This is a genomic window from Pseudomonas sp. B21-054, from assembly GCF_026016345.1.
Lineage (GTDB): Bacteria > Pseudomonadota > Gammaproteobacteria > Pseudomonadales > Pseudomonadaceae > Aquipseudomonas.
This window is the reverse complement of sequence record NZ_CP087204.1, coordinates 3,609,978-3,725,320: the sequence shown is the minus strand read 5'-3', so window position 1 is coordinate 3,725,320 and position 115,343 is coordinate 3,609,978. Positions and strand designations below refer to the sequence as shown.

The window sequence follows — 115,343 nt, the reverse complement described above, 5'->3', positions numbered from 1 at the left end:
AAACCGGTCAACGCGGCTCACCTTTTGCAGCGCGGTGCCTGGGTTTTGGGGCTGCGGCGCAGCCCAGCGGGGATAAATCCCCTCGCCACAGAGGTTGGTTAGCCTTCGAGGCCGCGCCGTTCGATCACGCCGAACACGTCTGCCACATCCTGCACCAGGATCCGGGCGACATTGGTGATGGTGGCGATATCGTTCTCTGCCGAATCCCGCAGGCTGGTGCAAGCCACCAGCGTCAGGTAGTCGAGCGTGGCGTGCAGGCGTTCGCTGGCACAGGCATGGAGTTCGGGCAGTGGGGCTTGGGTGTCGATCAGCAGGACGGGGTGGGTGGTGGCGGTTTGGGTGAGAGGAGTGAAGCGGGCAGATGCTTGATTCGTTGTCATAAGGTTGCACTCGTTCGATAGAAAGAATAGCCACCTTTCTGCTGCGAATCATAGGGGTGGCAGTTGCGCGAGGGTTCGCAGACCGAGGAACGAATCCAAAACTCGGCAGACCCGAAAGCCTCCCGCGCGCAACCGCCATAAAATGAAAGCGGGCAAGTTTGCCTGAATTTCATTTGACGGTATCTAGATTTGTTCATTCGGGCTGCGAAACCCAATCACCGGCCAAAGCCAGTGACGAGCCAACTATAGAAGTCGATCCCGACACCCACAACCGACCTGTAGGACGCCACCAGCCCCTGTGGTGAGGGGATTTATCCCCGTTCGGCTGCGCAGCAGTCGTAAAACCGGTGCCTGCGGTCTGCCTGACGAAACGCGATGGCCGATTTGGGGCTGCTTCGCCACCCAGCGGGAGCAAGCTCCCTCGCCACAGGAGGTAAATTCCTACAAGATTTTAGGACGGTCAGCCGGGTCTGTTAGCAGTGGGATGATGCGTTCATCTCGATGAAGGAGCCGGGCCATCCATGGCTCAGATCAACGGCATCGGCGCTAGGCCTATCACCTCCGTAGATGACGACAGATCACCGTCGCCCCGTACGCGTACTCACATCCACCCACACCGCCAGCACCAGGATGCTGCCCTTGACGATCATCTGCCAATAACTGTCGACATCGAGCATCGACATGCCGTTGTCCAGGCTGGTGATGACCAGCGCGCCGAGGAGGGCGCCGTAGACGGTGCCGGAACCGCCGCGCATGGAGGTGCCGCCGATGAAGCAGGCGGCGATGGCGTCGAGTTCGCCCATGTTGCCGGCCGAGGGGGAACCGGCTGCCAGGCGTGCGGTGTTGACCATGCCGGCGAGGGCGCACATCACGCCCATGATGCCGAAGATCCACAGTTTCACTGCCTGCACGTTGATGCCGGACAGGCGCGTGGCTTCCATGTTGCTGCCCACCGAGTAGACCCGCCGGCCGAACACGGTCTGGCTGGTGACGTAGCTGAACACGCCCAGCAGGATCAGCAGAAGCAACACCGGCACCGGGATGCCGTCGTAGCTGTTGAGGGTGTAGACGAACCCGGCCAGCACCGCGCCGATCAACACCACGCGCAGTACGTCACGCACCAATGAGTGCGCCGCCAGGCCATGGAGGGCGCGATTGCGCCGCTGTTTCCAGGTCAGGAAAAGGGTCAAGGCGAATAGCAGGATGCCGAGCCCGGTCCCCACCGTGTGCGGCAAATAACCTTGGCCGACGTAGACCAGTTCCGGCGACACCGGGGCAATGGTGGTGCCGCCGGTCACCCCCAGCAGGATTCCGCGAAAGGCGAGCATGCCGCCCAGGCCGACAATGAACGAGGGGATGCGCAGGTAGGCGGTCATGTAGCCGTTGCCCAGGCCAATCACCAGGCCACACAAGGCCACCAGGCTCAGGTTCGCCAGCAGCGGGATGTGATAAACCACATCGAGGATCGCCGCCAGGCCCCCCAGCAGCCCGAGCAGCGAGCCCACCGACAGGTCGATCTCGCCGCTGATGATCACCAGCACCATGCCGCAGGCAAGAATCCCGGTAATGGACATCTGCCGCAGCAGGTTGGAGAGGTTGCGCGGGGTCACGAACCCGCCGTCGGTCTGCCAACTGAAGAACAGCCAGATGATCGCCACGGCGATCACCAGGGCGAGCATTTTGTAGCGAGAAAACAGCTGTTTGACCTGATTCATCTACGCGGACTTCCGATCATTATTGTTATGGCCGTCGGGATGGCTGAGCGCGGCGGCGAGCACTTGTTCCTGGGTGAGTTCGTGGTTGATGAAGTCGCCGCGCAACTGGCCGTCGCCGATCACCAGGACGCGGTCGGAGACCCCCAGCACCTCGGCCAGCTCCGAGGACACCATGATGATCGACACGCCTTCGGCCGCCAGCGCGCCCATCAGCTTGTAGATTTCATACTTGGCGCCGACATCCACGCCGCGGGTCGGCTCGTCGAGAATCAACACGCGGGGTTTGGTCAGCAGCATCTTCGCCAGCACGGCCTTTTGCTGGTTGCCACCGGACAGGCTGGTGATCGGCAGGAACGGACTCGCGGTCTTGAGGTGCATGCGCGAGATTTCCTTGTCGATGCTGCCCAGTTCGGCTTCGGCGTCGATGCGGGTCATTTTCGAATAGTTGTCCAGCACAGCCAGGGTGATGTTCTGGCCCACGCCCAGGTCCGGGATGATGCCTTGGCGCTTGCGGTCTTCGGGGACCATGCACAGGCCGGCACGGATCGACTTGAGGGGCGTGCGCGTGTCGATCTGCTTGCCTTCCAGCCAGACTTCGCCCTCGTAGCGACCGGGGTAGGCGCCGAACAACGCCGACACCAGTTCCGTACGACCGGCGCCGACCAGCCCGGCGATGCCAAGGATTTCCCCGCGCTTGAGGACGAAGGAAATATCATCGACCCGTTTGCGCCTGGGGTTGTCGACGTCGTAGCAGGTGACATGGCGCGCCTCGAAAATCACTTCGCCGATGTCATGGGGTTCGGTGGGGTAGAGGTTGCTCATTTCCCGTCCGACCATCTGGGTGATGATCTTCGGGATGTCCATGTCGGTCATGGCGGTGGTGGCGATGTGTTTGCCGTCGCGGATCACCGAAATGGTGTCGCACACCGCCGCCACTTCATCGAGTTTGTGGGAGATGTACACGCAGGCAACGCCCTTGGCCTTGAGGTCGCGGATGATGTCCAGCAGCACCTCGATTTCCGAACGGGTCAGGGCCGAGGAGGGCTCGTCGAGAATCAGCAGCCGCGCCTGTTTGTTCAACGCCTTGGCGATTTCCACCAACTGCTGGTAGCCACCGCCGTACTGGGAAACCGGCAGCGAGACGTTCATGTCCGGCACCTTGAGTTCACGCATCAGCGCTTCGGCACGGTGGATCATCGCCGGGTAGTTCATGCGTCCGCCGGGCAGTGTCAGTTCGTGGCCCATGAAGATGTTTTCCGCCACCGACAGGTCGGGGACAAGGGTCAGTTCCTGGTGAATGATGACGATCCCGGCGGCTTCGGTTTCGCTGATGGACTGCGCCTTGAGCGGCTGGCCGTCCCAGAGAATCTCACCGTCCCAGGTGCCGTAGGGATAGACCGCCGAGAGGACTTTCATCAGGGTGGATTTGCCCGCGCCGTTTTCACCGCACAGGCCGACGCACTCCCCGGGCCTGACCTTGATGTCGATGCCGTTCAGGGCTTTGACACCGCCAAAGGTTTTGACGATGCCGTTCATTTGCAGCAGGTAGTCGGACATGGCGAAGGCTCGTGAAAAAGGGCTCACACATACGCAGGGGACCAAGTATTTCCTGGTGTCAGTCAGCCCTTGTGGGAGCGAGCTTGCTCGCGATAGCGGTGTTTCAGCTTGCACCCATCTTGGATGGGCCCGCCATCGCGAGCAAGCTCGCTCCCACAGGGACTTTGCTTAACCCAGGATTTGCACCCAGGTCACTGCCCGGCGATCTGCGCCTTGGTATAGAACCCGTCCTTTTCCAGCAGATCGATGTTGTCCTTGGTCAGCGGAGTTGGCGTGAGCAGGATGGTGTCGACTTTTTTGCTGCCATTGTCGTATTGCGAGCTGAAGGTGGGTTTCTCGTTGCGCGCCAGTTGCACCGAGAGCTTGGCGGCTTCCGAGGCGATCAGCTTCAGCGGCTTGTAGACGGTCATGGTCTGGGTGCCATCGATCACCCGCTTGACCGCCGCCAGGTCGGCATCCTGGCCTGAGATCGGCACCTTGCCGGCCATTTTCTGTGCGGCCAGGGCCTGGATCGCACCGCCAGCGGTGGCGTCGTTGGAGGCGACGATGCCATCGATCTTGTTGTTGTTCCGGGTCAGGGCGTTTTCAACGATGCTCAGGGCTTCGGTGGGGTTCCATTCCTTCACCCACTGCTGGCCGACGATCTTGATATCACCCTTGTCGATGGCCGGTTGCAGCACTTTCATCTGGCCTTCGCGCAGGACCTTGGCGTTGTTGTCCGTAGGGGCGCCACCGAGCAAAAAGTAATTGCCCTTCGGCGCGGCCTTGAGCACACCGCTGGCCTGCATCTCGCCGACCTTTTCGTTATCGAAGGAAATGTAGGCGTCGATGTCGGCATTGAGGATCAGTCGGTCATAAGACACCACCTTGATCCCGGCCTTCTTGGCTTCGGCGACGGCGTTGGTCAGCACGGTGGCGTTGAAAGGCACGATGACGATCACATCGACGCCACGGGAGATCAGGTTTTCGATCTGCGAGATCTGCTTCTGCTCGTTGGCATCGGCCGATTGGACGAAGACCTTGGCGTCGAGTTTTTCCGCCGCCGCGACGAAGTAGTCACGGTCCCGTGACCAGCGTTCCAGACGCAGGTCATCAATGGAAAAGCCGATTTTCGGGTGCGCCGCATCGGCCATGACCGGAAGCGAGAGCAGGGCGAGGGCGCCAGCGAGTAACGTGCGTTTGAATGTTTTCATGGTGGTGCGTCCTTTTATTGTTGTTTGAAAGACACTGCCTGACGATGAGCGTGGTGCGGATAGAACTGTAGAGAGTCGCCGAGCGCTGTGGGCAGAGATTTGTCGCGAGAATGTAACAACCACTTTGGCGAATCAGATAAATCAAGGTTGTTTTTTTCGGGGGGCCGCTTCGCAGCCCAACGGGGATAAATCCCCTCGCCACAGCTCAGTCTATTGTCAGGGATAGATAAACCGGTTGACCACGTTCTCGAGCATCTCCTGCCGACCGCTGACGGCTTGCGGGTTCAACTCATTGGCAAAGGCATGCTCGGCCAGTGAAGCGAGGCTGAACTCACCGGCCAATACCGCTTGGCCGAACGGCTGCTGCCAACCGGCGTAGCGTTGGTCCTTGAATTGCTGGAGTTGATCGTTCTGCACCATGGCCGCGGCGCGCTCCAGGGCCAGGGCCAGAACATCCATGGCCGCCACATGGCCGTGGAACAGATCGAGCTCGTCCAGGCTTTGGCGTCGCACCTTGGAATCGAAGTTGAACCCGCCGTTGGTGAAACCGCCGGCCTTGAGGATTTCGTAGGTGGCCAGGGTCATTTCTTCGACGCTGTTGGGGAACTGGTCGGTGTCCCAGCCGTTCTGCGGGTCGCCACGGTTGGCATCGATGCTGCCGAAGATCCCCAACGAGACGGCCGTGGCGATTTCGTGGTGGAAGCTGTGCCCGGCCAGGGTCGCGTGGTTGGCCTCGATGTTGACCTTGATTTCTTTTTCCAGGCCGAACTGCTGCAGGAAGCCGAATACCGTGGCGCTGTCGTAATCGTATTGGTGCTTGGTCGGCTCCTGTGGCTTGGGCTCGATCAGCAAATCACCTTTGAAGCCGATCTTGTGCTTGTGCTCGACCACCATGGCCATGAAGCGACCCAGTTGCTCGCGCTCGCGCTTCAGGTCTGTGTTGAGCAGGGTTTCGTAACCTTCACGACCGCCCCACAGCACGTAGTTGGAGCCCTTGAGACGTTGGGTGGCGTTCATGGCGCTGAACACCTGGGCGGCGGCGCAGGCGAATACTTGCGGGTCCGGGTTGCTCGCGGCGCCGGCGGCAAAGCGCGGGTTGCTGAAGCAGTTGGCGGTGCCCCACAGCAGTTTGACGCCGGTCTGTTCCTGATGGCGTTCCAGCTGATCGACCATCTGCGCGAAGTGGTTGCGATACTCCTTCAGCGAGTTGCCCTCGGGGGCGACATCGGTGTCGTGGAAGCAGTAATAGTCGATGCCCAGTTTGGAAAAGAACTCGAAGGCCGCTTCGGCCTTGCCGATGGCCAGTTCCATGGGATCCCCAGTGCGCTGCCACGGGCGCTTGAAGGTGCCGGCGCCGAACACATCGGACCCCGGCCAGACGAAGGTATGCCAGTAGCAGACCGCCATGCGCAGGTGCTCGCGCATGGGTTTGCCGAGGATGAGCTTGTCAGCGTCGTAGTGGCGGAAGGCAAGGGGCGAGGCGCTGGCGGCCCCTTCGTAGCGAATCTTGTCGACACCGGGGAAGTACGGCATGGCGATTTCCTTATTGTTCTTGGCGGTGTCTCGATACTAACGCCGGCCCTGGGGCTGCTGATTATGAAAATCACCAACAGGCAGTTCGATTTTGAGTATTGAGATTCGACGTTCCGAGGCCTAGTCTGTCTTCACTGGCCTAGGGTAAAACCAATGAAAACCGTCCCGCCCGTCCACCGCATTGCCCTGTTGTTCAACGGCAGCAAGATCTACGACCGCGGCATCATCAGTGGCATCGGCAACTACCTGAGCAGCACCCGTGCGTCCTGGGACTTGTTCCTCGAGGAGGATTTCCTCTGTCGCTTGAAAGGCATCGAGCGCTGGCAGGGCGACGGGATCATTGCCGACTTCGACGACCCGCTGATTGGCGAGGCGCTGGCCGGAATCAAGCTGCCGGTCGTGGCGGTGGGCGGCTCCTATCAGGATGAACGCGCCTACCCCAAGGGCATTCCCTATGTCGCCACCGACAATGACGCCTTGATGAAGCTTGCCTACGAGCATCTGATCGAGGCCGGCTTGACGCGCTTTGCCTGCTTCAGCCTGCCGGAAGCGCAAGCCAATCGCTGGGCCCAGGAGCGGGAAAAAGCCTTTCGCCGCCTGCTGCAACGCGATGGCTTGCACGTCGAGGTCTATCGCGGCATGGGCACCAGCGCACCGCTCTGGGACAGCGCCGTCGAACAGCAGATCGCCTGGCTGCAAAGCCTGCCCAAACCCATCGGTATCATCGCCGTCAGTGACGCCCGCGCCCGGCAACTGCTGCAAGCCTGCCTGACCGCCGGGATCGCCGTGCCGGAGCAAGTGGCCTTGATCGGCATCGACAACGACCCGCTGACCCGCAGCCTGACGCGGGTGCCGCTGAGTTCGGTGATCCAGGGCACCGAAACCATGGGCCGGACCGCCGCGCGCCTGCTCCACCAGATGCTGCACGGCATGCCGTCCACGGGCATGCAGATCCTGGTGCCGCCGGATGCGATCAACGTACAGGTTTCCAGCCTGCATCAACCGCTGGGCAACCCCTACGTCATGCAGGCATTGCTCTTTATCCGCCAATACGCCTGCCAGGGCATCAAGACCGCCCAAGTGGCGGCGTATGTGGGGGTGTCGCGCTCATCGCTGGAGTCGCACTTTCGCAAGGCGCGCGGCTGCAGCGTGCACGACGAGATCCTGCGCTTCAAACTGGCCGCCGCCGCCAATGGCCTGGAAAACACCGATGCGCCGATTGCCGACATCGCCCAGAATTGCGGTTTCAAATCGGCGCAGTACCTGCACACGGTGTTTCGGCGAGAGTTTGGCTGTACGCCGAGGGAGTATCAGCAGGGGGCTGATGCAGTGAATCAGTGAGCGAATATTCAAGGCCTGTCTCGGATGAGCAGGTTGCATGATCAAATTTTTAGGGAAGAGTTGAATGGCGTTAAGAGTGTTGGTGATCGGCGGGTACGGAAACTTCGGCAGCATTGTTTGCCGACATCTGGCGATGATGCCAGGCGTGGACCTGGTGATCTCGGGTCGCGCCCCCCGCAAGTTGCAGGGCAAAGTCGATGAGTTGAAAGCCCAATCGGGCAACGTCTGTGAAAGTTGGTGTGGCGACGCCATGGGCCCTGGATTCAAGTCTGTCCTGGGCTCGATGAACATCCAGCTGGTCATCCACACCGGCGGGCCGTTCCAGGGACAATCCTATGCCGTCGCCGAGAGCTGCATCGACGCGGGCGTCAACTACTGCGACCTGTCCGACTCCAGGGCCTTTGTCTCTGGCATTGGTGCACTCGATGCCCGGGCAAGACAGGCGGGCGTGGCGATCCTCAGTGGCTGCAGTTCGGTGCCGACGCTATCGGCGGCGATCATCGATCAGCAGCGGCATCGCTTCCAGCGCATCGACTCGATCGAACATGGCATTTCCTCGTCGGCCAAGATGCCCGGGCTGTCCACCGTCGAAGGCGTTCTTGCCTACGCGGGCAAACCGATCAAGCAACTCAAGGACGGCCACGTGCATGAGGTGTTGGGCTGGCAGGACCTGACGCTTCGCAACATGCAGTCCATGGGCACTCGAGTCTTGGCCAATGTCGATGTACCGGACCTGGATATCTTCGCCGGCCGCTATGGCGCCCATACCCTGAGCTTCAAGGCTGGCGCAGGCCTGAAGCTTGGCGGTGTCGCCAACTACCTGCTGGCTCAGGCAATCAAGGTCGGGTTGGTGCGTGACCATGCCCCTTGGGCTGCAAGACTTCATCGCTGGGGACTCTGGTTTGAGCGATTCGGCGATGGCAAAAGCGCGATGTACATCGATGTCCAGGGCATCGGGCTGGAAGGGAAACCGCTGTTCATGACGGCGCAGCTCACGGCGACGAATGACAAGGGCCCGGAAATCCCGAGCTGCGCCGCCGTGGCCTTGGCTGCAAAACTTGCCCAAGGGTACTTGCCCGAACCCGGCGCTCGGGCGTGCGTAGGCGAAATCACCGTCGATGAGTACATGGCCGCCATCAACGATCCGGAAAACCTGAGCCTGTCCGTGCACTTTTCTGACGAGCAGCGCTGACCATGCTCTATCTGTGCCTGAAGTACATCCATGTCATCGCCGCTGTTTTCCTGTTCGGATTCGGCATGGGCTCCTACCTCTACCTGATCGCCGCCAGTCGCACCGCCAACCCTCAGGTGATTGCGCACGTGGCCAGGGCGGTCGTGCAGTTCGACACCTGGATTACCACCCCGGCAGGTTTTATTCAGATTGCGACGGGCTACCTGCTGATAAGGCTCGCCGGACTTCCCCTGACCACGGAATGGGTGATGACGTCGTTGGTCATCTTCCTGTGCGTGGGTTCGCTTTGGCTGCCGGTCCTGGTGTTTCAGAAGCGCTTGTACGTGATGGCTTCCAGCGCAGTGGCGACTGGGAGGGGGCTCGATGATCAATACCGGGCGGTGTACAGGAAATGGTTCTGGTTGGGTGTTGTCGGTTTTTCGGGAATGTTCGTGATCGTGATGATCATGGTGACCAAGATGGCGCCGTGGCGGCTGGTTGGGCTATTGGGGTAGGAGGGCGATCAGAGGGGCGCCTTCAAAAAACGTCGTTCATGATCTGGGTCCGGCAGAAGACACGTGTCGTATTTTCCGAAGAGCCGATAGCGATTCAGCGCAATGCGGTCGTAGGCCCAATCCCGAAGCGCTCGGGGGAAAACGCGTAAAAGCTTCACCGGCAGCCAGCGGGAGGGCAACTGGGCGGCGACTTCGAAAAATGCATCCGAACGCACCCAGTAGTGCCGGTCGCGAATCACCGCCATGGTGTCGAATTGATCCAGGGGCAAGCCTGCCCAGGCCAGCAGCGCCTGTCCCTCGGGCGACTGTACGGCGGCCAACCGGACGCGTCGGTCGTGGTCATGGCGAATCAGGAACCTCGCCCAGCCGTTGCACAGTTTGCACACGCCGTCGAACAGGACCACCGTCTCGCCTGGCTTGAGTAATGGTGCGGGTGTGGGGCGGATTTGGGAGGCGGGCATAAACGCGAGTCCTGTGGGGGCTGTTGTTCGGGATGATACTCGCGAGCCGTTCCGATGGGCATCGAGGTTTGTATGAAAAGTCGCAGGGTGACGATCAGACGTCTACCGACCGACTAACGGGTAGTGCTTGATACGACACGCATAGCTGTTGCCATCGCCCTTGCACATACCATCCAGATACCGGTAATTGACCTGTGCCGACTGCCCCTTCTTGGGCCATTGCCGGCGTGGAAGTGTGGATTGGTAGTCAGGCGTTTCCGGAGTGAATGTGATCGTCGTGCCTGCCTTTGGGCATTCTACTGTGGGTGATGCAGGACTGACTTTTTCGATCCGTGCCTGTAACTGCGGATAGGGTTGTTTCAGTACATCCAGAATACGAAGCTCCATGCGGCAAATCTGCCACGTTGCCGCTTGGACTGGCGTGCACAGCATTGGGAGCGTCAACGCAAACAGCACGTAAGCCATTGCCCGGATCTTCATCATTGTCCTTGCCTGTAATAGTCAGCCGTGAATGGCCTCGATCAACTGTAAAGCCCCATCAGGCGAAAAGACCAGTCGCTGCTCAGCGCGACAATCTCAGCCAGCGAATGCAGCAATATCGGAACCAGCAGGCCGCCGCTGGCGATTCGCGCGACGGCGAACACCCACCCACACGCAAAGATCAGTACGACGGTTGTCCAGTTGCCGTATTGGATGTGCATGCCGGCGAAGATGGCCGACGTCGCGATGATCGCGATCCATTTCCAGGCAGGGCTGCTCTCGTAGGGAAACAGTCGCAGCAGGTAGTGGCGGAAAAACAACTCTTCGGCGATGGGTGGAAACAGAATCAACGAGGCAATCTTGATTGCGCCTTGCCAGCTGGTGAGACCTGTCAGGAGCTGGGCCATGAAGGCTTCTTGAGGCTGCCCGAGCACGAAGATGGCGACGCCGCAAAGCAGGTAGGACGCGATGATGGCGAGCGCGCCGACCTTCAGGAATTTAAGGGAGACGCCGCGAAACTGGCTGCCTGGATCAGCCCGGTATTGCCAGGCAAAAAGGGCGAGCAGCAGGAGCGCAGCGATACCCGCGGTGGAGGTGAACGACAGGTATGACTGCATCTCTGCGGGGAGGAAAAGGACGCTGGGTATGGCGGCCAGAAAAAACACGAGGGCGGCCAGCACGAACATCCCGACCCGGTGAAAGAACCGGTAACTCACGAAGGTTGGCGCGGGGGTGAATCCAGGGGCGGCACTTAGATTCGTCACAGTCACTCCATGAGTGCGAAGCGGAAAAAAAGCATGGTGCCAGTATTTTCAATCGCCCGATAGAACAGTCGTGCGCGTTTGCCGAGCCTATCCCTGCGCCTCCCAATTCTTTTGACGCCCTTGTGCTAGGTGCGTTTTCCTTGTGAGGCAAACGCCCTGTGGTTTTCAAACCAATCGTGATCGCGGTACCACGTCACGGTGTCGGTAATGGTGCGCTCCAGCGTTCGGAAACGCACACCCAGCTCCTGTTCACTTTTGCTGTGATTGAAATGGGTACGGCCTGCTTCTCGTACCAGCAGGCGCAAGGTAGCCATGCTCAGCAGAATGGGTTTGCGAGTCATGCGCGCATAGAGTTCTTGCACAGCCGCCAAGGTGTATAGAAGAGGCAGGGGCACTTGTCGAACGGGTGTCTTGACGCCGGCAATACGACCAAGGACGGGCACCAGCTCGCCCATGGTCATATGCCGGCCCGCCGCCAGGTAGCGTTCACCTCGGCGTCCATGATCGGCAGCGGCAATCTGCGCCACTGCTACATCGCGGGCATCGACCACGGAAAAACTGCCGGGGATCAGCCCGGGCAACTTGCCGTTCACCACATCGTTGACCAATTGTCCCGAGGACGTCGGGCCCATGTCGGCGGGGCCCCACATCCACCCAGGCAGGACCATGCAGGCATGCATTTCAGGATGTTCTTCCAGAAACGACAAGATGACTCGGTCGGCGAGGATTTTGCTGCGGTAGTAGTCATCGGCGTCGGCCTCGGCCCGCAAACAGGTTTCGTCGATGGACGTACCGGGCGCCCCGTCGAGCACGGCGATGGATGAGGTATGGATGAAGCGTCGGATGCCGGCGCGGAAAGCCTGGTGAATCAGCTCCCGCGTACCGATGACATTGATCTTTTCGAGCTTCTTCCAGTGGCTGCCACCCTTGTAGTTGTCGCGAAAGAACGCCGCGGTATGAAACACGGTATCGCAGCCTTGCAGGGCGCCTGCAAATGCCTCGACATTGGCCATGTCCCCGACGACCAGTTCTACACGCGGCAGGTTGCTGAACTGCAGTTCACCTTTGGCCCTTGATCGGACCAGGGCTTTGACCGCGTAGCCCCGAGCGATCAATTCCCGCACCAGGTTGTTGCCCAGCAAGCCCGTGGCACCCGTGACGAAGACGCTGTACATGGTTCAAACCCTTCCTGTTGTTTCGAGGGCGTGTAGATATACCGACCAGGCTCCTCGCGAAAAACAGCGCCTACTGCATAATGGCTTTGCATATATGCAAACCAAGGGAAGGGATGACGCATGGCGTTGCAAGCAAACTGGGATGATCTTCGTCTGCTGTTGGCGGTGTCGCGGCGTGGCAGTTTTCTTCAGGCTGGGCAGTTGCTGGGTATAGCGCCGTCCACGGTGTCCCGTCGTTTGACCCAACTTGAGCGGGCCCTGGGCGAGTCACTCGTGGAGCGGGGCGTTGAAGGGTGCCGGTTGACCCCTCGCGGCCAATCGTTGCAGGAGGTTGCCCTGGCTGCGGAGGCGGGCTTGAGGCGCCAAGCCGTTACAAGCATGTCCCAGCCGCATACGGAGCTATCGGGCAATGTCATGGTCAGCGCCGGAGAGGGGTTTTCTTCCAGTGTGCTGGAGGCTGCCAGTCGCTTCACCTCGCTGCACCCGCAGTGCTCAGTGGAGTTGCTGGCAACGGCTGACTTTCACAAGATCGTCCGCGGGGCGGCAGACATTGCGGTACGCACAGCCCATCTGGGCGAACCGTCGCTGATTTATCGGCTCATCGGCAGGCTCGCCTACGGTGTCTTCGCCGCTGCCAGTTACCTGGAGCGGTTCCCCGGCATGACGCTGGCCAGTGCGGGCAACATTGCCCTGCTTCCGCCGTTGGACATGTTGCCGCAAATGCGTGCGGCAAAAGCCGCGGGCCTGGAGCGGGCGCAGATCAGCGTGAACTCTTTCACCGTACAGCTTGAATCGGTGCGGCGCGGCATGGGCGTGGGCGTGTTGCCGCGTATTTTGGCGAAGGACCTGGTCGAGGTGTTCCCGCAGATCGAACTTCCAGACATGGAGGTTTATCTGGTGACCCGGCCGCAGGCATTGAAACAGGCCCACATCAAATGTTTTTTTGCCATGCTGGAGCGAGTGCTGATCGAAGCCGCGACCCCGGAGGGAAGCGAAGGATGCTCTTTGGGCGAACGCCCCGGGCTGCGCGCCTGAGGCGACCTGAAGGTTGGGCGGGACCCCGTTAAAGATCCCACCCTGACTGATCAGCAGGTGCCCAGCTCATGCACCTCGCGGATCCGCACTCAGCCTTGCTTTGACCCTCCACCAATCTGCCAGACATACGGCGGCTCGGTGCCATTGATTTCCCAGTCGCCAATGATGCGCTCCTTGTAGATCAGCGGGTTGTGCGAGGCGGCGGTGCGGGCGTTGCGCCAGTGGCGGTCGAGGGCCTTGCTGGTGCTGGTGGCGGACGCGCCAAGGGCGTTGAACAGATCGCTGGTGGCGCGCAGCACCAGGTCGGAGATCACCACCTGGGCCTGGGCGGACTCCAGTTCGGCGGCGATGTTGGCGGTGTGCTCGGTCTCGGAGTTACGGCCGAAGCGGCTTTCGTAGGCCCGTTGCGACGCGCCCGCCGCACGCAGGGCGGTGGCTTCGGCGGCGTAGACCTGGGCCGAGGCCTTGCCGACCACTTGTTGCACTTGGACGTCCTGGCTCACTTGGCTGGCGTTGCCGGTGCTGAAGATCCGCGTGCGTTTGTTCACCTGCTCGGTGATGTCGCGCACGGCCGCGCGGCCGGAGCCGGTCAGCACGGCCAGCAGGACCAGTTGATAGAACGCTGTCTGGTACTTGAAGCGGGTGGCGAAGTCGATGAGGTTTTCTGCTTCGACCACGGCATTCTCGAACACTGACGTCCCGCTGCCCGTGGTGCGTTGGCCGAAGCCGTCCCAATCGTCGCTTTGCTTGACCCCCGGCTGATGGACATGGACTGCGGCGATCACGTCGGTGCCGTTGTCGTCACGCTGGGCATAGAGGTCGATCCAGTCGGCGAAGATACTGCCGGTGCTGTAGTACTTGGTGCCGTTGACGACCCATCGATCGCCCTGGCGGGAAACCCGGGTGCCGACTTCGCCGATTTTCACGGTGCCGATTTCCGTCCAGGCATTGCCCACCAGATCACCTTCGACGAAGCGCTTGAACCAGGTGTCCTGCGCGCTTGTGGCATGGGCGTTGAGGCGATCCTCGACAAAGGCAAAGTGTCCACGCAGGGCCTGGGGCAGGTTGGAGTCGGCTTCGGCCAGCTCGATCAGCAATCGCAGCAGCTGCGGCAACGAAGCCCCGGCACCGCCGAATTCGACTGGCACGCGCACGGCGCCAAAGCCGGCTTCCTTTAGCCATTTCACTTGTTCGAAGGGCAGGCTGCGGGTCTGCTCACGCTCCAGCGCACCGGCCTGGATGCGCGCAAAGATCGGCCGAAACCGTTCGGCCAGGGCCTCGTAGTCGGTGCCGGTGGACAGGATCGGCGGCAGGTGTTGTTGCTGTGCGGTCATGGCGGTGTTCCTTTTGATGACGAGAGGGCGGGCAGGGCAAAGACCTGCCGTTGCCGGGAGCCATTGCACGGTCCATGCCTGCCACCGAAGGCCCGTAAAACCTGGGTGTGCGCAGTACACATCAACGAACGGACTGTCGGTCTGCGGACAATCTGTTGCGTGGCTGTGTGCTGGGCAACAGTCGCTGGCAGGGGCAACGACGCTCTTAGGTGTTGGCCAGGCAACAGCGGACCAACAGCGTGTCTGTCGGGCGACAGCTCGGAAACAGTCTGTGTTTTTAACTTATTGATTATTAAGGGAATATCAAGATGGCACGGTTGCTGCTCTAGCCCTTGTACAGACGCTGAGACGGCGTCTACCGGCATGAGGTAAGTGATGAGCAAGCAATTCAACGTGGTGGCGGTGTCCGGCAGCGTGCAGCAACCCTCGCGCACCCTGGTCCTGCTCAATGCACTGGTGGAAAGGCTCGGGCAGCAACTGCCGATCGAGGTGCGCTTGATCGAACTGGCCAGGATCGGTCCGCAGTTCGCCGGCGTGCTGCGCCGCGAAGCGTTGCCTGCCGCCGTGCAAGAGGACCTGCGCGCCATTGAAAGCGCTGATCTGCTGATTGCGGCGAGCCCGGTCTATCGGGCGTCGTACACCGGCCTGTTCAAGCACCTATTTGATTTCGTCCATCACGAAGCCCTGAAAAACGTACCGGTGCTGCTGGCCGCGACAGGGGGCTCGGATCGCCATGCGTTGATCATCGACCACCAGTTGCGGCCGCTGTTCGGGTTCTTCCAGGCCCTCAGCCTGCCGGTGGGGGTCTATGCCTCAGAGGCCGATTTCACTCACTACCAGGTTTCCAGCGCCCAGGTGCTGGAACGCATCGAACGCGCTGTCGAGTCAGCGCTGCTGAGCCTTGCCCCGGATGCTCGGCGCAGCGCCGCTTGATCAATTAATTCATTTCAACGAGCCGTGGAGTACATGCAATGAGCCAGGACACGATCAAATTTGCTTACTGGGTGCCCAATGTCAGCGGAGGGCTGGTGGTCAGCAAGATCGAACAGCGCACCGATTGGGGAATCGACTACAACCGCAAGCTTGCGCAGATCGCCGAGGCGGCGGGCTTCGACTATGCCTTGTCCCAGGTGCGTTTTACCGCCGGTTACGGTGCCGAATACCAGCACGAGTCCGTGGCCTTCAGTCACGCCTTGCTGGCCGCCACCACACGCTTGAAAGTCATCGCGGCGGTGCTGCCGGGGCCGTGGACGCCTGCGGTGCTGGCCAAGCAGATCGCGACCATCGATCAGCTGACCGGCGGCCGGGTGGCGGTCAACGTGGTGTCGGGCTGGTTCAAGGGCGAGTTCACCGCCATTGGTGAACCGTGGCTGGAGCACGATGAGCGCTATCGCCGTTCCGAAGAATTCATCACGGCGCTCAAGGGCATCTGGACCACCGACAACTTCACCTTTCGCGGGGACTTCTACCGCTTCCATGACTACACCCTCAAGCCCAAGCCGTTGCAGCAGCACCCGGAAATCTTCCAGGGCGGCAGCTCCCGTGCCGCGCGGGACATGGCCGCCCGTGTTTCCGACTGGTATTTCACCAACGGCAATACGGTCGAAGGCATCAAGGCCCAGGTCGACGATATCCAGGCGAAAGCTGCCGCCAACAACCACAAGGTCAAGGTCGGGGTGAACGCGTTCGTCATCGCCCGCGACACCGAGGAAGAGGCGCGTGCGGTGCTGGCCCAGATCATCGACCAGGCCGATCCCGAAGCGGTCAATGCCTTCGGCGACGCGGCGAAACAGGCGGGCAAGTCCAGCCCGGAAGGCGAGGGCAACTGGGCCAAATCCAGCTTCGAGGACCTGGTGCAGTACAACGACGGCTTCAAGACCAACCTGATCGGTACGCCGCAGCAGATCGCCGAGCGCATCGTCGCGCTCAAGGCCGTGGGCGTCGACCTGGTGCTTGCCGGTTTCCTGCACTTCCAGGAGGAAGTCGAATATTTCGGCCGCAAGGTCCTGCCGCTGGTGCGTGAACTGGAGCAACGCAAAGTGGCGGCCAGAACGGCAGCCGTCGCTTAAGGGCGGGAGGGATCATGGGCACGCTCATCGACACATCGCACGAGATTGCGTCCAGTCTGCCCCAGTGGCTGCAGCAGCAGGCGCACTGGCATGGCACGGACGTCGCCCTGCGCCATAAGCACCTGGGTATCTGGCAGGCGCGAAACTGGCGGCAACTGGCCGACGAGGTGCACAGCCTGGCGAACGCCTTGCAGTCCCTTGGCTTTTCGGTGGGCGCGACCCTGACGATCATCAGCCGTCCGCGGCCGCAGGCGCTGCTGGCTGCGTTGGCTGCGCAGTGGCTGGGGGGCGTGGCGAGTCTGCTCGATCCGTTGGAAGCGTCGACCACACCACTGCTCGGTGAGTTGCAGCCGGATTTCGTACTGGCCGAAGGACAAGCGGAGCTCCTCCGTTTGCGCGATGCCCAGGTCATCCCGCGCGTGCTGATTTATGTCGACGGGCGTGGCCTGTCCGATTCACTACCCTTCGATCAAGTGCTCGATTACTCGGCATTGGTTGTCCAACCGCCGCCTGCCGAACTGGCGCCGCAAGCGCGATCGCTCCATACGGCGTTTGTCTTCTACCGCCGTGGCCCCCTGGCCATCGAGCAGCAACGCATCAGCCATGCCGAACTGTTGCAGGAAGGTCGGCGGTTGGTCCAGCGCGAAGGGCTGGGCCGGCAGGAAGAAGCACTGGCAGCCCGGGCTTTCGCCTCTGGCGGCCAGGCCCGCTACTTGTTGGCGCCTTGGCTGATAGCCGGTTTTCGCCTGAATTTTCCAGAGAACCTGGCCACCCGCGATCGCGACCGACGTGAGTTGGGCCCAACGCTGGTGGCGGGCACGCGGGAAACCTATGCGCGTTTACACGGGTATGCGCTGGAACGTCTGCCGGCGCCGGGCAGTCGCCAGCGCAAACTGGTGGATTGGGCCTTGGCAACGCATCCGAGCCTGTTGCAACGGTATCTGGGCCACTGGCTGGTTCGACGACCGTTGTGTGACGTCCTGGGATTTTCTCGCACTCGCGTGCCGCTGCTGGTGGGTGAACCATTGCCGCCCGACACCCAGGCATTTTTCGAGGCCTTGGGGATCAAGGTCCGCCATTGGCGCGATTCGACCCAGTGGGATGCGCCCACGATGACCACGAAAATAACCACCGATGACTGGCTCGAACGCCATTCGCAATTGGCCTGAGAGGAGGCGACCCATGACACAGACGGCCGCCACGCACTTGCTGGAGCTGGAGCATATTTCACTGTCGTTCAAAGGCGTCAAGGCGGTCACCGACATCAGCTTTCGTGTTGCCGCGGGTGAGATCTGCGCCTTGATCGGTCCCAACGGTGCCGGCAAGAGTTCGTTGTTGAATGTCATCAGCGGCGTGTACCACGCCCAGGACGGGCGCATACGGTTTGACCGGCAAGAGCGGCGCAGGATGCGTGCCCACGATGTGGCGGTGCGTGGCATCGCCCGCACGTTCCAGAACATCGCGCTGTTCAAGGGCATGAGCGTGCTCGACAACGTACTCACCGGACGCAGCCTCAAGCGCCGCAGCACCTGGGTTGAACAGGCCCTGCGAATCGGTCGCGCCCGGGCCGAGGATGATCTCCAGCGCGAAGCGGCGGAGCGGGTCATCGCGTTCCTGCACTTGCAGCCCTGGCGCGACGTGCTGGTCGGCCAATTGCCCTATGGCTTGCAGAAACGGGTGGAACTGGCCCGGGCGCTGGCGGCGGAGCCTCGGCTGTTGCTGCTGGACGAACCCATGGCCGGGATGAATGCCGAGGAGAAGCAGCAGATGAGCCGCTTCATCGTCGACATCAATCGGGAGCTGGGCACTACCGTGGTGTTGATCGAGCACGATATCGGCGTGGTCATGGGCATCAGCGATCACGTGGTGGTGCTCGATTACGGTCGCAAGATCGGCGATGGCTCGCCCGAAGAGGTACGGCAGAACCCCGAGGTCATTTCGGCTTACCTGGGCACTCGCCACTGACATTGATTATCCGGCGCTTTCCCGTCAGGGAGGGCAGGCAAGTTGCGCCCGTAAAACAGGAACAGGCATGGAATTTTTCTTTGAAGTATTGATTGGCGGGCTGTTGGCGGGGGTGATGTACGCCTTGGTGGCCATCGGGTTTGTGCTGATCTACAAAGCCTCCGGTGTGTTCAATTTCGCCCAGGGGGCGATGGTGCTGTTTTCGGCGCTGACCTTCGTCAGCCTGCTGGAGCGCGGTGTGCCGTTCTGGCTGGCGTTCCTCATCAGCCTGGCGGCGATGCTGCTGATCGCTGTGGCGGTGGAACGGGTGGTGTTGCGCCCGTTGGTCAACCGCTCGCCCATTACCCTGTTCATGGCCACCCTCGGACTCTCCTACGTCATCGAAGGCTTCGCCCAGGCACTGTGGGGCGCCCAGGTGCACGGCCTGGAACTGGGCATCAGCGATGAACCGCTGGAACTGGGCGGGATGTTGTTGTCGCAGTTCGACATTTTTGCCGCGCTGACGGCGGCCGGGTTGGTGTTGCTGTTGTCCTGGCTGTTCAACAAGACCCGGCTGGGGCTGGCGTTGCGGGCGGTGGCCGACGATCCACTGGCGGCGTTGGCCGTGGGCATTCGCTTGCAGCGGGTCTGGGTGGTGGTGTGGGCGGTGGCGGGGTTTGTCGGGCTGGTTGCCGGCCTGCTCTGGGGCGCTCGCCTGGGCGTGCAGTTCTCGCTCTCGTTGGTGGTGCTCAAGGCCTTGCCGGTGCTGATCATTGGCGGCTTTACCTCCATCAGCGGGGCGATTGTCGGCGGGCTGATCATCGGCGCCTCGGAAAAGCTGGCGGAGGTGTACCTCGGGCCCTTCATCGGCAGCGGCATCGAGAACTGGTTTCCCTACGTGCTGGCGCTGCTGTTCCTGCTGGTGCGTCCGGCGGGGTTGTTTGGCGAACGGGCCATCGAGCGAGTCTAGGGGAGGTGCATCATGTTGTATCGAGAAGCAGGCCAGTTCAGCACACGCTATACCCAGGACCGCCGGGTCTTCGCCCTGCGCCAGGACCGTCAGGGGCTTGTCGCCTTGTTGCTGTTTGCCTTCGTCGCGGTGCCTTGGCTGGGTAACGACTACTGGTTCAGTGCGATCCTGATTCCCTTTTTAGTGCTGTCCCTGGCCGGGTTGGGGCTCAACCTGCTGACTGGTTATGCCGGGCAGTTGTCCCTCGGTTCCGCGGCGTTCATGGCGGTCGGGGCCTTTGCCACCTACAACCTCGAAGTGCGTGTCGCGGCCTTGCCATTGTTGCTCAGCATTGCGCTGGGCGGGCTGACGGCGGCCCTGGTGGCGGTGCTGTTCGGTCTGCCGAGCCTGCGTATCAAGGGCTTCTACCTGCTGGTCTCGACCCTGGCGGCGCAGTTCTTCGTGACCTGGGCGTTGACCCGCTTCAGCTGGTTTTCCAACAACAGCGCCTCGGGCGTGATCAGCGCGCCGCGCCTGGAGGTCTTCGGGGTGAGCCTGGACGCGCCCGTCGGTCGCTATCTGTTAACCCTGACGGTGGTCGTGGCGCTGTTCTGGCTGGGCAAGAACCTGGTGCGCAGCGAGTTGGGGCGCAACTGGATGGCGGTGCGCGACATGGACACCGCCGCCGCGATCATTGGCATTCCCTTGGCGAAGACCAAGTTGCTGGCGTTCGCCATCAGTGGGTTTTTCCTCGGGGTGGCCGGCGCCCTGTGGGCCTTCGCTTACCTGGGCACCGTGGAGCCCCATGGTTTCGATCTCAACCGGTCGTTCCAGATCCTGTTCATCATCATTATCGGGGGCCTCGGCAGCCTGCTGGGCAACTTCCTCGGGGCGGCCTTCATCGTCCTGTTTCCTGTCTTGCTCTCCAACCTGGTGTCGCTGCTGCCCGGCGGGCTGGTCGATGCCGGCCAGGTGGAGAACCTGCAGAAGATGATATTCGGCGCCCTGATCATTGTGTTTCTGATCAAGGAACCAGAGGGCCTTGCGCGCCTCTGGCAGACATTTCGCGAGCGTGCACGGCTGTGGCCGCTGCGCTACTGAGCGAACCGCACCACGCAGGTTTCACTTCCATTCTGTTGGCTTATCACTGGCTTCATTACAAGGAAAATCCGATGTTCAAACGATCAATCGCCAGCAGCCTGGCGTTAGTGTTCAGTCTCACCGCCGCCGCCTTCACGGTCCAGGCGGACAACGAACAATACTTCCCGTTGCAAAGCTATCGCGTCGGTCCTTATGCGGCCGGTGGGACCGGTTTTTTCGGCGGTTTCATCGACTACCTCAAGTACGTCAACGCCAACGGCGGGGTGAACGGCGTCAAGCTGACCTGGAGCGAATGTGAAACCGAGTACGTGGTGGAAAAAGGTGTCGAGTGCTACGAGCGCCTGAAGAAGGGCTTGAACGGCGCACCGGCGGCGGCCACCAACCCACTGTCGGTGGGCATCGCCTACGCCACGCTGGAGCGTTCGACCGCCGACAAACTGCCGCTGATCACCATCAACCACGGGCGTACGGATTCCACCGACGGCAGCGTGTTTCCCTACGTCTTCCCGTTGCAGCTGAACCCCTATTCCGAAGTGTCGGCGATCATTAACTACATCGGCCAGCGAGCCGGCGGGCTGGACAAACTCAAGGGCTTGAAGATCGTCACCCTGTATCACGGCTCACCCTATGGCAAGGAAACCAATGAGGTGTTGCAGACCCTGGCGGACAAGTACGGCTTTGCGCTGACCCTGCTGGAGGTCCCGCATCCGGGCAACGAGCAGCAGTCGCAATGGCTGAATATCCGCCGGGAAAAACCCGACTGGGTGATCTTGCGCGGTTGGGGCGTGATGAACCCGGTGGCGTTGAAAACCGCACAGAAGGTCGGCTTCCCGGCTGACCACATCATCGGCAATATCTGGAGTAACTCCGAGGATGACGCCGCGCCGGCCGGTGCCGCGGCCAAGGGCTTCATCGCCATCACCACGCACCCGTCGGGCACCGATTTCCCGGTGTTGCAGGGCATCAAGCAGCAAGTGGTCGATGCCGGCCATGGCGACCTGGCCGACCCCAAGCGTTTCGGCACCGTGTACTACAACCTCGGCGTGGTCAACGGCATCCTCAACGTCGAAGCTGTGCGCATTGCCCAGCAGAAGTTCGGCAAGCAGCCGCTGACCGGTGAGCAGGTGCGCTGGGGCTTCGAGCACCTCAAGCTCGACGACGCCCGACTCAAGGAATTGGGGGCGTTGGGATTGGTGCAGCCGTTGCAGTTGTCCTGCTCGGACCATGAAGGCGGTGGCGCGGTGCGCTTCCAGCAATGGGACGGTACTCAGTGGAAGTTGATCAGTGACTGGGTCCAGGCCGACCGCGCTTTGTTGCGGCCGATCATCGAAGCTTCTTCGCATCAGTACGCCCGGGAAAAAGGCATTACCCCGCGCGATTGCAGCAAGGAATCCTGAGGCAGCGCGGCGACCCGGGCGCTTGCGTCCGGTCGCTACCCGAAGAGGCGAAACCGCATGACGACGAACGTACCGATCCTGCAGATCGACGATATTGAAGTCCTCTACGAACAGACCATCCTGGCCGTGCGCAGCGTGTCGCTGAGCGTCGCCAAAGGGCAGGTCGTGGTGCTGCTGGGCGCCAATGGCGCGGGTAAAAGCACCACCCTGAAGGCGGTCTCCAACCTGGTGCGCGCCGAACGGGGCGAGGTGGTGCGGGGGCGAATTGTCTATCAGGGGCAGGAGGTGACCCACAGCGCCCCTCACACCTTGGCGGCCAATGGCCTGGTGCAAGTGTTGGAAGGTCGGCATTGCTTTGCCCAGTTGAGCGTGGAGGAAAACCTCCTGGCGGGCGCGCTGGCGCGGCGGGTTCCGCGACGCCAGCTCCTGGTCAGCCTGGAGCGGGTGTACGCGCATTTTCCGCGCCTGAAATTGCGCCGCAAAAGCCTGGCCGGCTACACCTCGGGCGGTGAGCAACAGATGATCGCGATAGGCCGTGCGCTGATGGCCGAACCGCAACTGGTCTTGCTGGACGAACCGTCGATGGGGTTGGCGCCGCAGATCGTCGAGGAAATCTTTGAAATCATCCGCCAGCTCAATCAACGCGATGGCGTCAGTTTTCTGATCGCCGAACAGAACATCAACACCGCGCTGCGGTACGCCCACCATGGCTACGTGTTGGAAAGCGGCCGTGTGGTCAGTGAAGGCAGCGCCGAGCAGCTGGCAGCCCGCAGCGATCTCCAGGATTTTTACCTGGGTGCGCGAACAGCGGCGCTGTGAGCACCGCTGAACCTGTGGCGAAGGGATTTATCCCCGTTGGGCGCGCAGCGACCCCAAGCAGGTTGAACGCAGTCGGCCTGATACATCGGGGACAGGTCTTGGGGCTGCTGCACAGCCCAACGGGGATAAATCCCCTCGCCACAAAAAGGAGACACACCTGGCTCCTGTGGCGAACTCAGGTTGAAAGATTGATGACCTGGCCGTCCCGCGTACTGAGCGTCGGACGGCGTTTGTTGACCACCAGCTCGCCGATCCTGATCAGCAACGTGCGGGTGACGTTGCGACTCAGGCCCAACAGGCTGGCGGTGTGGACCTGATTGCAATTGGCATATCGGTAGGCGGTGCGTAACAACTCGGCCTCGACCTTTTCATACAAGTCGCCATGCTCTTGCTCGAGCAGTTTCTCGAAGGCTTTTTGCAAGAGCGCTTCTGCGGTTTCAGGGGCAGATGGCGGCAGGTTGTCCTGACGCTCGATACGAAAGTTCGACAGGTGCAGGTCCTGTTCGCCGATCACTTTGCTGCGGCAGATCAACAGCGTGTGATGGATGACGTTTTCCAGCTCGCGGATATTCCCCGGCCAGGAATAGTCGAGCAATTTGCGCTGCGCCTGGGCATCCAGCGAGACCTCGCCGTGACCCAGACGACGGCTGTACTCGGCAATGAAATGGCGTATCAACGGCAGGATGTCGCCGGGTCGTTCGCGCAGCGGCTTGAGCACCAGGCTGACCACATTGAGGCGGTAATACAGATCCTCGCGAAAGTGCCCGGCATTGATGGCTTTTTCCAACTGCACGTTGGTGGCCGCCAGTACCCGCACATTGATCTTGATGCTCTTGCGCGAGCCCAGGCGGACCACCTCGCGTTCCTGGAGCACTCGCAGCAGCTTGACCTGGATCGGCAGCGGCAAGTCGCCAATTTCATCGAGAAACAGCGTACCGCCGTCGGCCTCTTCGAACCAACCGGCCTTGGCCGTCAACGCACCGGTAAAGGCGCCTTTCTCGTGGCCGAACAGTTCGGCCTCCACCAGCGTCTCGGAAAACGCCCCGCAGTTGACCGCCACGAACGGCCTGTCACGCCGGGCGCTGAGGTTGTGCACATGGCGCGCCACCAGCTCTTTGCCGGTACCGGTCTGGCCGATGATCAACACACTGGCATCACTGGGTGCCACCTGTTGCAGATGAGCCAGCAAGGCGCGGGAAGTAGGGTCTTCAAAGACCTGGGCGGTGGCACGAATCGAGGTGGCCAGGCCGGGAGAGGGAGGAAGCGTTAGAAGCTGCATGACGGTGGCCCGTTTAATGAGATTGCATTGGCTGAAAGTGAGGCGTCTGCCAACGCATCCTTGCTGGCGTGCACCGCACGAGCCATTCGGCTTAAGACTTAATCTAAATGATATAAAAAATGCACAATAAATAACTTTTAGTTATTTGCTTAAGTCCTCAAGTCGCAGCGAGCATCATTTCCCGAAGGCAATGGCCGGCCGTTATTGATCAATGCGGATATGCGGTGTGACGGACATGCCTACCCGTAACCTCGTCGCTGCGGGCTGGTCGGGATCGATGCGAATGCGCACAGGCAAGCGTTGGACGATTTTTGTGAAGTTGCCCGTGGCGTTGTGCGGCGCGATGGCGGAGTAACTGGCGCCGCTGGCCGGCCCCAGGCTTTGCACCGTTCCTTCCAGCGCCTGGCCCGGCAAGGCATCGACCTCGATCTTCACGGACTGGCCCGTTTCTACCCGTGCCAATTGCGTCTCACGGAAGTTGGCGGTGATGTAGACAGCGTCGAGGGGGACAATCGCCAGCAACGGTTCCCCGGTATGGACGAAAGCCCCGATGCGCACTGATTTCTGCCCGATCATGCCGTCGATCGGTGCCGTGATGCGGGTATAGGAAAGCTGCAGTTCCGCGATGGCTTGGGCGGCCTGCGCGTGAGCGAGGGCCGCCGTGGCTTTCTCCAGGTCGGCCTTGAGCACATCCACTTGTTGCCGGGCCGCCTGTAGGCCCGCCTGGCTCTTATCCCGGCTGGCCGATTGAATGCTCAGCTGCGCTTCGGCCTGTTGCCGTGCTTGTACGGTCCCCGACCCGTCGACGGCCAGGTTGCGATAACGCGCAAGGTTGACGCTGGCCAACTTGAGTGCCGCCTCATCGGCGGTCACCGCGGCCTGTGCCTGCCGTATCGCGGTCTGCTGTTGGATCAGGTGCGCTTGCAGGCTGGCGATGCCGGCACGGGCACTGGCGACCTGGGCTTTCGCCGCGTTCACGGCCGCAGCGAAATCACGGTCGTCGATGGTCGCGAGCAGGTCTCCTTTCTTCACCCGTTGATTGTCCTCGATCAAGACCGTCTCGACCGTGCCTGGCACCTGCGGCGCCACGGTCGTGAAGTCGGCGTGAACATAGGCGTCGTCCGTCGACTGTATCGATGCGCTGGACTCGGGGCGATTGAGATACAGAACCATGCCGATGGCCACTGTGAACAGCAGCGCTGTACTGATGATCTGGGCTTTCTTTGGTAGTGCCATGATGGGTCACCCATGGGAGGAAGAGGAAGACGAGGGGGACGAGGCCATACGCGTGACAGGTGCTGGGATGTAAGTCAGCCGCAACACGAGAGGAATCAGCAGCAGCGCTACAATGCCCAGCACGCGATAGGCATCGGCGATTGACAGTACCAACGACTGCTGGTCGATGACGCCCATCAGTTGTGACGGCTCCAGCCCGTGGGCGTAGCTGGCCAAGGCTGCACGGTCCAGCAACATCTCCCCATGGAAACGGCTCCGCACCGTCATGAGCTGACCCACCACCGCCGCACCGACCAGCGACCCGAAGGCTCGCAGCGTATTGATGGTGCCTGATACGTAAGGCCCCTCGGGAGGCTGCACGACGCTGGTGATCAGGAACAGCATCGACACCACCGCCATCGGCTGTCCAAAGGCTTGCAGGGTTTGCGCCATCACGAACTGGTCGCGATTCCAGTCGCTGGTCAATTGCGCACCGCACAGACAGGCCAGTGCGATCAGCAACAACCCCGACGCAAACACCAGGCGCGCATCGATCCACTTCCGGTACAGCAGCAGCGCCACCACTGGCCCCAGGATCAACTGCGGCAGCGCGACGATCAGACCGATGGAAGCCATTTGGAAGGGGCGATAGTGCTGGAGTGGCCCGAGATAGCTGGCCGGTAATAGTGAACTGGACATCAGCACTACCAGCAATGAGACGAACAGGATGCAGCCCAGTCCCAAGTTGCGACGGCCCAGGATCTGCAACTTGATGAACGGCGAGGGGTGATACCACTCGGTCAACAGATAGACCGCCAGCAACGCCAGCCCGGCGATCAACGAAGCGGTGATCAAGGGTGACTGGAACCAGTCCAGCCGTACGCCTTGATCCAGCGCGACGGTCATCGAACCGAGTGCCAGTACACCGCAGGCCAAGCCGGGCCAATTGGCTTGCCGAAAGCGTGGGTACTGAATGGATTCTTGCGGCAGCCCCCAGGCGATCAGCCCACCGGCGATGAAGGCCAGGGGAATGATCTGCCAGTACACCCAGCGCCAGTCCAGCAGCCCATCCGTCCAGTGTCCGGCGAGCCAGATGGACAGGTTGGGCGCGAAAGTCGCGGTCATCGCATACATCGCCAACCCATACAGTCGGATGGGCGGCGGCAGGAATTTCAGCGCCGCCATCATCAGCAACGGAATCGTCGTGCCGGCGGCAAGACCCTGCACGAAGCGCAAGACCAGCAGCAGGTCCAGGTTGTGGATGAAGGGCAGGATCAAAGCCAGCAGCGAGCAGGTGCCGAGCATCCACAGTTCGAGGCGACGCATCGAGAGCGTAATGGCAAACCACGCCGAAAAGGGCATGGCTATCAGTTCCCCGGCGCTGTACACCGTGGTGAGCCAGGAGGCATCGTCGAAACCCAGGCTCATTGCACCCCTTACATCCGCCAGCGCCAGCGCGCCGACCCGAGTGTTCAACCCCGCCATCATGGCCGCGAGGAAAATGCCGGCCAGACCGATCAACGGGCGCTTTGAAGGCTTGGCCAGGGACGTCTCGCGGGTCGCGGTGCTCGCTGGCGACAATGCGGTGCTGTTCATCGGACCGCCTCGGGCGCCCAACCACCGCCCAGGGATTTGTAGAGATTGACCACGGTGAGGGTGGCATTGGTCGTGCTGGCGTTGAGGTTGGTTTGGCTGGAAAGCAGATTGAGTTGCGCCGTCAGTACACTCAGATAATCAGCGGCACCTTGTTGATAGCCTCGTTCGGCCGCCTGCAGCGCTTGTTTGTTCTGCTCATAGGAAACCCGTAATTCATCGTGCTCACGCTGCTGGGCGGCCCAGGCGTCCAGGGCGTTGTCCACTTCATGCCAAGCTTGCAACACCGTTTTCCGATAGGCGAGGGCAGCACTTTTTTGCCGCGATTCGTTCAGGGCCAGACGCTGCGTCAAGCGCCCGCCCTGGAAGATCGGCAGGTAAACCGTCGGGCCGATGGAAAAGAACCGCGAGTCCCAGCTGCTGAGGTCACCGCTGTCGAAGGCTTCCACGCCGATTCGCCCTTTCAAGCCGATGCGCGGGTAGAAATCCGCCTTGGCCACGCCGATAGCCGCGGTGGCGGCATGCAGCTGCGCTTCGGCGCGAAGGATGTCCGGGCGTCGGCGGGCCAGTTCAGAGGAGACACCGACCGGAACCCGGGTGGGAAGCGAAGGCAAGGGCAGGGCATCGCGCAGTTGCGCATCGAGTGCACGGGGCTGTTCACCCATCAGCAATGCCAGTGCATTCATCTGGGCATTGCGACGCTGGCTCAGCTCGGGAAGCATGGCCTTGATCGTTGCCAGCTGTGCGCGAGCGGATGAGGTTTCGAAGCGCGTCGCGACGCCGTTGCGCTCGCGGCTTTCGGCCAGGGCGAGGGTCCGTTCGGCGATGCCCAGGTTCTGTTGGGCGATGTCCAATTGCGCCTGGGTGCCGCGCAGTTGCAAATAGGTTCGAGCCACTTCGGCAGCCAGCGCCACCCGTGCGGCTTCGCGGTCATACACCGTGGCTTGCAGAGTCGCCGCGGCACCCTCGCGCACGCGTTGTGCACGGCCCCACAGATCGACCTCCCAACTGGCATCGAAGCCAATCTGCCAGAAATTATTGGCGCCAGTCGGGGCGCCCAGTGCGGCAAACTTGCCGTGTTCGCTGAGGGCCTCACGGCTGTAGCTGGCGTTCGCGCCTACGCTGGGCAGCAACTGTGAAGCGGCGATGCCCAATTGCGCCCGGCTTTGCTCAATGCGTTCGGAGGCCATCTGCAAGTCGAGGTTGCCGGCCTGTGCGCGTGATTGCAGTTGGGCGAGCAGCGGGTCGTTGAACAGCAGCCACCATTGGGCAGGTACCGCGGTGGGGGGCCGGGGCGTGACGTTTGCGTGTTCCTGGCGGGGCGTCAGTTGCACGCTGCCAAGCCCGTCATCAGGTTTCATGAACTCTGGACCCACCGTACAACCGGTAAGCAAGACGGCGCTGAGCGCCATCGCACCTGTGTGTCGCAAGATGGTTTGGGGTGACTCGAAAAAAATCGACATGGCCGTTCCCCGAAAGATTGCAGCGTTGCTCGGCGAGCGGGCGCCGGGGGTCAATAAATCCAGGACAGCGACTCGTGTGCTGTGGGTTCATGTTATTGACGGATGCATGCGGGGGCACTTCTACATCGGTTCAGCAAAGCCATACCTCAGTGGCGGAGACTTATACAAAGGTATGTCGGGAGAAGAGCGATCTGTGCTGCGGTCTCAGTACCGCTGGCGCAGGGCGGTTTCGATGCAGTTCAACAGTTTGTCGGCTTCACAAGGTTTCGGAAGGCAGGCAACCAGCCCCGGTGTGTCGGCGCCGAGGCCGGGATAAGCCGTGATGAATATGGTGGGGATCCGAAAGCCCATGGCGCAGAGCTGTTCATGCAGCTCTACACCACTCATTCCGGGCATCTGGATATCGGAAATCAGGCAGTGCGTTGCGGCGGTGGCGTTTGCGCCAAGGAACTCCAAGGCACTGCGGTAGGTACGAACGCTATAGCCGCTGGAGCGTAATAAGCTATCCAAGGCTGTCCGGACGGACTCGTCATCATCAACCACTGCAATAGTCGTTGTCGTGCGCATCTGGGTGTCTTGCGTCATAGGGGTCGCCCGTAACAGCGCCTGTCGTACCTACAAGATACGCGGTCTCATAAGGCGAAGAAGTATACCTACGTATAACTCACTAAGACCAAAGGGTCGAAGGTTGCCTGGGGGGCTGCGGGGCGTCGTCTGCTGTGCTCAATTAATTGCTGTGAAGGATTTTCATGAGGCGCTAATCTAGGTGTCGGCAACACGAGCCGTTCTGGATCCCGACCCAAGCCTCATCCTCATTGGGCATCCAGCTCAGCCACGGAAGTCGCCCCATGGCGACGACATCGGCAAGTACGACATGACTCTGGACGACAGCCTGACGGCAACGTGCGGCAGATTACAAACGAGATAGTGTTCCCGTGCCGATGGATAACAACATGCAAATATTATGGGACGATGGTGAGCGGATTTTCTGTCGGGAATTGCGCTCGGGTGTAGACGGCGATCGCACTGTCCTGGTTGCCCGGCCCGCCACGGAACAGCCTCGCCCCGGCTGCCTTGGCCGTCTCGTGCATGAGTTCGGCCTGAAAGACGAACTGGATGGCGCCTGGTCGACACGACCGCTCGAGATGGTGCGTGAAGGGACCCAAATGCACCTGGTGCTCGAGGATCCAGGCGGCGTGCCTCTGGTGCAGCTACTGATCGCGTCCATGGACACGGCCTCTTTTCTGCGCCTTGCTGTGAGCATCGCCGTAGCACTGGGCAAACTTCACCAGCGCGGCCTCGTGCATAAAGATATCAAGCCCAGCCATATCCTGGTCAATTGCGCGGATGGACAGGCCCGGCTCACTGGATTCGGTCTTGCCTCGCGCTTGCCGCGGGAGCGACAGGCGCCCGAGACCCTAGCCGGCACGCTTGCCTATATGGCACCCGAGCAGACCGGCAGGATGAATCGCTCGATCGATTCGCGCAGTGACCTCTATTCCCTCGGCATCACGCTGTACCAGATGTTGACCGCCTCGCTGCCGTTCAGCGCCTCCGACCCGATCGAGTGGGTGCACTGCCATATCGCGAAGAAGCCCTTGTCCCCCAGCGAGCGGGTAGCGACCGTTCCCGAAATGCTGTCCCGGATTGTCATGAAGTTGCTCGCCAAGACCGCCGAGGAGCGCTACCAGACGGCTGCGAGCGTGGAACATGATCTGCGGCGCTGCCTGGCGGACTGGCAGCAGCTACGCCATATCAATACCTTTGTGCTGGGCGAACACGGTACGTCCGATCGGCTCTTGATACCCGAGAAGCTTTATGGGCGCGAGCGCGAAGTCGATACCCTGGTCGCGGCGTTCGGCCGGGTCGTTGCAAGCCACGCGCCGGAACTCGTCCTGGTCACGGGCTATTCCGGTATCGGCAAGTCCTCGGTGGTCAATGAGTTGCATAAAGTGCTGGTTCCACCGCGGGGGCTCTTCGCCAGCGGCAAGTTCGATCAATACCGCCGCGACATCCCCTATGCAACGCTGGTGCAGGCTTTCCAGAGCCTGGTGCGCACCTTGCTGGGCAAGAGCGACCCGGAATTGGCGAGCTGGCGTGACGCGCTACAGGAAGCGCTGGACGCCAATGCGCGGCTGATGACCGACCTCATTCCCGAACTGAAGCTCATCATCGGCGAGCCGCCACCGGTTTCGGCGCTTGACCCGCAGCAGGAACAACGCCGCTTCCTCCTGGTGTTCCGGCGCTTTATCGGGGTGTTCGCCCGTGAGGATCATCCGCTGGCGCTGTTTCTCGACGACTTGCAATGGCTCGACGTGGCAACGCTCGACTTGCTGGATGACCTGTTGACCAGCGCCGATGTGCGGCACCTGATGCTGGTGGGCGCCTACCGCAGCAACGAAGTGGACGCCACGCACCCGTTGACGGGCAAGCTCAAGGCCATTCGCAATGCCGGTGGCAGGGTCAGTGAGATCACGCTGGCGCCCCTCGCCAAGGTGCATATCGAGCAGTTGATCGCCGAGGCGCTCCATGACGAGCTTGAACGCATCGAGCCGCTGGCGCAGTTGGTGCTGGAAAAAACCGCTGGCAATCCGTTCTTCGTGATCCAGTTCTTGCAGGCGCTTGCCGATGAGCGACTGCTGACTTTCGATCACGAGGCGCGGCAGTGGTGGTGGGATCCGGAGCGTATTCATGCCAAGGGGTACACCGACAATATCGTCGACCTGATGGTGGGCAAACTGGTCCGCCTGCCCGTTGACACGCAGCTGGCGTTGCAGCAACTGGCCTGCCTGGGCAACGTTGCCGGGTTCAAGACACTTTCGACTGTTCTGGGCGTGCCCAAGACGCAGGTGCGGGCGGTACTGTGGGAGGCGATCCGCCAGGAACTGGTCGAGCGATTGGACGGCGCCTATGGGTTTGTTCATGACCGTATCCATGAGGCTGCCTACTCGCTGATCCCCCAGGATTCCCGCGCCGAGGCTCACTTGCGAATCGGACGGTTGCTCGCTGCGCAGACGTCCGCGCAGCAGCGAGAGGAGGCGATTTTTGAAATCGTGGGTCAGCTCAATCGCGGCGCCGCATTGCTGTCCGACCGGGACGAGCGAGAGCAGTTGGCCGAGTTCAACCTGATTGCCGGTCAACGTGCCAAGGCGTCGACGGCCTATGCTTCGGCACTCAACTACCTGACTACCGGGACTCAGTTGTTGGATGACGACTGCTGGGCGCGTCGGCACGGGTTGATTTTCGCGCTGGAGTTGAACCGGGGCGAGTGCGAACTCCTGACTGGACAACTGGCTGCCGCAGACGAGCGCCTCATGGCGCTGTCGAATCGCGCCAAGACGGTGATCGAGCGCGCCAGCGTTGCCTGCTTGCTCATGGATGTGTACCTGCTGCTGGATCGCAGCGACGGTGCGGTTGCGGTCTGCCTGGCCTACCTGCGGCACGTGGGTATCGAGTGGTCGGCCCATCCGAGCGACGATGAGGTGCGCCACGAGTACGACCGTATCGGCTCGTTGTTGGGGGGCCGGGCAATCGGGGATCTCATCGATTTGCCGCTAATGGAAGATGCCACGTCCCTCATGACCGTCAACGCGCTGAGCAAACTCTTCGCGCCGGCATTGCAGACCGACGCGAACCTGGCTTGCCTGCTGATCTGCAAGGCGGTCACCCTCAGCCTCGAGCATGGCAACTGCGATGCTTCCTGTGTGCTTTACGCCAATGTGTTCAGGGTCGCCGGCCGGCGGTTCGGTGACTATCAGGTAGGGTTCCGATTCGGGCAACTGGGCTGCGAACTGGTTGAGCGACGTGGCCTGACGCGATTCGAGGCCGCCACCTATCTCTGCTTTTCGAATTTTGCCGTGCGCTGGATGAAACCCGTGGGGCAATGCCGCGACCTGCTGCTCCGTTCGTTTACGGCGGCGAATCGGATCGGCGACCTGCCGTATGGCGCCTATGCGGGCAACAGCCTCACTTCCGATGCTCTTTTTGCCGGCGAGCCGCTCTCTGAGGTTCAGGAGGAAACCGAACGGGGCCTGGTTTACGCCCGGAAAGTGCGCTTCGGGCTGGTGGTCGATTTTATCGTCACACAGCTGGTGGTGATCCGGATGCTTCGGGGCTTGACGCCTACCTTCGGTTGCCTGGACGACGGCGAGTCCAACGAACTCGACACCGAAACCCATTTGTCCAGCAACCCAGACCTGGCACTGGCCGAATGTTGGTACTGGATCCGCAAATTGCAGGCCCGCTACATGGCCGATGATCCTGAAGCGGCCCTGGAGGCTGCGGCAAAGGCGCAGCAGTTGCTCTGGACGTCCCACTCGTTCTTCGAGGAGGCCGAATATCACTTTTATGACGCGCTGGCCCGAGCCGCGCGTTGCAACAGTATCCCAGTGCAAGAACATGGGCCGCACTTGATCGCGATGGTTGCCAATCACCAATGGCTCCAGGTCTGGGCTCAGCAGTGTCCGGAGAATTTCGCCAGCCGCGCCGCGCTGGTGGGCGCCGAGATCGCCCGCGTCGAAGGGCGGGTGATCGATGCCGAGTCGCTCTACGAGCAAGCCATCCATACCGCGCAGGAGAGTGGCTTTGTCCATATCGAGGCGCTGGCCAACGAACTCGCGTCTGGTTTCTACGCGGCCCGAGGCTTTGGCAAGATCGCCCGCGTCTACCTGCAGGATGCCCGTTACGGCTACTTGCATTGGGGCGCCGATGGCAAGGTGCGGCAACTGGAGGCTCGGTATCCGTCGCTGAAGGCCCAGGAGCAGGCGCCCGGCCCGACGGCTACGATGGCGACACTGGTCGAACATCTGGATCTTGCCACCGTACTCAAGGTTTCCCAGGCGGTGTCGGGTGAAATCGTCCTGGAAAAACTGATCGATACGATCATGGGCACCGCCATCGAACAGGCCGGCGCCGAACGCGGGCTGTTGATTCTGTCGGACGGCGCTGAGCATCGGATCGCTGCGCAAGTGACCTCCGATGGCAACGCCACCCAATTGCGCGATGCGCCGGTGAGCGGGCAGTTGTTGCCGGAGTCGATTCTTTATCATGTCCTGCGGACCCGAGAGAGCGTTTTCCTTGACGATGCCGTGGCCGATGCTTGGTTCGCCGCAGATCCTTATATCCGTCGACAACGTGCCCGTTCGATTCTCTGCCTGCCGTTGATGAACCAGGCCAAGCTCGTCGGCGCGCTCTATCTGGAAAACAATCTCGCCGCCCATGTGTTCAGTCCAACGCGGATTGCCGTGTTGAAGCTGGTGGCCTCACAGGCGGCCATCTCGTTGGAAAATGCTCGTTTGTACCGTGAGGTCGCTGAGCGCGAAGCGAAGATCCGCCGCCTCGTAGACGCCAATATCATTGGGATCCTGGTCTGGAACGCCGACGGCGACATCATCGAGGCCAACGAGGCCTTTCTGCGCATGTTGGGATACGAACGAGAGGATCTTGCCTCGGGCCGTCTGCGCTGGAGAGACCTGACGGCCCCTGAGTTTCGAGAGCTCAGCGAGCGTAAATTGGCGCACGCACTGCTGACCGGGCACGCCCGACCCTACGAGAAGGAATACTTCAGGAAAGATGGCAGTCGGCTACCGGTCATTGTTGGCTTGGCCATGTTCGAAGTCGGCAGCAGGGAAGGGGTCGCCTTCGTGCTGGACCTGACCGAGCGCAGACAGGCTGAAGAAAAAATCCGCGAGAGCGAGCGACGCTATCGCGAAGTGCAAGCCGAACTGGCCCACGCCAACCGTGTCGCGACCATGGGCCAGTTGGTGGCTTCGATCGCCCACGAAGTGAACCAGCCGATTGCCGCGGCCATCCTCAACGCCAATGCCGCATTGCGCTGGTTGAATGCCCAACCGCCCGAGATCGACGAGGTTCGCAAGGTCCTCGGGAGTCTCATTTTCGATGCCAACCGAGCCGCGGATGTACTCGGTCGTATTCGCGAGCATATCCGTAAGGCGCCACCGCAAAAGGGGGCGGTGGACATCAACGCAGCCATCAGCGAGATGATCGAGTTCACCCGTGGCCAGATCATCAAGAGTGGCGCCACGATACAGACACAACTCATGGACGGTTTGCCATTCATCGAAGGCGATCGTGTCGAAGTGCAACAGGTGTTGCTCAACCTGATCATGAATGCGCTCGAGGCAATGAGTGGCGTCAGCGAAGGCGAGCGGCAGTTGCTGATCTGCGCGGGGTTGGGCGATGCCGGTTGCGTGCTCGTGAGTGTGAGTGATTCGGGGCCGGGGTTCGCCGCGGAAGGTGTCGATCAGGTGTTCGCTTCTTTCTACACCACCAAGCCCACCGGCCTGGGGTTGGGGTTATCGATCTGTCGCTCGATCATCGAGGCACACGGCGGTTGTTTGAAGGCCAGTGCCAATCAGCCCCGTGGTGCCATCGTTCAGTTCACACTTCCTATCGCGCAATCTTGAACCCATTGCTCATCGGTGCCAGCGCCTCTGTGGGGCTGGCCCTGGGAGGATTAATACTTAGGTTTAAGGGTCGTATATTCATGGGTCACTGAAACCAATCGCACGTACAAATGAAACGCCACAGCCCCGGCGATATGTTGTCTAGCAAGGGTTGTGGAGTATTCATCATGAATGATTTAACGCTCGTCACCGTTGATAAGTTTTCCTCATTGCGTTCGATCGCACTTATTTGCCTGGCGCTCATCACGACGAACGTTTTCTATCGCTTGAGTGCGCCGCTGCCGGTGCCTCATCAGCCCGTTGAGCCACGCAACTGCGGCACACTGCCGGGGAGCCTGGCGGATGCTCCATTGACACTGTTAAATATCGAACAGCCCGCCAGTGGCGTGCCCGTCGGCGCGCACTTGATCAGCCCGCGCAGGTTCTATGTGCATCACGGCATATACCTTGGCAATGGGGAGGTGGCTCACTATTCGGGCTTCAGTGGTTCGCTTAAGTCCGGCCCCATCGAGGTGACCGATCTTGAACATTTCGCCAACGGTAAGCCGGTATGGTTAGTTCAAGAACACTGCAAGTATTCCAACGATGAAGTCGCCTGTCGGGCACGCTCAAGACTGGGTGAAAACCAATACAGTGTGCTCTCCAATAACTGCGAGCACTTTTGTAGCTGGTGCACCCACGGGGAAAATTACAGCGCCCAAGTCAACGCTTACCTCCACCGCCCGCGTTATCTTTTCGCATTGATTGCGGCCTTGGACGCTCACCTTTTTGCGTAGTTTCTATCTGATCGACCAGGCCCTTGCAGTCGAACTTTGGAGGCGAAGGTGCTGTGCTACAATTTTTTCGTTCACTCTCCCAGAGGATCCTGCATGAATGGCAATCCCTCATCCAATGAGCCGGGCAAGGGTTCCATGGTGTTCGTGGTGGATGACGATGCCTCCATGCGCGATGCGTTGAGTAACCTGTTGCGCTCTGCCGGGATTCGCGTCGAGACGTTTGCGTCCACCGCAGAGTTTCTTCGACTGCCCAGACCCGATTGCACCAGTTGCTTAGTCCTCGATGTACGACTTCAAGGCAATAGCGGCCTGGACTTCCAGACGCAATTGGCTGGGTCGAACGCGACTATCCCCATCATTTTCATCACCGGCCATGGCGACATCGAGATGTCGGTCAAGGCAATGAAAGCCGGTGCCGTGGACTTTCTGGCCAAACCGTTCCGTGAACAGGACCTGCTCGACGCTGTGTCAGCCGCACTCCAGGCCGACGTCAAGCGCCGGGAAGTCGAACGGCAATTCTCAGACCTGCATGCCCGTTACCAAACGCTGACCACCCGCGAGAAGGAAGTGATGGTCTTGGCCGCCAAAGGATTGATGAATAAACAAATTGCCGGACAGATGAACCTGAGCGAAATCACCGTGAAAATCCATCGCGGCCATGCCATGAAAAAAATGCATGCCAAGTCGTTCGCTGACCTGGTTCGAATGGCGCAATCCTTGGGCGTTGGGCAGGATCATTGAACGGGAGAGGATGAATGAGGGAAAAGTTTTTCTGATAAAAAGATTTATTGACTAAAGAATTACATCGGGTAATTATTCTCCTGCATCTGCTTTCACGCAGAGTCATTTTCAGGGGCAACCCGATGAGTCAGAACACCCTGCCTTCGTTGGCCAGTCTTTACGTCGGGGCGATTGAATCGTCATCCGATCCACGCATCGCACCGTTGCTTATGCAAGGCTTTCCGGCCGAACCTCACCACCGCGTCACTTGGCACAACTGGATGCAACCACCGTTCAATCAATGGGGGTTCCGCAACCTGGCGCGCCTGCGTCCCTCCATTGATGTGCAGGCGGGGACCGCACCGGCCAACGCGTTCAAACAGGTCCCTCGGCCACTGGATGAGCTGCACTTCGACAGCGAGTCGGGTTTGAGTATCAGCGTTATCGAGCACCTGATCGCCAGTCAGACCGACGCTTTCCTGGTGCTGCAAGGCGACACGGTGCTGTTTGAACGGTACTTCAACGGTCAGCGGCCCCAGGACCGGCACGTGATGTTTTCGGTGACCAAGTCGCTGATCGGCACCCTCGGCGAACAGCTGGTCAGTGAGGGCGTCCTGGATCCAGCGTTGCCCGCGGCCCATTACGTACCTGAACTGACGGGCAGCGCATTTGCGGACGCCAGCGTACGACAGCTGTTCGACATGGCCGTGGGCATCGACTACAGCGAAGTCTATGAGGATCCGAATTCCGAGAGCTCCCAGTACGGCTACGCCTGTGGTTTCCAGCCGGCACCGGCGCAATACGCCCAGTTCGAATCCCTGTACCAATACCTGCCGTCTCTCAGAAAACGTGGCAGCCACGGTGGTTTTTTTCATTATGTGACCGCCACCACCGAAGCATTGGCCTGGGTCATGGAGCGTGCTGGCGGCAAGGCCTGTCACGAGTTGCTGCAAGAGATCTGGAGCCAGCTGGGCTGTGAGCGCGACGGCTACTTCATGGCCGACCCTTGGGGACGCAGCGTTGCCGGTGCCGGTTTCAGTGCCACCTTGCGAGACATGGCGCGTTTCGGTCGCCTGCTGGCCAACGATGGCCGCCTGGAGGGGCGGCAACTGCTCTCGAGCGAGACGATCGCCCGGATCGCCGCCGGTTCGGACCCGGCGATCTACGCCACATGCTCCGATTTCTCGGCATGGACCCCTGGCGCGTCCTACCGCAGCCAGTGGTACGTCTTCAATGACCACTCCCAGGCCCTCATGGCCGGTGGCATTCACGGCCAATACCTGTTCGTCGACAAACCCTCTGGCGTGGTGATCGTCAAGCAGTCGTCCCTGGGCGAAGCCGTCAGCCCGTTCGACGGGGACAGCGTGCGCATGCTGCGTGCCATCGCGGCGGACCTTGCCCGCTGACGTCGCCCGATAAAAAAACAAGAGATTTGCGTTCCGTTCACCTGGCCCGGCCAGGTGTTGGCGACGCTCTGCGCCGCCATTCACTGCCCTGTAACAACAATAATCACACAGGAGCTTCATATGGTTTGCATGACACGTTGGTCTCGAGCGCTCTTAGCGTTCGGCTTACCCCTGACCACCCAAGCTGCGTGGGCGGGCTATACCTTCGAAGACGGAGCCCTCAAGGGTGAGGTCAACCTCACGGCCGGTGCGGCGACCGTCTTCACGCGCAACGTCAATTTCGGCGCTGGCCGGGTTGATCTGCGCAGTCGCCGCAATGACGGGACGAAAATCGATTGGCAGGAGTTCTACATCAAGCCCGGTGTCACCCTGGACTACGCCTTGCAGCCGGACTTCAGCCTGCTGGCCGGTGGTTCGTTCGTGGCGGCGACCACCGTGGGCGATGGCGATGCCGGCGGCTTCACGCGCAGTTCTGACGGTGACGTGGCGGTCGAGGAGCTCTACGGCGGCTTCCGGGCCGGGGAGTGGAAGTTCACGGCGGGCCGCCAGAACTACATGATCGGCACTGGCTTCATCGTCATGGACGGTAACCTTGATCAGTTCGACGACGGTGCCTATTGGCTCGCACCGAGAACCGCATTCAAGGATTCCGCCATCCTGGCCTGGGATCATGGCGCGCTGAAGACCCAGGCTTTCACCTTGCGTACCGACGACGACCTGGGTGATTTCCGGATGACCGGCGTCAACCTGGACTACAACCTTGACGGTCAGGTGACGCTGGGGGCCATGGCGATGAAGGTTGATTCCCTTGCGCCCAAGGGCTCGACACCATTGAGCCGTGACGGTATGCGGGTGTACAACGTACGGGCGCTCAACGCCAAGGTGCCGGGCCTGCCGGCACTGACCCTCAACGCCGAATATGCGTTGCAGCGGGGCAGTGGTGCCGGGGTCGACTACGATGCCAAGGCCTGGTACGGCCAGGCGGACTATGCCTTCGATACGTTGCCGTTGACGCCGATCCTCGGTTATCGCTACGCCAGTTTTTCCGGCGACGACGACCTCACCGATAACCGGCAGGAGTCCTGGGACCCCCTCAGCAAAGGTTTTATCGATTGGGGCACCTGGCTGGTGGGCGATGTCGTGGGCAACTACCTGCTGTTCAACAGCAACGAAAACGTCCAGCAGTTCTCCCTCAAGACCCACCTCAACGAAACCCTGACGCTCGGTGCAATTCACTACCAGTTCTGGCTGGACGAAAAAAACTACATGGGCGCAGCCGTCAGTGACCGACGTTTTGCCGATGAGAGCGTAATCTTCCTCGACTGGGCTGCCTCGAAGTCGTTGAGCACCTCGCTGTCCTACAACTGGGTCAAACCCATGGCCGCGGCCAAGCAGATCTTTGGCAATGACCAGAAATTCAGCGCGCTGGAACTCTACCTCACCTACCGCTATTAAGTGCCGCGAGCCTTCGCGGCCGCGCTGGAGTTTTCATCATGAACCTGTTTTTGCGTAACACCTTGCTGGGTGCTGTCGTTTCAATGCTGGTCAGTGGCGTGAGCCTGGCCGAAGAGCGGACAGTGCGGATCTACAACTGGATCGAGTACCTGCCGCCGGAAATCCTGAAGAGCTTCCAGGAAGAAACCGGGATCCGCCCGATCTATGACGTGTTTGATAGCGTCGAGACCCTGGAATCGAAACTCCTGACCGGTAACTCTGGATATGACGTGGTCTACCCCAGCAGTTCCAATGTCAGCCACCTGATTGCCGCCGGCGCGGTCCAGCCCCTGGACCGCAGCCAATTGCCCAACTGGCAGCACCTGGACCCTGAGTTCATGAAAACCCTGGAAGCCGTCGGCGACGAAGGCAACCGCTACGCGGCACCGTATCTCTGGGGCACGACCCTGATCGGCTACAACGTCGACAAGGTTCGGCAGGTACTTGGTGCGGATGTGCAGATGAACACCTGGGACATCATCTTCAAGGAAGAGAACATGGCCAAGCTGGCCAGTTGCGGCGTCGGTTTCCTCGATGCGGCCAACGAGATCGTGCCCATCGCCCTGCATTACAAAGGCCTGGATCCCAACAGCCAGAAGCGCGAGGACTACCCGAAAGCCCAGGAGGCGATGCGCACTGTTCGCCCGTACATCACCTATTTCAATTCGTCGCGCTATGGCATGGACCTGGCCAACGGTGAGATCTGCGTCGGGGTGGGCTGGTCGGGCGGCGTGGCTCTGGCGACGCGACTGGCCGATGCCGCTGGCAAAGGCGTCAAGGTGGCGATGGCCTTACCCAAGGAAGGTGCGCCGATGTGGGCGGACGTAATGATGGTGCCTACCAACGCCCCTCATACCGCGGAGGCCTACGCCTTCATCAACTACATCTTGCGTCCGGATGTGATTGCCCGGATCAGCAACAAGATCGGTTACCCCAATCCGAACAAGGACGCCACGGCATTGGTGGACGCGGAAATTCGTAGCAACCCGGCCATGTACATACCGGACGAAGCTCGCAAAACCTTGTTTATGTTGGAGCCCGTGCCGGCTGCCGTGGAGCGGATCCGCACTCGCACCTGGACCGCCATCAAGACCAATCGCTGATCAGGGTAGCCCGGCGTCGCGACGCCGGGCGCTCATCGGTGGATGTGCTCAGGCGCGCATGCCATGGAACAGCAGCTCAGTGATACGCCGGACCTGCGTGGAATGGGCTTCGATATCCGGCTGTTCCTGGTTCACCAGCCTGTACAGCTGCAAGTGCGAGTAATCGTTCAACAAGAAGGCGGCGAGTTCGACGTCGAGGTCGGCGCGCAGCTTGCCAGCCTGCTGCAATTCTCTGATCAGACCGCTGATCTCAGTCCTGAGCGCATCGTTCATGGCCCGATAGCCCTCAGGCAGTCCGTTGTTCCCTCCAAACAGGATCAGTGGCAGCAACTCACGCCAGAGGCTGGGGTGCATGACCTCCAGGGCGTAACCGGTGAGCAGCCGTTCCAGGTAGCACAGCGCTTCGACAGGATCTTCTATTTCCGGGATCTGGCTGCGGGTGTCCTTGAGCGCACGCTGGTCGGCCTCGTGCAGGATCTCAAGGATGATCTCCTGCTTGTTGCCGAAGTATTTGAAGACCGTCGGCGCCGACACCCCGGCCTGGCTGGCGATTTGTTCGATGGTGGTGTTCTGGAAACCCTGGCGCTCGAACAGTTCCACCGCCGCCTTACTGATGGCTTGGCGTCGCTCGGCTTTTTGACGTTCACGCAGTCCGCTCACGGGAGGTCCTTGTCGTTGGAAAGAGGAGGGCATCGCATAGCCCTCAGGGTCCATGCAAAATACTTAACTGGGTAAAATCTTTAAAGCATTTATTTCGCCCCAGGCTTGTTCGACGACGGACCTTCAGGCGCGGCCCAGACGCCAAGACGAGGCAAAAAGCCATGTCTTGCCTGGCGAGATCAGGCACTCGGACGGCGCGCTCAGGTAACTGACTCGAGAGGGAAGACGGGTAACGTGGCGCAACTTTTCACCGCAGGGCGCAAGTGCTTGAGGGTGAATCAAAACATTCACGATGTGCCGCTTTCAGGAGGAGGCGTAAACGCAGAACACCGACTGTCCCTCAGCGCGCCTCAATGTCGATTCACAAGAGAATAAGAAAATGACCAGCCCGAATTTCAAGGATTCGAACGGCCACTTGGCACAGGGCTTCAAGCCTCGTCACGTCACCATGCTTTCCATTGCCGGGATTATCGGCGCAGGCCTGTTTGTCGGATCAGGCCACGCCATCGCAGCCGCGGGCCCGGCCGTGATGCTGGCCTATCTGTTCTCGGGCCTGCTGGTGGTGCTTGTCATGCGCATGCTGGGTGAAATGGCGGTCGCCAATCCGGACACCGGCTCATTTTCCACCTATGCCGACCAGGCCATCGGACGCTGGGCCGGCTTCACCATCGGTTGGCTCTACTGGTGGTTCTGGGTGCTGGTGATCCCCATCGAAGCGCTCGCCGCCGGGCATGTACTGAACCAATGGTTTCCCGCCATCGATGCCTGGCTGTTCGCCTCGGTGTCGATCATCGCCCTGGCCGTGACGAACCTGTTCAGCGTGTCCAAGTACGGGGAATTCGAGTTCTGGTTCGCCATGGCCAAGGTCGTGGCGATCATCGGTTTCATTTCCCTGGGGTTCGCCGTGTTGATGGGCTGGATTCCCGAGCGTGAGGCCAGTGGCTTGACTCGACTGATGGAGGAACATGGCGGGTTTGCGCCCAATGGCCTGTCGGCCGTCGTGGGCGCCTTCATCACCATCATGTTCAGTTTTATCGGTACGGAGGCGGTGACCATCGCCGCGGCCGAATCCAGCAACCCTGCGCAGAACATTGCCAAGGCAACGCGCTCGGTGATCTGGCGCATTGGCGTGTTCTATCTGCTGTCGATCTTCGTGGTCATTTCGGTGGTGCCGTGGAACGATCCGCTCCTGGCTTCGGTGGGTTCCTACCAACGGGCGCTGGAATTGATGAACATCCCCCACGCCAAATTCATGGTGGATGTGGTGGTGTTGATTGCCGTGGCCAGTTGCATGAACTCCTCGATCTACATTGCTTCGCGCATGTTGTATTCGCTGGGCCGGCGTGGCGATGCACCAAAGGCAGTGAAAGTGACGTCGTCGGTCGGCGTGCCCAGGGCCGCAGTGGTCGCCAGTACCGTGCTGGGGTTGGGTGTTACCTTGTTCAGCTACTTCATGCCTGCGGGCTTGTTCCAGTTCCTGCTCGCCAGTTCCGGCGCCATCGCCTTGCTGGTGTACCTGGTGATTGCGGTGTCTCAGTTGCGCATGCGCCGGATGCTGTCGCGCCAGAATGTCGAGTTGCCCTTGCGCATGTGGCTGTTTCCCTGGCTCACCTGGCTGGTCATCGTGTTCATCTCTGGCGCCCTGACCGTCATGATGGTGACGCCGGAGCACCGCAGCGAGGTCAGCACCACCCTTGGATTGGCCCTGGTCATTTCCTTTATCGGGCTGATCACCTCGCGCCATCCGTCGCCGGCTGAGAGAGCGGCTTCCCTGGGTTAGACCAGGCCGTCCCACGATTCAAATTGCCCCCGTCCATCGCCCATCCATACATCCGCCTCCCTTAGCCTTGTCGGCGCGAAAGCGCCTTGCACCGACAAGGCTTATCCGCGAAGCCTGTCCAGCCCGCCCAGCCGTCTGTCTTGACGTGCCGCTTCCTGCCCGTTATCGGGAAAAAACACTGGCCCCATGCTGGCAACTAACCTGTGGTTACGTTGTCAGTATTTGGCGTCTGTAGCGGCGACGATCGGCTCCGATCGCGACACGTCAGCAACATGACGCTCTTTTTTTTGACGCCTTTGGGCAAATTACTCGCGATGGATTGCGCCGGGACCGACTATTCCTTTGCGGGTTGATTTTCTATGCGCTTTCTACTCGATCCGCGTCATGACATTGATGCTGCCTTACTCAGCTATCGCCGGGTGTTCTGGTCCCTGGCACTGTTCAGCGGCGTGATCAATCTGCTGGTGTTGGTGCCATCGCTCTACATGATGCAGGTGTATGACCGGGTATTGACCAGCCGCAACGAAACCACCTTGTTCATGCTCACCTTGATCGCCCTGGGACTGTTCATGTTCAGCGCTCTGATCGAGTGGGTGCGCGGCCAGGTGATGATTCGCATGAGCGCGGGGCTGGACGATGCCTTGGGCGAGCGGATTTTCGACGCCGCCTTCGCCCGCAGCCTGCGCGAGCACAACGCCAACCCGGCGCAGGTGCTCAGCGACTTGGCCACGCTGCGGCAGTTGATCACCGGGCAGGGCTTGATTGCCTTGCTCGATGCGCCGTGGTTGCCGATCTTCCTGCTGGTGGCGTTCATCTTTCACCCCTGGTTCGGGATTCTGACGCTGGTGCTCGCCCTGGTGCTGATCGGCCTGGCGCTGTGGGGCGAGCTGGCGACTCGGACGCGCCTGGGGGAGGCCAATCGGTTGGGCGTGCAGTCGTCGATCTATGTCAACAGCACGCTGCACAATGCCGAGGTCATCCAGGCCCTGGGCATGCTCGGGCCGTTGCGCCAGCGCTGGAGCTTGCTGCAACAACGCATCATTGCCGCTCAGGCCCATGCCAGCGACCGCAGCGCGCGTATCACTTCGACCACCCGTTTCGTGCGCATCTCTGGGCAATCGTTGGCCCTGGGCCTCGGGGCGTTGTTGGTGCTTGAAGGTCAATTGTCGGCGGGCATGATGATTGCGATGTCGCTGCTGCTGGGGCGTGCCTTGGCACCTGTGGAAATCGCCATCGGCTCGTGGAAGCAATTCAACGCCGGGCGCCAGAGCTACCAGCGCCTGAGCCAGCTCTTGGCCCAACACCCGCGCGATCGCCTGCGCATGCCCTTGCCGCCGCCCACCGGCGCGGTGCGCCTGGAGCAGGTGTATGTCGGTCCGCCCGGCGCCACGCAGCCGATTCTACGGGGCATCAATTTCAGCCTGGCCAAAGGTGACGTGCTCGCCGTTGTCGGCGCCAGTGCCAGTGGCAAGTCGACCCTGGCCAGGGCGCTGGTTGGGGTCTGGCCGGCCATGGGCGGGTCGGTGCGCCTGGACGGCGCCGAAATCGGCCAATGGTCCCACGACGCCCTCGGCCCGCATCTGGGTTACCTGCCGCAAGACATCGAGCTGTTCGATGGCACGGTGGCCGACAACATTGCCCGTTTCGGTGAGCAGGACGCCGACAAAATCATCACCGCCAGCCGTCACGCCGGTATCCACGAGATGATCCTGAGGTTTCCCAAGGGCTACGACACACCGTTGGGACCCGGCGGACTTGGCTTGTCCGGTGGGCAAAAACAACGCCTGGGCCTGGCCCGCGCACTCTACGGCCACCCAACGCTGATCGTCCTCGACGAGCCCAATTCCAACCTGGATGAGGCCGGCGAGCTGGCGCTGGTGCAGGCCATCAGTGCGCTCAAGGCCGCCGGCAGCACCGTGGTGCTGATTACCCATCGGCCCAATGTGCTGGCGGTGGTCGATCACATCCTGGTGCTCAAGGACGGTACCCAACACGCATTTGGCCCCCGGGACCGGGTGCTCAAGGCCTTGATGCCAGCCCCCCGATCGGCTGCGGTAAGGGAGGCTGGCGAAGATGCGTGATCTGACCCCGGGTACCCAAGCGTACAGCGAGCAAGGGCTGAGTGTGCGCAGCGGCAATACGCTGCCGAGTGCCAGTACCGACGCGGGCGGTGCCGCTCGCTATGGTGTGGCTTTCCTGGTCGTGGCGCTGGGCGGCGCGTTGCTCTGGGCTTGCCTGGCACCGCTCGACCAAGGCGTCGTGGGCAGTGGCACCGTGGTGGTGGCGGGCGAGCGCAAGGCGGTGCAGTCACTGGTTGGCGGGGTGGTGGAAAAGCTGCTGGTCAGCGATGGCGATCGCGTCAGCCAGGGCCAGTTGCTGGTGCAGCTCAATACGGTGCAGGCGCAGTCACAACGGGACGTGACCCTGGGCAAGTTGCTGAATGATCGCAGCGTCGAGGCGCGGTTGATTGCCGAGCGCCTGGGCAGCGCCGAGATCCAATGGCCCGCCGAGCTGCTGGCCCGCGCCGACGAGCCACGGGTCAAGGCAGCCATGGCCTTGCAGACCCAACTGTTCATGACCCGTCGCGCGGAGCTGGGCAGTCGCTTGCAGATCATCGAGCACGAAGCCGCCGCGTTGCAGCAACAGTTGCTCGGCTATGAAGGCGTCAAGCGTAACTACGACGCGCAAATGCGCTTCCAGCAACAGGAACTCGAAGGCCTGCGGGACCTGGCGCGGGAAGGCTACGTGCCGCGCAACAAGCTCTTCGAGGCCGAGCGCAATGCGGCGCAACTGGCCGGTCAGATTGCTTCCGGCGTGGGCGATGTCGGCAGGACTCGCCAGGCGATCAACGAAAGCCGGCTCAAGGCGCTGCAGGCGCAACAAGAGTTCCGTCGCGATGCCGAAACCCAGCTCAGCGAGGTGTCCGCCGAGGCGGCCGGTTATGTCGATCAGATCCGCGCCTTGCAGTTCGAAGTCGACAACGGTGCGATCCGCGCACCCGTGGCCGGGCAGGTGATGGACGTCAGCATTCACACGGTGGGCGGCGTGGTGCAAGCCGGACAAAACCTGATGCAGGTGGTGCCGCTGGATGCGCCGATGGCGATTACCGCGCGTTTCGAGCCGTTGATGGCCAACAAATTGCGCCCGGGGTTGCCGGTGCATGTGCATTTCACCGCCCTGCAGCGGGTGGACACACCGACGGTCACCGGTACCGTGACCACGGTGTCGGCGGACCAATTGATCAATGAACAGACACACCAGCCGTACTTCTCCGCCAAGGTCGAGATTCCCGCCGATACGGTGGCCTCGCTACAGGCCGCCGGGTTGTGGGTGCGCCCGGGCATGCTCGCCGATGTCACCGTGGTGACGGGCGAACGCACCTTGATGAATTACCTGATGAAACCCCTGCGCGAACGCTTGCTTGCGGCCTTCAAGGAGGAATGAGCATGACCGACCGTTGCCGTTACCGCTCTTGTCTATGGTTAAGCCTGTGTATCAGTTGGGCCGCGATCAGCCCCGTGCGGGCGGCCGACGGCGGCTTTAGCCTGACCGCCGCCTACGATGCCTCACGCCTCAACGATCCGACCGTGCAATCGGCCGCCCACGCGTTCGAAGCCTCACGGCATGAAGAGGACATCGGTCGCGGCGGCCTCTATCCGCAAGTGTCGCTGACATCGCGTTACGGCTACGGCGGGCGTACCGACGGTGGCGACGATAGCAGCTACGTCAACAGTAACGATTACCAGGCGAACAACGTCACCCTGGCGGCGCAACAGCCGCTCTACGACAAGGGGCGCTGGGCGGCGTATCAGGAGGGCAAGGCCAGGGGAAAGCTGGGTAGCCAGCTGTTCGACGTCGCCGGCCAGACCTTGTACGACCGGGTTGCCAAGGGCTATTTCGACGTCGCCCGGGCCGAGAACGAGATCAAGTTGATCGCCCAGCAGAAAGCCGTCATCAGTGGGTTGGTCACCCAGAGCCAAAAGCTCTATCAGGGCGGCCAGGGAGCAGTCACCGATATTGATGAGGCCCAGGCCCGGCTCGACCTGGTAGAGGCCCAGGAGACCGAAGCCCAGGCCCGTCGAGTGGCGGCGCTGCGAGCGTTATCCGGCCGCGCCAGTGTGCCCATCGATGACATCCAGCCGATGCGCGAGGAGCTTGCCGCCGGCAGCCCAATCCCGCCGGAGCAGGATTTGTCCTATTGGACGGCGATTGCCCGTGAGGCCAGCCCCGAACTGGCGGCCCGACTGGCGGCGGTGAAAGTCGCCGAGGCGCAGGCCGACAGCCAGCGCGCCGGGCATTATCCAACCTTGTCGCTGACCACTCAGCTGACCCGCCGGGAAACCCGCCAGTACCAGGAACTCGATCCGCGCCAGGACACGTACTACGTGGGGGTCCAGCTGGATATTCCGTTGTACCGTGGCGGTGCCGTGCGTGCCTCCGTGGCCAAGGCTGAAGCGCAACTGGCCGGTGCCCAGTCCGACTATGATGTGCAGCGTCAACAATTGGCCGAGGATATCGAAGCCGATTATCTGGGGGTGGTGGCCGGGTTCGCCAAGAGCAAGGCGATGCAACGGGCGGTGGAGTCCAATCAGCGGGCACTGACCTCCACGGAAAAAGGCTTCCAGGGTGGTGTGCGCTCTACGGTGGATATTCTTGATGCACAGCAGCGGCTATTCCAGGCGCGTCGAGATTTGCTTAACACCAAGCTCGACATGTTGCAGAGCTATGTGAGTCTGCATACCCACACTGGCCAGATGAATCGCGCGGTTCTGGAGCAGGTGCAGAATCTGTTTTAAGACGTCTGGGGGGGGGTATAGTTGGTGTGTATATCCGTTTTTTTGGTAACGGCGACTTATGGTTCCGCCCTTACGGCGGCTCACTTTTGAGAAGCGCAAAAGTAAGCAGCCGTAAGGGCGGAACCGCCAGCCGCCGCTACCCAAAAAACGGATATACACACAAACCAAAAGTCCAAAACCACCCCCCAAAAAAACGGCGCCTCCCCCCAGGAAGAAGCACCGTTTTATTAAGTGAGCAGCACTGTAGCGAGGAAGCTAGCTCGCCGTAGCAGCGCTCAAGACTCAGGCGGTAAAGTCACTGGCATGCAGCTCCTTGACACCCACGAGCTCAAATTCAAACTCGGGCGTGGCGTCGGCATCGACACTGCCGTAGACAATGCCATCGGCAAAGCGCAACTGGCCGGTGGCGTTGGTGGCATCGAAGGCATTACTGCCGATGAACGTGAAGGCATCGACATCGGCGGTCAACGGATTGGCGTCCAACCCAGTGAGGTCCAGCTTGTCGAACTCCGTGCTCTTGAAACCGCTGATCACATCGCGCAAAGCCCCGACGCCCATGTCCGACAGCGCGCCGAACGCATAGGTATCCGCGCCAGTGCCGCCGGTGAGGTTGTCGGTGCCTGCACCGCCGATCAGCCGATCATTGCCCGAACCACCCACCAGCGTATCGTTGCCTGCACCACCATCCAGGATGTTCCCCGCGCTGTTACCGGACAGACTGTCGGCATAGGCGCTTCCCGTCAGGTTCTCGATGAATTTCAAGGTGTCGAGCCCGGAACCCACCGTGTTTTGTTGCGCCGACGTCGAAAGGTTCACGGTAACGGCGGCCAGGGCACGTTCAAACGACACGGTGTCGTTGCCATCGCGCCCGTCCAGGATGTTGTTGCCGGCGCCGGCGAACAGCGTGTTGTCCAGCGCATTGCCCGTGCCATTGGCGGCGCCAGTGCTGTCGATATACAGGTTCTCGACGTTGCTGCCCAGGGTATAGGCGGCCAGGCTGCTGTGCACACTGTCGACGCCTCCCGTCACCGCATTGCTGTTGGTCTCGATCACGGTATCGCTGGTGTTATCGACGTAATAGGTGTCGTCACCATCGCCACCGCTCAGGCTGTCGGCCCCGGCGGCGCCATCGAGTACGTTATGGGCGGCGTTGCCGGTGATGAAGTTACGTCGCTCATTACCGGTGCCGTCGATCTCCGATATGCCGGTCAGTACCAGGTTTTCGAGGTTGGCGCCCAGGGTCCAACTGACCGAAGCCTGCACGGTGTCGATCTGCGCGGTCGAGGTGTTGGTTTCCACCACGCTGTCGAACGCGTTGTCGACCACGTAGATGTCGTTGCCATCGCCGCCGGTCAGGGTGTCGGCGCCCAGGTCGCCATCGATCGTGTCGTTGCCCGAGCTGCCCACCAGGGTATCGTCCTGGTCGGTGCCGGAAATGTGTCCGCCCTGGTTCTGGGCGTTGTCGAAAATGTCCTGCACGCTGTTGTTGTCGTTGGGATTGCCCTGGAAGCCCAGGTCATCGGCGATGTAGTCGGCCAGGCGCTGGCCGACGATTTCCGCGGATTCTTCGTGCAGGTGCCAGACGTCGTCGGGATACACCAACGGATCGACTTCGTAGCGCAAGGGCAGGTCGGTGTAGTCCACCGCCAGCTTGACGTCAGCGCGTTCGGCGGCCATGGCCTCCTGGGCGGCGCGGACATAGCCGACGCCTTCAACGATGGAGGCAATCTTCTCTTCCGAGTAACCCCGGGCACGCGCCGCGTCCTGCTCGTAGTGCCCGGTTTCCATCATGTACACACTGAAGTTGCCGAATTGGGCGTGCAGGTAATCGAACACCTTCAAGGTTGCAGCCTTGTAGGCCGCGGCGGCCGCGGCCTTGTCCGTGGCGCGGGCGATTTCCTGGGCGGCTTCTTCGCCCTGGCCCCAGATGATGCCCATGGTGACGTTATCGATCGACTGCAGTTCGGTGCGCTGGTCGCGCAGCAACGTCACCGCCCGCAACAGTGCCGGCCCGGGTTGGTTGGTGTCGGTCAACCACCAGCACAGTTGGAGTTCCTCGGGGCTGAGTGTGGACAGACCGTTGACCGTGCTGCCGCCGACCGCGATGTCGATACCGTTGCCATCGGCATCGGTGAACTGGCTGCGCACGTCATAGGTGGTGTACTTATCCAGGTCCCTGACCAGCATCGAGGTGCCGGATTGGTCATCGTCTTCGGTCATGCGCAGCAGGCGTGCGTTGGATTGGCCGAGGGTGGGCAGGTAGAGGATGTCTTGCTGGGCGCGTTCGCCGAAGACGAAGTCATTGGCGGTGAGGGTGTTGAGGTAGTTGCCGTTGAGGGCGATCTCGAAGCGATTGCCATCGGCGTCGGCTTCGGCGGACTTGATGTAGGTCTTGTCGCCGGCCGCGTTCAGGGTCATGTACAACGTGCCGTTGCTGCCATCGCCGAGGCCGAGAAAGCCCAGCCCCGAGACGTTGATTTTGTCGACGCCAGCGGTGAAGTCGTAAATCGTGTCGGTGGCCGTGACACCACCGGTGTCGTAGTCGCGGTAGCTGTCGGACAGGTTGCTGTAGCGAAACGTGTCGGCGCCGTCGCCACCGTACAAGGAGTCCCGTCCGGCGCCGCCGTCGACGATGTCCGCGCCGGTGCCGGCCTTGATCGTATCGTTGCCGCCGAGGCCGAGGATCAGGTCCGCGCCTGTCGTGCCGTTGAGGGTTTCGGCGTTGTTGGTGCCGGTAATGGTGTTGGCGGGCGCATCGGCCACCACCAGGCTGAAGTTGTCGCTGACCGAGGCGCCTGAGGGATCGGTGGCCTTGACCAGTACGTCGTAGGTGCCCGCCGCGGTGCTGGTTGGCGTACCGCTGAAGGTCAGGCTGGTGGCATTGAAACTCAGCCAGGTGGGCAGGGCGTTGCCGTTGGCGAGGGTCGCGGTGTAGGTCAGCACATCCTGGTTGGCGTCGGTGAAGCTGTTGCTCGCCACGGTGTAATTGAATGGTGTGCTTTCACTGGCGTTCTGGTCCAGGAGTGGGGTGGCCACGACCGGGGCCACGTTGGTGGGGTTGGTCTGGTCGGCGAAGACGAAGTGATTGGCCGTCAGGCTGCTGACGAAGTTGCCCGCCATCGAGATTTCGAACCGGTTGCCGTTGGCGTCGACCGTGAGGTCCTTGAGGTAGGTACGGTTGCTCGACGAACTGTAAGTGACCTGCAGCGTGCCGTTGAGCCCGTTGCCCAGGCCGGTATAGCCGAGAGCCGACACATCGATCTTGTCGGCGGTCACGTCGAAGTCGAGGATCTGGTCACTGGCGCTGGTGGAACTGGTGCGGTAGCTATCGAGTTTCGAGGTGTAGCGGAACACATCGGCGCCGGTGCCCCCGGTGAGTTTGTCGACCCCGGTGCCGCCGACCAGGATGTCGTTGCCGGCGCCGCCATTGAGGGTGTCGTTGCCCGCGCCACCGAACAGTTGTTCATTGGCTGCGGTGCCGGTCAGCGTGTCGTTGTTCGGCGTGCCATTGATCACAATGGCGGTGGGGACGTCCTGCACGGCGAGCGTAAAACTGTCACTGACGGTGGCGTTGCTGCCATCGGTGGCCGTGACCTGGATCGAGTAGGTGCCCGACGCGGTGTCGGGAGGCGTGCCGTTGAAGGTGCGAGTGGCGGCGTCGAAGGTCAGCCAACTGGGCAGGGCGCTGCCATTGGCGAGCTTGGCGGTGTAGCTCAGGCTGTCGTTATCCGGATCGGTGAAGCTGGTGGCCGGTACCACGTAGCTGAACGGGGTATTTTCGGTGGCGTTCTGATCCACCAGCGGCGTAGCCAGCACGGGCGCCTGGTTGGTCGGCGACGTGGTGGCGAAGACGAAGTTGGCGCTGGTCAGGGTGTTGAGGTAATTACCGTCCAGCGCCACTTCGAAGCGGTTGCCATTGGCGTCGGCTTCCAGGGATTTGATGTAGGTCTTGGTGCCGGCGCTGTTGAGCACCAGGTACACGGTGTTGTTCTTGCCATCCCCCAGGCCGGTGAAACCCATGGCCGAGAGGTCGATCTTGTCGGCGCTGACGTTGAAGTCGGTGATCAGGTCGCCCAGGTTGGCGCCGCCGGTGTTGTAGTTGCGGTAGCTGTCGAGGCGATTGGCGAACACAAAGGTATCGGCCCCTGCGCCACCGGTGAGGGTGTCCATGCCGGCACCGCCGTCGAGCTTGTCGTCACCGGCGCCGCCACTGAGGCTGTCATTGCCCGCCAGGCCGAGCAAGGTGTCGGCCGCATCGCTCCCCAGCAGTGAGTCGCTGCCACTGGTGCCCGTGATCACCCGGTTGAAGATGAAGTTGCTCGCGGTCAGGGTGCTGGCGAGGTTGCCCGAGAGGATCAGCTCGAAGCGATTGCCACTGGCATCGGCGTCGAAGTCCTTGATGTAGGTGCGGTTGTTGCTGGCGCTGTAGCTGACCTGCAGAGTGCCGCCACGGCCATTGCCCAGCCCGGTGAAGCCGAGGCCGGCGAGGTCGATCTTGTCCTGGGTGACATCGAAGTCGGTGATGGTGTCATCGAAGCTGGTGGTCGCGTTGCGGTAACTGTCGGACTGGGCGACGAACCGGAACGTATCGGCGCCCGTGCCGCCGGTGAGTTTATCGAGGCCCGCGCCGCCCACCAGAATATCGTTGCCAGCCCCGCCGTTGATGGTGTCGTTGCCGGCCGCGCCGTAGAAAATCTCGCTGGCGCTGCTGCCCAGCAGGGTGTCATTGCCAGCCGTGCCTTGCACGGTGGTCATCGGCACCGTGGCGCTGACATAGCTGCCGTCACCATAGACCAGCGTGGCGCCCTTGCTGGTGTGGCTGATGGTATTGGCGATGATTGCGTTGCGATCAGTGCCGTCTTCATTGCGCTCGGCAACGCCGTAGGTCGACAGGTCGCTGCCGCTGATGATGTTGCCCTGGATGAGGTTGTCGCTGCCGTTGAAGTACTTGCCGGACACGCCCAGGGTGTCGTCATAGGACTGGATGATGATTTCCGGTACGGGACTGCCCAGGGAATTGTTGTTGAGGGTGTTGTCGATGACCTCGACGTGGTTGCTGCCGTAGATGCGGATCCCGGCGCTGGCGTTGTCATGGATGTCGATACCCGTGACGGTGACTTCGCTGGAGAGCTTGATCAACACGCCTTCGGCACCGTTGCCGTACACCTCGCCGCCGGTGATGGTGATATTGGTGGGGGAGGGAATATCGTCGCTGCCGCGCTGGACCACGATGCCATTGCCGCCGTTGTCGTAGGCGACGTTATTGGTCATGGTGAAATCGTGGGTGCTGGTGACGACGTTGAAACCGTGGCGGTCGTTGTCGTAGGCGATGTTGTTCTCGAAGGTGCTGTCGCTGAGGAAGTCGGCGACGAAACCGTCCAGGCCATTGCCATGGGACACGCTGTTCTTGATGACCATGTTGACGGTCTGCTCGTGCGGGTCGAAACCGTACCCGGAGCAATCCTTGATCTCGACGCTGTCGAGGGTGACGTTGGAGTCGTAGCCTTCTTCGCCGGGGATGTAGCCGTTGAACCAGCCGTCGATTTTGCCCGTGGTGTTGTCGCGGTTGCCATCGATGGTGAGGTTGCTGACCCCGAAATCGTGGGTTTCCTCACCATAGGCCGAACGTATGATGCCGGTGATCTTGGTGTCGGAGCCATCAGCCACCTTGACCGTGGTTTCGCCCATGCCGTCGCCGTACAGGTAGACGTTGCTTTTCATCATCAAGCAACCGTCGGACGGTTCCTCGCCTGCCGAAACGATATAAGTTCCGGTCGGCATGTACACCTGACCTCCACCTGCTGCGGCCGCCGCATCAATCGCACTTTGTATCGCCGCCGTGTCATCAGTGATGCCATCTCCTTTGGCGCCAAAATCTTGTACGTTGAAAATCATGAGCTTATCTCCGTATCTGGCTTTAACCGCGCTAGATGCCAATATTCCATCGGCAACCTCGGTGTTATGACCCAGCGAAGCGCAAAAGTTATGACCGAATGTCGGAGAAAGTGTCAAAAAAACTGACTACCGGATAAGTGGTTGTAGGGAGAAGCTGGAATGTAACGTTTTGTTGACGCTTTCTTTGGGTCAACCATGCCCTTGTGAGCGCAAGCTTGCTCGCGATAGCGGTGTATCAGTCCCATCAGCGCTGGCTGACCCGACGCCATCGCGAGCAAGCTCGCTCCACAGTGATAGGGGGACGGGTACATGCGGCTTTCTTGATTGGCATCAACCCCAGTGCCTAGCCTGCGCGGTAGCCTCCTATCAACCCGGTGTCCGCAAGAGGGCGCCAAGGAGGCTCATGAGTTATCCGCTGTTTCTGACCCTGCACCTGTTTGCCGCGCTGGTGTTCATCGGCACGGTGTTTTTCGAGGTACTGTTCCTCGAGAGCATCCGCAAACAACTCCCCGCCAAAGTCATGGTGCTGCTGGAGCAAGGCATCAGCCAGCGTGCCCGGCAGTTGATGCCTTGGGTACTGTTGGTGCTGTTCGGCGCGGGAGGGGCCATGGTCTGGCTGCGGTATTGGCCGGTGTTGTCGTCGCCGCTGCAGTCATCGTTCGGTGTGTTGCTGGGCGTGAAGATCCTGCTGGCGGGCAGTGTGCTGGGGCATTTTCTCTGGGCCATGTGGTTGTTCAGGAGCGAGCGCATGAACGCCCGTTACGTTCACATCATTCATACCAGTGTGTTCCTTCATATGGTGGCGATTGTGCTGCTGGCCAAGGCGATGTTCTACGTCACTTGGTGAGCGACGCCAGCGTGGTTTCAAGGCGCTTGATACAGGTCAAGGTGGCCCGGCGGGTTACGTCAGACACTGTTGCTGCGCAGCCACTCGGAGATTGTCATGTTCGACCTGTTTCAAACCCTCGGCGAGCGATCCGCAGGACGTGCCTCGGCGATGGCGGATGTCGATTGCCCGGTCGGCACGCGAAAATTCCATGGCGGCATCGGCTCCCTCGACCTGCTGCGGGGCTTGCGCGACAGCCGCCAGACACGGCGCCCGCTGTCTCTGTCGGTGCATCTGCCTTCGCGTTTGCGACTGGCCTCGTGTTCGACGTTGGCCAGTGTCTGTCGGTGCGGGGAAATCGAGGGCTATCTGCAACGCTTGGCGTATGAGATGGCGATGGTGGGTTGCCACTTGGGCGCCGGGCGCCGCGTCGAACAATTTAGCCTGACCGGTGGCACCCCGGTGATTGCTCATTTGCAGAAGCTGATGAGTGATCTGCGCAAGCGCTTCGACTTTTGCGAATACGACAGCGGCGATCACAGCATCGAAGTGGACTTGCATCACACTGACTGGTCGACCATGGGGCTGATTCGTGACCAGGGGTTCACCCATGTCAGCATCGGCGTTCCCGACATCGGTGCCGACAGTGAGTTGTCAGTCGATTGCTACCAGAACCCGGCGCCGATTCATTCGTTGATCGATGCGGCACGGACCTTTGGTTTTCGCTCGATCAACATCGACCTCGGTTATGGCCATGCCTGGCAGACGCCTCACAGTTTCGCCCTGAAACTGGCGACGCTGATCGAGCTGGAACCAGACCGGCTGCATGTCTTTGACTATGCCTGTGCGCCTTATCGTTATCGCTCGAAGAACGCGGGGCCCGCCGCGGCTTTCAGCAGCCGGGCCGACAAGGAGGCCATGCGGCGGATTTGCTGCGAGCAACTGATCGGCGCGGGGTATCACTACATCGGCCTGGGGCAGTTCGTACGGGCCGACGATGACTTGGCGGTGGCCCAGGAGCATGGGCGCCTGCATCGCAATTGCCAGGGCTTTACCCGGCATGGTTGCTGTGATCACGTAGGTTTCGGCTTGTCGGCCGTCACTCAGATCGAACATCTGTACGTGCAGAACACTGACGATTTGCTTCACTACTGTCAGCAGCTGGACGCCGGACAGTTGCCGGTGTGTCGCGGCTGGCGTTGTGAGGCACAGGATCAGGTCAGTGCAACCGTGATCGAGCAGCTTTCCTGTGACCTGGAGCTGGATATCCCAGCCATCGAAACGCGGTTCGGGGTGGTGTTTCGCGAGCATTTCGCGCCTGCCTGGCCACTCCTGGAGGCGTTGCACGACAAGGGACTGATTGAATTATCGAGCCGGTTTATCGGCATCCTGCCCGCCGGGCGCCTGAATGTGGATGCGATCTGCAATCTGTTCGATCCAGAGCTGGATGACGCAGGTCCACGCCCCTTTGAAAAGTTGAATCCCTCATGAACGCCGCATCCGGTTTCAATCGTGCCCTGGTGGAAAAATACGACCGCCCGGGGCCGCGCTACACCTCTTATCCCACGGCCCCGCAGTTTCACCAGGCGTTTGCCATGGACGAGTACCACGCTGCGGCCCAGCGCAGTAATCAGGCGCCGGTACCCAAGCCGTTGTCGGTCTACATCCATATCCCGTTCTGCCAGAGCCTCTGCTATTACTGCGCGTGCAATAAGATCATTACCCGCAAGACCCATCGCGCCGTTGAATACCTGACGTACCTCAAGCGCGAAATTGTCCAGCAGGCGACCTTGTTCGATCGCTCGCGCAAACTGACCCAATTGCACCTGGGTGGCGGTACGCCGACTTACCTGACCCACGAGCAATTGGCCGATCTGATGGATTGCCTGCACCAATCGTTCGACATGGATGACAGCGACGCCCATGAGTTTTCCATCGAGGTCGATCCGCGGACCATCGATGCGCAACAGATCCAGGGCCTGCGCGAGCTGGGTTTCAATCGCTTGAGTTTCGGTGTGCAGGATTTCGACGCCCAGGTGCAGGCGGCCGTCAATCGGGTACAAAGCGAAGCCCAGGTCGTTGAACTGGTGGCGGCGGCTCGCCTGGCACGCTTCAAGTCCGTCAGCGTCGATCTGATCTACGGCCTGCCGCTGCAAACCGTCGCCAGTTTCGATGTCACCCTGAGCAAGATCATCGCCCTGCGCCCCGACCGCATTGCTGCCTACAGCTATGCGCATCTGCCGCAACGGGTGCGGGCGCAACGGATGATCCGGCCCGAAGACATGCCCCCGCCGGAGCGCAAGCTGGAATTGCTCGAGCTGACCATCAACCGCCTGACCGAGGCCGGTTACGTCTACATCGGCATGGACCATTTTGCCTTGCCGGACGATGAACTGGTGCGCGCCCGCGCCCAGGGCACGCTGCAGCGCAACTTTCAGGGTTATTCCACCCACGCCGATTGCGATTTGATTGGCCTGGGCGTGTCCTCCATCGGCAAGGTCGGCGACAGCTACAACCAGAACGTCAAGGAGCTGTCCCAGTATTACGCGCGCCTGGACCAAGGCCTGCTGCCGGTGCAGCGGGGCTATCGCCTGAGCGATGATGATCGCTTGCGGCGTGAGGTCATCAGCGAACTGATGTGTCATGGGCGAGTAGCGTTCGGCCAGATCGAGGCCAGTCATGGCATTCGTTTTACCAAGTACTTCGCTGACGTGCTGGACCGGCTCCAGGAGCAGGTGCGCGACGGACTGCTGGACATCACAGACCAGGCGCTGGTGCTGCTGCCCCAGGGCCAATTAATGATGCGCAGCGTCGCGATGGCCTTTGATGCGTACCTGGAGGCAGACCAGACAGTCCAGTATTCGCGTACGGTCTGAAGGCTCAAGGCGTATCGGACTGCCTTTGGTGGCGAGGGAGCTTGCTCCTTCACCACATTATGATCCTCGATGTGCACCCACCTGTGGCGAGGGGATTTATCCCCGTTGGGCTGCGAAGCAGCCCTGAAACCTTCCGTTGCGGTGCGTCAGGATGATTGCATCCAGCTTCTTTGGGGCCGCTTCGCAGCCCAGCGGGGATAAATCCCCTCGCCACAGGGGCCGGGTTTCTCCTGATGGCTGGGTTGGCTATGATCTTTCAGTGCCCGGGTTTCCGGAGGCCGGGATCAAGTCGCGTATCGCATAGAAACCTTGCACCAGGCGATTCTTGGCCCGGTACTCGCACAGCAGCAGCGAGGTTTCGGGCAGCTGGGATATCGACGAAGCGTGTTTGACCACCATCGTTTTACCTCCCGAGCGTAAGCGCACCAGTGCTCCAGGTTCGAATGTGCCCATTTGCAGTCACCTCACAGTCACTTTGTTTGTGCGTTCTACCCAACCCCCGCCCAGGGCCTTGTACAGACTGACCTCGGCGAGCAGTTGCGACAGGCGGTCGGCGATCAGGGTTTGTCGGGCGCTGAACAGCGAGCGTTGGGCATCAAGGAATGTCAGGCTGCTGTCCACGCCAATCCGATAGCGCCGCTCCGCCAGGCGGTAATAGTCCTGGTTGGCCTGTACCAGATCATGCTGGGCGAGCAGTTGGTCCTTATAGGTCTTGCGTGCCGCCAAACCATCGGAAACTTCCTGGAAGGCGGTCTGGATGGCTTTCTCGTATTGCGACACGCGGATGTCTTTCTGGATTTTCGAATAGTTCAGGCTCGCCCGAAGACTGCCGGCATTGAAAATCGGCAAATTGATCTGTGGTTGAAACACCCAGCTGCCCGAACCACCCTTGAACAGCCCGGACAGTTCGCTACTCGAACTGCCGGCGTTGGCGGTCAGGCTGATGCTCGGGAAGAACGCGGCGCGTGCCGCGCCGATGTTGGCATTGGCCGATTGCAACAGGTACTCGGCCTCAAGAATGTCCGGCCGTCGTTGCAACAGGTCCGAAGGCAGGCCGGCCGGTACTTCGGTGAGCAGGTCGGATGCCAGCGGCCGGCCGGGCAGGTCATCCGCGACCGACGTGCCCACCAGTAACGTGAGGCTGTTGAGGTCCTGGGCAACCTGGCGTTGGAACTTGGCCAGGCTGGCCTTGGCGCTTTCCACCGAGGTTCGCGATTGGCTCAGGTCCAGGGCCGAGGCGGTGCCGACCTGATTGCTGCGTTCGGTCAGGCGCAGGCTTTCCTCGTAGGACTGAAGCGTGTCGCGGGTCAGCGTCAGCAGCTCCTGATCGGCACGCCAGGTCAGGTAGGCGCTGGCCACGCTGGCCACCAGGCTCAATTGGGTGCTGCGACGGGCTTCTTCGCTGGACAGATAGACCAGGGACGCCTCCTCACTGAGGCTGCGTATTCGCCCGAACAGGTCCAGTTCATAGGCACTGATGCCCAGTGTGGCCGAATACGAGCTGTTAATCGCGGGTTTACCGGTTCCCGAAAGGCTGGCCGGCAACCGCTGGCGCGAACCGGTGCCATTGGCACTGATCGCCGGGTAGAGATCCGCCCGCTGAATCCGATATTGCGCCTGGTAAGCCTCGACGGTCAGGGCCGCCACCCGCAGGTCGCGGTTGTTGACCAGCGCACTTTCGATGAGTTGCTGCAGCGCTGGATCCTGGAACAGATCACGCCAACCCTGTTCGGCCGCGATAGGTCCCGACAGGGCCGGGGCATAGGCGGACGCCTGCGGGTATTGCCCGGCTATCGGTGCATCGGGGCGCTGGTAGTCCGGGATAAGCGAACAACCGCCGAGCATGAATGCCGCGGCCGCCAGGGGGCTCAAGAGTTTATGCATCGACCTGTCTCATCGTGATGCCTGCTCAGGCCCCGCAGGCGCGGGCAGGCGGGTTCTATTGGGGTCGCACTCGCCCGCAGCGCGCAGTCATGATCCGATCATCCATTTCGCCAGCCCATGCCGTCCGCTGACACCCAACTTGGCGGCGGCACGTTTGAGATAGGTTTCGATGGAGCTGTTCTTGACCCTTAGCTTTTCCGCGATCTCCGGTACGGTGCCTCCAGCCAGCAGCCCAAGGCAGACCTCTTTTTCCCGCACCGAAAGCGTCACGTCGCAGGGGCTCAATCGCTCATTGAAATCGCGCTGCAACTGGGTCTGTTCAACGCTATTGAGCGAATGACTCGTGGCGCTGCCGGGGTTTTTAAGGCACGACTGCCGATTGAGATGGGCATGTCGCTCCGCCAGCGGCAGCAGCGTCTCGGAGAGGTACTTCAAAAAGGACAGTTCCTGGAGGGAAAAGTCGCGCTGCCCCTGGGGGCGATGCACCGAGATCACGCAACGACGATTGGCCTTGCGGGAAATCAGATAGCATTGATGGGATGTACCAAGGCAGTTACTGCCTTTTTCGTCCTGCATCCGGGCGTTCAGATGGATCAGCAAGGCGTCGTCCACCTCCAGCACTCTTTTCACCAAGGGGTGATCGTTGCGCTGTATTGCACTGGTGGGGCAGGCGGATTGCATGTGCGTGTTGCTTTCTGAGCCCGCATACCCCAGCAGTTGGACATCGATGATGTCCGTTTGGGTCTCGTCAACGGTCCATTCACTCAACTCGAGTCGACTGACAGGCACCGATGTTTCGATCATCTGGTGCATGTTGGTCAAGAAGCTCTCGTGCCCGACACTTGAAATCAGCTTTCCTAGCTCTACGTAGAGGTGCGATTTTTCGGCGCCCTCAATACACGCATGTCGATTCATTATGCTTACCTGCATACTTCGAAAAAGCTCCACACATCTCAGTGATCGTTGACGGAAGAAAATCCGACGCTTCTCAAAATGCTGAAGCCTTTTCTGGATTTGATACCTTGGGGGTCAAATATCACCTGTGAATCCATTCACACATAAACGGTTCAGCCGGTAGGACTATTAAGCGTTTCACCGTAGGAAAAGTCTGTAAGGGAAAACAGGGACATCCCGGGTCAGGGGGTGGCGCTGCTCTGTGGTGACTCCTGGCAAAAATACGCCTTTGACGAAAACCTGTTCCTCGAGCGATGACTGCGGCGAGGGCGTCTCCTTAGGCTTTGGTCTGGTTGAATATCTAGTTAAATTAATGGTTTAAGGTGTTTGTCTACTCCTGGGAAGGTGCTCGTGATCTGTTTTTTAACGCATCTTGCACGTAGGAACAATCTGGCAAAAATGCCCGAAATTCAGACTTCCGATTATGGCGGAGTATTCGGATTTCTCGATTTTCGTTGATGAAAATGTCGTTTTTTGTCTGTGTGGAAGTCGTTTTTTGTCATTGACGCCTCTCGTTGCTGTGAGTCGTGCGACGCTTTATGTACAGGGTTTGAATGACAGGATGTCGATGTTCTTTTTACGCAGGCTGCTTTGTGGGGTCAGGCGGAAATACCACTCTCGAAGCCAGCAGGCGAGTGTCGAGTCGGCCTGTTCGATACCACTCATGAAGCGAGCGGCATTGACGATCCCATTGGCCCGCGGGTGTCGGTACGCTTGGTAATCTGCCAGCGCGGTGCGCAGGTCCGGCGTTTGCGCCAGGCGTTCGGCCAACACCACGGCATCTTCGATCGCCTGCGCTGCACCCTGGCCCAGGCTGGGCAACATGGGATGAGCCGCATCCCCCAACAGCACCACGTGCCCGTCACAGAATTGCTCCACGGGACGGCGATCCCGGGCATGCATTTTCAACAACGCGCTTTCGGGGGTGGCCTCGATGGCCGCCACGACTTCCGGTGCCCAGCCGGCGTAGGCACTGAGCACTTCCTGCTTGCTGATGTTCAAGGCGGCGTCCGCTGCGTTTTCGTGATTGCAGGTTCCCCACCAATACGCCTGGCCGTCCCCCACATCGCAAAGTCCAAAGCGCTTGCCGCGGCCCCAGTAATGCGCCACATAACCTTCGGTCATGACCGGATGGCTGAATGGCGTGACCGCCAGCCAGGCGACATAGCCGGATGGGCGTGTGGGCGTCTCGCCCAGCATCTGCTGACGGATCACTGAGTTCAGGCCATCGGCGCCAATCAGTAGATCAGCCTCGTCGGTGCTGCCATCTTCGAACCGCACCGTGACGCCATCTGGGCGATGGGTATAACCCATGCAGCGCAACCCGGTGGTCAGGGTGTCGGGTGCGAGCTGCTGCGCCAGGGCACGCAGCAGCAGGGGGCGCTGGATATTCACACTGGGGTGACCCAACTGTTCGCCGATCTCGTGGATCGGCATGCTGGTGATGGGAGCCCCATTTTGTTTCTTGAAAAAAAACGCTCGGATCACCTGGCCTGTCTGTTCCACTGGCACATGGGCATCGATCGAATGCAGGGCCGCCATGGCATTGGCCATGATGGACAAGCCGGTGCCACCGGTACGCAGCGTCTGGGCCGCTTCGAAGACCTTGACCTGCCAGCCCGCTCGCTGCAACGCGATGGCGGCGGTCAGCCCTCCGATGCCGGCGCCGGCCACAATGGCTTTTTTGGGTTCTGTCATGCTGTTTCACCTGTATCGAGCCCGGGACGACCGGGCATTTGAGTCAAGCGGGGCCGTCAATCCAGCCCCGCGACCGTCGGTAATGGTTAGGCGAATGCCGCCATGGATACGGCGTTCCTGGTCCGGGCCACGTCGATGCGTGACTGGATGAATTCGCCCACCCGCTCGATATGGGGCTCGCGCATCATGGTCAGATGGTCGCCCTCCACGGCGACTCGCTGCACCTGGGGAGCAATCGAGCGCCAGCCGCGGTACGGGTCGCGAAAGGCCGTGCCTACCAGTTCATGGGGGGCTTGCAGCACATCGGGCAGCTCGACATCCGCCGCGAACAGCGTGATAGGCAAGTCCAGGGGCGGGAAGCGGTAGTCCAGCAATCCTTGCCAGTTGGCATGAAAGACCCGGAACAGCTGGTCCAGCGTCGCCAGGGTGATGGTCTCGTCGAAAAGACCCTGGTCAATGCCGTGCTGCCTGATCGCCTCGAAGGCATGGGCGTCGGCCATGGAGGAGAAGTCCAGGGCGTGGTAGTCGTATTCCTTCTGACCGTCGCCGCTGAGCAGTTCCCACATGAACCAATTCATGAACTCGCTGCGTTCTATCTGCACCTCGCCCTGCCTGACGCGCACGATGGTGTCCAGCAAAAACACGTTATGCAGCCGTCGCCCGCGCCGCTGCAACTCGCTCGCCAGTTCATACGCCACGACCCCACCATAGGACCAGCCACCCACATTCAGTGGTCCTTCAGGCGCGACCTCTTCAATGGCATCGGCGTAACACACCGCCTGGGCCCGCACCGATTGCAAGGGTTCACGGGCATCCCATGTTCCCGGTGCTTGCAGTGCATACAGGTGGACCTGGTCCTTGAGGACGCGCGCCAGTGCCGCATAACACAGCACGTGCCCGCCGATGGGGTGCACCAGGAACAGCATCGGCCGGCGCGGGGCATTTTTGAAGTCCACCAGCGCGCCGGTGCCAGGGTGTCCGGTTTCGGTCTGTTGCAGCACTTGGGCGAATTCGGCGATGGTCGGGGCCTGGATGAAGTCGGACAGCGATGGCTCCAGGCCCTGATGCCTGGCGAGCATGGCCACCAGTTGCACCGCCTTGAGCGAGTTACCCCCCAGTTCGAAGAAGTTGTCATACATGCTGATGTCTTCCAGGCCCAGGGTTTCTTGCCAGTAGGCCTGCAGCAGATCCTCCATGGCATTCCTGGGCGCGATGAAGGGCCGCAGCAACGTGTGTTGAACGTCGACCTTCTGCAATCGTCGACGGTCGATCTTGCCGGTGGGGCCCAGCGGTAGCTGGGCGATGCTGGCAAGCGTGTTCGGCACCATGTAGTCGGGCAGCGCCAGGCGCATTTCGGCCTTGAGTTGATCCAGGTCCGGCGTGCGGCCCGGCATGGGCTGGACGAAGCCCACCAGATAACGACTGCCATCGGTTGCCGGCTTGTCGATGACCGCCACCTGCTGAATGTCGGCCTTGAACCGGGCGGAGCCGAGCATGGCCACTTCGATCTCGCCGAGTTCGACGCGATAACCGCGGATTTTGACTTGGGCATCGCTACGACCCTGGTACACCAGATCGCCCCAAGGCAGGTAGAAGCCGATATCCCCGGTTTCATACAACCGCCGGGTCTGGCCTTCCAACTGGCGATAGACAAAGCGTTCGTCGGTCAGGTCGGGGCGGTTCCAGTAGCCGTTGGCCAGGCACGTGCCTTCGATGAACAGGTCGCCCATGACTCCGATCGGGCAGGGACTGCCCGCGGCATCCAGGACATGCATGCGTACCCCATCGATGGGCTTGCCAATGGGCGGCATGCTCGGCCAGGTCGCCGCGGGGCCTTCAAGCTTCAGGCTCGTGACCACGTGGGCTTCGGTGGGGCCGTAGTGGTTTTCGACCCGGCAATCGTCGAGGTGATCAATCAGGTCGCGGATCTCCGCGGTGATTTTCAGTTGCTCGCCTGCCACGTTGATCTGGCGCAGCGATATAGGGCGGATGCCGAGTTGCATGGCGACTTCGGCCAAACCCTGGAAGGCCACGTAGGGCAGGAACAGGCGGTTCACGTCTTGCGCGCAGATGAATTTCAACAACCGGATGAAGTCATAGCGCAGCCCCTCATCGATCATCACCAGCTCGGCACCGCAAGACAGGGTCGAGAGAATTTCCTGGAACGATACGTCGAACGAGATGGGCGAGTATTGCAGCGTCTTCAGCACACCTGGACCGACGTCCTGCGCCTGCTGGCGGTTCTGCCAGAGGATCATATTGGTCAATGCCCGGTGCGGCATGGCCACGCCTTTGGGGCGGCCCGTCGAGCCGGAGGTATAGAGCAAGTACGCGTTATCGTCAGCCACGATGTCTGCGGCGATAGAGGCAACCTGCCCGTGACAGTGCGCCAGGTTATCGTCGAAATCGGCGACCACGCTGTCCCAGTGACGCAGGTCGGCCTGGCCTGCCAGGGTCATCGCCAGGTGCGCAGACGCATCGGCGAACAGCACCAGGCGTGGTTGCGAGTCTTCGAGAATCAGTTGGATGCGCTCATTCGGGTAGCTCAGGTCAATCGGCACATACGCAGCGCCGGCCTGTATGACACCGAGCAAGGCTACGATCAGGTCGGGCGAGCGGGGCATCATGATCGCGACCCGATCGCCCTGGCCGATACCCTGCTGGTGCAGCCAGCTCACCAGTTGTGCACTGGCGTCCCGCAGTTGGCGGTACGAGAGGCAGGTCTGGTCAAGACTCACCGCGACCTGCTCGTCATGGCGGGCGAAACTGTCCAGTAGCAAGGCTGACAGATTGTCATGGGGCAATGCCATGGCCGAGCCGGGCGTGGTTCGTTCCAGGCGCGGCAGCCAAGCCGGTATGCAGGGTTTGGCGTTGGGGGCGGCGATCATCAATTCCAGCGTGCGCAGCAGGTAATCGGCATAGGCCTCGACCTGGCTGGTGGCGACGCGCGCCGTGCAGTAGTCCATCTTCAACATCAGCGAACCGTTGCCTGGGTGCCGGCCCAGCGTGGTCAGCAAGTCATAATTGCTGGCTTCCGTGGTTTCCCAGTCGGTGAGGATTTCCTCACCTTTTGCCAGCATGTCCTTGAGGACATAAAAGTCGACGTAATTGAACACCACGTTCAAGGCGACGTCGGTTTCGCGATGGATCAATGCGAACGGATAGCGCCGATGGGCGAACACCTGTTGTTCCTGGGCAATCACTGCCCGGATCACTGCAAGCCAATCCTGGCCGAGGGTGCTCAAGCGCATGGGCAGGGTATTGAGGAACAAGCCCAGGACCGAGGCGGCATCTGCAAACTCAGGCCGACCATGGCTGATCACGCCACACAGCACTTCCTTTTGATTGGACATGATGGCCTGGGCGAAACCGTGGGCCGCCAGCAAGACCGCGCGTAACGGCAGGTCCTGGGCCTGGCAGAACGCTTCGAGCCGGGCCAAGTCCGCTGCGGGCATTTCCCGGTAGGCCGAGCGGTGGGGCGTCGAGTCCGGGGCAACCACATGGATCCAGCTGGTCATGGCCGCGGCGGGTGCGTCGCGCAGGTAGTCGCTCCAGAACTGGCGATGTTCATCCGTTGCCGTCGCTTCCTGTTCCAGGGCCACGAAGTCGGCCGGGGTGGTGGTCAGGGCGGGCAGTGCGTCGATGCCAGATGCTGAGGTGTAGAGCGTGATCAAGTCGCGCATCAAGGTGGCGACACTCCAGCCGTCGAGGATCGCATGGTGGAAGCTGAACACCAGGTCGATTTCATCCTGGGCGAAGAACACGCAGAACTGATACAGCGGTGCCCGCTGCCAGTCTTCGCGGTAACGTTTACGTTCCTCGACATAGCTGCCAATGGCCTCGGCCCGTGCAGCGGGGCTCAGTGAGAGGACATCGATGACCTGCACGGGTGGCTCGACCGTCGAGTGAACCCGAGCCATGGGCACTTCGGCGTGGCCGATATCGAACGACATGCGCAAGGCCGGGTGGCGCTGGATCAATGCGCTGCAGGCTCGTTCCCAGGCCACCGCATCCCAACGCAGGCGCAGGCGGTAGCGGAAGATGTCGTGATAGATCGCGGATTCCGGGTGCATCATCGAGTGATAGATCATGCCGACTTGCAGTTGCGACGCGGCGAACACGTCATCGTACAAACCTTCGCTGGCCTGGCGGAGCGCTTGCGGCACTTGGGCAAAAGGTGCCACGTGGGCCAAGGCTCGTAGCCCTGTGGACGACGCTTCTTGCGTCTCCAGGCACTGGGCCAGTTGAGCGATGGTAGGGTGCTGGTAAAGCTGCGCCAGGGTCAGCGCAATCCCTTGTTCACGTGCCTTGATCTGCAAGTGAATGACCTTCAGGGAGTCGCCGCCCAATGTGAAGTAGTTATCGTGGACGCCGGGTTCAGGGCGGTTCAGGTTGTCCCGCCAGAGGTCGGCCAATGCCTGTTCCAACGCTGTGCGTGGCGCTGTCGCATCGGTACCGCCCAACGCTGCGTCCGGCTCGGGCAAGGCCTTGCGGTCCAGTTTGCCGTTCACATTCAACGGCCATTGCTCAAGCTGAATCAGATGCCGGGGCACCATGTAGTCGGGTACCTGCTGGTGCAGAGCGTCTTGCAGCGCTTGCGGTGAAAGCACGCAGCCGGGCTCGCTGACCAGATAGGCGCTGAGGTACGCATCACCTTCGTGTTCCTGGCGAGCGATCACGACGGCGTCCTTGACCCCCTCGCAAGCGAGCAGGTGTGCTTCGATCTCGCCGAGCTCGATGCGCAAGCCGCGGATCTTCACCTGGAAATCATTGCGTCCCAGGTACTCAATGCTGCCGTCGGGCAACCAACGCCCCAGGTCGCCGGTCTTGTACAGGCGAGCCTGGGGCGCGCTCTGGAACGGGTCGCGGATAAACCGTTCGGCCGTCAGTTCGGGACGGTTCAAGTAACCTCGCGCAACACCCAGGCCACCGATGTGAAGCTCGCCGGCGACACCGGGCGGCAGCTGTTGCAGGTTCGCATCGAGGACATGCATGTGGATGTTCGCGATGGGGTGGCCGATCGGCACGATGCCTTCGTGCACATCGGGCTGGCAATGCCAGGCCGTCACGTCAATGGCCGCTTCGGTGGGGCCATAGAGATTGTGCAACTGCACTGCCGGCAAACGTTCGAAAAAGCGCGCCTGCAGGGCCGGGGGCAGGGCTTCGCCACTGCACAGGACCTGCTTCAGCTCGGGCAAGCGCTGCGGTTCGACCTGGTCGAGGAAGATTCGTAGCATCGACGGCACAAAGTGCAGCAGCGTGATGCCGGCACTGGCCATGATGTCCATCAAATAACCAGGGTCCTTATGCCCGTCGGGGGCGGCGACGACCAGTTGCGCGCCGCTGAGCAACGGCAGGAAGAACTCCCAGACGGACACATCGAAACTGAACGGGGTTTTCTGCAAGACACGGCTGTGTTCATCGACCCCATAGGCATCGCGAGCCCAAAGCAATCGATTGACCACCCCGTCGTGCTGGTTCATCACCCCCTTAGGCAGGCCCGTGGAGCCGGAGGTGTAAATCACATAGGCCAGGTGTTGCGGCGTCAAGCCTAGCGCGGCGGCGTCCGGGTTGTGCGTCGGTTGCCGGGACAGCCGTTCTGGGGCGGTATCCAGGCACAACACGGGCATCGTCACACCGGGCAGACGCGTCAATAACCCATGGGTCGTGATCAGGACACCTGGGGCGCTGTCGTTCAGCATATGGCTCAAGCGATCGCTCGGATAACCCGGGTCCAGCGGCACGTAGGCGGCGCCCGCCTTGAGAATGCCCAGCAGCCCCACCACCATCTCCAGGCTGCGCTCCAGGCAGATCGCGACCCGTGCGTCCGGGCCAAGTCCTTCTTCCAGCAGGGCGTGGGCCAGCCGATTGGCCTGTCGGTTCAGTTCGTCATAGGTCAGCGCCTGCCCCTCGAAGCGCACCGCGATCGCTTCGGGGCGAGCGACGACCTGGGCCTCGATCAATTGATGGAGCAACACGTCCCTGGGGTAATCGACGTCGGTGCGATTCCATTCATCCAGTACCTGGCGTTCAGGGGCCGGCATAAGGTCGAGGGTATTGACCGGCGCATCGAAATCAGCGGCCACGCACTGCAAGATGTTCGTGAAGCGCTGTTGCAACGCTTCGATCTGCGTGCTTTCGAAATAGGCTTCGTTGTAGATGAAGTGCATCCATACGTCGTCGTCCGGCGCGGCCTCCCGAATGTGCATCGCCAGTGGCATCTGTTCGTAGCCGTTGCTGAGTTTGACGGGCTGCGCGAGCGCCGGTCCGTACCAGGTGTCCTGGTCCTGTTCGTAGGACACCACCAGGTCGAACAACTGGCGCCGGCCCTGGTTCTGCAAGCCAAGCTCACGGTTCAGTTCACTCAACGGAAAGCGTTGATAGCGGTAGTCCTGCTTGAGCATCAGGGCAATCTTGCCGACCAGTTCGCTGAAGCTCAGGTCGGTGCCCAGGCTCAGGCGTACCGGACTCATGCCGACGAATAAACCGACCGTGGCTTTGTGTGCGGCATTGGCGCGGTTGAGAATGGGCAGGCCGATGACGATCTCGTCGCGTTGCTCGATGCGGGCGAAGTAGCTGTACAGCACCGCCAGCATGACGTGGAAAACAGTCGCCTGGCCGGACGCTTTCGCCTGTTCGCCGAGGCGATTGTAAAGCGCGCGCGGCAAGCGCCAGGCGTGGTTCTGGCTGGGTGCCAGGCCCTGCTCGAATCGACTCTGATAACGGGGCGCCAGCAGGGGCTCGGGCAATGTGCGGTATTTGTCCAGCCAGTACTGGCGTTGGCGCTGGAAGGAGGCCGAGTCTTTGATGCTGCCTTGCTGCTCGATATAGGTTTGATAGGTCGGCGCCGTGACCTCGTTTTCCGTCTGGTCATGCAGGGCGGTATAGGCCTGGCTGATCGCCCGGCCGATCATGGCGAAGGACCAGCCATCGATGATCAGATGATGGCCGTTGACGAAAAAGTAGTAGAGATCGTCCCGGACCTTGATCAGGTCCGCGCGCAACAGTAATCCATCGTCAAAGGAAAACGCGGTTTGCAGGTTCTCCTGCAGCAAGGCCAGTGCGCGGGTTTCCGGATCGCCATGCCCGGAGACGTCGTGCACGTTCAGTGGAACGCTGACCGCCCCCAGGAACCGTTGCCGTGGCAAAGGATGTTCGGCTGAGCCTGGGACCAGTTGGATACGCAAGGCATCGTGGCGGTTCACGACCTGATTGACGGCCACTTGCATCAGTGAGGCGTCGACCGCGCCATTGATACGCGCGTAGCCGCCGATGTTGTACAACGGACTGTCGCCATGCAGCACCTGGTCCAGCCAGATATCCAGTTGCGGGGCGGCGAGGGGATAAAGCAGGTGCTCTGCACCCGAGGCGGGCAGGGTCTGAGTCATGGTGTTCTCCGTGGGCCGATCCGATGGCCCGATGAAACGAATAAAAAGAGGGATGCCTGAAACCGGGCCATCGGTAACGCACAGTCAATCACCCTCAATCCGTGATTACGCGACGCGGTACACATCAGCCCGAGCGGCGAGTGCCTCGACTTGCAGCGCCGCTGCTTCGCGGGCGCTGTCACCACTGGGCATCAGCTTGCTGTAGCGGTCACAGTTGGCGCGTATCTGGTGACTGTTCAGCACCTTGTCCAAGGCTGTGGCCAGGGATTCGGCGGAGGTCGGAGTGGACACTTGCACGCCGCAGCCCAGGCGCTCCATTCGCGCCGCATTGTCGAAATGGTCGTGGGCAAACGGCGTGGTGATCTGCGGTACCCCGGCGGCGAAGGCCAGGGCCGTTGTGCCGACGCCGCCGTGATGCACCAGTGCCGCGGTGTGGGGCAGGATGCGGCTCATGGGGACGTAGCGCCTGACCAGAATCGTGCCGTCGCTGGACAACGATGGGGCTACTGGCTGGCTGGTCAGGAACACCCCGCGGCGACCCGTCACCTTCAGCGCTTGAGCCGCTGCGGCGAAATACTGCGCGGCATCCACCGTGGTCGAGCCCGGGGTAAACACCACCGGTGGGGCCGCGTTCAAAAAGTCCTCCAGCTCGGCGTCGGGCTCCTCGAAGCCGGATTCATCGAATAGCGGGAACCCGGTCAGTACCGTCTGGGCAGGCCAGTCCTGCTGGATCGGGGCGAACCAATCGGCAAACAATCCCAATACCCGATCGGGCGAGGAGATCCATTGACTGATGATGCGCTTGACCGGGGGCAAGCCTAGTTCGCGACGAAAGCCGTTGAGCTCCGGCTTCATGAGCCGATCCAGGAAGGCGTGCTCGATGACGCTGAGCAAAAGGCGTCTCACGGGGTACGGGACAAAGGCCGGCAGGTTCTCTCCAGGAGGATGGGTGGGGCGCGCCAGGGGGGACCAGATGGCGAACGGGGTGACTTGGCCGGTGATCAGCGGAATGCCATGTTTTTCTTGCAGCAGTCGGGCGGAAAACGCCCACAACGAGCCGATCATGACGGTGTCATCGTCACACGCTTGCTCCAGGAGCCGATACTGGTCGCGCAAGGTACCGCCGACGGTTTTCCATAGGGTGGGCAGTGCCGTCCGTGGATGCCACAACGCCGGGTCAGCCATGACCGCTTGATATTCCTCGCGGGTGCCCAACGGCAGAAACTTGAAACCGCAGCGCTCGATCACCGGCGCGAACGCTGCACTGGCGCAAAACGTTATCCGATGCCCGCGTGCGGCGAGGGTGCGGCCGATCCCGATAAATGGGTGAACGTCACCGGCTGAGCCGATGGCCGTAATGATCACATGCATAAGGCTCCCTCTAGAGTGATCGTGCGATGGGTGACAGTCCTGATCGGCGGCGATCAGGTATCGCCTGTGGAATCCAATCCACAAAAACGATTCAGCTTGAGGGGGTATTAGGCGTTTCCAGGTAGGAAAAGTCTGTAGCGGAAAACGGGGACATGCTGGCCCCCAGAGCAGGTTTGTCGTCGAATCCAGGGATTGTGAACACCCGAAAACCCTGTGGGAGCGAGCTTGCTCGCGATGGCGGTGATTCAGCTTGCATCAACACTGAATGTACTGCCGCCTTCGCGGGCAAGCCCGCTCCCACATTGGTTCCGAGACGGTCATGGAAGTCGCATTCACCCCCAATCCCCTGTGGGAGCGAGCTTGCTCGCGATGGCGGTGGTTCAGCTTGCATCAACACTGAATGTACTGCCGCCTTCGCGGGCAAGCCCGCTCCCACATTGGTTCCGAGGCGGTCATGGAAGTCGCGTCCATCCCCCAATCCCCTGTGGGAGCGGGCTTGCTCGCGAAAGCGGTGGATCAGCTTGCATCAACACTGAATGTACTGCCGCCTTCGCGGGCAAACCCCGCTGCCTCACAGATTCATGACCCCGTGCCGGTTTTCAACGCCTTGGAAATCGCCTCGCCCAGCTTGGTCACATGGGGTGCCTTGACCAGCGTCGTATGGGTGCCGGGCAATGCCGTCACGCTCACTTGATCCTGCAGCAATCCGCGCCAGCCCAGGGTCGGGTCGTTGCGTTGCTGTTCGCTCGCGGTGAACAGCGACACCTTGAGCGGGCTGGGTGGGCTGACATAGGCGCCGATGGCCAGGCGTGTCGCATAGGCAACGCCCAGGTGAGTGCGCAGCAGGGCGGCGTCGATGTCATGGGGCAACTCCTCCGGTAGCAGGCGATGGGTCATGCACAGTGTCAGCATGGCCTCGATGTCCGAGTGTTCCGCCAGCGCTGTCAGTTGCTGGAACAGTTCCGGGTCGATGCGCTCAGGGAGCCAGGCCATCAGGAACTGCGCTTCGCTGATCGATTGCGTCGGTACCGGGTCAGGCCGGGCCGAGGCATCAATGATGCCGAGGAATTCCACGGGCTCACCGCCGGCCTGGAGTTGACGCGCCATTTCATAGGCGATCAGGCCACCGGCCGACCAACCGGCGATCCGGTACGGCCCCTGCGGCTGGACCTGGCGGATGGCCGTCAGGTAACGCGCCGCGATGGCCGGCACGTCGGACAGCGGCGCTTCTCCCGCCACCAGGCCACTGGCCGCCAAACCGTAGACGGGGACCTGGGGATCCAACGCAGGCGCCAGATCCCGCGCATATTGCACTTCACCGCCCAGCGGATGGACCAGATACAGCGGTCGTTGCGAACCCGTGCGCCGGATCGGTACCAGATTGCTATGGGCGCCGGGCCGGGACTGGCCGTCGAGGGTCCTGGCGAAGCCGGCAATGGTCGGCTCGACGAACAGGTCACGCACGGCGATCGGTTTCCCGAGGACTTTGCGCAGGCGAGAGGCCATTTGCACCGCCATCAGCGAGATGCCGCCGAGGCTGAAGAAGTCGTCATGGCGGCTGATCCGTTCCTGTTTGAACAGGTCCTGCCAGAGGGCTGCGATGGCGATCTCGGTATCCCCTTGAGGCGCTTCATAAGGCAGCGGCACAGGACCGTCTTCAGCGATGACGGGCTGGACGACGGCATTGGCCGAGCGTTCCAGCGGCGGCGTGCCCTGCAACAACTGGCCGATGGATTGCTGTGCGTCGGTCACCAGGTTTTCCAGGACCTTGGCAAACAATCCGGCGATGTTCTGCACGGTGTGCAGGTCGAACAGGTCGTTGGCGTACTGCAGGCTGCCAGCGATGCGTTCGCCATTGTCGATCAGGGACAGCGAAAGGTCGAACTGCGTGGTGTTGTGGGGGCTTGCCAGGGTTTGCACCTCAAGCCCGGGCAACTGCAACGGTGCCGGTGGCGTGTTGTCCAGGCTCAACATCACCTGGAACAGCGGGCTGTGGCTCATGCTGCGAGTCGGTTGCAGGGCGCTCACCACCTGTTCGAAGGGCAGGTCCTGGTGATTGTAGGCGGCCAGGGTCAGGTCCTTGACTTTCCCCAGCAGCTCGTCGATGCGGGTATCACGCTCGGTGGAGACTCTCAACGCCAGGGTGTTGGCGAAGAAACCGATCAACGCCTCCAGCTCCGGACGCTGACGGTTGGCCACCGGTGTGCCGACCACTACATCCGCCTGGCCGCTCAGATGGCTCATCAACACTGACCAGCCCGCCAACAGCACCATGAACAACGTGGTGCCCCGGGCCTGGCTGAATGCCCGCAGATCGGCGCTGAGGGCGGGCGAAAAGCCGCACTCGATGATGCCACCGGTATACCGCTGTATCGCCGGGCGCGGACGATCCAGCGGCAGGTTCAGCAGCACCGGCGCGCCTTCCAGGTGTTGCCGCCAGAAGTCGATCTGCGTTTGCAGCGCCGGGCCTTCAAGGGATTGTCGTTGCCAGGCGGCATAGTCCACGTATTGCAGCGCCAGGGGCGGCAACGGGTCTTTCCGGCCTTGAGTGAAGGCGCTGTAGAGCACGCTGACCTCGTGAGCTAGCACGCTGTTGGACCAGCCATCGGAAACGATGTGATGCAAGGTGATGAACAGCACATGTTCGTCATCGGCCACTTGCACCAGGTGGCCGCGCATCAGTGGTCCGCTGTGCAAGTCGAACAACTGCGTGGCGTTGATCTGGCCGAGATGCTCTAGCGTGGCCTGGCGTTCAGCGGGGGCGATTGCACGCAGGTCCTGCTGCTCCAGGCGGAAGCCGTAGTCGGCCGGGGCGATTTTTTGCAGTGGCTCGTCGTCCACCAATTCGAATCGCGTGCGCAAGGTTTCGTGGCGCGCCACCAGGCGGTCGAGGGTCGCTTGCAGCGCAGCTTTGTCCAACACCCCCTTCAGGCTCAAGGCCAGGGGCAGGTGATAGGCCGCACCGGCCGCGTGGTCCAGATGATCGAGGAACCACAACCGCTGTTGCGAAAAGGACAATGGCAGTCGTCCCGCGCGATTGGCCAAGGGAATCGACACAGTCTCGGTGGGCGATGCAGCGTGCACCAGGGCGGCGAGGCCACGCACGGTCGGCGCGTCGAACAATTCGCGCAAGGTCACCCGTGCACCCAGCTTGCGTCGCAGTCGCGAAAGCAACTGTACGGCGAGCAGCGAATGCCCACCCAGCTCGAGGAAGCCGTCGTGACGGCCGACCTGATCCAGGTGCAGCAAGCCTTTCCAGATCTCGGCAATGGCGATTTCAGTGTCGCCTTGGGGCGCCTCGTAGGTTTTGCTCGCCAGGGATTCCTGGCCGGGCGCCGGCAGGGCGCGGCGGTCGAGCTTGCCGTTGGCAGTGAGGGGCAGGGCGTCCAGGTGCACGAAGGCACTGGGCACCATGTATTCGGGCAGATCGTTCAATAGCGCTTTGCGCAGTAGCTCGGCCGGGACCGGCTCGCCGCAGACATAGGCGACCAGGCGCTTGCTCTCCGAATCGCCTTGGCTGTCTTCTCGGGCGATCACCACGGCCTCGCGGATGCCCGGGCAGGCCACCAGTGCATTTTCGATTTCACCCAATTCGATACGGAAGCCACGGATCTTCACCTGGAAATCGTTGCGGCCCAGGTACTCCAGTGTACCGTCGGCCAGCCAGCGACCGAGGTCGCCGGTCTTGTACAGGCGTGCGTCAGGTTCGCGGCTGAACGGGTCGGCAATAAAGCGCTCGGCGCTCAGCTCCGGCCGGTTCAGGTAACCCCGGGCCACCCCAGCGCCGCCGATGTGCAGCTCACCGGCCACACCCAACGGCGTCGGTTCGCCACGGGCGTCAAGCACGTGGACCTGGACGTTGGCAATCGGCCGGCCAATGCTCGGACGCTCGCCCAGGTCACGGATCAGGTCGATGGTGGCGTCCACCGTGCATTCGGTCGGGCCGTACATGTTGTAGAAACGGATGCTCGGGCAGTTGCGCAGTTTCTCCCAGGTCGCGGCGTTGATGGCCTCGCCACCGAGCAGCACGCTGACGGGCTGGTAGCTTTGGCGTTCCAGGAGGCCGGCGGCGAGGAGGGTGTCGAGTTGCGACGGCGTGGAGTCGAAGGCGTGCACCTGGTGCTGTTCGAGGAAGTCCAGCAGTTCATGGCCGCTGGCGCGGATCAGTTGCGGGATGATCACCAGCCGGTGGCCGGAGAACAGCTGCGCGATGCCCTTGATCGACATGTCGAAAAAGAACCCGGCATTCAGGGCCACGGTGGCTGGGCTTGGGCAATGCTGGTGGGTGGTACGGGTCAACACTTGCCAGAAGTTGAACACCGAGCGGTGCTCGACCATCACGCCCTTGGACTGGCCGGTGGAGCCGGAGGTGTAGATCACATAGGCCAGGTGCTCAGGCGTCAGGCCAGGCACTTGCGGGTTCACATCGAACGTCGCATCGTCCGCCGCTCGCAGCAAGTCGCTCGTGTCGAGCAACAACACCGGCAGCTCGCCAGACGGCAGGGTAAGAGCCGCTTGGGTCAGCAAGGCCCGAGGCTGACTATCTTGCAGCATGAACGCCATGCGCTCGGCGGGGTGGGCCGGGTCGATGGGCACGTAAGCCGCCCCAGCCTTGAGCACGCCCAGCAGGCCGACGATCATGTCCAGGCTGCGTTCGGCACAGATCGCCACGCGCTGATCAGGTTCGACACCGAGTTCGAGCAACTGCCCGGCCAGGTGGTTGGCGCGACGATTGAGCTGGCGGTAAGTCAGCTGTTGGCTTTCGCAGACCAGGGCCACGGCATCGGGGTTGGCCTGGACCTGGGCTTCGAACAGGTGCTGGATCGGTTGCGCCGTGCCGAAATCCGTGGCGGTGTGGTTGAAGTCCGCCAGCAGCAATTGCCGCTCGGTGTCGGGGAGCACGTCCAGATCGCTGGCGAGGCGTTCGGGAGCCTGTTCAAGGGCTTCGACCAGCGCGGCGACGGCTTGGGCGAGGTAGGCGGCGATGCGTTGCGGGTCGATGCCGGTGATGGATTGGGCGGTCAGGGAGAAGCCGTTGCCGACATTCGCCACGGCAATTTCAATGGGGTAGTTGGTGCGGGTTTCGGAGGCGATGAAGTGCATGCCTTCGTGGCTGCCCATGTCGGCGACGTTTTCCCCGGACGCGTTCACCAGATCGCCATGGCGGCAGTTGAGGATCACGGTGAACAGTGGCAGCGACGTATCCACGGCACTGCAACGCTGGGCCAGGGCCAGGGACGCCTGTTCGTGGGTCAGTAGCTCACTGAGCTGCTGGTAGGCGTCGCGGACAATGTCGCTGACGGTGTTCTGCTGCAAGCGAATGCGCATCGGCAAGGTGTTGATGAACATCCCCAGTGCATGGTCGGCACCGGCGGTGCCTTGGGAGCGTCCCGACAACACCGTGCCGAAAATCCCGTCGTCGCGCCCGCTGGTGGCCGCGACGACCAGGCCCCAGGCCGCATGGAACAGCACGGATGTCGGGACCCCTTGAGTGCGTGCGGTTCGATACACCTGGGCGCTGAGATCGTCGCTCAAGTGTTTCACCGCACGCTTGATCCCCGCACCGTTGCCCCGTACATCGAGCACACCATAAGGCGCGGTGGTGGCATCCACATCGGCCAGCAAGTGACGGAAGTAGGCTTCGTGGTCGGCCTGGGGCACGCTGGCGGCCCGGGCGATGAAGTTACGGTACGGTTGGGACGGTGGCAGGCTCTCGGCCTGGCCGGCCATGACGGCCTGGATCTCCAGCATGATCAGGCGCAAGGTCACGTTATCGCTGATCAGGTGATGGTCGAGCAATGCCAGCAGCCATTGTGCCCGGGGTTCGTCGTAGATGACGTACGCCGCGATCAGCGGGGCCCGTTGCAGGTCCAGGCGCAGATGATGCGTGTCCGTATGGTCTCGGAGCATCTGCAAGGCGTCTTCGCCGGGCAAGCAGTCCAAGGTCATGACGGGCAGTTGCGCCTGGCGATGAACGACCTGCACCGGCTGCGACAAGCCGTGCCAGCGCAACGCGGTACGCAGGATGTCGTGGCGGTCGATCACCACCTGTACGGCGGCCAGGAAGTCGTCGAGCACCTGGCGACGATCGAACGTCACCACGGTACGCATCAGGTAAGCGTCGCCGTCGGCCTGCAACAAGTGGTGGAACAGAATGCCTTCCTGCAACGATGACAGGGGGTAGATGTCTTGCACATTGCCGGCGCCACCGGGGACGTCGGCGACGATTTGCTCGATTTCCTGTTGGCTCAGGGTCACCAGCGGCAACATCTGCGGGCCGATCGCCGTGCAATCGGCGGGGATCAGGTTCGCCGGGACCACCTGTTGGGTGGTGCTGCCACCGGCGAGGACGGTCGCCATGGCTTTGAGTGTCGGCGCAGAGAAGACCGTGCGCACATCCAGTTGCAAACCCGCCTGACGCAGGTGCTCGATCAGGCTGATGACCAGGAACGAGTGGCCGCCGAGTTCGAAAAAGTGATCCTGACGGCCCACTCGTTCAACCCCGAGCAACGTCTGCCAGGCGCTGGCCAGGGTCACTTCGATCTCCCCCAGCGGTGCTTCGTAGTGCTGGCTCGCGGTGGCAGACAAGTCCGGTGCCGGCAGGGCTGCGCGGTCGAGCTTACCGTTGGTGGTCAGCGGCCAGGCCTCCAGGGTCACGAAAGCACTGGGCAGCATATGCTCGGCCAGTACGCTTGCCAGCTGGCTGCGCAAGGACGAGGACTCCAGGACAACCCCTTCATGGGCGATCAGGTAGGCCACCAGGCGTTTGTCGCCGGGACGGTCTTCGCGCACGATCACCAGCGCCTCGCGGACTTCGGCACAATCGAGCAGGTGCGCCTCGATTTCCCCCAGCTCGATACGGAAGCCGCGGATCTTGATCTGCGAGTCGTTGCGGCCCACGTAGACCACGCCGCCATCGGCGCGGTAGCGAGCGATGTCGCCGGTGCGATACAGCCTTGCGCCGGGCTCCACGGCGAACGGATCGGCGATGAACCGTTCGGCATTGAGCGCCTCGCGATTCAGGTAATGCCGGGCCACACCGGCACCGCCGATGTAGATCTCACCGTTGACCCCCACCGGCACCGGTTGCCGGTACTCGTCGAGAATACGCAGGCACAGGTCCGGCAGCGGTGGGCCGATCAGGCTTGGCGCGCCGCCGTCGATTTCAGCCTGGCTGATCGGGTAGTAAGTGGCGTGCACGGTGATTTCGGTAATCCCGTACATGTTCACCAGGCGCGTGCGGGACAGCGCCGTGCGCGCGGTCCACGGCCGCAGGCTGCGGAAGTCCAGGGCTTCGCCGCCAAAGATCACTTCGCGCAGGGCATGTTCCTGCTCGCTGCGTTCACGGGCTTCGATCAATTGACGGAAGGCACTCGGCGTCTGGTTCAGGACGGTGACCTGCTGTTGGCAGACCAGTGCGTAGAAGTCGTCGGGCGAACGGGCCACGTCACTCGGGACGATCACCAACTTGCCGCCGAAACTCAGCGCGCCCCAGATTTCCCAGACCGAGAAGTCAAAGGCAAAGGAGTGGAACAGCGTCCACACGTCGTTTTGGTCGAAGTCGAACAACCCGGCGGTGGCATCGAACAGTCGTGCGACATTGCCGTGTTCCACCAGCACGCCCTTGGGCAGCCCGGTGGACCCCGAGGTGTAGATGACGTAGGCCAGGTGCCGCGGCGTCAGGCCCAGCGCCTTGGCTTCAAGGTTGTGGTCCAGGGACACGTCCGTCAGGTCGTCTGCGGCGACGTAATCCTTGAGGAGCACCACCGGCACGGCATGCTCAGGCAGCACGGCGAGGCAGTCAGGCTGGGCCAGCAAAGCCACCGGGGTGCTGTCGTCGAGCAGGTAGCCGAGGCGTTCGCTGGGGTAGGCCGGATCCAGCGGCACGTAGGCGGCGCCGGCCTTGAGCACGGCCAGCACCGCGCAGACCATTTCCACCCCGCGATGGGCCAGGATCGCCACGCGGTCATCGGGGCGTACGCCTTGGGCGAGCAGTTCACGAGCGATGCGGTTGGCGCGGCGGTTGAGTGCCTGATAGCTCAGTTCGCGTTCGCCCAGGACCAGGGCGGTGGCATGGGGCTGGGCGGCGGCAACCTGTTCGAAGCGCTGATGAATCAGCAGTTGCGCCGCGAACACGGCTTTGGGCGGCAGCGTCGCCGGCGAGGCCTGGCGCTGTGCCGGGGTGAGCAACGGCAGGGCGAGCACCGGCTGCGCGGGGTCCTCGATCATGGCTTCAAGCAGGGTCTGGAAGTGCTGGGCGAAGCGTTCCACGGTGCGATGGTCGAACAGGTCGCTGGCGTATTCGATCACGCCGCCCAGCGTGCCGCCGTCATCGTCCAGTGTCAGCATCAGGTCGAACTGCGAGGTTTCATGGGCCTGGGCCACGGGGACCAGGGTCAGGCCGGGCAGGCTCAGTTCAGCGCCGCCAGGGGTATTGTTGAGCGACAGGGCGACCTGGCACAGCGGGTTATGGCTCAGGGAGCGCGGTGGTTGCAAGGCCTCGATGACTTGTTCGAAAGGGATGTCCTGATGTTCGTGGGCCGCCAGGATGGTGTGTTTGATCTGCTCCAGCAACTGCGCCACGCTCGGGTTTTGCCCAAGGTCTACCCGTAAAGCCAGGGTGTTGACGAAGAAACCGATCAGGTTTTCGGTTTCAGTGCGGCCGCGGTTGGCCGTGGGGACACCGATCACGACGTCTCGTTCGTTACCCAGGCGGGCCATGAGGACCGACCAGGCACTGAGCAAGACCATGAACAGGGTGACGTTGTGCTGTTGGCAGAAACGCTCCAGGCGTTCTCGCATCGCGGGGGCGATCTCGACAAGGACGTCGCCGCCCCGATAGCTCTGCGTCGCCGGACGAGGGCGATCGGTGGGCAAGGACAATAGCGACGGCGCGCCGCCGAGGTGCTCACGCCAGAAGTCGGCCTGTTGACTCAGGCGCTCGCTGTCGAGGACCTGGCGCTGCCACGCCGCGTAGTCGGCATATTGAACCGACAGCGCGGGCAGGGGATCGGCCTGGTGTTGACTGAAGGCCCGATAAAGAGCGGCGAACTCCTTGACCAAGACACCCACCGACCAACCGTCGGAGATGATGTGATGCTGGGTGATGAGCAGCATGTGTTCGTCGTCGGCCAGGCGCAACAGCCGCCCACGAATCAGCGGTCCCTGGCGCAGATCGAACGGCGCCGCGGCCTCGCTGTTGGCGATGCGAGAGGCGCTGATGCTCGCCTGCTCATAAGGCAGGCTGCGCAAATCCTGTTCGGCCAAGGCAAAGCCGCAGTCTGCGGGGGCAATGATCTGCACCGGTTGTTCGCCATGACGATCGAAGGTGGTCCGCAGGCTTTCGTGACGCGCCACCAAGCGGTCGAGGACAGCCTTGAGCACGGCGTGGTCGAGATCGCCGCGCAGCAGCAAGGATGCGGGCATGTGGTAAGCGGTGCTGGCGTTTGCATCGAGTTGGTCGAGAAACCACAGGCGTTGCTGGGAAAAGGACAGCGCCAACGGTGCGTTGCGGTCGGCGATGCCGATGGTCTCGGTGCTGACGGTCTGCAGGTCGCCGACCACCCGTGCCAGTTCCTCCACGGTGGGATGACTGAACAGTTCGCGCAGCATCAGTTCGCCGCCCAACTGCTGCCGCACCCGGGAAACCAGTTGCGCGGCCAGCAGCGAGTGCCCGCCCAATTCAAAGAAGCTGTCACTGCGTCCCACGCGTTCCAGACCCAGCAGTTCCTGGAAAATCTGCGCCAGGGCCACTTCGACGGCACCTTCGGGCGCGGCATAACCGCGCTCGGACATGGCGTCCAGGTCCGGTGCCGGCAGTGCGTCCTGGTCCAGCTTGCCGTTGGCGGTAAGCGGGTAGGCCTGCAGACTGACAAAGGCACTCGGAATCATGTAGTCGGGCAGGGTCGCCCCCAACTGCTTGCGCAATGCCGCCACTTGCAGCACCGCGCCCGTCTCAGGGATCAGGTAGGCGATCAGGCGCTTGCCCTGGCTCGCGTCCTCGCGGGCCAATACCCGCGCTTCACGCACGCCTTCACAGGCCAGCAGCTTGGCTTCGATCTCCCCCAGTTCGATGCGGAAACCGCGAATCTTCACTTGGGCGTCGATCCGGCCCAAATGAACGATTTCACCATTGTCCAGCAGCTTGCCCAGGTCTCCGGAGCGATACAGTCGCTCGCCGGGCCGGAACGGGTCGCTAATGAAACGTTCGGCGCTCAAGGCCGGACGGTTCAGGTAGCCGCGACCCACACCCAGCCCGCCGACGCAGATTTCACCGGCCACACCCACCGGTAGCAGCCGTTGATGGGCGTCGAGCACGTAGGCCACGGTGGTCGGAATCGGCCGCCCGACATTGGAGACACCGGCGGCGATATCCGCCGCGCCAATGGCCTTGTAGGTCACGTGCACGCAGGTTTCGGTGATGCCGTACATGTTCACCAGCGCCACATGCCCGAAGGCACGGTGGAAGGCGTCGAGCTTGCCCAGTTCCAGGCTTTCCCCGCCGAAAATCACATAGCGCAAATGTTCCAGGCCCACCTGCGGCGTCGCCAGGGCCGCGGCGCTCAGTTGCAGGAACGCCGATGGCGTCTGGTTCAGCACCGTCACCTGTTCGCTTTCAAGGAAACCCAGCAATTCCACCGGATCGCGGCGCAGGGCTTCGGGCACCAGGCTCAGGCGCGCACCGTAGAGCAGGGCGCCGAAGATTTCCCAGACCGAGAAATCGAAGGCATTGGAGTGGAACAGCGACCAGACATCGTCGGCGCTGAACTGGAAGTCCAGTCGATTGTTGTGCAGCAGGCGCACGACGTTGCGGTGTTCGAGCAACGCACCCTTGGGTTCTCCGGTGGAGCCCGAGGTGTAGATCACGTAGCAGAGGTGGTCCGCCGCACTCGAGTTGGGCAGGTTGGCGGCGCTGACGCTGCTGTCCGTGGCGGCATCGAAGACTTCGATGCCGAGGGCCTGCAACGCCGGACTCATGTCCTGGCGGGCGATGGCCTTGTGGGCGCCGCTGTCGCGCAGCACATAGGCGATGCGCTCCTGGGGCGAGTTCGGATCGATGGGCACGTAGGCACCGCCGGCCTTGAGCACCGCCAGGGTGGCGACGATCATCTGTACCGAGGTATCCAGGGCAATGGCCACCAGCTCCTGGGGCTGCACGCCGGCCGCGCGCAGGCGATGGGCAAGGCGGTTGGCCTGTTCGTTGAGCTGTCGATAGCTCAGGCGCTCCAGGCCCAGATTGACCGCGATGCGGTCCGGGTACTGACGCACCTGTTCTTCGAAGATCTGATGCAGGGTCAGGGTTTCGGGCCAGGCCGCTTCGCTGTCGTTGAAGTCGAGGATCTGTCGCTGGCGTTCGGCGGCATCCAGCAGCGGGACGTCGTCGACACGCTGCTGCGAATCCTCGACAAAAGCTTCCAGCAGCCGCACGTAATGGCGCATCAGCTGCTGGATGAATTCGGCGTCGAAGAACTCCGCGTTGTACGCCAGGTGCCCGGCCCAGCGTGACTCATCGGCCGTGATCAGCAGATGCAGGTCGTTCTTGCCATAACCCAGGTTGGTTTCCAGCGTATTGACCGCCAGGCCCGCCACCAGCGTGTCGTGGTCGGTGGTGCGCTGGAAATTGAAGAGCACGTCGAACAGTGCGGTGCGGCTCATGTCCTTGGCCGGGTTGAGGGCCAGCACCAATTGGTCGAACTGCATGTGCCGGTGGCGCAGGCCCTGGGTCAGGTTGTTGGCGGTCTGTTCCCAAAGCTGTTGCAAAGTGGTGTCGCTGTCGCACAGGCCACGCATGACCAGCAGATTGTCCAGCGGCCCGACGACATCCCGCAGGGCCGGTTCACGGCAGGCGGCCGTGGTGCCGATCACCAATTCATCGTGGCCGGCGTAGCGGCGCAACAGGGCGGTGAATGCGCTCAGGGCCAGGCTGTCGCTGCTCACGCCGACTGCCCGGGCCAGCGCTTCAAGGCGCCGCGCCAGGGCCGGTTCGAGGGTGAAACCGTGGGTGGCTTCGGCAAACACATGCACCGCCGCCCGAGGTCGATTCAGGGGCAGTTCCAGGGCTTGCAGCTTGCCGCGCAGTTGATAGGCCCAATAGGCCCGCAGGTTTTCCAGCACAGTGGCCGGAAGGTTGCGTTGCCAGGCGGCAAAGTCGCCATAGCCCAGCGGCAAGGCCGGCAGGTCGGCGCTGCGGTCGGCGCAGGCGGCTTCGTAGAGGGCCAGGAGGTCGCGCTTGAGCAACTGCATGGCGCTGCGGTCGGCCAGCAGATGGTGCACGGCGATGGCCAGGATCCCATGCTGATCGCTTGCCCGTACCAGGCTGGCTCGTACCAGGCTGCCGCCGTCCATGTTCAACGGGCGCCGGGTCGCGGCCAGGGCCTGGCCCGGCAAGTCGTCGGGGTCGCCCTGGATCACTTCGAGCGTCAGGTTGGCCGGGCCGTCGAAGTGTTGCCAGGCCCGGCTACCGTCGCTCAATACCCGGCAGCGCAGGATGTCGTGGCGGGCCAGCAAGCCGTCGAGGGCGGTTTGCAGGGCTGGTTGATTGATCTCGCCGGTCAACTCCAGCAGTAACGCAATGTTGTGATAGACCGGATTGGCGTCGTATAGGTAGCCGGTTTCGAAGGTGTCGACGAACCACAGCCGTTCCTGGTGATAGGACAGCGGTGTCTGGCCTGGCCCGGGCACTTGGGCGGTGACCTCGGGCAAGGCTTGGGGCGAGTCCAGTTCCAAGGCACCGATACGGGTGTCAGGGGCTTCGGTAAAACAGTGCAACAGGCGCTCGAAGCGCGCGGCGAGGCGTTCGATAGTGGCGGCGTCGAACAGCGCGGTGGAATACGACAGGCTGCAGGACAGGCTCGGGCCGCCTTCGTCGATGTGCAGGGACAGGTCGTGCTGGGTGTTGTCCTTGCGCGAGGGCAGGAACTCCAGGTTCAGCCCCGGCAATTGCAACTGGCCGCCGGCACCGGCGGCATTGGTGTAGAGCATGGTCTGGAACACGGGGCTGTAGCTGGCGCTGCGCGCAGGCTTGAGGGCCTCGACCACCAGTTCGAATGGGGTGTCCTGCTGGGTGGAGGACTCCAGCATCAATTGCTTGACCTGCTGCAGTACCTGGTCAAGGGTCGGGTTGGCTTCCAGGCGCACGCGCAGGGCCAGGGTGTTGACGAAGAACCCGATCAGCGCCTGTACGTCGTGGCGGTCGCGGTTGGCGGCGACGGTGCCGATCACCAGGTCCTGTTGACCGCTGATGCGGGCCAGCAAGACCGCCCAGGCAGCCATCAAGGTCATGAACGGCGTTGCGGCGCGGGACTGGGCGAACTGCACGATGGCGGCGGACAACGAGGCTGGCAGGTCGAAGCCCAGGGTTTCGCCGCGGTAGCTCTGGACCGCCGGGCGCGCCCGGTCGGTCGGCAATGAAAGCAGCGCCGGGGCGCCAGCCAGGTGGGCGCGCCAGAATTCCACTTGGCGCTCCAGGTGCTCGCCTTCCAGGTGCTGACGCTGCCAGGCCGCGTAGTCGGCGTACTGTCGGGTCAGCGGCGGCAGCGGGTCGGGCTGCCCGGTGCTGAATGCCTGATACAAACTCGCGAATTCCTTGACCAGGATGCCAATGGACCAGCCGTCGGAGATGATGTGGTGCTGGGTGATCAGCAGCTTGTGCTCATCGTCGGCCAGGCGGAGCAGGGTGCCGCGGATCAGCGGCCCGCGCAGCAGGTCGAACGGCGCCGCGGCGGCGTCTTCGCTCAGGTGTGCGGCCTCGGTTGCGGCCTGGTCCCGGGGCAGGTGCCGCAGGTCATGGGTCACGAGGCTGAAGCCGCAATCGGCCGGGGCGATGACTTGCACCGGCTGTTCGCCCTCGCGGCGGAAAGTGGTGCGCAGGCTTTCATGCCGCGCCACCAGGCGATCGAGGGCAGCCGAGAGGGCGGCCTGGTCGAGGGCACCTTGCAACAACAACGAGGCGGGTATGTGGTAGGCGGCGCTGGCGGTCGGGTCCAACTGGTCGAGAAACCACAGCCGCTGCTGGGCGAACGACAGCGCCAGCGGCGCGGCGCGGTCGACGCAGGCCATGTCGTCGGCAACGGTTTCGATGACGCGCGTCGCGCCACGTTGCTTGAGCAGTCGCAGCAGTGCGGCGCGTTTCAACTGGTCGAGACTATCGTTATGTTCGTTCAATTTATTAAGCATCCTTGGAGACGATAGCGAGCAGTTCGCTTTCAGACAGCGAAGCCATTTGTTGTTGCAGGTCGAGCAATTCATCCGACTCGTACTGCGCCAGTTGCAAGGTATTGATCAGGTCGGCCAGGGCCAGCAGCGAGGGGTGTTCGAACACGCCCCTGAGCGGCACTTCGACGCCGAAGATTTCCCGCGCCCGGAGCGTGACTTGCACCGCCAGCAGCGAGTGACCGCCGAGTTCGAAGAAGTCGTCGTGTCGGCCGATGCGTTCCAGGCCCAGCAAGTCGGCCCAGAGCTGTGCCAGCAGCGTCTCGGTTTCACCGTTGGGCGCTTCGTATTGGCGGCGGGCAAAGTCTTCATTGCCGGGCGCGGGCAGGGCACGCCGGTCCAGCTTGCCATTGGGGCTCAACGGCAACCGCTCGACCACCACGAACGCCGCCGGGACCATGTAGTCCGGCAACTGCGAAGTCAGGTAAGGCCGCAGCGTGCTGCTGGCATTACGGCCAGCCAGGTGCGGCTCGACGCTGAGGTAAGCCACCAGGCGCGTCGCCCCCGGGGTGTCTTCGCGAGCGATGACCGCGGCCTCGCGCACCCCTGGCAGGGTCAGCATCAGCGCCTCGATCTCGCCGGGCTCGATACGGAAACCGCGGATCTTGACCTGCTGGTCGTTACGCCCGAGGAATTCGACCACCCCATCGGCGCGCAGGCGCACCAGGTCGCCGGTGCGGTACATCCGTGGCTCGTCGCCCGGGGCGAACGGGTCGCTGAGGAAGTGTTCGGCGTTCAGTGCGGCCCGGTCCAGGTAGCCGCGGGCAACCCCCGCGCCGCCCACGTAGAGTTCGCCCGGCACGCCGATCGGTACCGGTTGGCGCTGTTCATCGAGCACGTACAGGCGGCTGTTGGGAATCGCCCGCCCGATGGGCACCGTGCCCAGGTCCGCGGCGGTGCAGCGATGCACCGTGGTCCAGACGGTGGCTTCGGTGGGGCCGTACTCGTTGTACAACGCGATCGCCGGTTCCAGCCCGCTGCATTCCTGCACCAACTGTGCGGGACAGGCTTCGCCGGCGACGATCATCTCTTGCAGGCTGCCATGCCCGTTGCCGCTGGCAAGGCTTGCCAGCACCAGGCGGCCCAGGGACGGCACACACAGCAGCGAAGTGACGGCCTGTTCGCCAATGAAGCGGGCGATGGCCTCGGGGTCGCGGGCGGTTTCGGCATCCGGGATGCACAAGGTGCCGCCACTGACCAGCGTACCGAAGATCCCGGCCACGGAACTGTCGAAGGCAATCGATGACAAGAGCAGGAAGCGCTTGCCGGTCGCCGGTCCATACACCGTGCCCCGGGCCAGTGTCGAGGTCACCAGGTTGCGGTGCTCGATCATCACGCCCTTGGGCTTGCCGGTGGAGCCGGAGGTGTAGATCACATAGGCCAGGTGCTCTGGCGTCAGGCCGACGCTATCGGGTTGAGGATCGCGGCTGTTCGACGAGGTCGCCAGCGCCCGCTCGATGGCCAGGTAGCGAGTGCCTTCCTGCAATGTGCCCACGGCCGCGCGACCGACCGGGTCGGCCAGCAACAGGCGCGGCCTGGCGTCCTCGATAATCGAGGCCAGGCGCTCGGCGGGATAGGTCGGGTCCAGCGGCACGTAGGCGCCCCCGGCCTTCAGGATGCCCAACAGGCCACTGATCATCGCCACGCCGCGTTCGACGCAGATGGCCACCAGATCCCCCGGCAGGACGCCAGCCGCGATCAACTGTTGGGCGAGGCCGTTGGCCTGGGCGTTGAGCTCGGCATAACTGAGGGATTGGCGGCCGTCGAGCGATGCACAAGCGTTTGGCGTGCGGCGAACCTGTTCTTCGAACAGCTGTTGAATGCACAGGCCAGTCGGGTAATCCACCTCGGTCTGGTTAAAGGTGTCCAGCAGCAGGGTGCGCTCCTGGGCAGGCAGCACGTCCAGCTCCGTGAGTGGGATCCGAGGCGTGTACATCAAGGCCTGGGCCAGTTGCTCCAGCGCCCGTTGCATCAGGGCACAGATGCGTTGCGGGTCCACTGCCTGCACGCTTTGCACGGTCAGGCCCAGGGAATCGCCGTAGTCGTTGACCGACAGGGTCAGTGGATAATTGGTCCGCTCGGCGCTGTCCAGGATGTGCATGCCGGGCCATTGCAGCTGGCTGTCGTCGCGCTGGTGCCGATAGTTGAGCAAGGTGGTGAACAGCGGCAAGGCACTCGGCACGCCACTGCAACGTTGCGCCAGGGCCAGGGAGGCCTGTTCGTGGTTCAGCAGTTCGACCAGGTCGCGGTGAGTGGCCAGCACCTGTTCGTGGGCGCCGGCGGTCAGTGGCACGCGCACTGGCAGTGTGTTGATGAACACGCCCAAGGCCCGTTCGGCCCCGGCCGAGCCTTGCAGGCGCCCGGCGACCACGGTCCCGAATACCACATCATCGCGGCCGGTGCAGCGGGCCAGCACCTGCGCCCAGGCGACATGGAACAGCGTCGCCGGGGTGATGCCCCGCTCCCGGGCCAGGGCCCGCAGACGCAGGTTGAGCTCGACGCTCAACGTCACACTCGCTTCCTCGATGTGACGGCCGTCGCCTTGTACCTCCAGCAGATCAAAGGGCGCGGTGGGTGCATCCACATCCGCCAGGCGGCGGCTGAAATAGGCTTCGTGGACGTCGGCGGGGACGGCCTGGGCCTGGGCAATGAAGTCACGATAGGGCTGTGGTGCCGCCAGGCTCTCGGCTTGGTCATGGAGGATCGCATGGATTTCTTCCAGGACGATTTCCAAGGTCACGTGGTCGCTGGCCATGTGGTGGTTGAGCAGCGCCAGCAGCCAGCGCTCGGAATGCGGATCCTGGGCGATGCAGGCACGCATCAGCGGCGCCTGGCGCAGATCCAGTCGCAGTTGCCGCGGATCGCTCAGGGCTTCGAGCTGGCTGAGCGGGTCCTTGTGGCTGTCGAGGGAAACACTGTGCACCGGCAAGCGCGCCTGGCGCTGTACGACCTGCACCGGTTGAGGCAAACCGTCCCAATGCACGCAGGTGCGCAGGATGTCATGGCGATCGATCACCTGCTGCAAGGCGGCGGTGAAGGCATCGAGGCGCTGGCGGTTGTCGAACTGCAGCATTGAGCGCACCAGGTAGGCGTCGCCTTCGTGCCCCAGCAGGTGATGGAATAGGATGCCCTGTTGCAGCGGTGCCAGGGGGTAGATGTCCTGGATGTTCGCGGCACCGCCAGGTACGGCGCCGACGATACGTTCGAGTTGGCCGGCGGTCAGCTCCACCAGCGGCAGCATGTCCGGGGTCAGGGCCGTGCACGCGGACGGGATGCGATTGGCCGGTGCCTGGAACGCCGCTTGTGGGGCGTTCGTCAGGGCTTGGGCGAGTTCGGCCAGGGACGTGCTGCTGAAGATCGCCCGGACATCCGCGTGCAAGCCTTGTTCGCGCAGGCGTTCGATCAGGCTGACCGCCATCAGCGAATGGCCGCCCAGCTCGAAGAAGCCGTCATGACGCCCGATGCGCTCGACCCCCAGCAAGGCTTGCCAGATCCCGGCAATGATCAGTTCGACGCGCCCCTCAGGCGCCTCAAAGGCCCGGCTGGCATAGGCATCCTGGTCCGGTTCGGGCAGGGCGCGGCGGTCGAGCTTGCCATTGGGCGTGAGTGGCAAGGTGTCGAGCACGACGAAGGCGCTGGGCACCATGTGCTCGGGCAGGCGCTTGAGCAGTTCGGCGCGCAATTGCCCGGCGGCGGCCGGTTCGCCACACAGGTAGGCAACCAGACGCTGGCCGGACGAGTGCTCGCGAGCGATGACGGCGGCTTCGCGCACACCCGCCAGTGCGGCGAGGGCGGCTTCGATTTCCCCGAGTTCGACCCGCAGGCCACGGATCTTCACCTGATCGTCATTGCGTCCCAGATACTGCAGGGTGCCGTCAGGCAACCAGCGACCGAGGTCGCCGGTCTTGTACAGGCGTGCGTCGGCCTTGCCGTAGAACGGGTCGGCGATGAAGCGTTCGTCGCTGAGTTGCGGCAGGTTGAGGTAACCGCGGGCCACACCGACACCGCCGATATGGATCTCGCCGGGCACGCCCACTGGCAGCAGTTGCCCGTGGGCGTCCAGCACGTGCAATTGCATGTTTCGGACTGGCCGGCCAATGGGGATCGACTGGTGCCGGTAGGTCTCAAGGTCGCTGTCGGCGGTGTACCAGGCGACCACGTCGCTGCACTCGGTCGGCCCGTAGCTGTTGATCACCGTCGGCCGTGGCTGGGCGAGTTTTTCCAGCATGGCGACCTGGATCGGCTCGCCCCCCAGGACCACCCGTTTCAGGCAGGCCAGGGCTTGCCCGTGGTCGGCGTCCACCAGCGCGTGGAAAGCGCTGGGCGACATATTGAGGTGGGTAATCCCGGCCTCGGCGACCTGGGCGACGATGGCGCCGGGGTTGAAGGGTTCGGCGGCCAGGTGCAGCGAGGCCCCGACCATCAGCGGTGCGAGGATGTTCTTCTGGGTCAGGTCGAAGTTGTAGGAGGACGCCAGTAGCACCGCGTCGCCGGCGTGGAACGCCAGGTCCTCGAGGTACCAGTCCAGCAGGTTGCGCAGGCCGCGATGTTCGACCATCACCCCTTTGGGCAAACCGGTAGAGCCAGAGGTGTAGATCACGTAGGCCAGGTGACTGAACCCCAGTCCCTTCACCTGTGGGTTGTGGCTCGGGGCCTGGGCCAGGGGCGCGCTGCCCAGTTCCAGCGTCGCCAGGCCTTGTGGCACCGGTACCTCGTCCAGGCCGGATTGGTGGATCAGGGCCCGCGGCTTGCTGTCGGCCAGCATGTGGGCCAGCCGTTGCGCCGGGTACTGCGGGTCGAGCGGCACATAGGCCGCGCCGGCTTTCAGGATACCCAGCAGGCCGATCAGCATGTGCGGGCTGCGGCGCGCGCACAGGCCGACGGTGTCGTCGGGCTGCACACCCAGTGCGATCAAACCGTGGGCGACGCGGTTGGCCTGGGCGTTGAGTTCGGCATAGCTCAGGGTCTCCCCGGCGCAGACCAGCGCCACGGCGTCCGGGGTGAGGCTCGCCTGGGCCTCGAACACGACGTGAGGGAAGCGGCTCGGGCTTTCGTCCAGGGCAGCACCGGCCGGGTTGAAGGTTTCCAACAGTTGCTGGCGCTGCGCGTCATCCAGCAACGGCAGGCTCGCCAGCGGCTGCGTCGCATCGTCGAGCAGGGCGTCGAGCAGGTGCAGCAGGTGCTGGCCCCAACGGGCGATGGTGCTTGCGTCGAACAGGTCGGTGGCGTACTCGAACTGGCCGCTGATGCAGTCGCCGTCGTCGTTGAGGGACAGGCTCACGTCGAATTGGGTGGTGCCGGTGGGCTGGGGCAGTGGGCTCAAGCTCAGGCCGGGCAGTTCCAAGGCCTGGTCGCGGGGGTGTTACCCAGCACCAGCATGGCCTGGAACAGCGGGCTGTGGCCGAGGCTACGCTCCGGTTGCAGGGCTTCGACGACTTGTTCGAATGGCAGGTCCTGGTGGCTGTAGGCGTCGAGGGTGGTGGCCTTGATCTGTTCCAGCAACTGGTCGACGCGGCTGTGGGCCTGGACGTCGATGCGCAGGGCCAGGGTGTTGACGAAGAAGCCGATCAACGCCTCGGTTTCCCGGCGTGGGCGGTTGGCAACCGGTGTGCCGACCACCACCTGCGGCTGGTTGCTCAGGCGCGAGAGCAGGATCGACCAGGCGCCGAGCAGGGTCATGAACGGGGTCAGGCCCTGTTGCTGGCTGAAGCGGCGCAAACGGCTGCTCAGCGGTGCGGGCAATTGCAGGGCCAGCGCGGCGCCTTGGTAGCTTTGCACCTGGGGACGTGGGTGGTCGCCGGGCAGTTCCAGCAGCGCCGGGGCGCCGTCCAGGTGCGCTTTCCAGAAACCGACCTGGGCGTGCAGGCGTTCGCCTTGCAGGTGCTGCTGTTGCCAGTTGGCGTAGTCGGCGTATTGCAGGGCCAGGGGTGGCAGCGGGTCGTCAAGGCCCTGGCTGAACGCGGCGTAGAGCGTGTTGAACTCGCCGATCAACACCGCCACCGACCAACCGTCGGAGACGATGTGGTGCTGGGTCACCAGCAGGATGTGTTCGTCCTCGGCCAGGCGCAGCAGGCGGCCGCGAATCAGCGGTCCCTGGCTCAGGTCGAAGGCGTCCCGGGCTTCGGCCTGGGTGAGTTGGGCTACGGCGGTTTGCCGGGCTTCGGCGTCCAGGGCTTGCAGGTCGTGTTCCTGCAAGGCGAAGCCGCTGTCGGCGGCGGCGAAGCGCTGGCGGACCTCGCCGTCGCGGCGTTCGAAGGTGGTGCGCAGGCTTTCGTGACGGGCGACGATGCGGTCCAGGGCGCGTTGCAAGGCGTTGCGATCCAGGCTGCCGCGCAAGTGCAGGGCGGCGGGCATGTGATAGGCCACGCTGGCGGCGTGGTCCAGTTGATCGAGGAACCACAGGCGTTGCTGGGCCAGGGACAGCGGCAACGCTTGCTCGCGGGAGACCACGTCGATGGGCTGGACGTGGGAGTGCCCGGCCTGTTCCACCCGCTGGGCCAGTTCGCTCAGCGAGGTCTGGGCGAAGAGGGTGCGCAGGTCGATCTCGACGCCGAGGTCCTGGTGCAGGCGGGCCTGCAACTGCACGGTCAGCAGGGAATGGCCGCCGAGTTCGAGGAAGCCGTCGTGACGACCGACCTGATCCAGTTGCAGCAGGTCTTTCCAGATCTCGGCGAGGGCGATTTCCGTGGTGCCCTGGGGCGCCTCGTAGGTTTTGCTGGCCAGGGCTTCCAGGCCGGGGGCCGGCAGGGCGCGACGGTCGAGCTTGCCGTTGGCGGTCAGGGGCAGGGCATCGAGGTGGACGAAGGCGCTGGGCACCATGTATTCGGGCAGGTGCTTGAGCAGGGTGCCGCGCAGGTGTTCGGCGTTGGCCGGTTCGCCGCACAGGTACGCCACCAAGCGATTGTCTTCCCGGGCAATCACGATGGCATCGGTGACACCGGCACAGCCGAGCAAGACGTTTTCGATTTCTCCCAACTCGATACGGAAGCCACGGATTTTCACCTGGAAGTCATTGCGTCCCAGGTACTCCAGCGTGCCGTTGGCGAGCCAGCGGCCTAGGTCGCCGGTCTTGTACAGGCGTGCGTTCGGCTCGCTGCTGAACGGGTCAGCGATGAATCGCTCGGCGCTCAGGCTCCGGCCGGTTCAGGTAACCCCTGGCTACGCCGGTGCCGCCGATGTGCAGCTCACCGGCCACGCCCAACGGCGTCGGTTCGCCATGGGCGTCCAGCACGTGGACCTGGACGTTGGCAATCGGTCGGCCAATGCTCGGACGCTCGCCCAGGTCACGGATCAGGTCGATGGTGGCGTCCACCGTGCATTCGGTCGGGCCGTACATGTTGTAGAAGCGGATGCTCGGGCAGTCGCGCAACTTCGTCCAGGTCGCGGCGTTGATGGCCTCGCCACCGAGCAGCACGCTCACCGGCTGGTAGCTTTGGCGTTCCAGCAAGCCGGCGGCGAGCAGGGTGTCGAGTTGCGACGGCGTGGAGTCGAAGGCGTGCACCTGGTGCTGTTCGAGGAAGTCCAGCAGTTCATGGCCGCTGGCGCGGATCAGTTGCGGGATGATCACCAGCCGGTGGCCGGAGAACAGCTGCGCGATGCCCTTGATCGACATGTCGAAGAAGAACCCGGCATTCAGGGCCACGGTGGCCGGGCTTGGGCAATGCTGGTGGGTGGTACGGGTCAACACTTGCCAGAAGTTGAACACCGAACGGTGCTCGACCATCACGCCCTTGGACTGGCCGGTGGAACCGGAGGTGTAGATCACATAGGCCAGATGCTCAGGCGTCAGGCCAGGCACTTGCGGGTTAGCATCGAAAGCCGCGTCATCCGCCGATCGCCGCGAATCAACTGTGTCGAGCAACAACACCGGCAGCTCGCCGGACGGCAGGGTAAGGGCCGCTTGGGTCAACAGCGCCCGAGGCTGACTGTCTTGCAGCATGAACGCCATGCGCTCGGCCGGATGGGCCGGATCGATGGGCACGTAGGCCGCGCCAGCCTTGAGCACGCCCAACAGGCCGACGATCATGTCCAGGCTGCGTTCGGCACAGATCGCTACGCGCTGATCGGGCTCGATGCCCAGCTCGAGCAACTGCCCGGCCAGGTGGTTGGCGCGACGGTTGAGCTGGCGGTAGGTCAGTTGTTGATTTTCGCAGACCAGGGCCACGGCGTCGGGGTTGGCCTGGACCTGGGCCTCGAACAGATGCTGGATCGGTTGCGCCGTGCCGAAATCCGTGGCGGTGTGGTTGAAGTCTGCCAGCAGCAATTGCCGCTCGGTGTCGGGGAGCACGTCCAGATCGCTGGCGAGGCGTTCGGGAGCCTGTTCAAGGGCTTCGACCAGCGCGGCGACGGCCTGGGCAAGGTAGGCGGCGATGCGTTGCGGGTCGATGCCGGTGATGGATTGAGCGGTCACGGAGAAGTCGTCGCCTTCATCCGCCACGGCCACTTCGATCGGGTAGTTGGTGCGCGCTTCGTTGCTCAGGAACCGCACGCCGTCCCAGGCCAAGACCTGGTCTTCGTTGGCCAGCGAGCCGCCGTCAGTCTGGTGGCGGTAGTTGAGCAGCGTGGTGAACAGCGGCAGGCCCGCGCCAACACCGCTGCAACGTTGGGCCAGGGCCAGGGAGGCCTGTTCGTGGGCGAGCAGTTCGCCGAGGTCGCGATAGGTTTCGTCCACCAGCGCCCTGGCGCTGAACCCGGCCAGTTGCACCCGGACCGGCAAGGTATTGATGAACACGCCAAGGGCTCGATCGGCGCCCAGTGAACCTTGCAGGCGTCCGGCGACCACGCTGCCGAACACCACGTCGTCGCGGCCGGTGCAGCGTGCGAGCACCTGGGCCCAGGCAATATGAAACAGCACGGCCGGCGTCACCCCGGCCAGGCGCGACTGAGCGCGGATCCGCAGGTTCAGGGCCCGGTCGAGCCGCACGCTGGTCTCCACCACCTGGGCACCGTCGCCCTGCACATCCAGCACACCGAACGGTGCGGTGGGCTCCTCGATGCCGGCCAGGCGCCGGGTGAAATAGGCTTCATGGGCCTGGGGCGGCGTGGCGAGTACCTGGGCGACAAACTCCCGATAAGGCATTGGCGTCGGCAGGTGGGCGCGTTGGCCCTGCATCAACAGTTGGATTTCTTCGAGGACGATGCCCAGGGACACGTGATCGCTGATCATGTGATGGTCCAGCAAGGCCAGCCACCAGCGTTCGGACTGCGGGTCCTGGGCGATGCAGGCGCGCATCAAGGGGGCCTGCTGCAAATCCAGACGCAGGTGGCGCGGATCGCTCAAGCGCTCCAGTTGGACGCGTGGATCCTCATCGGCCACCAGGGTGATGGGATGGATCGGCAGCCCGGCCTGGCGCTGCACCACTTGGACCGCTTGCGGCTGTCCGACCCAATGCACGGCACTGCGCAGGATGTCGTGGCGGTCGATCACCTGTTGCAGGGCGGCGATGAAGGCATCGAGGCGCTGGCGGTTGTCGAACTCGATCATCGAGCGCACCAGATAGGCGTCGCCTTCGTGCCCCAGCAGATGATGGAACAGGATGCCCTGTTGCAAGGGGGCCAGGGGGTAGATGTCCTGGATGTTCGCGGCCCCGCCAGGTACGGCGCTGACGATTCGTTCCAACTGCGCCGGGGTCAGTTCCACCAGGGGCAACATGTCTGGCGTCAGCGCCGTGCAATCGGCCGGGATACGATTGGCCGGGGCCAGGAACAAGGCTTCATCGCTACGACTCAGGGCTTGGGCCATTTCCCGTAGGCTGGGTGCGGTGAACACGGTGCGTACCGTCGCGCTCAGGCCATGCTGGCGCAGGCGATCGATCAGGCTCACGGCCAGCAGCGAATGCCCGCCGAGCTCGAAGAACCGGTCATGCCGGCCGACTTTCTCGATGCCCAGCAGGTCTTGCCAGACCGTCGCGACGATTTGTTCGATCTCGCCCCGTGGGGCCTCGTAGGCCCGGCTGGCGAACGCTTCCTGGCCTGGTGCGGGCAGGGCGCGGCGGTCGAGCTTGCCGTTGGGCGTCAGTGGCAGGGCCTCGAGGTGGACGAAGGCGCTGGGCACCATGTATTCGGGCAGGGCCGCCAGCAAGACGCTGCGCAAGTGCTCCACCGGCACCGGTTCACCGCACAGGTAAGCGATCAACCGCTTGCTGTCCGATTGGCCCGGTTGGCTTTCCTGGGCCACCACCACCGCTTCACGTACACCGGCACAGCCCGCGAGGATGGCCTCGATCTCGCCCAGTTCTACGCGGAAACCGCGGATTTTCACCTGGTCGTCGTTGCGTCCCAGGTACTGCAAGGTGCCGTCAGGCAGCCAGCGGCCGAGGTCGCCGGTCTTGTACAGGCGCGCGTCCGGGTCGGTGCTGAACGGGTCGGCGATGAAGCGCTCGGCCGTCAACGCCTGGCGATTGAGGTAACCGCGCGCGACCCCGACGCCGCCGATGTGGATCTCGCCGGCGACCCCGAGCGGGACGAGGTTGCCGTTGGCATCGAGGACATGCAGCTGGGTGTTGCGCACCGGTGTGCCGATGGAGCGGAAATCGTCGTGGTCGCTTTCCATCAGGCGGATCGAGGCATTCACGGTGGCCTCGGTCGGGCCGTAGGCGTTGAACAACGCCGGGCGATGGCCGGCGCGGGCGAACCATTGGCTCACCGCCTGTTTGCCCACCGCTTCGCCACCGATCATGAACTGGCGCAACGAGGTCGGCAGCGGCACATGTCGGTCGCGGCTGACCTGTTGCCAGAACACCGTTGGCAGGTTCGCGACGGTGATCCCATGGTGTTCGCACAGCGTGGCGAAGGCAGCGGTGCCGGCAATCCAGGCATCGCTGCGCAGTACCAAGGTGGCACCGCTGAGCAATGCACCAAAAATCTCTTCCACCGACATGTCGAACGTCATGGTGGCGAATTGCAGGATGCGATCACCAGGGTTGAGGCCATAGCGCTCTTGCAGGGCACCGATCTGGTTGCATACCGAGCGGTGCTCGAGCATCACGCCTTTCGGTTTGCCTGTGGAGCCGGAGGTGTACATGACGTAAGCCAGGTGCCGGGAGGTCAAGCCTTCGACCCGTGGGTTGTGGTCATCGCCTTCGCTCGTGTCGTCCAGCAACAGTTGCGTAATCTGCAATGGCGGCAGTTGTTCAACCAGCAAACCCTGGCTGAGCAGGACCCGAGGCGAGCTGTCGCTGAGCATGTGCTGCAAGCGATCCTGCGGATAATTCGGGTCCAGCGGCACATAGGCACCGCCGGCCTTGAGGATGGCCAGGATGCCAATGATCATCTCGGGGCTGCGCTCCACCAGCAGCGCCACACGCTCATCCGGGCGCAGGCCGACGGCGATCAAGCGGTGGGCGATACGGTTGGCCCGGGCATTGAGTTCGGCGTAGCTGAGTCGGGTGCCCTCGGCCTGGACCGCGATGGCCTGTGGCTGGACCCGCGCATGTTGTTCGAACCATTCATGCACCAGCCTGCCCTCGGGGAAGGGGGCATGGGTCTGGTTGAAACCGCCGAGCAGTTGCCGGCGCTGCGCGTTGTCCAGCAATGGCAGGGTCGCCAGCGGCTGCGTCGCATCGTCGAGCAGGGCGTCGAGCAGGTGCAGCAGGTGCTGGCCCCAACGGACGATGGTGCTTGCGTCGAACAGGTCGGTGGCGTACTCGAACTGGCCGCTGATGCAGTCGCCGTCGTCGTTGAGGGACAGGCTCACGTCGAATTGGGTGGTGCCGGTGGGCTGGGGCAGTGGGCTCAAGCTCAGGCCAGGCAGTTCCAAGGCCTGGTCGCGGGGGTGTTACCCAGCACCAGCATGGCCTGGAACAGCGGGCTGTGGCCGAGGCTACGCTCCGGTTGCAGGGCTTCGACGACTTGTTCGAATGGCAGGTCCTGGTGGCTGTAGGCGTCGAGGGTGGTGGCCTTGATCTGTTCCAGCAACTGGTCGACGCGGCTGTGGGCCTGGACGTCGATGCGCAGGGCCAGGGTGTTGACGAAGAAGCCGATCAACGCCTCGGTTTCCCGGCGTGGGCGGTTGGCAACCGGTGTGCCGACCACCACCTGCGGCTGGTTGCTCAGGCGCGAGAGCAGGATCGACCAGGCGCCGAGCAGGGTCATGAACGGGGTCAGGCCCTGTTGCTGGCTGAAGCGGCGCAAACGGCTGCTCAGCGGTGCGGGCAATTGCAGGGCCAGCGCGGCGCCTTGGTAGCTTTGCACCTGGGGACGTGGGTGGTCGCCGGGCAGTTCCAGCAGCGCCGGGGCGCCGTCCAGGTGCGCTTTCCAGAAACCGACCTGGGCGTGCAGGCGTTCGCCTTGCAGGTGCTGCTGTTGCCAGTTGGCGTAGTCGGCGTATTGCAGGGCCAGGGGGGCAGCGGGTCGTCAAGGCCCTGGCTGAACGCGGCGTAGAGCGTGTTGAACTCGCCGATCAACACCGCCACCGACCAACCGTCGGAGACGATGTGGTGCTGGGTCACCAGCAGGATGTGTTCGTCCTCGGCCAGGCGCAGCAGGCGGCCGCGAATCAGCGGTCCCTGGCTCAGATCGAAGGCGTCCCGGGCTTCGGCCTGGGTGAGTTGGGTGACGGCGGTTTGCCGGGCTTCGGCGTCCAGGGCTTGCAGGTCGTGTTCCTGCAAGGCGAAGCCGCTGTCGGCGGCGGCGAAGCGCTGGCGGACCTCGCCGTCACGGCGTTCGAAGGTGGTGCGCAGGCTTTCGTGACGGGCGACGATGCGGTCCAGGGCGCGTTGCAAGGCGTTGCGATCCAGGCTGCCGCCCAGGTGCAGGGCGGCGGGCATGTGATAGGCCACGCTGGCGGCGTGGTCCAGTTGATCGAGGAACCACAGGCGTTGCTGGGCCAGGGACAGCGGCAACGCTTGCTCGCGGGAGACCACGTCGATGGGCTGGACGTGGGAGTGCCCGGCCTGTTCCACCCGCTGGGCCAGTTCGCTCAGCGAGGTCTGGGCGAAGAGGGTGCGCAGGTCGATCTCGACGCCGAGGTCCTGGTGCAGGCGGGCCTGCAACTGCACGGTCAGCAGGGAATGGCCGCCGAGTTCGAGGAAGCCGTCGTGACGACCGACCTGATCCAGTTGCAGCAGGTCTTTCCAGATCTCGGCGAGGGCGATTTCCGTGGTGCCCTGGGGCGCCTCGTAGGTTTTGCTGGCCAGGGCTTCCAGGCCGGGGGCCGGCAGGGCGCGACGGTCGAGCTTGCCGTTGGCGGTCAGGGGCAGGGCATCGAGGTGGACGAACGCGCTGGGCACCATGTATTCGGGCAGGTGCTTGAGCAGTGTGCTGCGCAGTTGTTCGGCCGGGATCGGCTCGCCGCAGACGTAGGCGACCAGGCGCTTGCTTTCCGACTGCCCGGGGTGGTCTTCCCGGGCAATGACCACCACTTCACGAACACCCGGGCACAACGCCAGGGCCGCTTCGACTTCACCGATTTCGATGCGCAAACCTCGGATCTTCACTTGGAAGTCGTTGCGGCCCAAGTACTCCAGGGCGCCGTTGGCGAGCCAGCGGCCGAGGTCGCCGGTCTTGTACAGGCGTGCGTTCGGCTCGCTGCTGAACGGGTCAGCGATGAATCGCTCGGCGCTCAATTGCGGTTGGTTCAGGTAACCCCGGGCCACGCCGATACCACCAATGTGGATTTCTCCGGCGACACCCAACGGTTGTGGTGCGCCACGGCCATCGAGCACGTACATCTGGATATTGGCGATCGGCCGGCCGATGGGCACGCTTTCGCCAGGATCACTGGCGCGGCACTGCCAGGCCGTCACGTCGATGGCCGCTTCGGTCGGGCCATAGAGGTTATGCAGCTCGATCTCTGGCAACTGCCGTTCGAAACGCCGTTGCAGGCTGCGGGGCAGGGCTTCGCCGCTGCACAACACGCGTCGCAGGTCAGGGAAGGCCTGCCCGTCATGGTGTTCGAGGAACAGGTCGAGCATCGACGGCACGAAGTGCAACATCGTGACGCTGGCCTGGCGCATCAGCCGGGCCAGGTAGTCCGGTTCCTGATGGCCACCCGGGCGTGCCATGACCAGTTCGGCCCCGGCCAGCAGCGGCAGGAAGAATTCCCAGACTGACACGTCGAAACCGAACGGGGTCTTTTGCAGCACGCGGTCGTTGGCATCGACGCCGTACTCATCCCGGGCCCACAGCAGACGGTTGACCACGCCGAGGTGTTCATTCATCACCCCCTTGGGGGTGCCGGTGGAGCCGGAAGTGTAGAGCACGTAGGCCAGGTGAGTGGGGCTCAGGCCGAGGACTTGCGGGTCCGGGTTGTGTTCGGGTTGAGCGGCCAGTTGTGCGTGATCATCGAGGGCCAGCAGCGGGGCACTCGAGGCTGGCAGCAGGCCTTGCAACGCCTGGCTGGTCAGTATGGCCCGCGGGCTGCTGTCGTCGAGCATGAATGCCTGGCGTGCATTCGGCAGGTCCGGGTCGATGGGCACGTACGCCGCCCCGGCCTTGAGAACCCCCAGCAGGGCGACGACCATGTCCGGTCCGCGCCTCAGGCTCACGGCCACTCGGTCATCGGGTTTCACGCCCAGCTCGATCAGGCGATGGGCCAACCGATTGGCCTGGCGGTTGAGTTGTTCATAACTGAGCAACGGCCCGGCATCGCCGCGCACGGCACAGGCGTGCGGACGCTGCCGGGCTTGCTGTTCGAACAATTGGTGGATCAACACATCTTGCGGATAGTCGCGGGCCGTGGCGTTGAATTCGACTTGCACGCGTTGCCGCTCGATGTGGCTCATGAGCGGGTACTGCCCCACGGACGTTGCATGCTGCTCCAGCACTGCCTCGAGCATCGAGACGATGCGTTGTTGCAGGTGCCGGGCCTCTTCCAGGCTGAAGTAGGCGGTGTTGAAGTTGAAATCCAGGTGGACGTCTTCGAACGGATGATAATCGCGCACGAAGATCGCCATGGGCGTCTGCTCGTAGCCGTTGTCCATGGTGATGACCGTAGACGAAGTGCCGCCAAACTGATCGTCGCCATCCAGGCTTTCGAACGACAGTGACACGTCGAACAACTGTCGACGCCCGGTCTGTGCCAGGCGCAGGGTACGGTTGAGTTCGGCGATGGGGAAACGCTGATGGCGGTAGCAGCGGCGCAGTTGCCCGCCGGCAGTGTGCATCAGGTCCAGCAGCGAGGCGTCGAAGTCGACGGGCAGGCGGATCGGACTGACCGAGGAAAACATGCCTGCGGTTTCTTTCGCCCGGGCAGTGGTGCGGTTATGCACGGGCATGCCGATGACGATTTCATCGACGCCCACGGTGCGGCAGAAATAGGTGGCGACCACGCTGATCAGCACATGGGCGACCGACAGGCTGCGGTCGCTGGAAAATTGCGTCAACGCGTTGTACAGCGCCCGGGGCAGCATCGCCTGGACCTGGGCGCTGGGGGCCAGCTCATTGGCCTGGCCTGTCTTGAAATCGGCCCGGCGCTGCAGCAGCGACGGCGGCATCTGTGCGTAGGTTTCCTGCCAGAACTGGCGGTCGCGCTCATAGCGGGACGAGGCCAGGTAAGCCCGGTCATCTTCCAGGAACGACAGGTAGGAATGCCCTTGGGCGACTTCATCGTTGCCCGCCAGCAGCGCATTGTAGGCCGCCCCCACGGCATGGCCGATCAGGGCCACGCCAATGCCGTCGGTGACCAAGTGGTGGTAGCGGGCGAGCCAGTAATGGCGGTTCGGGCCGCAGCGCACCATGCGTGCCTCCCAGAGCCGGCCCGTCAATGATTCAAAGGGTTGGCGAAAGGCGTTGCGCAGATAGTCCATGGCCAGGCCGGCCTCGGCTTCGGCCTCGGAGAACTCCACCACCTCCAGGTTCACCTTGACCTCGGGCAGCACGCGCTGGCGGCCGGTGCCGCCTTCATGACTGAAGCTCAGGCGCAGGGTGTCGTGCCGGTTGGCGACCAGCTCGATGGCTTTCTCGAACAATGCAATGTTGATCTGACCCTTGATCTCCAGGGACATGCCGATGTTGTAGTAGGGCAGGTCCGGGTGTGCGAGCTGATCCAGCCAGATACCCTGCTGGACGGAGGCCAGCTCGTGGGACGCGGAGTCTTGGGTAGGCAACATATCGGTCGACGAATCCATTTCGGAGCACCTGCTTGCAGAATCGATTGAGGTTTTTCTCCGTTCGAATGGCAGTGGATGAAGGCCTGGACGACTGCCAGTCGGCGGAATCAATAGCGGTGGAGAAGGACATCGGGGGCGGCGCAAAGCGCTGGGTGCGACGGGGTGGCGAGGGCTGCGTTACGAGCCGTCGAGGGTCCCGTCCTGCCGTTCGGCTGCGCCTGATATCCCTTCACAAAGTGAGAAAAAATTAGAGCATCCGCCTTGGGATGTCTGTCATGGGAAGCAGGGACAACGGCGCGGAACGTGGCTTTGCGGCGCTTGGGCGTGGTCGCGCGAGTCTGTTATACCAACGGCCCTGAGTGTGCTTGCGAGGGTCGAACATGCCATTAACCGCCGAATCGGACCGCCCAGCGACGAAGTTCTGGAGCTTGTCCCGCTTTCCCAATCATCCACAGGCAGGCGCGGTCGACGTGATCGATGCGCTGGCGATTTCCAAAGAGGAATTCACCCGCCGCTACGTCAACCGCAACCGTCCCTGCCTGGTCAAGAATGCGGTACGGCATTGGCCGGCTTTCCAGAAATGGCAACGCCTGGACTACCTCAAGGCGCACTCGCGCAACAGTGCGGTGGTGGTGCGCTCGCAGATCGTTTCCGAAGTCATCGGTTGGTCCAACCCAAAGGTCAAGGCCGAGCTGACCGAGTATGCCAACACGGTCTATCGGGAAATGCCGTTCCACCAGTTTCTCGACGACCTGAACGTGGGTGATTCACCTTTGGTGGCCGACAGCTGCCGGTTCTCCGAAGGCTCGGCCATCGAGCCGATGAAGGAGGATGTCGGTGGGTTGCCTTTCATGCCGCAGTTGGGCAAGTCCCGGCACTACCCGCCCCATCGCAGTTTCCTGTACCGCAACTCCTATACCGATTGGCACTTCCATGTCGTCGACGAAACATTCATGGCCCAGGTCGTCGGTGCCAAGGAAGTGTTGCTGTTACCGCCGGACGAAGCCAGTTGGCGGGCCTTGCGCCCGGTGATCGAGGAGGCGGGCTACCTGTACGACATCGACACCGGGCGCTTCCCTGGCACTCAGGCGTTGCGGGCGCTGCGTACGGTAGTGGAACCGGGGGATGCGCTATACATCCCGGTCTACTGGTGGCACGCCGTGCAATCGATGGACGATGAGTTCGGCGCAACCGTCGCGGCGACGTTCCCGACGCCCTTGCATGTCAGCGGCAACATCAGCTCGCCCATCGCCAGGCGGGTGTTGCGGACCTATCTGTTTTCCCGTTTTGCGCCGTTGATTCTTGGCGCGGTGCTTTACTCCCTGGCCTATCGGCTGCTGGACAAGTTGATCGGTGTGGTCACGCCTCGCGATGTGCGCCCATGAGGGTGGAGAGCGGCCGCCGGGGGTTTGACCTGGGGCGCGGTTTCTATTTCCTCTGGTGCGGCGAGTCGCTGGCGGTGGTGGGTACGGCGCTGATGGAATTCGCCCTGGGGGTCTGGGTGTATAACCAGACCGGTTCGGCGGTGGCCTTCGCCAACGTGGTTCTGGCGGCGACATTGCCGGCGGTGTTGTTCTTGCCCTTGGCGGGTGGGCTGGCCGACCGGATCAGTCATCGGGTGATCATTGTCTGTTGCGATGTGACCCTGGCGGTGCTGCTCCTTGGGGTCATGGCGCTGCTCTGGTTCGAACGCCTGGAGCCACTGCACCTGTACATTTTCAATTGCCTGGCGTCGATTGTCGGCGCCTTTCGCAAACCGGCCTATCAGGCCGCTGTCAGTACGATTGTCGCCCCTGACAAGTTCACCCGGGCCTCGGGGTTGATCAGTATCAGCAAGAACGCGTCGGCCCTGGTGGCACCGTTGTTGGCGGGGGCGATCATGGCCAGTGCCGGGTTGGTGACGATTCTGGCGGTGGACCTGCTGACCTTCTGCTCCGGCACCTTGCTGGTGATCAAGGCGTTCTCCCATGTGCGAGGGGCGCCGGCTCGTCAGGACGGCGCGCCCAAAGGCTCGGTGTTTGGCGGGGCGCTGGGGAATGTCGCCGCGGCGCTGAAGTTCTTTGTCGCCGAGCGGCTGATGGCCGGGCTGCTGGTCTACACCATGATGCGCACGGCGCTGCTGTCCCTGGCCACCCTGATGATGACGCCGTTGCTGCTGTCGACCCTGGGCAGCCAGGCCTTGGGCATGGCCTACACCTGGGCGGCCCTGGGCGGGCTGGCGGGCGCGGGGCTGCTGATTTCGATGGGTAATCCACGCCGGTTGATGGCGCTGGTGGCGGTGGCCGACCTGTTGTTGGCGGGTTGTGTCGTCGCCTTGGGGCTGGTCTCGCAGACCTTCGCCTACTGCGCACTGGCCTTTGTCGCGATCACCATGGCGAGCATCGCCGACGCCAGCGTGAACTCGCTGTGGATGCGCAGGATCCCCGCCGGCAGCCGTGCCAGTGTGTTTGCGTTGATCAGCATGTTGACCATCGCCACCACCAGCCTGGCGGTGATCGTCGGCGGTTTCCTGGTGGACCACTGGTTCCAGCCAGCGCTGATGCCCGGCGGTCTTTATGCCGATTCGATCGGACGCTGGTTGGGCGTGGGGCCGGGGCGTGGCGTGGGGTTGCTGTTCGTGGTGGCCGGCGGGTTGTTCGCGCTGCTGCCATTGAGCGTCTTGCTGTATGGGCCGATGCGTCGACTGGACGAACCCCCGGCACCGGTGGCGGTCGCGCGGATGATCGAGAACCCCCAGGCCGAGCCCCTGTAATGCCGGTCGGCCCCGGTGTACCTGATTCCCGTGACAGACAGGCCAAGCCCGGTGGGTCAACCTTGGCAGGCTCTCCTGCTACGCCCTCTCACCCGGCGGACAGGACTCTCTGGCATCGCCAGCGGAATCGACAACCTCAATAAAAGGAGTACCTATGCGCCCGTCGTTTTATGATCCCAGCCGTTTTCCGCAACTGAAGAACCTGGCCGACAACTGGGAAGTGATCCGCGAGGAATTTCTGGCCCTCAATGCGCCAACCCTGACGATCAACCGCGTGGGCAAGCAGATCGCCGAGATCGTCGAGGAGATCGACGCTCACATGGCGGCTGGGGGAGAGTATGGCTGGCTCTGGGGATGGGGCGACGACATGGATATCATGCCGGAGTGGACCCAATACGGCCTGGTGGCCTACGACACCCCGATCCCCTACGCCCGCGACGCCATGCCCGGGACCATCGAGCTGCTGAGCAAGATTCCCGGCATCAAGCTTTGTGCCTTATTGCGCATGGAACCCAATGTGTTCCTCGGTACGCATTCCCATACCGGCACTTGGGAAGAAGGCCTGCTGCACATGCAATTGACCATCGATGCGCCTACCACACAGAACTATGCTTACCTTAATGTCAATGGCAACTTTAACCAGAGCACCAACGGTAACCTGGTGATTTTCGATGGATCCCTGGATCACTTTGCGGTCAATGCGTCCAGGGCTCATCGTACGGTGCTGTACCTTGAGTTTTCATCGTGAGAAGCACATGGTGGCTTGATGTGAATCCATGTCACCGGGAAGAGTGGCGACCGAAAGATTGAGGTCGCCGCAGCCCCCTTTTTGTGGAAAGCGAGCTTGCTCGCGAAGAGGCCGGCACATTTTACCGTCTTTATTGACTGAAACCACCGCTATCGCGAGCAAGCTCGCTCCCACAGGGGGTCATGGGGTGCCCACAGATTCAGCATCCGCCAACAATCCACTGTGGGAGCGAGCTTGCTCGCGATGACGGCGGCACATTCAATACCGATGCCAGCTGAAACCGCCGCTATCGCAAGCAAGCTCAGCTCCCACGGGTTTTGCACTGGTAAGTCAGACCACCGTCGATTCGAGGGTCGCTTCCAGGAAGCTGAAGGCGGTGTGTTTTTGAGCGATGGGTCGACTCGAAGAAACGCCAGATGGCTGCCATTACGCTCCACATGCAGCAAGGCGTCACTGATGGACTCGGCAATGTGCTTGGAAACCCCCCATGTGGGGTGGTTTTCATCGGCGTCGCCGGCGACGACCAGGGTGGGCGCCGTGATCTGCTCCAGCCGCGACTTCAGCTCAGTCTTGTTCAGCGCATCGTTGAGTCGCGCATAGCGATAGAAACAGCTCTTCGTTGACATAGGGGTAGAGCGCCGCATGGGCGATGGAGTCCGGAATGGTCGCCAGGGTCGCCTGGTCCAGGAACAACGCCTGCAGGTCGCTGGCTTCGTTGCGGTCCACGGCGGCCGATTCCATCAGCCACTCGAAGTTCTGCTGGTGGGTGGTGCGCAGGCTGTCATCGCCCAGGTTGTAATCCCCGTGCCACAGGCTCAGGGAGTTGACCCGGTCGGTATGGGCGGCGGCAGCGCTGAGGGCAATCACCGCGCCGCCGCAAATGCCCATCAGGTGCGCGCTCTCCAGCTCGTAGTGGTTCATCACATTGATCAGGTCGCCCACTTGGGCGTCGGTATCCACTGACAATTGGTCGAACGAAGTGCAGGAACCGAACAGCCCGCGGGTTTCCCAGGTGACCACGAAGAACCGCTCGCTCAGCGCGTTGAACCAGTCGCGGCACAGGTCGAACGGCATGCCGCAGGGCAGGGCCAGGACGATGGCCGGGCGTTGTCGGTCGGTGCTGGCATGGACTGACAGCGCCACGTTGTCGCGGGTGATCAAGTGCAGTGTCTCAACCTCGGGCACCGTACCACTGAAATCGAAGTGTCTGACCAGGCGCCCGAACTCCTTGGCACTGTCGACGTCGTCGAAGTGTTCGTAGGAGAACTCGAGCGCCTGGCAGATTTTCTTGCTGATAAACATCTCGAAGGACGACAGTTGTGACTCGCCGTCGTGCAAGTACTGCACGGCCTTGACGCCGATCCGCGCGAAGGCGGTACTGACCGCCCGTTCCGTGGCTCTGACGCTGGGGGAGGCCTGGTCGGGTGACAGGTCGCTCCCCTGGGCGAGAAAGCTCAGGCAGATCGGATCGGGCAGATGGATGGCAAGGTGCCTAAGCATCCTCACGGTCTCACACAGGCGCGTGGCTGCGTCGGTGGAAATAGTCATGGATTGGGGGACTCCTGTCAGGCACGTTGCGCATGCCAACTGTCATAGGGCACTGAAAAATATCAGACCGCTTCGAACTTCTTGCCTCGGGTGGTGTGGGTGACAAGGCGGTTGTATTCCGGGGTCTTGTCCCCGATTACCTGGACCGCGCCGTATTTTTCCAGGCTGATGCGACCACCGTATTCCTCGATGTGGTCGGAGTCCGGGTAGATCTTCACGAACGACGGCACATAGCGCGAGGCGAAGCCCATGCGCATGTCCTGGGACTCACCGCTGTGGGGGTAGGAGGCGTGCATCAGGGTCGACCAGAAAATGATGAACTGGCCGGCTTTCATCTGCATGGGCACGGCGGAGGCTTCGTCAGGCTTCCAGTTTTCGTCGATCTGCAGCTGGCGATAGTCATAGCCGAAGAAACCGCGCCGCACGCCATCCTTGACCACCGAGCTGTTGTTGGCATCGGGATCGTAGGCCATGCGCTTGGTTTCGTCGTAGTTCATGCTGTTCTGGGTGCCGGGAATGAATTGCAGGCAACCGTTGGCGATGTTGGCGTCGGTGAAGGCGGTCCAGACGGTGATGGTGCCGCCGAAGTCTTCGTTTTCCGGCCAGAGGATCTGCGGCTTGCCCGAGGCGTTGGCAAAGGTGTCGGCCTGGTGCCAGTCGGTGCCTTCGTCGCCCGGGTATTTAGGGAAAAACTCGGTACGCCAGCACAGGACATCCGGGCCGAGAATGCTCTCGACGCGGTCGCAGATTTGCGCACGGCAGATGTGGTTGGCGAGGAATTCGTCGTCCAGGTGGCGATCGTAGTTGGCAATGTTGGTGCCGCCGGAGATCGCATCCAGGTCCTGGTAGGCTGCGGCGCTGCGGTCGAGCAGGCGCAGACGGGTACGCCTCCAGGTCTCTTTCATTTCTTCTGGCGAATAGGCGTCGAAGGGTCCGATGAAGCCGTTCTTTTCAAAGGACGCACGTTCTTCAGGGGTCAAGGCGAATTTTTTGCTCATGGGCTTTTCCTTTTCGATCAATGGGCTTGAACAAGGGAACGCTGGATGCAGTCGGCCAACACTTTGGCGGTCGCGCCGTCTGCCAGTGCGCCAGGGTCCAGGTTGATCCGGTAATGGGCCTTGAGGGTGCTCAACGAGCGGATCAGGGCCAGGGAGGTGCCGCCGAAATCGAAGAAGTCATCGTTCAGGCCGATGTTCTTCAGGCCGAGGTCGTCCGACCAGACTTTGAGCACGAACTGCTCTTGCTCGGTGAGGCCCGTTTCGTGCAGGTGCTGTACGGTTGAAGGGACCGAGTCAGGCGAAGGCAGGCGGTTCTTGTCGATCTTGCCATGGGCTGTGACCGGCAACTCTGCCAGCGCAATGTAGGCCGAAGGACGCATGTAGTCCGGCAGCGAAGTCGTCACCAACGCGGCAACTTCGCTGCGGGTCTGTTCGCTCCAGGCTTCCACGCCCCGGGTCGGTACTACATAGCTGACCAGGCGCCAGTCGCCGTCGCCGTAATCGTGACCGACGACATGGGCCGCGGCGACCGCCGGGCTGGACTGCAGGCACGCCTCGACTTCTCCTGGCTCGATCCGGAAACCGCGGACCTTCAATTGTTCATCGCAACGACCGGCGTAGCGGTACTCGCCGTCATCCCCCAAGACCACCAGGTCGCCGGTGCGATAGGCACGGCTTGAGGTGCCCGGCAACTGGACGAAGCGCTCGGCGCTCAGGGCCGGGCGATTCAGGTAGCCCAGCGCTACACCGGCGCCTTCGATGTACAGCTCGCCGACGTTGCCTTGGGGCACCGGTTGCTGATCGGCATCGAGCAGGTGCAGGCGCCAGCCATCCAGTGGCGCGCCGATGGACACCATGGCGGTGCTTTCCAGGTCCTGGCCGAGTACACGCTTGAAAGTGGTGTGGACCGTGGCTTCGGTGATGCCGTACATGTTGACCAATGCAGGCTTCTGATCGCCATGTCGCGCGACCCACGGACGCAGCACGGTGGCTGGCAGCGCCTCGCCGCCGAACACCACATAGCGCAGCGCCAGCGCTGCATGGGCAGAACGGTCGGCGTCATCGAGGCCACGGAAAGCCGAAGGCGTCTGGCTCAGGACGGTCACGCCCTGGTCAGCCAGCCATTTATGCGTGTCGCCTGGCGAGCGCGAGACCGCGTAAGGCACCACGGCCACGTGGGCACCGTGGGCGAGGGCGCCCCAGATTTCCCAGACCGAAAAATCGAAACCGATGGAGTGGAACATCGACCAGACGTCGTGCTCGGTGAAGGCGAACGAGCGCTGGGTGCTTTCCAGCAAACGGCTGACGTTGCCGTGGGCCACCAATACACCCTTGGGTTCACCGGTGGAGCCGGAGGTGTAGATGACATACGCCACGGCCTCGTCGGGATTGCGGCGGTCGTTGTCGGGGAGCAGTTCCAATGCCGGGCCGGCCAGCAGCTCGACCAGGGACAGGACACGCACGGACGCGCTCTGCGGCAGGTCGGCGAGTTCCCCGATCATCAGGCTCAGGCCGCTGTCGCGCACGATATGTTCGATGCGCTTGCCAGGGTACTGCGGGTCGACCGGGACGTACGCGCCGCCCGCCTTGAGGATGCCCAGCAGGCTGATGACCAGGTCGACGCCGCGTGGCAGGCACATCCCCACCAGCATGCCGTCCTTGACGCCTTCTCGGCGCAGCCTGGCCGCCAGCTGTGATGAAGTGGCGTCGAGTTGCGCATAGCTCAACGAGCGTGTGGCGTCGGACACCGCGGTTCGCTCGGGGAATTCACGTGCCCGGGCGGTGAATATTTCATGCAGCAATACGCCAGGCGTGAGGGGGGCTGGCGCGGGGTTGACCGATCCGCCAGTGTTCTTAATCGGCATGACTAACGCTCCTGTTAATGGCCATGCACAGCGTGCTTGCGTGTGGCGCAAACCGTTGCACTCGAGACGTCACTGCGGCCCACGGGATCGTTTCAGGTACCTGTGCGATTCGCAGCTGCCGCATTTCAGCACCGACTTCGTGTCCGCGTCTGTCGCGGGAAATGGGGACAAACAACCCTGCCGCGGATCGCAGCGTTGGCACCGTCGGTGCGTGCCGGGCTCTGTCCCTGTTTGCGGTGCCAGACATCACCCCGGATCAGTGTTTTTATCCTTGCCCGATGGTGGGGCGTATTGATTCGGCCCTGCGACGTGGATCCGAGGATCTGTGGTTCAGGAGTTTTTCATGAGTCTTCAAACTGACGCTTCGCCCGTCATGCCCGGTGATGGGATGGCGGATTCGCTGGTCTGGCCCGGTCAGGAAGCCGGCGAATCGGTACGGCTGTCGTTGCTCGCCGACGGCTTGAGTTTGCCGGTGGTGATCGAACCCATTGAGCCGGGACTGGACCCTTCGCTGTGGGCCGGTATACATCGCGAGGCGATCGAGGCCTTGCTGTGTCGTCACGGCGCGGTACTGTTTCGTGGTTTTGATCTTGGCTCGGTGCCGGCCTTCGAGGCGTTCGCCGAAGCCTTGTCGCCTGGGCTGCATGGCAGTTACGGCGACTTGCCGAAGAAGGAGGGCGGACGCAACGTCTATCGCTCCACGCCGTATCCCGAGCGCGAGATGATCCTGTATCACAACGAGAGTTCGCACCTGGAAAGCTGGCCGCGCAAGCAATGGTTCTATTGCGAGCAGCCGTCACGGGTTGGTGGTGCGACGCCGCTGGCCGACATCCGCCAAGTACTGCAAAGCCTGCCGCCGCAGGTGGTGGCTCGGTTCGAACAAAAAGGCCTGATGTACAGCCGCACCTTTACCGCTGGCGTCGAGCCGAGCTGGGCCTCGTTCTTCGGCACCAGCGACCGCGCGGCCGTCGAACAGCGATGCCGGGAACAGGGCACCGATTTCGAATGGCTCGACGGCGACACCCTGCAAGTACGCACCCTTTGCCCGGCGGTCATCCGGCATCCGACGACAGGGGAGCGGGCATTTTTCAACCAGGTCCAGCTGCACCATCCGTTTTGTCTTGGCGAGGAAATGCGTGAGGACCTGCTTGATATGTTCGGCGCCGATCGTCTGCCGCGCATGGTCAGTTACGGCGATGGAACGCCGATTGAAGACGACGTCATGGCGTTGCTCGGCGAGGCCTATGAGGCCTGTGCGGTCAGGTTCACCTGGCGCAAGGGCGACGTGGTGATGCTCGACAACATGTTGGTCGCCCACGCTCGCGACCCTTACGAGGAACCACGCCTCATCGTTGTGGCAATGGGCGAAATGACCGCCCGGGGCGATGTATGGCGACCGGCGTGAGCCCTTTCGCGACTCCATTGAAGGATAGCAACCCATGAAAAAAGAGAAGAAAGCGAAGAAGCCCAAGCCAGGCTCAGTCATGCGCCTGCTGTGGCGTAACCATCCCTGGCTGACGCTCTTTACGTTGATCTGCGGTGTCATCAGCGGGGTGGCGTCCATCGCGGTGGTGAGCGTGATCAACGAGGCTATCCACAATGACGGCTCGCGCCTGCATGCGCTGTACTGGTTCATTGGGCTCAGTGCCACGGCGCTGATCCTGCGTAACGGTGCGGCGCTGTTCCCGGCCTACGCCAGCATGCGGATCATGACGCGCCTGCGCATTGCGCTGTGTCGCAAGATTCTCGCCACGCCCTTGGAGGAAGTGGACCGGCGTGGCCCGCCCAATGTGCTGACGATGTTGACCAACGACATCCCGCAACTGAATACGACACTGATCATCATGCCCACGATCCTGGTGGAGACGACGGTCTTTCTGTTCGGCATCGGCTACCTGGCTTACCTGTCCTGGGTCGTGCTGGCCTTGACGGTTTCACTGATGATCCTGGGGGTGGGGCTGTATCTGTTCTTCTTTTCCTGTGGCGTGCGGAACACCTCTCGTGTGCGGGACGAATACACCGCGTTCAATGAGTACACCCATGCCCTGGTGTTCGGCCTGAAGGAGCTGAAACTCAATGGCGTCCGGCGCCGTTGGTTCGGTCGTTCGGCCATCGAGGCGTCTTCCACTCGCGTGGCGCGTTACAACTTCGTCGAGCGCCTGTGGTACACCGCCGCCGACAACGTCGGGCAATTCACGCTGTCGTTGCTGATCGGTTGCCTGCTGTTCGCCGCGCCCCTGGTCGGTGCCATCGATCCGAAAATCATGACCGCCAGCGTCCTGGCGGTGTTGTACATCATGGGCCCGCTGTCGTTGCTGGTCGGGGCGATGCCCTTGCTGGCGGCGGGACGGGTGGCGTGTACGCGTCTTTCGGAGTTCGGTTTCTCGATCAACGATCCGCACCCGGAACCCATCGAGACCGACGTGGCCAAGGTTCATCTGCTGGAGCACAAGAAGTCGTGGAATCGCATCGAATTGAAAGCCGTGCGCATGCATTACCAGGAGCTGCACGCCGAGACCGGTTTCGCCCTGGGGCCCATCGACCTGACGGTGCAGGCAGGCGAGTTGATCTACATCGTCGGTGGCAACGGTTGCGGTAAAAGCACCTTGGCCAAGCTCCTCTGCGGGCTCTACATCCCCCAGGAGGGTGAGGTCCAGCTCGATGGCAAGCCTGTCACGGATGAAAATCGCAACGACTATCGCGATCTGTTCTCCGCGGTGTTCTCCGATTTCCATCTGTTCAACCGCCTCATCGGCCCCGACGAAGAGGACGGCAGCCCGACACTGGCGAGCAAGTACCTGGAAACCCTGGGGCTGGCCGACAAGATCAAGATCGAAGGGCAGGGGTATTCAACCCTGAAGGCCTTGTCCTATGGCCAGCAAAAACGCCTGGCCCTGGTGTGCGCCTACATGGAAGACCGGTCGGTCTACGTGCTGGACGAATGGGCCGCGGACCAGGATCCGCCGTTCAAGAAGTTCTTCTACGAGGAATTGCTGCCCGACCTCAAGCGTCGTGGCAAGACGGTGCTGATCATTACCCACGACGACCAGTATTTCCAACTGGCCGATCGCATCATCAAGTTGTCGGATGGCCAGATCGTTTCCGACATCAACTGCGCCCTGCGCGACAAGCGAGCCTGAATGTCCATCCAGGCCCCATCGTCCGGCTTGCGATGTCGCGACAGTACCGCTGAAAAACCGTGAAAAACGCTTGGCATCAACTTCACCCGGCAGACGTACGTCCACCGCCGGGTGGCGATGCCATGCAAGAACGCTCCGGTTGCTCGATCGCCCCATGCCGCGCTGGCTACTTGCGCGGATTTGCCTCAACTCCAGGCGTGCCTGTTGCATTCAACCCGGGCAGCACTGACAAATCTCTGAGAAGGAACGTATGGAATTTATCTTTGCGCGTGCTGTGGATGGCGTTGTTGCAACAGGCCTGTCGGCTGACCGGTGTCATGAAAAACGCCGGGCCCCCAGGGCTTCGGGCAGTGCGTTGTGGGTGTGCGTGCGCGTGTCGGAGGGGCAGGTATGAATCAGTTTCTCCAGCTCTCGACAAGTTACCCTCTGACGACAGCGCAGCGGGACATCTGGCTGGACCAGATGACCAAGGGTGATTCCCCCCTGTACAACATTGGTGGCTATCTCCATATCCAGGGCGCCGTCGACCCTGAGCGTTTTCAGCGGGCGGTCGACCTGTTGATTGAAAAATACGATGCCCTGCGTACGGTATTGCACTACGGCACCGATGGCGTGCCCATGCAGACAATGGCAGAGACATTGGAAGCGTGGGTTCCGGTGCTGGATTTTTCCGATCGGCCTGACCCAGAGGCAGCGGTCCATGCCTGGATGCAACAACGGATGGCGGTCGCCATCAGGTTGGATGAAAGCCCGTTGTTCCGGTTCTATCTGGCTAAACTTGGTGACGCGTCGTTTTATTTTGTGATGCACCTTCACCACATCATCCTGGACGGATGGGGCGTCGGTCTGGTGCTCACTTCGCTGGGTGAACTCTATGACGCCCTGGAGAACGACCAGCCGCCTGACTTGTCGGCACCGTCCTATGTCGGCTTCATCGAAGAAGATGCCCGCTATCGTGATTCCCCTCGCTTCAAGCTCGATGAAGCCTACTGGCTGGACAAGTACCAGGACGTTCCGGATCCACTGTTCATCGCGCGTCACCATGACCAGCAGCCCGGGGTCCTGGCGCCCAGTGCTCAAGCCTTGTATCGCTTCGCCCATAGCTTGAGCGATCGAATCGACGTCCTGGCGCAAGCGCATCAGGCGTCACGTTTTTCGGTGCTGCTGGCTGCACTGTATGTCTTTTTCATACGGACCACCCAGCGTGATGAGTTGGTGATCGGCCTGCCGATCCTGAACCGCCCCAATGCAACCTTCAAGAAAACGGCGGGGTTGTTCACGCAGGTCAGTGCGGTGCGCTTCAAGTTCGCCAGCGACTTGTCATTTGGTGAGTTGATACGTGGCGTGACCCGCACACTCAAACAGGATTATCGCAACCAGCGGTTCCCCCTGAGCGAGATGAACCGTTCGCTAGAGTTGCGGCGCGACAACCGCGCGCAGCTGTTCGACGTTTCGTTCTCCTATGAGCAGGAAGATCGTCGGTTCATGTTCGGACAGGCGCCGGCTCATTTTGTAATGGGCTCCAATGGCCAGGAACAGATGCCGCTGTCCATCCATATCCGGAGCAACCCGCACGACGACAATGCCTGGCTGCACTGGATCTACAACGAAAGCTACTTCCAGGCCGATGAAATCGAGTCGATGGCCGACCGATTCATGCACGTGCTGGAGCAAGGCTTGCGTGACGATACATTGCCGGTCGAGGGTTTCATTCTGCCGACTGCGGCCGAAGCGGACATGCTCCAGGCCTGGAACGCGAGCGATGCGCGCACGTATGAGCATGACCACACGATCCATGGGCTGTTCGAAGCGCAGGCGCGGGCGCGAGCTGACGCGGTAGCGGTGGTGCATGAAGACCGTTGCCTGACTTATGGCGAACTCAACGCCCGGGCGAATCAGGTGGCGCACCGGTTGTTAATCCTCGGAGTCCGTCCGGACGACCGCGTGGCGATCTGTGTTGAGCGCGGTCTGGACATGATCATCGGCCTGCTGGGCATCCTGAAGTCCGGTGCCGGCTATGTGCCGCTGGATCCGGCCTATCCCCAGGAGCGCCTGGCCTTCATGCTCGACGACAGTGCGCCGGTTGCTTTGCTCACTCAATCGACGCTGCAGGTTCAGCTGCCGACGTTGCAAGTCCCGGTGTTGTTGCTTGACCGGGCCGAAGCGGCGGGTATCAGCGCACAGCCACGGTTCAATCCTGATGTGCGTGGCCTGGCGTCGCACCACTTGGCCTATGTGATCTACACCTCGGGTTCCACCGGCCTGCCCAAGGGCGTGATGGTCGAGCACCGCAACGTCGCGCGGCTGTTCTCGGCGACCCAACCCTGGTTCGATTTTGGTCCGCAGGACGTGTGGGCGCTGTTCCATTCCTTCGCCTTCGATTTCTCGGTCTGGGAAATCTGGGGCGCGTTGACCCACGGTGGTCGCTTGCTGGTGGTGCCGCAACTGGTCAGTCGTTCTCCGCAAGACTGCTACGCGCTGCTGTGCGAGGCCGGTGTGACCGTGCTGAACCAGACGCCAAGCGCGTTCCGGCAACTGATCGTGGCCCAGGGTGAGAGCGACCAGCGCCACAGCCTGCGCCAGGTGATCTTTGGCGGTGAAGCGCTGGAAACCAGCATGCTCAAGCCGTGGTATGCCCGTGCGACCAACGCCGGGACGCAGTTGGTGAACATGTACGGCATCACCGAAACGACGGTGCATGTGACCTACCGCGCGTTGTGTGCCGCGGATGCGCAGCTGACCGGCGTCAGCCCGATCGGCAAGCGTATTCCCGATCTGCGCCTGTACCTGCTCGACAAGTACGGCCAACCGGTGCCGGTAGGCGTGGAGGGCGAGTTGTATGTGGGGGGCGCGGGCGTGGCGCGGGGTTACCTGAACCGGCCGCAGCTTGACGAAACGCGATTCCTGGCCGACCCGTTCGACGGTGGTGCTCATGGGCGAATGTACCGTACCGGGGACCTTGGCCGCTGGCTGAAAAACGGTGAACTGGAATACCTGGGGCGCAACGATGAACAGGTAAAGATCCGTGGTTTCCGCATTGAGCTGGGCGAGGTCGAAGCGAAGCTGGCGGTATGTGCGCAGGTGCGCGAAGCGGTGGTGATCGCCCGTGAAGACGACCCGGGGGACAAACGCCTGGTCGCTTATGTGGTGGCCGATGCCGGCGCGCAACTTTCGGCGGCTGACCTGCGAGATCAATTGCTGGGCTTGCTGGCGGACTACATGGTGCCGAGTGCATTCGTGTTGCTGGATGCGCTCCCATTGACGACCAACGGCAAGCTGGACCGCAAGGCCCTGCCGGCGCCCGATTCACAGGCCTATGCCCGGCGCAGCTACGAAGCCCCGGAAGGCGAAGTGGAAACTGTCCTGGCCAGGCTTTGGGCCGAACTGCTCGGTGTGGAACAGGTGGGTCGACACGATCGGTTCTTCGAACTGGGCGGCCACTCGTTGCTGGCGGTCAAGCTGATCGAACGCATGCGCCAGGTCAAGCTGTACGCCGA

At 62.3% G+C, this 115,343-nt stretch carries 62 protein-coding genes and 1 pseudogene (1 of these 63 only partly in view); 31 read left to right on the top strand and 32 right to left on the bottom strand.

What is annotated here, in order from left to right; all coding sequences use genetic code 11:
- Nucleotides 1-98 precede the first annotated feature (98 nt).
- The 5 genes from LOY70_RS16165 to xylA all read right to left on the bottom strand — a co-directional run bounded on the left by LOY70_RS16165 (nt 99) and on the right by xylA (nt 6,378).
- Nucleotides 99-380: a fructose-bisphosphate aldolase gene (locus tag LOY70_RS16165; protein WP_265028424.1), complete on the bottom strand. Its 282-nt coding sequence runs from the start codon at nt 378-380 to the stop codon at nt 99-101.
- 578 nt (nt 381-958) lie between these two features.
- Nucleotides 959-2,095, bottom strand: coding sequence for a sugar ABC transporter permease (locus LOY70_RS16160; RefSeq protein ID WP_123346627.1), 1,137 nt, complete (start codon nt 2,093-2,095; stop codon nt 959-961).
- Nucleotides 2,096-3,652 carry a D-xylose ABC transporter ATP-binding protein gene (gene xylG / locus LOY70_RS16155; protein WP_265028423.1) on the bottom strand — a complete coding sequence of 519 codons (1,557 nt, stop codon included), beginning with the start codon at nt 3,650-3,652 and terminating at the stop codon, nt 2,096-2,098.
- Between the two features lie 191 nt (nt 3,653-3,843).
- Nucleotides 3,844-4,845, bottom strand: a complete 1,002-nt coding sequence (gene xylF, locus LOY70_RS16150; RefSeq protein ID WP_025213958.1) for a D-xylose ABC transporter substrate-binding protein — start codon at nt 4,843-4,845, stop codon at nt 3,844-3,846.
- A 216-nt stretch (nt 4,846-5,061) separates the two neighbouring features.
- Entirely contained in the window at nt 5,062-6,378 is a 1,317-nt protein-coding gene (xylA, locus tag LOY70_RS16145) for a xylose isomerase (RefSeq protein ID WP_265028422.1), read from the bottom strand.
- Between the two features lie 153 nt (nt 6,379-6,531).
- Here xylA and LOY70_RS16140 point away from each other — a divergent pair, with 153 nt between their 5' ends.
- From LOY70_RS16140 to LOY70_RS16130, 3 genes are all read left to right on the top strand, one after another.
- Nucleotides 6,532-7,719 (top strand): XylR family transcriptional regulator, encoded by a 1,188-nt coding sequence (locus tag LOY70_RS16140; RefSeq protein ID WP_265028421.1) that lies wholly within the window; start codon nt 6,532-6,534, stop codon nt 7,717-7,719.
- Between the two features lie 64 nt (nt 7,720-7,783).
- The gene (locus LOY70_RS16135; protein ID WP_265028420.1) at nt 7,784-8,911 is read left to right on the top strand and encodes a saccharopine dehydrogenase NADP-binding domain-containing protein; all 1,128 of its coding nucleotides are present in this window, start codon (nt 7,784-7,786) and stop codon (nt 8,909-8,911) included.
- A gap of 2 nt (nt 8,912-8,913) precedes the next feature.
- Nucleotides 8,914-9,405 carry a DUF2269 family protein gene (locus tag LOY70_RS16130; protein ID WP_265028419.1) on the top strand — a complete coding sequence of 164 codons (492 nt, stop codon included), beginning with the start codon at nt 8,914-8,916 and terminating at the stop codon, nt 9,403-9,405.
- A gap of 8 nt (nt 9,406-9,413) precedes the next feature.
- Here LOY70_RS16130 and LOY70_RS16125 read toward each other — a convergent pair whose 3' ends face one another.
- The 4 genes from LOY70_RS16125 to LOY70_RS16110 form a co-directional block, all read right to left on the bottom strand.
- Entirely contained in the window at nt 9,414-9,866 is a 453-nt protein-coding gene (locus tag LOY70_RS16125) for a thiol-disulfide oxidoreductase DCC family protein (RefSeq protein WP_265028418.1), read from the bottom strand.
- Between the two features lie 102 nt (nt 9,867-9,968).
- Nucleotides 9,969-10,346 (bottom strand): hypothetical protein, encoded by a 378-nt coding sequence (locus tag LOY70_RS16120; protein WP_265038087.1) that lies wholly within the window; start codon nt 10,344-10,346, stop codon nt 9,969-9,971.
- Between the two features lie 41 nt (nt 10,347-10,387).
- Nucleotides 10,388-11,110 carry a CPBP family intramembrane glutamic endopeptidase gene (locus LOY70_RS16115; RefSeq protein ID WP_265028417.1) on the bottom strand — a complete coding sequence of 241 codons (723 nt, stop codon included), beginning with the start codon at nt 11,108-11,110 and terminating at the stop codon, nt 10,388-10,390.
- A gap of 125 nt (nt 11,111-11,235) precedes the next feature.
- The gene (locus tag LOY70_RS16110; protein WP_265028416.1) at nt 11,236-12,285 is read right to left on the bottom strand and encodes an SDR family oxidoreductase; all 1,050 of its coding nucleotides are present in this window, start codon (nt 12,283-12,285) and stop codon (nt 11,236-11,238) included.
- Between the two features lie 120 nt (nt 12,286-12,405).
- Here LOY70_RS16110 and LOY70_RS16105 point away from each other — a divergent pair, with 120 nt between their 5' ends.
- Nucleotides 12,406-13,320 carry a LysR family transcriptional regulator gene (locus tag LOY70_RS16105; protein WP_265028415.1) on the top strand — a complete coding sequence of 305 codons (915 nt, stop codon included), beginning with the start codon at nt 12,406-12,408 and terminating at the stop codon, nt 13,318-13,320.
- An 89-nt stretch (nt 13,321-13,409) separates the two neighbouring features.
- Here LOY70_RS16105 and LOY70_RS16100 read toward each other — a convergent pair whose 3' ends face one another.
- On the bottom strand, nt 13,410-14,654 hold the full coding sequence (locus LOY70_RS16100; protein ID WP_265028414.1) for an acyl-CoA dehydrogenase family protein: 1,245 nt from the start codon (nt 14,652-14,654) through the stop codon (nt 13,410-13,412).
- A 375-nt stretch (nt 14,655-15,029) separates the two neighbouring features.
- Between LOY70_RS16100 and msuE the strand changes: the two genes are divergently transcribed.
- The 8 genes from msuE to LOY70_RS16060 all read left to right on the top strand — a co-directional run bounded on the left by msuE (nt 15,030) and on the right by LOY70_RS16060 (nt 22,933).
- A complete protein-coding gene (gene msuE, locus LOY70_RS16095; protein ID WP_265028413.1) occupies nt 15,030-15,587 on the top strand; it encodes an FMN reductase in 558 nt (185 codons plus the stop codon).
- Between the two features lie 38 nt (nt 15,588-15,625).
- On the top strand, nt 15,626-16,723 hold the full coding sequence (gene sfnG, locus LOY70_RS16090) for a dimethylsulfone monooxygenase SfnG (protein WP_123346606.1): 1,098 nt from the start codon (nt 15,626-15,628) through the stop codon (nt 16,721-16,723).
- Between the two features lie 14 nt (nt 16,724-16,737).
- Nucleotides 16,738-17,892, top strand: a complete 1,155-nt coding sequence (locus tag LOY70_RS16085) for an AMP-binding protein (RefSeq protein WP_265028412.1) — start codon at nt 16,738-16,740, stop codon at nt 17,890-17,892.
- A 13-nt stretch (nt 17,893-17,905) separates the two neighbouring features.
- On the top strand, nt 17,906-18,688 hold the full coding sequence (locus tag LOY70_RS16080; RefSeq protein WP_265028411.1) for an ABC transporter ATP-binding protein: 783 nt from the start codon (nt 17,906-17,908) through the stop codon (nt 18,686-18,688).
- A 67-nt stretch (nt 18,689-18,755) separates the two neighbouring features.
- Nucleotides 18,756-19,637 (top strand): branched-chain amino acid ABC transporter permease, encoded by an 882-nt coding sequence (locus LOY70_RS16075; protein ID WP_123346598.1) that lies wholly within the window; start codon nt 18,756-18,758, stop codon nt 19,635-19,637.
- 12 nt (nt 19,638-19,649) lie between these two features.
- Nucleotides 19,650-20,717 (top strand): branched-chain amino acid ABC transporter permease, encoded by a 1,068-nt coding sequence (locus LOY70_RS16070; protein ID WP_265028410.1) that lies wholly within the window; start codon nt 19,650-19,652, stop codon nt 20,715-20,717.
- A 71-nt stretch (nt 20,718-20,788) separates the two neighbouring features.
- On the top strand, nt 20,789-22,114 hold the full coding sequence (locus LOY70_RS16065; RefSeq protein ID WP_123346593.1) for an ABC transporter substrate-binding protein: 1,326 nt from the start codon (nt 20,789-20,791) through the stop codon (nt 22,112-22,114).
- Nucleotides 22,115-22,171: 57 nt separating this feature from the next.
- Nucleotides 22,172-22,933: an ABC transporter ATP-binding protein gene (locus LOY70_RS16060; RefSeq protein WP_265028409.1), complete on the top strand. Its 762-nt coding sequence runs from the start codon at nt 22,172-22,174 to the stop codon at nt 22,931-22,933.
- 175 nt (nt 22,934-23,108) lie between these two features.
- Here LOY70_RS16060 and LOY70_RS16055 read toward each other — a convergent pair whose 3' ends face one another.
- The 5 genes from LOY70_RS16055 to LOY70_RS16035 all read right to left on the bottom strand — a co-directional run bounded on the left by LOY70_RS16055 (nt 23,109) and on the right by LOY70_RS16035 (nt 29,068).
- Nucleotides 23,109-24,212 (bottom strand): sigma-54 interaction domain-containing protein, encoded by a 1,104-nt coding sequence (locus LOY70_RS16055; RefSeq protein WP_265028408.1) that lies wholly within the window; start codon nt 24,210-24,212, stop codon nt 23,109-23,111.
- A 201-nt stretch (nt 24,213-24,413) separates the two neighbouring features.
- On the bottom strand, nt 24,414-25,448 hold the full coding sequence (locus tag LOY70_RS16050) for an HlyD family secretion protein (protein ID WP_265028407.1): 1,035 nt from the start codon (nt 25,446-25,448) through the stop codon (nt 24,414-24,416).
- A gap of 6 nt (nt 25,449-25,454) precedes the next feature.
- Nucleotides 25,455-27,023, bottom strand: a complete 1,569-nt coding sequence (locus LOY70_RS16045; RefSeq protein WP_265028406.1) for an MFS transporter — start codon at nt 27,021-27,023, stop codon at nt 25,455-25,457.
- The gene (locus tag LOY70_RS16040; RefSeq protein WP_265028405.1) at nt 27,020-28,483 is read right to left on the bottom strand and encodes an efflux transporter outer membrane subunit; all 1,464 of its coding nucleotides are present in this window, start codon (nt 28,481-28,483) and stop codon (nt 27,020-27,022) included. Before LOY70_RS16040 ends, LOY70_RS16045 begins: the two co-directional genes overlap by 4 nt.
- Before the next feature lie 204 nt (nt 28,484-28,687).
- The gene (locus LOY70_RS16035; RefSeq protein ID WP_265028404.1) at nt 28,688-29,068 is read right to left on the bottom strand and encodes a response regulator transcription factor; all 381 of its coding nucleotides are present in this window, start codon (nt 29,066-29,068) and stop codon (nt 28,688-28,690) included.
- Nucleotides 29,069-29,436: 368 nt separating this feature from the next.
- Here LOY70_RS16035 and LOY70_RS16030 point away from each other — a divergent pair, with 368 nt between their 5' ends.
- From LOY70_RS16030 to LOY70_RS16005, 6 genes are all read left to right on the top strand, one after another.
- The gene (locus LOY70_RS16030; protein ID WP_265028403.1) at nt 29,437-34,908 is read left to right on the top strand and encodes a trifunctional serine/threonine-protein kinase/ATP-binding protein/sensor histidine kinase; all 5,472 of its coding nucleotides are present in this window, start codon (nt 29,437-29,439) and stop codon (nt 34,906-34,908) included.
- Between the two features lie 167 nt (nt 34,909-35,075).
- On the top strand, nt 35,076-35,684 hold the full coding sequence (locus LOY70_RS16025; protein ID WP_265028402.1) for a lecithin retinol acyltransferase family protein: 609 nt from the start codon (nt 35,076-35,078) through the stop codon (nt 35,682-35,684).
- A gap of 93 nt (nt 35,685-35,777) precedes the next feature.
- On the top strand, nt 35,778-36,425 hold the full coding sequence (locus LOY70_RS16020; RefSeq protein ID WP_265028401.1) for a response regulator transcription factor: 648 nt from the start codon (nt 35,778-35,780) through the stop codon (nt 36,423-36,425).
- A 122-nt stretch (nt 36,426-36,547) separates the two neighbouring features.
- Entirely contained in the window at nt 36,548-37,810 is a 1,263-nt protein-coding gene (locus tag LOY70_RS16015) for a serine hydrolase domain-containing protein (RefSeq protein WP_265028400.1), read from the top strand.
- A gap of 120 nt (nt 37,811-37,930) precedes the next feature.
- The gene (locus LOY70_RS16010; protein ID WP_265028399.1) at nt 37,931-39,265 is read left to right on the top strand and encodes an alginate export family protein; all 1,335 of its coding nucleotides are present in this window, start codon (nt 37,931-37,933) and stop codon (nt 39,263-39,265) included.
- A 38-nt stretch (nt 39,266-39,303) separates the two neighbouring features.
- Nucleotides 39,304-40,407: a polyamine ABC transporter substrate-binding protein gene (locus LOY70_RS16005; protein WP_265028398.1), complete on the top strand. Its 1,104-nt coding sequence runs from the start codon at nt 39,304-39,306 to the stop codon at nt 40,405-40,407.
- Nucleotides 40,408-40,455: 48 nt separating this feature from the next.
- Here LOY70_RS16005 and LOY70_RS16000 read toward each other — a convergent pair whose 3' ends face one another.
- Nucleotides 40,456-41,067, bottom strand: coding sequence for a TetR/AcrR family transcriptional regulator (locus LOY70_RS16000; RefSeq protein ID WP_265028397.1), 612 nt, complete (start codon nt 41,065-41,067; stop codon nt 40,456-40,458).
- 379 nt (nt 41,068-41,446) lie between these two features.
- Here LOY70_RS16000 and gabP point away from each other — a divergent pair, with 379 nt between their 5' ends.
- The 4 genes from gabP to LOY70_RS15980 all read left to right on the top strand — a co-directional run bounded on the left by gabP (nt 41,447) and on the right by LOY70_RS15980 (nt 47,643).
- Nucleotides 41,447-42,847 (top strand): GABA permease, encoded by a 1,401-nt coding sequence (gene gabP, locus LOY70_RS15995; protein WP_123416984.1) that lies wholly within the window; start codon nt 41,447-41,449, stop codon nt 42,845-42,847.
- 359 nt (nt 42,848-43,206) lie between these two features.
- Nucleotides 43,207-44,928, top strand: coding sequence for a type I secretion system permease/ATPase (locus LOY70_RS15990; RefSeq protein ID WP_265028396.1), 1,722 nt, complete (start codon nt 43,207-43,209; stop codon nt 44,926-44,928).
- Nucleotides 44,921-46,291, top strand: coding sequence for an HlyD family type I secretion periplasmic adaptor subunit (locus LOY70_RS15985; RefSeq protein WP_025213931.1), 1,371 nt, complete (start codon nt 44,921-44,923; stop codon nt 46,289-46,291). The genes LOY70_RS15990 and LOY70_RS15985 overlap by 8 nt, the downstream gene beginning before the upstream one ends.
- Nucleotides 46,292-46,293: 2 nt before the next feature.
- Nucleotides 46,294-47,643, top strand: a complete 1,350-nt coding sequence (locus LOY70_RS15980) for a TolC family outer membrane protein (protein ID WP_265028395.1) — start codon at nt 46,294-46,296, stop codon at nt 47,641-47,643.
- 282 nt (nt 47,644-47,925) lie between these two features.
- Here the strand turns inward: LOY70_RS15980 and LOY70_RS15975 are convergent, their stop codons facing one another.
- Complete coding sequence (locus LOY70_RS15975; protein WP_265028394.1) at nt 47,926-53,538, bottom strand: putative Ig domain-containing protein; 5,613 nt, start codon at nt 53,536-53,538, stop codon at nt 47,926-47,928.
- Between the two features lie 403 nt (nt 53,539-53,941).
- Between LOY70_RS15975 and LOY70_RS15970 the strand changes: the two genes are divergently transcribed.
- The 3 genes from LOY70_RS15970 (at nt 53,942) to hemN (ending at nt 57,240) form a co-directional block, all read left to right on the top strand.
- Entirely contained in the window at nt 53,942-54,385 is a 444-nt protein-coding gene (locus LOY70_RS15970; RefSeq protein ID WP_265028393.1) for a CopD family copper resistance protein, read from the top strand.
- A 96-nt stretch (nt 54,386-54,481) separates the two neighbouring features.
- Nucleotides 54,482-55,855 carry a coproporphyrinogen III oxidase gene (locus LOY70_RS15965; protein ID WP_265028392.1) on the top strand — a complete coding sequence of 458 codons (1,374 nt, stop codon included), beginning with the start codon at nt 54,482-54,484 and terminating at the stop codon, nt 55,853-55,855.
- Nucleotides 55,852-57,240, top strand: a complete 1,389-nt coding sequence (gene hemN / locus LOY70_RS15960) for an oxygen-independent coproporphyrinogen III oxidase (RefSeq protein WP_265028391.1) — start codon at nt 55,852-55,854, stop codon at nt 57,238-57,240. Before LOY70_RS15965 ends, hemN begins: the two co-directional genes overlap by 4 nt.
- Nucleotides 57,241-57,486: 246 nt before the next feature.
- On the opposite strand, the gene LOY70_RS15955 is transcribed toward hemN, so the two are convergent.
- The 12 genes and pseudogenes from LOY70_RS15955 to LOY70_RS15900 form a co-directional block, all read right to left on the bottom strand.
- A complete protein-coding gene (locus LOY70_RS15955) occupies nt 57,487-57,693 on the bottom strand; it encodes a hypothetical protein (protein ID WP_025213925.1) in 207 nt (68 codons plus the stop codon).
- 6 nt (nt 57,694-57,699) lie between these two features.
- Nucleotides 57,700-59,124 carry an AdeC/AdeK/OprM family multidrug efflux complex outer membrane factor gene (gene adeC / locus LOY70_RS15950; RefSeq protein WP_265028390.1) on the bottom strand — a complete coding sequence of 475 codons (1,425 nt, stop codon included), beginning with the start codon at nt 59,122-59,124 and terminating at the stop codon, nt 57,700-57,702.
- 87 nt (nt 59,125-59,211) lie between these two features.
- Complete coding sequence (locus LOY70_RS15945; RefSeq protein WP_265028389.1) at nt 59,212-60,039, bottom strand: helix-turn-helix transcriptional regulator; 828 nt, start codon at nt 60,037-60,039, stop codon at nt 59,212-59,214.
- Nucleotides 60,040-60,615: 576 nt separating this feature from the next.
- Nucleotides 60,616-61,776, bottom strand: coding sequence for an FAD-dependent monooxygenase (locus tag LOY70_RS15940; protein WP_265028388.1), 1,161 nt, complete (start codon nt 61,774-61,776; stop codon nt 60,616-60,618).
- An 86-nt stretch (nt 61,777-61,862) separates the two neighbouring features.
- Nucleotides 61,863-69,164, bottom strand: coding sequence for an amino acid adenylation domain-containing protein (locus LOY70_RS15935; RefSeq protein ID WP_265028387.1), 7,302 nt, complete (start codon nt 69,162-69,164; stop codon nt 61,863-61,865).
- Nucleotides 69,165-69,269: 105 nt separating this feature from the next.
- Nucleotides 69,270-70,535 (bottom strand): glycosyltransferase, encoded by a 1,266-nt coding sequence (locus tag LOY70_RS15930; RefSeq protein ID WP_265028386.1) that lies wholly within the window; start codon nt 70,533-70,535, stop codon nt 69,270-69,272.
- Between the two features lie 579 nt (nt 70,536-71,114).
- Nucleotides 71,115-84,698: a non-ribosomal peptide synthetase gene (locus LOY70_RS15925; RefSeq protein ID WP_265028385.1), complete on the bottom strand. Its 13,584-nt coding sequence runs from the start codon at nt 84,696-84,698 to the stop codon at nt 71,115-71,117.
- A gap of 4 nt (nt 84,699-84,702) precedes the next feature.
- Entirely contained in the window at nt 84,703-90,090 is a 5,388-nt protein-coding gene (locus LOY70_RS15920; RefSeq protein ID WP_265028384.1) for a non-ribosomal peptide synthetase, read from the bottom strand.
- Entirely contained in the window at nt 90,072-91,748 is a 1,677-nt protein-coding gene (locus LOY70_RS15915; RefSeq protein ID WP_265028383.1) for a condensation domain-containing protein, read from the bottom strand. The genes LOY70_RS15920 and LOY70_RS15915 overlap by 19 nt, the downstream gene beginning before the upstream one ends.
- A 103-nt stretch (nt 91,749-91,851) precedes the next feature.
- Nucleotides 91,852-96,504 carry a non-ribosomal peptide synthetase gene (locus tag LOY70_RS15910; RefSeq protein ID WP_265028382.1) on the bottom strand — a complete coding sequence of 1,551 codons (4,653 nt, stop codon included), beginning with the start codon at nt 96,502-96,504 and terminating at the stop codon, nt 91,852-91,854.
- A complete protein-coding gene (locus tag LOY70_RS15905) occupies nt 96,486-97,025 on the bottom strand; it encodes a condensation domain-containing protein (protein ID WP_265038085.1) in 540 nt (179 codons plus the stop codon). The genes LOY70_RS15910 and LOY70_RS15905 overlap by 19 nt, the downstream gene beginning before the upstream one ends.
- Before the next feature lie 122 nt (nt 97,026-97,147).
- A pseudogene (locus LOY70_RS15900) lies at nt 97,148-100,795 on the bottom strand (non-ribosomal peptide synthetase); the annotation flags it as partial.
- A 380-nt stretch (nt 100,796-101,175) separates the two neighbouring features.
- On the opposite strand from LOY70_RS15900, the gene LOY70_RS15895 reads away from it, so the two are divergent.
- The 3 genes from LOY70_RS15895 to LOY70_RS15885 all read left to right on the top strand — a co-directional run bounded on the left by LOY70_RS15895 (nt 101,176) and on the right by LOY70_RS15885 (nt 104,295).
- Nucleotides 101,176-102,180 (top strand): cupin-like domain-containing protein, encoded by a 1,005-nt coding sequence (locus LOY70_RS15895; protein ID WP_265028381.1) that lies wholly within the window; start codon nt 101,176-101,178, stop codon nt 102,178-102,180.
- Nucleotides 102,177-103,547, top strand: a complete 1,371-nt coding sequence (locus LOY70_RS15890) for an MFS transporter (protein ID WP_265028380.1) — start codon at nt 102,177-102,179, stop codon at nt 103,545-103,547. The genes LOY70_RS15895 and LOY70_RS15890 overlap by 4 nt, the downstream gene beginning before the upstream one ends.
- A 154-nt stretch (nt 103,548-103,701) precedes the next feature.
- Complete coding sequence (locus LOY70_RS15885) at nt 103,702-104,295, top strand: aspartyl/asparaginyl beta-hydroxylase domain-containing protein (protein ID WP_265028379.1); 594 nt, start codon at nt 103,702-103,704, stop codon at nt 104,293-104,295.
- 564 nt (nt 104,296-104,859) lie between these two features.
- On the opposite strand, the gene LOY70_RS15880 is transcribed toward LOY70_RS15885, so the two are convergent.
- The 3 genes from LOY70_RS15880 to LOY70_RS15870 all read right to left on the bottom strand — a co-directional run bounded on the left by LOY70_RS15880 (nt 104,860) and on the right by LOY70_RS15870 (nt 108,706).
- On the bottom strand, nt 104,860-105,843 hold the full coding sequence (locus tag LOY70_RS15880) for an alpha/beta fold hydrolase (RefSeq protein ID WP_265028378.1): 984 nt from the start codon (nt 105,841-105,843) through the stop codon (nt 104,860-104,862).
- Between the two features lie 62 nt (nt 105,844-105,905).
- The gene (gene syrB2, locus LOY70_RS15875) at nt 105,906-106,841 is read right to left on the bottom strand and encodes a syringomycin E biosynthesis L-threonyl-[L-threonyl-carrier protein] 4-chlorinase SyrB2 (RefSeq protein ID WP_123347165.1); all 936 of its coding nucleotides are present in this window, start codon (nt 106,839-106,841) and stop codon (nt 105,906-105,908) included.
- A gap of 17 nt (nt 106,842-106,858) precedes the next feature.
- Nucleotides 106,859-108,706 (bottom strand): amino acid adenylation domain-containing protein, encoded by a 1,848-nt coding sequence (locus LOY70_RS15870; RefSeq protein ID WP_265028377.1) that lies wholly within the window; start codon nt 108,704-108,706, stop codon nt 106,859-106,861.
- Between the two features lie 343 nt (nt 108,707-109,049).
- Here LOY70_RS15870 and LOY70_RS15865 point away from each other — a divergent pair, with 343 nt between their 5' ends.
- The 3 genes from LOY70_RS15865 to LOY70_RS15855 all read left to right on the top strand — a co-directional run.
- Nucleotides 109,050-110,111: a TauD/TfdA family dioxygenase gene (locus tag LOY70_RS15865; protein WP_265028376.1), complete on the top strand. Its 1,062-nt coding sequence runs from the start codon at nt 109,050-109,052 to the stop codon at nt 110,109-110,111.
- 34 nt (nt 110,112-110,145) lie between these two features.
- The gene (locus tag LOY70_RS15860) at nt 110,146-111,846 is read left to right on the top strand and encodes a cyclic peptide export ABC transporter (RefSeq protein ID WP_265028375.1); all 1,701 of its coding nucleotides are present in this window, start codon (nt 110,146-110,148) and stop codon (nt 111,844-111,846) included.
- 390 nt (nt 111,847-112,236) lie between these two features.
- Nucleotides 112,237-115,343, top strand: the start of a protein-coding gene (locus tag LOY70_RS15855; RefSeq protein WP_265028374.1) for a non-ribosomal peptide synthase/polyketide synthase. 25,924 nt of this gene lie beyond the right edge of the window; the window shows 3,107 of its 29,031 coding nt (coding positions 1-3,107); its start codon is at nt 112,237-112,239; its stop codon lies off the right edge, out of view.

Bases quoted from the DNA above. Each gene is read 5' to 3' on its own strand.
- LOY70_RS16165 (WP_265028424.1), bottom strand. From the start codon at position 380: ATGACAACGAATCAAGCATCTGCCCGCTTCACTCCTCTCACCCAAACC.
- LOY70_RS16160 (WP_123346627.1), bottom strand. From the start codon at position 2,095: ATGAATCAGGTCAAACAGCTGTTTTCTCGCTACAAAATGCTCGCCCTG.
- xylG (WP_265028423.1), bottom strand. From the start codon at position 3,652: ATGTCCGACTACCTGCTGCAAATGAACGGCATCGTCAAAACCTTTGGC.
- xylF (WP_025213958.1), bottom strand. From the start codon at position 4,845: ATGAAAACATTCAAACGCACGTTACTCGCTGGCGCCCTCGCCCTGCTC.
- xylA (WP_265028422.1), bottom strand. From the start codon at position 6,378: ATGCCGTACTTCCCCGGTGTCGACAAGATTCGCTACGAAGGGGCCGCC.
- LOY70_RS16140 (WP_265028421.1), top strand. From the start codon at position 6,532: ATGAAAACCGTCCCGCCCGTCCACCGCATTGCCCTGTTGTTCAACGGC.
- LOY70_RS16135 (WP_265028420.1), top strand. From the start codon at position 7,784: ATGGCGTTAAGAGTGTTGGTGATCGGCGGGTACGGAAACTTCGGCAGC.
- LOY70_RS16130 (WP_265028419.1), top strand. From the start codon at position 8,914: ATGCTCTATCTGTGCCTGAAGTACATCCATGTCATCGCCGCTGTTTTC.
- LOY70_RS16125 (WP_265028418.1), bottom strand. From the start codon at position 9,866: ATGCCCGCCTCCCAAATCCGCCCCACACCCGCACCATTACTCAAGCCA.
- LOY70_RS16120 (WP_265038087.1), bottom strand. From the start codon at position 10,346: ATGAAGATCCGGGCAATGGCTTACGTGCTGTTTGCGTTGACGCTCCCA.
- LOY70_RS16110 (WP_265028416.1), bottom strand. From the start codon at position 12,285: ATGTACAGCGTCTTCGTCACGGGTGCCACGGGCTTGCTGGGCAACAAC.
- LOY70_RS16105 (WP_265028415.1), top strand. From the start codon at position 12,406: ATGGCGTTGCAAGCAAACTGGGATGATCTTCGTCTGCTGTTGGCGGTG.
- LOY70_RS16100 (WP_265028414.1), bottom strand. From the start codon at position 14,654: ATGACCGCACAGCAACAACACCTGCCGCCGATCCTGTCCACCGGCACC.
- msuE (WP_265028413.1), top strand. From the start codon at position 15,030: ATGAGCAAGCAATTCAACGTGGTGGCGGTGTCCGGCAGCGTGCAGCAA.
- sfnG (WP_123346606.1), top strand. From the start codon at position 15,626: ATGAGCCAGGACACGATCAAATTTGCTTACTGGGTGCCCAATGTCAGC.
- LOY70_RS16085 (WP_265028412.1), top strand. From the start codon at position 16,738: ATGGGCACGCTCATCGACACATCGCACGAGATTGCGTCCAGTCTGCCC.
- LOY70_RS16080 (WP_265028411.1), top strand. From the start codon at position 17,906: ATGACACAGACGGCCGCCACGCACTTGCTGGAGCTGGAGCATATTTCA.
- LOY70_RS16075 (WP_123346598.1), top strand. From the start codon at position 18,756: ATGGAATTTTTCTTTGAAGTATTGATTGGCGGGCTGTTGGCGGGGGTG.
- LOY70_RS16070 (WP_265028410.1), top strand. From the start codon at position 19,650: ATGTTGTATCGAGAAGCAGGCCAGTTCAGCACACGCTATACCCAGGAC.
- LOY70_RS16065 (WP_123346593.1), top strand. From the start codon at position 20,789: ATGTTCAAACGATCAATCGCCAGCAGCCTGGCGTTAGTGTTCAGTCTC.
- LOY70_RS16060 (WP_265028409.1), top strand. From the start codon at position 22,172: ATGACGACGAACGTACCGATCCTGCAGATCGACGATATTGAAGTCCTC.
- LOY70_RS16055 (WP_265028408.1), bottom strand. From the start codon at position 24,212: ATGCAGCTTCTAACGCTTCCTCCCTCTCCCGGCCTGGCCACCTCGATT.
- LOY70_RS16050 (WP_265028407.1), bottom strand. From the start codon at position 25,448: ATGGCACTACCAAAGAAAGCCCAGATCATCAGTACAGCGCTGCTGTTC.
- LOY70_RS16045 (WP_265028406.1), bottom strand. From the start codon at position 27,023: ATGAACAGCACCGCATTGTCGCCAGCGAGCACCGCGACCCGCGAGACG.
- LOY70_RS16040 (WP_265028405.1), bottom strand. From the start codon at position 28,483: ATGTCGATTTTTTTCGAGTCACCCCAAACCATCTTGCGACACACAGGT.
- LOY70_RS16035 (WP_265028404.1), bottom strand. From the start codon at position 29,068: ATGACGCAAGACACCCAGATGCGCACGACAACGACTATTGCAGTGGTT.
- LOY70_RS16030 (WP_265028403.1), top strand. From the start codon at position 29,437: ATGCAAATATTATGGGACGATGGTGAGCGGATTTTCTGTCGGGAATTG.
- LOY70_RS16025 (WP_265028402.1), top strand. From the start codon at position 35,076: ATGAATGATTTAACGCTCGTCACCGTTGATAAGTTTTCCTCATTGCGT.
- LOY70_RS16020 (WP_265028401.1), top strand. From the start codon at position 35,778: ATGAATGGCAATCCCTCATCCAATGAGCCGGGCAAGGGTTCCATGGTG.
- LOY70_RS16015 (WP_265028400.1), top strand. From the start codon at position 36,548: ATGAGTCAGAACACCCTGCCTTCGTTGGCCAGTCTTTACGTCGGGGCG.
- LOY70_RS16010 (WP_265028399.1), top strand. From the start codon at position 37,931: ATGGTTTGCATGACACGTTGGTCTCGAGCGCTCTTAGCGTTCGGCTTA.
- LOY70_RS16005 (WP_265028398.1), top strand. From the start codon at position 39,304: ATGAACCTGTTTTTGCGTAACACCTTGCTGGGTGCTGTCGTTTCAATG.
- gabP (WP_123416984.1), top strand. From the start codon at position 41,447: ATGACCAGCCCGAATTTCAAGGATTCGAACGGCCACTTGGCACAGGGC.
- LOY70_RS15990 (WP_265028396.1), top strand. From the start codon at position 43,207: ATGCGCTTTCTACTCGATCCGCGTCATGACATTGATGCTGCCTTACTC.
- LOY70_RS15985 (WP_025213931.1), top strand. From the start codon at position 44,921: ATGCGTGATCTGACCCCGGGTACCCAAGCGTACAGCGAGCAAGGGCTG.
- LOY70_RS15980 (WP_265028395.1), top strand. From the start codon at position 46,294: ATGACCGACCGTTGCCGTTACCGCTCTTGTCTATGGTTAAGCCTGTGT.
- LOY70_RS15975 (WP_265028394.1), bottom strand. From the start codon at position 53,538: ATGATTTTCAACGTACAAGATTTTGGCGCCAAAGGAGATGGCATCACT.
- LOY70_RS15970 (WP_265028393.1), top strand. From the start codon at position 53,942: ATGAGTTATCCGCTGTTTCTGACCCTGCACCTGTTTGCCGCGCTGGTG.
- LOY70_RS15965 (WP_265028392.1), top strand. From the start codon at position 54,482: ATGTTCGACCTGTTTCAAACCCTCGGCGAGCGATCCGCAGGACGTGCC.
- hemN (WP_265028391.1), top strand. From the start codon at position 55,852: ATGAACGCCGCATCCGGTTTCAATCGTGCCCTGGTGGAAAAATACGAC.
- LOY70_RS15955 (WP_025213925.1), bottom strand. From the start codon at position 57,693: ATGGGCACATTCGAACCTGGAGCACTGGTGCGCTTACGCTCGGGAGGT.
- adeC (WP_265028390.1), bottom strand. From the start codon at position 59,124: ATGCATAAACTCTTGAGCCCCCTGGCGGCCGCGGCATTCATGCTCGGC.
- LOY70_RS15945 (WP_265028389.1), bottom strand. From the start codon at position 60,039: ATGAATCGACATGCGTGTATTGAGGGCGCCGAAAAATCGCACCTCTAC.
- LOY70_RS15940 (WP_265028388.1), bottom strand. From the start codon at position 61,776: ATGACAGAACCCAAAAAAGCCATTGTGGCCGGCGCCGGCATCGGAGGG.
- LOY70_RS15935 (WP_265028387.1), bottom strand. From the start codon at position 69,164: ATGACTCAGACCCTGCCCGCCTCGGGTGCAGAGCACCTGCTTTATCCC.
- LOY70_RS15930 (WP_265028386.1), bottom strand. From the start codon at position 70,535: ATGCATGTGATCATTACGGCCATCGGCTCAGCCGGTGACGTTCACCCA.
- LOY70_RS15895 (WP_265028381.1), top strand. From the start codon at position 101,176: ATGCCATTAACCGCCGAATCGGACCGCCCAGCGACGAAGTTCTGGAGC.
- LOY70_RS15890 (WP_265028380.1), top strand. From the start codon at position 102,177: ATGAGGGTGGAGAGCGGCCGCCGGGGGTTTGACCTGGGGCGCGGTTTC.
- LOY70_RS15885 (WP_265028379.1), top strand. From the start codon at position 103,702: ATGCGCCCGTCGTTTTATGATCCCAGCCGTTTTCCGCAACTGAAGAAC.
- LOY70_RS15880 (WP_265028378.1), bottom strand. From the start codon at position 105,843: ATGACTATTTCCACCGACGCAGCCACGCGCCTGTGTGAGACCGTGAGG.
- syrB2 (WP_123347165.1), bottom strand. From the start codon at position 106,841: ATGAGCAAAAAATTCGCCTTGACCCCTGAAGAACGTGCGTCCTTTGAA.
- LOY70_RS15870 (WP_265028377.1), bottom strand. From the start codon at position 108,706: ATGCCGATTAAGAACACTGGCGGATCGGTCAACCCCGCGCCAGCCCCC.
- LOY70_RS15865 (WP_265028376.1), top strand. From the start codon at position 109,050: ATGAGTCTTCAAACTGACGCTTCGCCCGTCATGCCCGGTGATGGGATG.
- LOY70_RS15860 (WP_265028375.1), top strand. From the start codon at position 110,146: ATGAAAAAAGAGAAGAAAGCGAAGAAGCCCAAGCCAGGCTCAGTCATG.